Annotated in this window: 112 protein-coding genes and 3 pseudogenes (2 of these 115 cut by a window edge); 8 read left to right on the forward strand and 107 right to left on the reverse strand. The window is 45.1% G+C overall.

Features of this window, described 5'->3' with window-relative positions; genetic code table 11:
- From BV455_RS02620 to BV455_RS02640, 5 genes and pseudogenes are all read right to left on the reverse strand, one after another.
- Nucleotides 1-83 (reverse strand): annotated as a pseudogene (locus BV455_RS02620) (MFS transporter) (its annotated part extends 150 nt beyond the left edge of the window); the annotation flags it as partial.
- A 14-nt stretch (nt 84-97) separates the two neighbouring features.
- Entirely contained in the window at nt 98-829 is a 732-nt protein-coding gene (locus BV455_RS02625) for a polymer-forming cytoskeletal protein (protein WP_218687734.1), read from the reverse strand.
- A 13-nt stretch (nt 830-842) separates the two neighbouring features.
- Complete coding sequence (locus tag BV455_RS02630) at nt 843-1,547, reverse strand: polymer-forming cytoskeletal protein (protein ID WP_218687735.1); 705 nt, start codon at nt 1,545-1,547, stop codon at nt 843-845.
- Between the two features lie 4 nt (nt 1,548-1,551).
- The gene (locus BV455_RS02635; RefSeq protein WP_042410828.1) at nt 1,552-2,181 is read right to left on the reverse strand and encodes a YhbD family protein; all 630 of its coding nucleotides are present in this window, start codon (nt 2,179-2,181) and stop codon (nt 1,552-1,554) included.
- 17 nt (nt 2,182-2,198) lie between these two features.
- Nucleotides 2,199-2,489 (reverse strand): hypothetical protein, encoded by a 291-nt coding sequence (locus tag BV455_RS02640; protein ID WP_042410796.1) that lies wholly within the window; start codon nt 2,487-2,489, stop codon nt 2,199-2,201.
- Between the two features lie 407 nt (nt 2,490-2,896).
- On the opposite strand from BV455_RS02640, the pseudogene BV455_RS02645 reads away from it, so the two are divergent.
- Nucleotides 2,897-4,595 (forward strand): annotated as a pseudogene (locus BV455_RS02645) (GMC family oxidoreductase).
- 247 nt (nt 4,596-4,842) lie between these two features.
- Here the strand turns inward: BV455_RS02645 and BV455_RS02650 are convergent.
- Nucleotides 4,843-5,868, reverse strand: a complete 1,026-nt coding sequence (locus BV455_RS02650) for a C40 family peptidase (RefSeq protein ID WP_218687736.1) — start codon at nt 5,866-5,868, stop codon at nt 4,843-4,845.
- Between the two features lie 355 nt (nt 5,869-6,223).
- On the opposite strand from BV455_RS02650, the gene BV455_RS02655 reads away from it, so the two are divergent.
- A complete protein-coding gene (locus BV455_RS02655; protein WP_081162729.1) occupies nt 6,224-6,736 on the forward strand; it encodes a DUF1572 family protein in 513 nt (170 codons plus the stop codon).
- A 127-nt stretch (nt 6,737-6,863) separates the two neighbouring features.
- Here the strand turns inward: BV455_RS02655 and BV455_RS02660 are convergent, their stop codons facing one another.
- Nucleotides 6,864-8,687: an APC family permease gene (locus tag BV455_RS02660; RefSeq protein ID WP_218687737.1), complete on the reverse strand. Its 1,824-nt coding sequence runs from the start codon at nt 8,685-8,687 to the stop codon at nt 6,864-6,866.
- 691 nt (nt 8,688-9,378) lie between these two features.
- Between BV455_RS02660 and BV455_RS02665 the strand changes: the two genes are divergently transcribed.
- The gene (locus tag BV455_RS02665; protein WP_218687738.1) at nt 9,379-10,737 is read left to right on the forward strand and encodes an arsenic transporter; all 1,359 of its coding nucleotides are present in this window, start codon (nt 9,379-9,381) and stop codon (nt 10,735-10,737) included.
- 533 nt (nt 10,738-11,270) lie between these two features.
- Here BV455_RS02665 and BV455_RS02670 read toward each other — a convergent pair.
- Entirely contained in the window at nt 11,271-12,155 is an 885-nt protein-coding gene (locus BV455_RS02670) for a YitT family protein (RefSeq protein WP_061580185.1), read from the reverse strand.
- A 442-nt stretch (nt 12,156-12,597) separates the two neighbouring features.
- Here BV455_RS02670 and BV455_RS02675 point away from each other — a divergent pair, with 442 nt between their 5' ends.
- Both BV455_RS02675 and BV455_RS02680 read left to right on the forward strand, forming a co-directional pair.
- Nucleotides 12,598-12,735 carry a hypothetical protein gene (locus BV455_RS02675; RefSeq protein ID WP_017435055.1) on the forward strand — a complete coding sequence of 46 codons (138 nt, stop codon included), beginning with the start codon at nt 12,598-12,600 and terminating at the stop codon, nt 12,733-12,735.
- A 419-nt stretch (nt 12,736-13,154) separates the two neighbouring features.
- Nucleotides 13,155-13,298 (forward strand): hypothetical protein, encoded by a 144-nt coding sequence (locus tag BV455_RS02680; protein WP_157787194.1) that lies wholly within the window; start codon nt 13,155-13,157, stop codon nt 13,296-13,298.
- 30 nt (nt 13,299-13,328) lie between these two features.
- Here the strand turns inward: BV455_RS02680 and BV455_RS02685 are convergent, their stop codons facing one another.
- The 3 genes from BV455_RS02685 to BV455_RS02695 form a co-directional block, all read right to left on the reverse strand.
- Nucleotides 13,329-13,664, reverse strand: coding sequence for a hypothetical protein (locus tag BV455_RS02685; RefSeq protein ID WP_218687739.1), 336 nt, complete (start codon nt 13,662-13,664; stop codon nt 13,329-13,331).
- 466 nt (nt 13,665-14,130) lie between these two features.
- Nucleotides 14,131-14,331 (reverse strand): hypothetical protein, encoded by a 201-nt coding sequence (locus tag BV455_RS02690; RefSeq protein WP_218687740.1) that lies wholly within the window; start codon nt 14,329-14,331, stop codon nt 14,131-14,133.
- Between the two features lie 289 nt (nt 14,332-14,620).
- Nucleotides 14,621-14,728 carry a YjcZ family sporulation protein gene (locus BV455_RS02695; RefSeq protein WP_071997958.1) on the reverse strand — a complete coding sequence of 36 codons (108 nt, stop codon included), beginning with the start codon at nt 14,726-14,728 and terminating at the stop codon, nt 14,621-14,623.
- 447 nt (nt 14,729-15,175) lie between these two features.
- Here BV455_RS02695 and BV455_RS02700 point away from each other — a divergent pair, with 447 nt between their 5' ends.
- Nucleotides 15,176-15,973, forward strand: a complete 798-nt coding sequence (locus tag BV455_RS02700; RefSeq protein ID WP_061580186.1) for an FTR1 family iron permease — start codon at nt 15,176-15,178, stop codon at nt 15,971-15,973.
- A gap of 1,456 nt (nt 15,974-17,429) precedes the next feature.
- On the forward strand, nt 17,430-18,020 hold the full coding sequence (locus BV455_RS02705; protein WP_042412530.1) for a cupin domain-containing protein: 591 nt from the start codon (nt 17,430-17,432) through the stop codon (nt 18,018-18,020).
- Nucleotides 18,021-18,337: 317 nt separating this feature from the next.
- Here BV455_RS02705 and BV455_RS02710 read toward each other — a convergent pair.
- The 3 genes and pseudogenes from BV455_RS02710 to BV455_RS02720 form a co-directional block, all read right to left on the reverse strand.
- Nucleotides 18,338-19,361, reverse strand: a pseudogene (locus tag BV455_RS02710) (transposase).
- Between the two features lie 400 nt (nt 19,362-19,761).
- The gene (locus tag BV455_RS02715; protein ID WP_081162300.1) at nt 19,762-19,950 is read right to left on the reverse strand and encodes a hypothetical protein; all 189 of its coding nucleotides are present in this window, start codon (nt 19,948-19,950) and stop codon (nt 19,762-19,764) included.
- Between the two features lie 270 nt (nt 19,951-20,220).
- A complete protein-coding gene (locus tag BV455_RS02720; protein WP_081162303.1) occupies nt 20,221-20,655 on the reverse strand; it encodes a hypothetical protein in 435 nt (144 codons plus the stop codon).
- A gap of 95 nt (nt 20,656-20,750) precedes the next feature.
- On the opposite strand from BV455_RS02720, the gene BV455_RS02725 reads away from it, so the two are divergent.
- Nucleotides 20,751-20,921: a KTSC domain-containing protein gene (locus BV455_RS02725; protein WP_235605636.1), complete on the forward strand. Its 171-nt coding sequence runs from the start codon at nt 20,751-20,753 to the stop codon at nt 20,919-20,921.
- On the opposite strand, the gene BV455_RS02730 is transcribed toward BV455_RS02725, so the two are convergent.
- The 93 genes from BV455_RS02730 to codY form a co-directional block, all read right to left on the reverse strand.
- Nucleotides 20,852-21,019 carry a hypothetical protein gene (locus BV455_RS02730; RefSeq protein ID WP_201028954.1) on the reverse strand — a complete coding sequence of 56 codons (168 nt, stop codon included), beginning with the start codon at nt 21,017-21,019 and terminating at the stop codon, nt 20,852-20,854. The two genes, BV455_RS02725 and BV455_RS02730, sit on opposite strands and share 70 nt — an antisense overlap.
- 601 nt (nt 21,020-21,620) lie before the next feature.
- Entirely contained in the window at nt 21,621-23,471 is a 1,851-nt protein-coding gene (gene mutL, locus BV455_RS02735; protein ID WP_061580191.1) for a DNA mismatch repair endonuclease MutL, read from the reverse strand.
- A 13-nt stretch (nt 23,472-23,484) separates the two neighbouring features.
- Nucleotides 23,485-26,067: a DNA mismatch repair protein MutS gene (gene mutS, locus BV455_RS02740; protein ID WP_218687741.1), complete on the reverse strand. Its 2,583-nt coding sequence runs from the start codon at nt 26,065-26,067 to the stop codon at nt 23,485-23,487.
- Between the two features lie 691 nt (nt 26,068-26,758).
- Nucleotides 26,759-27,310, reverse strand: a complete 552-nt coding sequence (locus tag BV455_RS02745) for an outer spore coat protein CotE (protein WP_017437005.1) — start codon at nt 27,308-27,310, stop codon at nt 26,759-26,761.
- A gap of 174 nt (nt 27,311-27,484) precedes the next feature.
- Nucleotides 27,485-27,922, reverse strand: coding sequence for a YlbF/YmcA family competence regulator (locus tag BV455_RS02750; RefSeq protein WP_017437006.1), 438 nt, complete (start codon nt 27,920-27,922; stop codon nt 27,485-27,487).
- Between the two features lies 1 nt (nt 27,923).
- Nucleotides 27,924-29,495: a tRNA (N6-isopentenyl adenosine(37)-C2)-methylthiotransferase MiaB gene (gene miaB, locus BV455_RS02755; protein WP_042411967.1), complete on the reverse strand. Its 1,572-nt coding sequence runs from the start codon at nt 29,493-29,495 to the stop codon at nt 27,924-27,926.
- Between the two features lie 188 nt (nt 29,496-29,683).
- Entirely contained in the window at nt 29,684-30,550 is an 867-nt protein-coding gene (locus tag BV455_RS02760; protein ID WP_017437008.1) for a 2-oxoacid:ferredoxin oxidoreductase subunit beta, read from the reverse strand.
- Between the two features lie 2 nt (nt 30,551-30,552).
- Complete coding sequence (locus tag BV455_RS02765; protein WP_017437009.1) at nt 30,553-32,289, reverse strand: 2-oxoacid:acceptor oxidoreductase subunit alpha; 1,737 nt, start codon at nt 32,287-32,289, stop codon at nt 30,553-30,555.
- 232 nt (nt 32,290-32,521) lie between these two features.
- Nucleotides 32,522-33,439 (reverse strand): dipeptidase, encoded by a 918-nt coding sequence (locus BV455_RS02770; protein WP_042411968.1) that lies wholly within the window; start codon nt 33,437-33,439, stop codon nt 32,522-32,524.
- A gap of 93 nt (nt 33,440-33,532) precedes the next feature.
- Nucleotides 33,533-33,793 carry a stage V sporulation protein SpoVS gene (spoVS, locus tag BV455_RS02775; RefSeq protein WP_003251598.1) on the reverse strand — a complete coding sequence of 87 codons (261 nt, stop codon included), beginning with the start codon at nt 33,791-33,793 and terminating at the stop codon, nt 33,533-33,535.
- Nucleotides 33,794-33,922: 129 nt separating this feature from the next.
- On the reverse strand, nt 33,923-34,717 hold the full coding sequence (locus tag BV455_RS02780; protein WP_042407048.1) for a TIGR00282 family metallophosphoesterase: 795 nt from the start codon (nt 34,715-34,717) through the stop codon (nt 33,923-33,925).
- An 86-nt stretch (nt 34,718-34,803) separates the two neighbouring features.
- Nucleotides 34,804-36,360, reverse strand: coding sequence for a ribonuclease Y (gene rny / locus BV455_RS02785; RefSeq protein WP_017437012.1), 1,557 nt, complete (start codon nt 36,358-36,360; stop codon nt 34,804-34,806).
- Nucleotides 36,361-36,818: 458 nt separating this feature from the next.
- Nucleotides 36,819-37,868 carry a recombinase RecA gene (gene recA / locus BV455_RS02790; RefSeq protein ID WP_017437013.1) on the reverse strand — a complete coding sequence of 350 codons (1,050 nt, stop codon included), beginning with the start codon at nt 37,866-37,868 and terminating at the stop codon, nt 36,819-36,821.
- A 166-nt stretch (nt 37,869-38,034) separates the two neighbouring features.
- Nucleotides 38,035-39,279, reverse strand: a complete 1,245-nt coding sequence (locus BV455_RS02795; protein ID WP_081159590.1) for a competence/damage-inducible protein A — start codon at nt 39,277-39,279, stop codon at nt 38,035-38,037.
- A gap of 36 nt (nt 39,280-39,315) precedes the next feature.
- Nucleotides 39,316-39,894 carry a CDP-diacylglycerol--glycerol-3-phosphate 3-phosphatidyltransferase gene (gene pgsA / locus BV455_RS02800; protein WP_042407054.1) on the reverse strand — a complete coding sequence of 193 codons (579 nt, stop codon included), beginning with the start codon at nt 39,892-39,894 and terminating at the stop codon, nt 39,316-39,318.
- A 50-nt stretch (nt 39,895-39,944) separates the two neighbouring features.
- The gene (locus tag BV455_RS02805) at nt 39,945-40,823 is read right to left on the reverse strand and encodes a helix-turn-helix domain-containing protein (protein ID WP_081159589.1); all 879 of its coding nucleotides are present in this window, start codon (nt 40,821-40,823) and stop codon (nt 39,945-39,947) included.
- A 24-nt stretch (nt 40,824-40,847) separates the two neighbouring features.
- The gene (locus BV455_RS02810) at nt 40,848-41,639 is read right to left on the reverse strand and encodes a DUF3388 domain-containing protein (RefSeq protein WP_218687742.1); all 792 of its coding nucleotides are present in this window, start codon (nt 41,637-41,639) and stop codon (nt 40,848-40,850) included.
- Between the two features lie 142 nt (nt 41,640-41,781).
- On the reverse strand, nt 41,782-42,033 hold the full coding sequence (locus BV455_RS02815; RefSeq protein WP_017437018.1) for a DUF3243 domain-containing protein: 252 nt from the start codon (nt 42,031-42,033) through the stop codon (nt 41,782-41,784).
- A gap of 61 nt (nt 42,034-42,094) precedes the next feature.
- Nucleotides 42,095-42,811 (reverse strand): elongation factor P 5-aminopentanone reductase, encoded by a 717-nt coding sequence (ymfI, locus tag BV455_RS02820; RefSeq protein WP_042407061.1) that lies wholly within the window; start codon nt 42,809-42,811, stop codon nt 42,095-42,097.
- Nucleotides 42,812-42,849: 38 nt separating this feature from the next.
- Nucleotides 42,850-44,142 carry an EF-P 5-aminopentanol modification-associated protein YfmH gene (gene yfmH / locus BV455_RS02825; protein WP_218687743.1) on the reverse strand — a complete coding sequence of 431 codons (1,293 nt, stop codon included), beginning with the start codon at nt 44,140-44,142 and terminating at the stop codon, nt 42,850-42,852.
- A 1-nt stretch (nt 44,143) separates the two neighbouring features.
- Complete coding sequence (gene yfmF / locus BV455_RS02830) at nt 44,144-45,424, reverse strand: EF-P 5-aminopentanol modification-associated protein YfmF (protein WP_218687744.1); 1,281 nt, start codon at nt 45,422-45,424, stop codon at nt 44,144-44,146.
- Nucleotides 45,425-45,567: 143 nt separating this feature from the next.
- Nucleotides 45,568-46,527, reverse strand: coding sequence for an ABC transporter permease (locus BV455_RS02835; protein WP_042407069.1), 960 nt, complete (start codon nt 46,525-46,527; stop codon nt 45,568-45,570).
- Nucleotides 46,528-47,574, reverse strand: a complete 1,047-nt coding sequence (locus tag BV455_RS02840) for an ABC transporter permease (RefSeq protein ID WP_061580194.1) — start codon at nt 47,572-47,574, stop codon at nt 46,528-46,530.
- On the reverse strand, nt 47,571-49,100 hold the full coding sequence (locus BV455_RS02845; protein WP_017437024.1) for an ABC transporter ATP-binding protein: 1,530 nt from the start codon (nt 49,098-49,100) through the stop codon (nt 47,571-47,573). Before BV455_RS02845 ends, BV455_RS02840 begins: the two co-directional genes overlap by 4 nt.
- Nucleotides 49,101-49,233: 133 nt before the next feature.
- Nucleotides 49,234-50,319, reverse strand: a complete 1,086-nt coding sequence (locus tag BV455_RS02850; RefSeq protein ID WP_218687745.1) for a BMP family lipoprotein — start codon at nt 50,317-50,319, stop codon at nt 49,234-49,236.
- Between the two features lie 92 nt (nt 50,320-50,411).
- Nucleotides 50,412-51,143 (reverse strand): GntR family transcriptional regulator, encoded by a 732-nt coding sequence (locus BV455_RS02855; protein ID WP_017437026.1) that lies wholly within the window; start codon nt 51,141-51,143, stop codon nt 50,412-50,414.
- 212 nt (nt 51,144-51,355) lie between these two features.
- Nucleotides 51,356-53,650 carry a DNA translocase FtsK gene (locus tag BV455_RS02860; RefSeq protein WP_190977517.1) on the reverse strand — a complete coding sequence of 765 codons (2,295 nt, stop codon included), beginning with the start codon at nt 53,648-53,650 and terminating at the stop codon, nt 51,356-51,358.
- Between the two features lie 107 nt (nt 53,651-53,757).
- Complete coding sequence (locus BV455_RS02865; protein WP_017437028.1) at nt 53,758-53,982, reverse strand: YlzJ-like family protein; 225 nt, start codon at nt 53,980-53,982, stop codon at nt 53,758-53,760.
- Entirely contained in the window at nt 53,979-54,716 is a 738-nt protein-coding gene (locus tag BV455_RS02870) for a ClpP family protease (RefSeq protein ID WP_017437029.1), read from the reverse strand. The genes BV455_RS02865 and BV455_RS02870 overlap by 4 nt, the downstream gene beginning before the upstream one ends.
- A gap of 114 nt (nt 54,717-54,830) precedes the next feature.
- Nucleotides 54,831-56,495: a ribonuclease J gene (locus BV455_RS02875; RefSeq protein ID WP_017437030.1), complete on the reverse strand. Its 1,665-nt coding sequence runs from the start codon at nt 56,493-56,495 to the stop codon at nt 54,831-54,833.
- A gap of 146 nt (nt 56,496-56,641) precedes the next feature.
- Nucleotides 56,642-57,514: a 4-hydroxy-tetrahydrodipicolinate synthase gene (gene dapA, locus BV455_RS02880; RefSeq protein ID WP_017437031.1), complete on the reverse strand. Its 873-nt coding sequence runs from the start codon at nt 57,512-57,514 to the stop codon at nt 56,642-56,644.
- 5 nt (nt 57,515-57,519) lie between these two features.
- Nucleotides 57,520-58,773 carry an aspartate kinase gene (gene dapG / locus BV455_RS02885; RefSeq protein ID WP_042407077.1) on the reverse strand — a complete coding sequence of 418 codons (1,254 nt, stop codon included), beginning with the start codon at nt 58,771-58,773 and terminating at the stop codon, nt 57,520-57,522.
- 33 nt (nt 58,774-58,806) lie between these two features.
- Nucleotides 58,807-59,853 (reverse strand): aspartate-semialdehyde dehydrogenase, encoded by a 1,047-nt coding sequence (asd, locus tag BV455_RS02890; protein WP_017437033.1) that lies wholly within the window; start codon nt 59,851-59,853, stop codon nt 58,807-58,809.
- 339 nt (nt 59,854-60,192) lie between these two features.
- Nucleotides 60,193-60,798 (reverse strand): dipicolinate synthase subunit B, encoded by a 606-nt coding sequence (locus BV455_RS02895; RefSeq protein ID WP_017437034.1) that lies wholly within the window; start codon nt 60,796-60,798, stop codon nt 60,193-60,195.
- The gene (gene dpaA / locus BV455_RS02900) at nt 60,799-61,701 is read right to left on the reverse strand and encodes a dipicolinic acid synthetase subunit A (RefSeq protein ID WP_017437035.1); all 903 of its coding nucleotides are present in this window, start codon (nt 61,699-61,701) and stop codon (nt 60,799-60,801) included.
- A gap of 142 nt (nt 61,702-61,843) precedes the next feature.
- Nucleotides 61,844-62,083 carry a YlmC/YmxH family sporulation protein gene (locus BV455_RS02905; RefSeq protein WP_017437036.1) on the reverse strand — a complete coding sequence of 80 codons (240 nt, stop codon included), beginning with the start codon at nt 62,081-62,083 and terminating at the stop codon, nt 61,844-61,846.
- Between the two features lie 84 nt (nt 62,084-62,167).
- On the reverse strand, nt 62,168-63,409 hold the full coding sequence (locus BV455_RS02910) for a M16 family metallopeptidase (RefSeq protein ID WP_017437037.1): 1,242 nt from the start codon (nt 63,407-63,409) through the stop codon (nt 62,168-62,170).
- Nucleotides 63,410-63,422: 13 nt separating this feature from the next.
- Entirely contained in the window at nt 63,423-64,385 is a 963-nt protein-coding gene (locus BV455_RS02915) for a polysaccharide deacetylase family protein (protein WP_042407081.1), read from the reverse strand.
- Nucleotides 64,386-64,479: 94 nt separating this feature from the next.
- Entirely contained in the window at nt 64,480-66,621 is a 2,142-nt protein-coding gene (gene pnp, locus BV455_RS02920; protein WP_017437039.1) for a polyribonucleotide nucleotidyltransferase, read from the reverse strand.
- A 158-nt stretch (nt 66,622-66,779) separates the two neighbouring features.
- Nucleotides 66,780-67,049: a 30S ribosomal protein S15 gene (rpsO, locus tag BV455_RS02925; protein WP_017437040.1), complete on the reverse strand. Its 270-nt coding sequence runs from the start codon at nt 67,047-67,049 to the stop codon at nt 66,780-66,782.
- Nucleotides 67,050-67,141: 92 nt separating this feature from the next.
- Nucleotides 67,142-68,125 (reverse strand): bifunctional riboflavin kinase/FAD synthetase, encoded by a 984-nt coding sequence (gene ribF, locus BV455_RS02930; RefSeq protein WP_017437041.1) that lies wholly within the window; start codon nt 68,123-68,125, stop codon nt 67,142-67,144.
- Between the two features lie 36 nt (nt 68,126-68,161).
- On the reverse strand, nt 68,162-69,070 hold the full coding sequence (truB, locus tag BV455_RS02935) for a tRNA pseudouridine(55) synthase TruB (protein WP_017437042.1): 909 nt from the start codon (nt 69,068-69,070) through the stop codon (nt 68,162-68,164).
- A 58-nt stretch (nt 69,071-69,128) separates the two neighbouring features.
- Entirely contained in the window at nt 69,129-69,509 is a 381-nt protein-coding gene (rbfA, locus tag BV455_RS02940; protein ID WP_017437043.1) for a 30S ribosome-binding factor RbfA, read from the reverse strand.
- A gap of 15 nt (nt 69,510-69,524) precedes the next feature.
- Entirely contained in the window at nt 69,525-69,803 is a 279-nt protein-coding gene (locus BV455_RS02945; protein ID WP_017437044.1) for a DUF503 domain-containing protein, read from the reverse strand.
- On the reverse strand, nt 69,800-72,001 hold the full coding sequence (gene infB / locus BV455_RS02950) for a translation initiation factor IF-2 (RefSeq protein ID WP_218687746.1): 2,202 nt from the start codon (nt 71,999-72,001) through the stop codon (nt 69,800-69,802). The genes BV455_RS02945 and infB overlap by 4 nt, the downstream gene beginning before the upstream one ends.
- 4 nt (nt 72,002-72,005) lie before the next feature.
- A complete protein-coding gene (locus tag BV455_RS02955; protein ID WP_017437046.1) occupies nt 72,006-72,323 on the reverse strand; it encodes a YlxQ family RNA-binding protein in 318 nt (105 codons plus the stop codon).
- The gene (gene rnpM / locus BV455_RS02960; RefSeq protein WP_017437047.1) at nt 72,313-72,603 is read right to left on the reverse strand and encodes an RNase P modulator RnpM; all 291 of its coding nucleotides are present in this window, start codon (nt 72,601-72,603) and stop codon (nt 72,313-72,315) included. The genes BV455_RS02955 and rnpM overlap by 11 nt, the downstream gene beginning before the upstream one ends.
- A 12-nt stretch (nt 72,604-72,615) precedes the next feature.
- Nucleotides 72,616-73,761 (reverse strand): transcription termination factor NusA, encoded by a 1,146-nt coding sequence (gene nusA, locus BV455_RS02965; RefSeq protein WP_017437048.1) that lies wholly within the window; start codon nt 73,759-73,761, stop codon nt 72,616-72,618.
- A gap of 24 nt (nt 73,762-73,785) precedes the next feature.
- Entirely contained in the window at nt 73,786-74,259 is a 474-nt protein-coding gene (rimP, locus tag BV455_RS02970; RefSeq protein WP_017437049.1) for a ribosome maturation factor RimP, read from the reverse strand.
- Nucleotides 74,260-74,522: 263 nt separating this feature from the next.
- Entirely contained in the window at nt 74,523-78,830 is a 4,308-nt protein-coding gene (locus BV455_RS02975) for a PolC-type DNA polymerase III (protein ID WP_081159566.1), read from the reverse strand.
- 122 nt (nt 78,831-78,952) lie between these two features.
- Nucleotides 78,953-80,653 (reverse strand): proline--tRNA ligase, encoded by a 1,701-nt coding sequence (locus BV455_RS02980; RefSeq protein ID WP_017437051.1) that lies wholly within the window; start codon nt 80,651-80,653, stop codon nt 78,953-78,955.
- Nucleotides 80,654-80,730: 77 nt separating this feature from the next.
- Nucleotides 80,731-81,990, reverse strand: a complete 1,260-nt coding sequence (gene rseP / locus BV455_RS02985) for an RIP metalloprotease RseP (protein WP_017437052.1) — start codon at nt 81,988-81,990, stop codon at nt 80,731-80,733.
- A 17-nt stretch (nt 81,991-82,007) separates the two neighbouring features.
- Nucleotides 82,008-83,150, reverse strand: coding sequence for a 1-deoxy-D-xylulose-5-phosphate reductoisomerase (locus BV455_RS02990; RefSeq protein ID WP_218688012.1), 1,143 nt, complete (start codon nt 83,148-83,150; stop codon nt 82,008-82,010).
- Between the two features lie 20 nt (nt 83,151-83,170).
- A complete protein-coding gene (locus BV455_RS02995; RefSeq protein ID WP_218687747.1) occupies nt 83,171-83,965 on the reverse strand; it encodes a phosphatidate cytidylyltransferase in 795 nt (264 codons plus the stop codon).
- A gap of 5 nt (nt 83,966-83,970) precedes the next feature.
- Complete coding sequence (locus tag BV455_RS03000) at nt 83,971-84,747, reverse strand: isoprenyl transferase (protein ID WP_017437055.1); 777 nt, start codon at nt 84,745-84,747, stop codon at nt 83,971-83,973.
- A gap of 156 nt (nt 84,748-84,903) precedes the next feature.
- Nucleotides 84,904-85,461 (reverse strand): ribosome recycling factor, encoded by a 558-nt coding sequence (gene frr, locus BV455_RS03005; protein WP_017437056.1) that lies wholly within the window; start codon nt 85,459-85,461, stop codon nt 84,904-84,906.
- A gap of 2 nt (nt 85,462-85,463) precedes the next feature.
- Complete coding sequence (pyrH, locus tag BV455_RS03010; protein ID WP_017437057.1) at nt 85,464-86,186, reverse strand: UMP kinase; 723 nt, start codon at nt 86,184-86,186, stop codon at nt 85,464-85,466.
- 120 nt (nt 86,187-86,306) lie between these two features.
- Nucleotides 86,307-87,191 (reverse strand): translation elongation factor Ts, encoded by an 885-nt coding sequence (gene tsf, locus BV455_RS03015; RefSeq protein WP_017437058.1) that lies wholly within the window; start codon nt 87,189-87,191, stop codon nt 86,307-86,309.
- 165 nt (nt 87,192-87,356) lie between these two features.
- On the reverse strand, nt 87,357-88,064 hold the full coding sequence (gene rpsB / locus BV455_RS03020; RefSeq protein WP_017437059.1) for a 30S ribosomal protein S2: 708 nt from the start codon (nt 88,062-88,064) through the stop codon (nt 87,357-87,359).
- Nucleotides 88,065-88,227: 163 nt separating this feature from the next.
- Complete coding sequence (locus tag BV455_RS03025) at nt 88,228-88,731, reverse strand: hypothetical protein (RefSeq protein WP_017437060.1); 504 nt, start codon at nt 88,729-88,731, stop codon at nt 88,228-88,230.
- 9 nt (nt 88,732-88,740) lie between these two features.
- A complete protein-coding gene (locus BV455_RS03030; protein WP_026078620.1) occupies nt 88,741-88,986 on the reverse strand; it encodes a hypothetical protein in 246 nt (81 codons plus the stop codon).
- 23 nt (nt 88,987-89,009) lie between these two features.
- The gene (locus tag BV455_RS03035) at nt 89,010-89,771 is read right to left on the reverse strand and encodes a FliA/WhiG family RNA polymerase sigma factor (RefSeq protein ID WP_017437062.1); all 762 of its coding nucleotides are present in this window, start codon (nt 89,769-89,771) and stop codon (nt 89,010-89,012) included.
- A gap of 43 nt (nt 89,772-89,814) precedes the next feature.
- Complete coding sequence (locus tag BV455_RS03040; protein WP_017437063.1) at nt 89,815-90,315, reverse strand: chemotaxis protein CheD; 501 nt, start codon at nt 90,313-90,315, stop codon at nt 89,815-89,817.
- Nucleotides 90,312-90,944, reverse strand: coding sequence for a chemotaxis protein CheC (locus tag BV455_RS03045; RefSeq protein ID WP_042407092.1), 633 nt, complete (start codon nt 90,942-90,944; stop codon nt 90,312-90,314). The genes BV455_RS03040 and BV455_RS03045 overlap by 4 nt, the downstream gene beginning before the upstream one ends.
- Before the next feature lie 49 nt (nt 90,945-90,993).
- Nucleotides 90,994-91,431 carry a chemotaxis protein CheW gene (locus BV455_RS03050; protein ID WP_017437065.1) on the reverse strand — a complete coding sequence of 146 codons (438 nt, stop codon included), beginning with the start codon at nt 91,429-91,431 and terminating at the stop codon, nt 90,994-90,996.
- Nucleotides 91,432-91,459: 28 nt separating this feature from the next.
- Entirely contained in the window at nt 91,460-93,481 is a 2,022-nt protein-coding gene (locus BV455_RS03055; RefSeq protein WP_218687748.1) for a chemotaxis protein CheA, read from the reverse strand.
- Nucleotides 93,482-93,494: 13 nt separating this feature from the next.
- Nucleotides 93,495-94,556, reverse strand: coding sequence for a protein-glutamate methylesterase/protein-glutamine glutaminase (locus tag BV455_RS03060; RefSeq protein WP_017437067.1), 1,062 nt, complete (start codon nt 94,554-94,556; stop codon nt 93,495-93,497).
- Nucleotides 94,557-94,564: 8 nt separating this feature from the next.
- On the reverse strand, nt 94,565-95,437 hold the full coding sequence (locus tag BV455_RS03065; protein WP_017437068.1) for a MinD/ParA family protein: 873 nt from the start codon (nt 95,435-95,437) through the stop codon (nt 94,565-94,567).
- Nucleotides 95,434-96,564: a flagellar biosynthesis GTPase FlhF gene (flhF, locus tag BV455_RS03070; protein WP_017437069.1), complete on the reverse strand. Its 1,131-nt coding sequence runs from the start codon at nt 96,562-96,564 to the stop codon at nt 95,434-95,436. The genes BV455_RS03065 and flhF overlap by 4 nt, the downstream gene beginning before the upstream one ends.
- Nucleotides 96,561-98,600, reverse strand: coding sequence for a flagellar biosynthesis protein FlhA (gene flhA, locus BV455_RS03075; protein WP_017437070.1), 2,040 nt, complete (start codon nt 98,598-98,600; stop codon nt 96,561-96,563). The genes flhF and flhA overlap by 4 nt, the downstream gene beginning before the upstream one ends.
- Before the next feature lie 19 nt (nt 98,601-98,619).
- On the reverse strand, nt 98,620-99,702 hold the full coding sequence (gene flhB / locus BV455_RS03080; protein ID WP_017437071.1) for a flagellar biosynthesis protein FlhB: 1,083 nt from the start codon (nt 99,700-99,702) through the stop codon (nt 98,620-98,622).
- The gene (gene fliR, locus BV455_RS03085) at nt 99,703-100,476 is read right to left on the reverse strand and encodes a flagellar biosynthetic protein FliR (protein WP_017437072.1); all 774 of its coding nucleotides are present in this window, start codon (nt 100,474-100,476) and stop codon (nt 99,703-99,705) included.
- Nucleotides 100,477-100,482: 6 nt separating this feature from the next.
- Nucleotides 100,483-100,752 (reverse strand): flagellar biosynthesis protein FliQ, encoded by a 270-nt coding sequence (gene fliQ, locus BV455_RS03090; protein ID WP_017437073.1) that lies wholly within the window; start codon nt 100,750-100,752, stop codon nt 100,483-100,485.
- Between the two features lie 14 nt (nt 100,753-100,766).
- Nucleotides 100,767-101,435 carry a flagellar type III secretion system pore protein FliP gene (gene fliP, locus BV455_RS03095; RefSeq protein WP_017437074.1) on the reverse strand — a complete coding sequence of 223 codons (669 nt, stop codon included), beginning with the start codon at nt 101,433-101,435 and terminating at the stop codon, nt 100,767-100,769.
- Nucleotides 101,428-102,096: a flagella biosynthesis regulatory protein FliZ gene (fliZ, locus tag BV455_RS03100; RefSeq protein ID WP_017437075.1), complete on the reverse strand. Its 669-nt coding sequence runs from the start codon at nt 102,094-102,096 to the stop codon at nt 101,428-101,430. Before fliZ ends, fliP begins: the two co-directional genes overlap by 8 nt.
- 19 nt (nt 102,097-102,115) lie before the next feature.
- Complete coding sequence (locus tag BV455_RS03105) at nt 102,116-102,475, reverse strand: response regulator (RefSeq protein WP_017437076.1); 360 nt, start codon at nt 102,473-102,475, stop codon at nt 102,116-102,118.
- 22 nt (nt 102,476-102,497) lie between these two features.
- On the reverse strand, nt 102,498-103,715 hold the full coding sequence (gene fliY, locus BV455_RS03110; protein WP_026078622.1) for a flagellar motor switch phosphatase FliY: 1,218 nt from the start codon (nt 103,713-103,715) through the stop codon (nt 102,498-102,500).
- Nucleotides 103,705-104,709 carry a flagellar motor switch protein FliM gene (gene fliM / locus BV455_RS03115; protein ID WP_017437078.1) on the reverse strand — a complete coding sequence of 335 codons (1,005 nt, stop codon included), beginning with the start codon at nt 104,707-104,709 and terminating at the stop codon, nt 103,705-103,707. Before fliM ends, fliY begins: the two co-directional genes overlap by 11 nt.
- Before the next feature lie 28 nt (nt 104,710-104,737).
- Nucleotides 104,738-105,166, reverse strand: a complete 429-nt coding sequence (fliL, locus tag BV455_RS03120) for a flagellar basal body-associated protein FliL (protein ID WP_017437079.1) — start codon at nt 105,164-105,166, stop codon at nt 104,738-104,740.
- Nucleotides 105,153-105,380, reverse strand: a complete 228-nt coding sequence (locus tag BV455_RS03125) for a flagellar FlbD family protein (RefSeq protein WP_017437080.1) — start codon at nt 105,378-105,380, stop codon at nt 105,153-105,155. Before BV455_RS03125 ends, fliL begins: the two co-directional genes overlap by 14 nt.
- A 46-nt stretch (nt 105,381-105,426) precedes the next feature.
- Nucleotides 105,427-106,287: a flagellar basal body rod protein FlgG gene (gene flgG, locus BV455_RS03130; RefSeq protein WP_017437081.1), complete on the reverse strand. Its 861-nt coding sequence runs from the start codon at nt 106,285-106,287 to the stop codon at nt 105,427-105,429.
- Nucleotides 106,288-106,307: 20 nt separating this feature from the next.
- Nucleotides 106,308-106,733, reverse strand: coding sequence for a flagellar hook assembly protein FlgD (gene flgD, locus BV455_RS03135; protein ID WP_061580205.1), 426 nt, complete (start codon nt 106,731-106,733; stop codon nt 106,308-106,310).
- Nucleotides 106,734-106,745: 12 nt separating this feature from the next.
- A complete protein-coding gene (locus BV455_RS03140; protein WP_218687749.1) occupies nt 106,746-107,942 on the reverse strand; it encodes a flagellar hook-length control protein FliK in 1,197 nt (398 codons plus the stop codon).
- Nucleotides 107,939-108,556, reverse strand: coding sequence for a MotE family protein (locus BV455_RS03145; protein ID WP_042407100.1), 618 nt, complete (start codon nt 108,554-108,556; stop codon nt 107,939-107,941). The genes BV455_RS03140 and BV455_RS03145 overlap by 4 nt, the downstream gene beginning before the upstream one ends.
- A gap of 4 nt (nt 108,557-108,560) precedes the next feature.
- Nucleotides 108,561-109,004, reverse strand: a complete 444-nt coding sequence (gene fliJ, locus BV455_RS03150; RefSeq protein WP_017437085.1) for a flagellar export protein FliJ — start codon at nt 109,002-109,004, stop codon at nt 108,561-108,563.
- Between the two features lie 5 nt (nt 109,005-109,009).
- Nucleotides 109,010-110,326 (reverse strand): flagellar protein export ATPase FliI, encoded by a 1,317-nt coding sequence (fliI, locus tag BV455_RS03155; RefSeq protein ID WP_017437086.1) that lies wholly within the window; start codon nt 110,324-110,326, stop codon nt 109,010-109,012.
- Nucleotides 110,304-111,086, reverse strand: coding sequence for a flagellar assembly protein FliH (gene fliH / locus BV455_RS03160; protein WP_218687750.1), 783 nt, complete (start codon nt 111,084-111,086; stop codon nt 110,304-110,306). The genes fliI and fliH overlap by 23 nt, the downstream gene beginning before the upstream one ends.
- Nucleotides 111,070-112,089: a flagellar motor switch protein FliG gene (gene fliG / locus BV455_RS03165; RefSeq protein WP_042407105.1), complete on the reverse strand. Its 1,020-nt coding sequence runs from the start codon at nt 112,087-112,089 to the stop codon at nt 111,070-111,072. The genes fliH and fliG overlap by 17 nt, the downstream gene beginning before the upstream one ends.
- 12 nt (nt 112,090-112,101) lie before the next feature.
- Nucleotides 112,102-113,685: a flagellar basal-body MS-ring/collar protein FliF gene (fliF, locus tag BV455_RS03170; protein ID WP_081159521.1), complete on the reverse strand. Its 1,584-nt coding sequence runs from the start codon at nt 113,683-113,685 to the stop codon at nt 112,102-112,104.
- A 32-nt stretch (nt 113,686-113,717) separates the two neighbouring features.
- Entirely contained in the window at nt 113,718-114,014 is a 297-nt protein-coding gene (gene fliE / locus BV455_RS03175) for a flagellar hook-basal body complex protein FliE (protein ID WP_017437090.1), read from the reverse strand.
- A gap of 14 nt (nt 114,015-114,028) precedes the next feature.
- Nucleotides 114,029-114,487, reverse strand: coding sequence for a flagellar basal body rod protein FlgC (gene flgC, locus BV455_RS03180; RefSeq protein WP_017437091.1), 459 nt, complete (start codon nt 114,485-114,487; stop codon nt 114,029-114,031).
- 3 nt (nt 114,488-114,490) lie between these two features.
- On the reverse strand, nt 114,491-114,883 hold the full coding sequence (gene flgB / locus BV455_RS03185) for a flagellar basal body rod protein FlgB (protein ID WP_042407108.1): 393 nt from the start codon (nt 114,881-114,883) through the stop codon (nt 114,491-114,493).
- A 203-nt stretch (nt 114,884-115,086) separates the two neighbouring features.
- Nucleotides 115,087-115,343 carry the final stretch of a GTP-sensing pleiotropic transcriptional regulator CodY gene (gene codY / locus BV455_RS03190; RefSeq protein WP_218687751.1) on the reverse strand. It continues 523 nt past the right edge of the window, so only the last 257 of its 780 coding nucleotides appear in the window; its start codon lies beyond the right edge, outside the window — the gene reads right to left on this strand; it ends in the stop codon at nt 115,087-115,089.

The raw sequence follows: 115,343 nt of genomic DNA on the forward strand, positions 1-115,343 counted from the left end.
ATCGTATTGTCCATCGAAGCGACAAAAATGCCAATGAGCAGTCCCAATACTACCCATTTCATGCTTGTTTCGTTTCTTCTCATTTTTTTCTTCTTCCTTATGATCGCTTTCTTTTTTCTTTCACGATTGCTTTTTCATCTTGCTGAAAACTTGTGTGATATTCAACAAGATCAATGTCACATCCTGGACCAATGATGATGCGATCCCCCCTGACGATTTTGGCTTTGGTATGTTCTAAATAAATGTCGTCCCCTTCAATCATTTCCGCTTTTAACTTTGCCGAATCAGGAGCAAATCGTTTCAAAAAGTGAAGAATATTCAATGCTTTACTTCGTTTGACGCGAATCGTTTTCCCGCCAATTTCGAAGATGCGGCTGTCGGCAAAATGAAGATACAATTCGACTTGCTCCGCGTTTAGGATGTTCCCAATTTCCACCGCGCCTGTGACCGAAAAAACATCTGCTTCGCAATCGCGGGACACTTTCATTTCTCCGTAACCGTGAATCATTCCTCCTGTTACATCGCCATCTACATGAGCGGCACCGCGGAGATGAAAATCGGATGCCGCGGCATTTCCGCGTATATTCATTTCTCCCAATAGCTTTATCGTTTCTCCTTGAACATTTCCCCGTATGTTCGCTTGGCCAAAAATGTTAAGCAACTTCGTCTCGATGTTGCCACTTACATCGGCATTGCCAAACACTTTGCAGCGGTCACACAATAAATCGCCGTTAATCGTTGCATCCCCGCGAATCGTCACTTTATGAAACGTTCCGCCCGAAGTAAGTGCCGATCCGTTTACGGTTAAATGGCGCACATGATTTCCCACGTTTATCCCTCCTTCACACTTTTTTATACGTACCGACTTTCGCGCCCGGATCACATTGAAACTCGCCTTGATATTCCACGACTTCAATGTCGCATCCGGGACCGATCGTCACCCGGTTGCCTCTGACTGCTTTCGCGCTCGTATGCTCTAAATAAATTTCATCCCCTTCGATGCTTTCGGCGGTCAGACCAATATGAAATAACAGCTTTTTTAAAAATGTTATTCCTTGTTGTTTTACTTCGATGCGTTCCCCGCCGATTTCTTTTGCCTGGCAATGTCCGAAAAGCTTTATTTGAATGGTCCCCGCATTTAATAAACCTCCAACAGAAAATTCCCCTCTCGCTTGAAATTGTTCCGCGTCACAGTTCCCCTTAATTACTGTTTCTCCATGAATATGCACTTCGTCCGCCGATAAATTCCCATCTACATTTGCGCTTCCGTGACAATCAAATTGTTTGCATTGTACACCTGCGCCAATCTGTGCGCTTCCACTAATTTTTACATGTTCCGTTTTCAATGATCCCGTAACGCGGGCTTTTCCGGATATATGCACCGCCTTTGCTTTCACGTTTCCTTCCATTGTCGCCGTCCCGTGAATCGCCATATCATTGCAGTCGATATCCCCATGCACCTTTCCTGTTCCAGAAATTTTGACCAAATTATATAGACCGCCTGAAGCACTTCCAGCACCAGATATAACTAAATCCTTCCGTTCCATCTGTTTATCCCTCCGACATCATCAGTTTTAATTGCTCTACATAAGTCGGCACATGAAGACGAACAATGATTTTCGCCTTTTCTTCAACATATACATCATTTCCGCTTGCTACTAATAGACATATTGCTACTCCCATTTTTCGCAGGAAAAGCAATTCACAACTCCGGCCTTGGAAGGCGGCATAATATTTCTCGAATACATCGAATACGCTTTTTCCTTCTTCCAAACTAATTTCCCCTGTTTGCAGCAATTGATCAAGAATATAGAGCTGCAGCAGTTCAGTGAAGGAAAAAGTGTGTCGCTCCCCTTTTTGTTCCATATAGAATTGCAGCGACATTTCCGAAACAATGTTACGTTTTATAATCTCGTCCTTATGGAGAGTAATCGCAGCAGGGTTCGGAGAAAACATATTTGCCAGTTCATCGAGCGACAGATCATCTTTCATCTGTTTAATTTTTTCGATTCTCGCTAGTATTTTTTCTTTTGGAAAAAACGTTTCTTGCCCCGTAAATGTCGATTTGCGAATAAACCATTCTTCGGGAATTAATTTTTTCCGTTTCCACCGATATAGCTGTCCATAAGAGATCCCTGTCCGCTCCAGCAATTCTTTTTTCGAGATTAATTCCTCCTCCACCATCAACACCTCCTACACTATATAATGTAACATAACAATGTTACGTTGTAAACAAAAAAACGGAATACGTTGATTCCATTTTTTGCTGCTGCCAATGAACGCGTTGTCAAGCAGTTAGTATGTTTGACCTTTTTTCCAATGCTGATTCCCACAAAACACCGCAAAATCAACTCGCGTGCTGGAACATTTTTCTTTTCAAAAGCAAGCAGAAAATGATGCGGGTCATACGGTACTTGGCGAAACGTTACATGAATAGCTGTATTGTCGATATGCAAAACCGCATACGAAGGAACGGTTTTGCATGGCATCCTCCATTTTCATTGCCTTGCAAGCTTAAGGAAAACCTGTTCTCAAGCTTTAAGTTTTAACGTCATTATTCCACTACGCACCCGTTCGCTCAAGAAGAAGATCTACTTCCAGATAGCGCATTTATTGCACCAATTTGGGTGTTTAGCCATAAATATGACGATATAAGTTCCAATTTTCTAATAAATGGAGCAATTTTTTATCCTTACTATTTTATCGAGTTAACAACTGGCAACATAATTTTAAATTTGTTACACCAAAGTTTATATGCCGAAGAAATGGTATGTGCTATGAGCACTGAACTTTTCCATGAGTCAACAAGTGAACAATCCGATCCGATCATTTCAGCACAGAAAGGGTAAAGGATGGAATTGGTTATTCTAAATCCTATATTGAAAGGAATGATAGCATGTCAACCAAAAAACCTTTTGATTATATCGTGATTGGTGCTGGAACTGCCGGAGGGGTAATTGCCAAAGAATTAACGGATGACAAACGTACTTCTGTGCTCGTCCTTGAAGCAGGAACTAATTTGACGAACGAGCTAAGTAGTCCTTCTCGTCCAACATCAAGTGCTTTATCTACTGATAACAGATTTTCATTTAATATTCTTTCTAAAACGCAGCCAACCATTAGCAGTCAGCTTAGATTAGCAAGCGGCAGAGCAATTGGGGGAAGCTCAGAACATAATGCAATGTATGCAGTACGTGGAAGTAGAAACCTTTATGATGAGTGGGCAGATCTCGTTGGATCTCAATGGAGCTACAAAAACATTCGTTCATTATTCAAAAAAAATGAAACCTATACAGGAAAGACACAAGAACCAAACGAACGGGGAACAAAAGGCCCTATTTTTGTTAGACAACAAATCATTCCTAAGAATGGACTTACAACTATTTTAGCTAAAGCAACATCAGATGTTTTGGATATCCCAATTGTTGAAGATTATAATACGGGCATAAGAGATTGTACATTTTTCAAATCACAATTTCTGAACAAAGAGGTAGATGGAAAGTTTGTCCGTTCATCTACTGCAACCGGATATTTAAATAAAAATATTGTCACACAAGGAGATGAGTTCGATCCAGATGAATTTGGGGTTAATGGGAGAAAGTTGGTCATTTTAACAAAAACAACAGTTAAAAAGAGGAGTTAACATTGCTATTGGCGTTGAGTTTGTCAGGAACGGGAGATCACAAAGAGCTTTTGCAAGAAAAGGAATTATTGTCTCTGCAGGCAATTTTTCTTCGGTCATTCTACAACGTTCGGGAATTGGGAGACCAGCTGATTTGGGTAAAGCAGGCATACGAACATTAGTAAAGAGTCCAAATGTTGGTTACAATTTCCAAACGCATTATGCTGTTGGAATGGGTGTAGAAGTAGAAACAACACGACTCCTAAAGGTAATGTCCGCTGATCCTGATCAGCCATTTACACTCGGTGCTTTTAAAGGGGAAGACGGAGGAGGGCGCCGCCTTCAATTATTTGGACTCCCAACACCATCGTTTGTCCCTATTCAAGATGTAATGATTAATAATTGGGATTTTGATCCGAAAAAATCAAGTAATATAATGAGTATTGGAATTTTCGACCTTAACCCTAAAAGCAGGGGCACGATTATGGTCGCCCATAGCGACCCTGAAGCTTATCCATCCGTTGACCTTAATCCGCTGGAGAATCCTGATGACTTAGATTTTATGGTGGATCAGTATATTCAGATTTTCAATATTATGAAGAGAGCTCGTAAACTAGATCCGGACGGCATTTATAAGGTTGTATACCCTCCTGAAAATATATTCCATTTAACTAATGAGGTAGAAAAGCGAAACCTGCTTGCTAATTATGTCAAGGCCTCTTATCATAATCTCGCTCATTTTGGTGGGCAATGTAGAATGGGTAGGAATATTCAAGAAGGAGTTGTTGATGGATTCCTGAATGTCTTTGGTACCAAAAACCTTAAAGTCGCTGATCTTTCCATCTGCCCTATTTTACCAGATGGTAACACTTCCATGCCTGCTCAGATGATCGGTTTAAATGCGGTACGATTTATTCAAGAGGATCCTTCCCCATATGTGGTGGATGATGAGGAATTTGAAGATGTTGAATGATAAGAATGAAGATGATAATAGAAAAGAAGCCCTTTTTGTTTTGGAAAGAGCTTCTTTTCAGGCCGTTGAGAAAAACTATCTCAACGGCTGTTGACATAAGACTTGTCAGAAGAAATCAGTATCACAAAAAACCTCTTGGCGCCCAAGGGGGATCGACTTGTCCGATTTTACCGTTTATACATTGTTGATACATCAAAAAATCGAGTGTAAAACCTAGGCGATTTTACACTCGATTGCTTTTCACAGATTAATTGATTACACGTACTGCTTTCACAAACCGTTCTTTCCAATAAGAAGAATTGATTGATGCATAAGAGACGCCTTTAGAAACTGTAGCATTTAACATTTGGCCGTTACCTGCATAAATTCCAACGTGATTGATCGCTCCATTGAAATCTGTATCAAAGAAGAGCAAATCTCCTTTTTGAAGCTGATTGAGAGAAACTGTCGTGCCAGCTTGTGATTGTGCTGCCGAACTGCGAGGCAAAGAAATTCCAGCTTCACCAAATACCCGCATAGTAAAGGATGAGCAATCAAATGCATCTGTGCGAGATGGACTAGCACCATATAAATATTTGGCACCTAAATATTTTTCGCCAATTTGAATGACTCGATCAGCCAAAGAAGAATTCACAGCTTTTGTGCTATTGGAAGGAGTGGTAGATATCGAACCCGGGGAAGGTTTAGAAATTTTTTGATTGGAAGATTGAGCAGGAGCTTTTTCTCCAGTAACTTTAATAGATTGTCCCACTCGAATAAAATTAGGATTCTTAATTTCCGGATTTAAAGCGAGCAATGAACTAACTGTTGTATGAAACATTTTAGCGATGCTAGAAAGAGTATCTCTTTCTTTAACGATGTAATAACCATTAGCACTTGATTCCTTAGTAGCAGATTTAACAGAAGATGGAACCGCCCCAGACAAGCGAATCGTTTGACCGGCCTTAATAAAATTTGGATTAGAAATTTCGGGATTCATCTTTAATAACGCAGCAACAGTCGTATTAAATTGCTTTGCAATTTTGCTTAAGGTATCGCCAGGCTTCACTACATATGTATCTTTCTTTTCGTTAACTTTTAATATTTGTCCAGGGAAAATAAAATCAGAAGTTAAATGATTCATTTGTTTTAATGCTTCTACAGTAGTGTTGTATTTTTTGGATATTTCCCAAAGCGTATCGCCTTTTTGGACAGTATAATTACTAGCGAAAGCAGTTTGGCCTGCTAATAAAGAACTTATAATTGTACCTGTAAGAATAAATGATTTTTTCATGTTGTACCCCCCAAGATGTACTTTGGACATTACATTTCTATTAACGTCAATCATTATATTTAAAAAAAATTTCTAATCTATAACAAAAACAATAAGAAGTGGTTACAAATCTATTACATTTCCATTACAGATAAAAAAATATTGCTTCGTTCGCAGTATCTTTTTTCCTCGTATTATTATTTTTGTATTGACTGAAAAATTTTATCATTTTATCAAGAAGATCTCCAAACAAAGCCTAGGTGGGGTGATAAATTGGCTTCTTTTTTGTGCAGAAACCATTAGAAAATTTTGCTATCACGATCACATCTCATATAGATTTTATTTTTAAACAAAATCTTTAAAGGGGATGGTTACTATGTCCAATAATCAGTCTGTAGCTTCGGAATATTTAAGAGTTATTAAGGCACGGTTTAAAAGTATGAAAAATATAGCAGAAAAGACATTCGAACAGCTGGATGACCAAGACTTATTTTGGTCTCCTAATGATAACTCCAACAGTATAGCCGTAATTGTCAAGCATATGAGCGGAAATATGGTTTCACGCTGGACAGATTTTTTACATTCTGATGGTGAAAAGCCATATAGAGATCGAGATAGCGAATTTGAAAATACCATTTCAAGTAGTGAGGAGTTATACGAAGTCTGGAATAAAGGGTGGGATGTATTCTTCAAAGCTTTAGACACGATTAAAGAAGAACATCTCCTTCAGATCATTTATATTCGAAGCGAACCTCATACGGTTATCGAAGCTATTGAAAGACAAATGTATCATTATTCTTATCATATTGGGCAAATCGTTTACATCGCGAAACAACTTAAATCTGATAACTGGAAAAGCTTAACGATCCCCAAAAAAAGAAATAAATAATTGGCTTTGTTTTGCTAATGAGAGCGATAGTGAGAGAAGACAGACAAAAAAGACCGATTTATTCGGTCTTTATAGACAGGGGATGATCGTTCAGCAATCATCCCCGCTTGCAATCGAATATGAATTTCTACTTATGAAGTCGATAAGGAACTGTTGAGACAATCACATTTTTCTTATATAGAAGGTACAATCTCAACAAAACGCTGGATTGGTTATGTAAAAAGTTATGCCAGCCTTTTTTTGGTATAAATTGAGGAATCAAAACCGTTACTGTATAATTTCTTTCCTCTGCCTTGCTTTCAATCGTATCCACCAATTTGGAAATTGGTGTGATAAGATCGCGATAATAAGAAATGAGTGTAACCAGGCGAACATCCGGCCTCCATCTCTTCCATTTCTCTTCCATTCGGAGCATGCTTTCCCGGTCAAATGCCACATATACAGCCAATACATAATCTCCAATGGCTTGGGCGTAATTTAAGGATTGCTCCACTACCTTTGTGATTCCCGCAACAGGTACAATCACGACATTTCCCTCGATTTTGTCCGGAATCTTATTTGGATTGACCCGCAGTTGTTCCGCCACAGCATCATAGTGCTTATGGATTTGATGAAAAATAAATACGATTATCGGAAGAAATACAAGCACAGACCATACTTGAGCAAATTTTGTGATAAAGAAAATGCACAGTACGGTTAGTGTAATGACCGCACCTAGCAAGTTTGCCAGCAGCTTCGGTATCCACCCCGCTGGTTTTTCGCGCACCCATTTTACAATCATGCCTGTTTGTGACAAAGTGAAAGGAATGAATACGCCCACCGCATACAAAGGAATTAACTGTTCCGTTTGCCCTTTAAAAGCGATAATCAGCAAAATAGAAGCAAAGCCAAGCGTGATGATTCCATTTGAATATCCTAAACGGTCACCGCGTATAAGATACATTCTTGGCATGTATTTATCGGATGCCAGATTATATGCCAGCAAAGGAAATGCAGAAAATCCCGTATTTGCAGCCAAGACTAAAATAAGGGCAGTCGTTCCTTGGATAAAGTAATACACCACGCCTCTTCCAAACACTTTGGAGGTGAGCTGGGAAACAACCGTCTCTTCTGCTTTCGGTGCAATTCCATACCAGTATGCCAAAAATGTGACTCCCACAAATAGAAAGGCGAGAATAACCCCCATCATCACTAACGTTTTGGCAGCATTTTTTGCCGCCGGTTCCTTAAAATTTGGAACGGCGTTTGAGATCGCTTCTACCCCTGTCAACGCAGAACAGCCAGAGGCAAATGCCCGCAGCAGCAAAAATAAGGTAATTCCGGGCACCGCAGTACCGATAGGTGTATGTAAAGTAGACGGTGCTTGTCCATTAATAATACGAAAAATCCCAACAATAATGAGAATAACGAGCGCCAGCACAAACAAATAAACGGGATAGGCCAAAACGGAAGCGGATTCGGTTACGCCTCTGAGATTAAGAATAGTGATAAACACAACCAGTGCGATAGCAATTCCAACTGTGTATGGATGTAAAGCTGGAAACGCGGATGTAATGGCATCCGTTCCTGCAGACACGCTTACTGCCACGGTCAGAATATAGTCGACCAGTAAAGAGCCTCCGGCAATAAGACCTGGATTTACACCCAAGTTCGTTTTGGAAACGACGTAAGCTCCGCCTCCATGCGGATAAGAATAAATGATTTGGCGATACGATAAAATAAGTGCCACCAATAGGACAAGAACCCCAATCGCAATAGGAATGGAATACCAAAATGCAATAAATCCAATCGTCGAGAGAACAAGTAAAATCTGTTCCGTACCGTACGCAACCGAGGATAGAGCATCAGAAGATAAAACGGCTAATGCCTTTAATTTGCCCAACTTTTGCTCTCCCAGTTCGGTTGATTTCAACGGCCTTCCGATTAAGAATCGTTTTAACGATGAAAACATATGTACACCACCAATATGCAGAATTTCAATAAAAAATATTATCATTTTTCTCAGGAAATGAATAGCCTTCGTTTAATGATAATTTCACCGGTTTTTAACTTTAAGATGTCGGAATGCGAAGACTTGTGTTGATACCAATGAAAAACAACAAATAATTTCGCTCATTTTGTTCTTTTCGTCAATATTGCTTCATCGCCTCAGCCTTTTCTGGATCATGAATGGACTGCATAACATTCATGATCATCAACTGACCTTCGATTTTGAGAGCAAAAGCGTACTTTTACTATTATAACTATAACGCCTGTGATTTAATACCATAATACTTTCTCTCGCTTATACGAAGTTTATGGAAAATTTTGTAATTATACGATGTCTTCTGTCATATAACGTCGAATACGAATTGCTCGTTCGTCATATTCTAAACGATTGACGGCCATCGCTACCCACCGCTTAATATTTCTCCGCCATTCCCATTCTTAAACACAACCATCTATAGTCATTAGTCTCTACTATACATTCATCTATAGTTATTACTCTCTACCGTACATTTTTACTAACGAGATAAGAGTACATATTAGAAAAATTAGGTCTATTATCCAAATCCTTCTTGATAGGGGTGAATATAAATATAGTAAATCGAGCTGATAGGGTCAAATGACTTAAGACCCGTAAAAAAATAGGGGGAAGAATAATGAGTTTCGAAATTCAAATGACAATTTTCGTGTTCATCATGACGATGTTCGTCATCTTTTGGAGGCCAAAAGGCTTAAACGAAGCATGGCCAGCGTCGATTGGCGCAGGGATTATTTTACTAACAGGCATTGTATCCCGCGGAGATATTTTCGATATTATCGATAAAATCGCTGGCGCATCCATTACCATTATCGCAACGATTGTCATGGCTGTCATATTAGAAAGTTTCGGTTTTTTCCATTGGGCAGCCGCACGACTTGCAAGTTTGGCCAAGGGTTCAGGCTATCGCCTATATTGGTACATTCAACTGCTATGCTTTTTGATGACCCTTTTATTCAATAACGATGGCAGCATCATGATTACAACCCCGATTTTAATTTTACTTCTAAAAAACCTCCGGCTAAAACCACATGAGCAGATTCCGTATCTCTTAAGCGGAGCACTGATTGCAACAGCTTCCAGCGCACCTATTGGGGTAAGTAATATCGTCAATTTAATCGCATTAAAAATTGTTCACATGACACTTTATATGCATACCGCCATGATGTTTATACCAGCGACGTTAGGACTGTTGTTTATGTCTTGGTTGATATACGTAGTGGTAAAGAATAAACTGCCAAAAACATTGCCAGATTTCTCATATGATGTAGAGGAAATCTTTTTTACTAAACATTTCCATCCATTAAAGAAAACCATTTCTGTTGAAACAAAGCGGAAACGCACCCAATTTATGTTGAGGATCTTGTTATTTGTCTTTGTGATCCGTTGCCTGCTCTTTGTTGCATCTTATCTCTCGATTCCAATTGAAATCGTTGCGGTGCTTGGATCAGTCGTCCTGCTTGTATGGAGATGGTATCATTTGCGCACCAATCCCGTTGATATCTTGAAAAAGACTCCTTGGCACATTCTTATTTTTGCGTTCTCTATGTATGTCATTATTTACGGGCTCCATAATGCAGGACTAACAGCGATGCTTGTGAAAATATGTGAACCGATTGTAAACCAAGGATTGTTTTATGCGAGCTTTATCATGGGGGGATTAGTGTCCATTCTGTCTAACTTCTTTAATAATCATCCTGCTTTAATGATTGGAACCATTACCTTGACAGAAATGGGGCTTGATCCTATCACATTAAAGACCATCTATCTCGCGAATATTATTGGCAGTGACATGGGATCCTTGCTATTGCCTATTGGAACACTTGCCTCCCTTATTTGGATGCATATCCTAAAACAAAATAAGATTAAAGTAACATGGAAAGATTATTTAAGCGTATCGTTGATTGTAATCCCATTAACAACCATTGTCACGTTGTTTTTACTATTCTATTGGGTACAAATGGTTTTTGCCCAATGAAAACACCATTCTGCATTCATCATGACTGTGTAAATGTTATCACTGTCTACTTGACGAGGAGGGGGTGCCAGCCGCATTTCTACATCTTGTATCTTTATAGAGATTTATCCAGGGATTCGCCGCGGCGAAATCCCTGGATCATTTTTGACGAAAAAGAAAAAAGGACACCAATCATACAGAAATAGCGATGCTACTCCGCACAATCAGTATCCTCACGCTGGACATATTTGAATCAGGTCAAACTTATCGATATACACAATATCTTTGAGATTCTCATACTACTGCGAGAAAATGAACCAGTTCCTTTAAACTTGACTCAGAGAATTTAAAGCCTTTCTAAACTCTTTTCATCATCCTTGGCATATCTATAGAAAAGTTCGCTATAGAATGTACTTTGAGCAGTCTATCCGGAACGAAGATACCCGGATGAAAAAATTTTGAAGGGTTTTTTAAGAATAGGTTCATAAAACTACGAATGCCAAGATTAGGAGCTTGTTGTTTTATTGGTGGGTTTGTCATTAATTGGGGATTCATTAATGAATATCTCTTTTCTTAAAACGCCCACCGCGTACTTCAGCCATATCTGCTATAGCCAAAAAAGCATTTGGGTCATTTTCTTCGACAATTTCTTTAAGTTTTGCTTCCTCAAGACGGGTAATCACACAAAATATCACTTTTTTATCGTCACCAGTAAATGCTCCTTCACCGCTCAAGTACGTAACGCCGCGACCTAATCGATTCATGATAGCATCCCCAATGGCTTCCGAATTATCACTGATAATCCATGCCGACTTCGATTCATCTAATCCTTTAATGACAACATCAATCGTTTTAAACGCAATCACATAGGCTAAAATTGAATACATCGCTCTATCCCAGGTAAAAACAAATCCGGCAGCACCTAGAATGAAGATATTAAAAAACATGATGATCTCGCCAACGGAGAAAGGAAGTTTTTTGTTCATGAGTATAGCAAGTATTTCCGTGCCATCCAAAGCTCCACCATAACGAATGACAAGACCTACTCCTGTACCGAGAATCATTCCGCCAAAAATGGTAGCCAGCAAAATGTCTTCGGTAAAGGCGGGAACAGGATGAAAAAGGGAGGTAAAAATCGATAAAACGGTAATCCCAAACAACGTGGAAATAGCAAAGGTTTTTCCAATTTGCTTATAGCCCATAAAAAAGAACGGAAGGTTTAAAAGAAAAATAAAAATTCCAAGACGAAAACCCGTAATGTGCGAAAGCATAATGGAAATACCTGTTATGCCTCCATCAATAACGTTATTAGGGACTAAAAAGATTTCAAGTCCTACTGCCATTAAAACAGCCCCGATGAAAATAGCACTTGTCCTTTTAATGATTTTAGCTTTAGATAACCGTTGATGTTGAATCTGTGCCTTACTCAATTCAGTCAATTATTTTCCTCCTTTTCTACAGAATGGCTCTGTTTATTTTATTATAACAAAAACGTATGAATAATGTTATGGTAGACGAATCAAATATATTCTGCCGCTATTTTGCTTCTATCACCATGGCCATGCCGCTTTAATATTTCAAGTGCCTCTTGTGCGTATGGTTCATCCGTATTGATAACGTGATTTACCATCTTTTCTTCGTCCATAGCATTAACCATAAATCCCAGTGCATAGTTTGTGTCTTCATTTTTAAAACGGTAAATTTCATTTTCTCCTTTCCCCCTTCTCGTTTGGCAACAGAATGCTTATTTCGTTTCCTTATTCATCTACTCGTCTATTCTTGTGATTGTAAATTTACACCCATCTAATAACGGGCAAGAAAATGGGCAAGCATGTCGGCATATCTTTTACATAACACTAAAGAGAAGGAGGTCATAAGGTAATGGCGCCAATTGAAATTTTCGCATGGACATTATCAGCCATCTTAGGGATTGGCTTTATTATCTCTTTGGTGGCAGTATCAAAAAAACCGAAATACATTACTGAAATGGAACGTAAAAAACCTCATCTCCCTGAATAAAGGAGAGATAACCATGATAAAGGAAATACACATGCTAGCTGTACACGAATCACTTTTCCGTCTTTCCAACGAAACTAAGTTGCTAAACTTTTTCATGATCTGTACATTCGTTTTATTCCCCAAGTGTTCTTTTCCTTATCAGTTGTATCTTCTTTCTGTTCGGTTGTCTTTTCTTGTGTTACCATTATTTTTGAAAAAAATAAGCCCTTCCGTTGGGGAAGGGCTTTGTGATAAGCGGCGGATAAGAAAGTATGCCTTCGCTTTCGTATCAAACATCAACAGAGTGCACGTTTCATTACTAAGTCCACAGCTTTTATGCACTCCGAAAATCTATTATGTTCATTTCCCTACGTTATTTCAAGTGTTTTGCCAATTCTGCCTATTTCTCTTCATATCCCGGTATGCCAAGGAGGGCGAACATGTTAACCTCGTCTGTTTCCGTTACATTAAATTATCAGCGATGTTTCTACAAAGAAAAATCTTTCCTGTTTGACAACATCGATATGTTTACTGCTATCTACACAAAAGAGATCGCATCGGAAGCATTTATGTTATGGCCATAAAATATCCGGAAAATGACGAACCGCGCCAGGTTATTTTTGTTGTTGGTAATAACTATGGTTCATTGGAGTGCTTTTCGGCTTTTCCGCTATTTCTTTAGAAAATTCCATAGTCGCTAAGCTTGGTGTTCTCATTCGTTGATTCATCAAGCCGGTTATGCCACGCATCGCACGCTGAATCGGTTTTGGCATCATATACTGAGCGTTGCGTCCTCTTCTCATACTGAAAACGGCTGTCGCAGCAATTCCCAAGCCTAAACTTAATATAGTCCATACGATATTGTTATTGTTTCGGCGTCCCGTTAAGCGCAACAATTGGTTCCACATTCCTCTATTACGCCCAAAATTAAATAGACGTAAACGATTCACGACCTTTACACACTCCTCTTTTGGAATTTCCCTTGCGTTCGAAAAAAGAATGATTCTTTTTCGAACATTATTAACGTGTGTTTAGAGAAACAAGATCATACATGGAAAACATTTACTTAATGACAATGCATATTCTTATTCCAATGAGAAATGTTAATAATTGAAGGTGATTACGATTCAACATGCGAGGTTTTCTCCATGTCTATGCCAATGGAGGAAAAATGAGGTTTTCGGACTTGTTTTTGTTTGAAATTTGAACGATGAACATGCATGCATCATAGCCAATAAAAAATTCCCGCCAAATGGCAGGGTTCTAGCTTGCCGGCAAAATTGGCAAACTAAAAAGAACCTATATAGGTTCTTTGAAGATGATGTTGATGAAACCATCAATTAATGATTTATTCCGTTTGCGAATCGAGGAAAACGGATCCAAAGGATGAACCAAAGATTTTTTTGTTTTCGTTTTTTAGAAAACGCGCCGTCTTCCGAATCTTAAAAGAAAAAGAGCAGAGATTAAGAAAAATGGAATAAATCTTCTTCTAAAGCCGGTGCGAAGAAACATCCCTCCCCGTACTGGATCGACCCATTCTATTACTCCTCTATGGACCCATCCATTGCGATCAATAACCTCAACTGGTTCTCCCTGATATCTTCCTAAATATTCCATTTTATCCCCCCTTTCTTACACCGGAGATTTTGGAATAGGAGGTACAGGAACCATTCTCATTCATTTTTTTGAATAAGGCACCCCCGATAGGAGATGGAGAATACAGTGATTTTACGTTCATCGGTATACTAGATGATAGGCTTACTTTCCATCCATGTTTGTCCAAGCGGATATTTTGAAGAAGGACAGATCATGAACAATCTGCCCTTTGCTTTTTCAACAAACGAAACCAACCCTTCAGAATTAAATTAGAAGTTTAAAATGGTGTTTAATATCACCTTGCCGGGAATTAATAACCGCCATATCCGCCTAGACCTGTGCAAGAACAGCCTACAATAATAAGCAGGATGAATAAAACAACAACTAAGGTAAATACATTGTGATGTCTATCACTCATATCTAACACCTCCTATTGAGTATTGGGGAATGCTAATATACGATCCTTGCTTTTAAGATATGCTTTAAAAAAGAGTCAGCTTGTATAAATTCATCATCTGATAAGAAAAATCCACTTTTATCTAATTTCTGTCATTTCTCCTTCATTTTTTGACATAACATGCGTGAGAGGAAGTAAAAAGCTTAGATCCAAGTTAGAGTTTGGACTTTTAACCTCCTTGTTTATCAAGGAGGTTCGCTTGTTTTATAGGGTTCCAGTGAATATAACATAATACCAATACCTATTATTCTAAAAATGTACTATTGATAATGGTAGTTTGTCCGTTTCCATGTCGAATTTTTTTCATACTATAAACCAAAGCTACAGCAACCATTTCATAACAAAACATAATCAATCATGGTCTGTAGCTAAGTTCCTATAATCCATAAAAAAGGTGGTGGCGAGGAAGTGGCAGCTTTTCTCATGCTCTTCCGTGAAGCTTTTGAAGCTTCGATGCTATGTTCGATTTTGGCTACCTATCTCATTCTAATCGGACAGCGGGATCGTATCCGGAATGTTTGGACAGGTGTATTTGCAGCAATCATTGCATCACTCATCGCTGGTGTTGCAATTTACTCGACGGTTCAAAATTACGAAGGTACCTCCTTGGAATTACAAATTGAAGGTATATCCTATTTGCTTGCGTTTGGTATGTTAACGTACATGGCCACCTCGATGCAAAAGAACGAAAATCTAAAAGAAGGACTCGAATCAAGGATAGATTCAGCAATCAAAACGGGATCGAAGTTTGCTATTGCAGGCTTTACCTTTTTGGCAGTGTTCCGAGAAGGGCTTGAGATGGTCGTGTTTATGATTCCGTTAACGTCAATAACCAACCCGGTCCTAAATATAGTACTTGGTGTATTAGGGATTATAGCCGGAAGTGTAACTGGATATTTAATCTATGCTCTTGGGAAAAAGATCAATGTAAAATACTTTTTCAATCTTTCAACTTTTTTGCTTGTCATATTTGCTGCAGGATTTTTAGTAAGCGGAATCGGGGAATTTCAGCAACTTGGATGGCTATCATTCGGCAATGAAACGTTATGGGATACAAGTTCCATCTTGAGCAGTGACAGTGCTGCGGGGCATCTGTTGCACGCATTAGTAGGCTATACCGATAAGCCAACAAGTTTACAAGTGATCGGTTATGTTGTTTATTTAGCTTTAATTGGAATTTTGGCAATAGCTCGGAAACGTTCATAACAAATAACTTGACCGTCCGACTACCCTTCCTGTTCCTAGCTAATTTATCCATATGGAAGGAAGATGATAAGAGGAATGGAAAAAGCCAATTTTTCCCCTGTTGGGGGGAAAATTGGCTTGTATTATTAATTTTAGCCATTGTTATTCACCATTTGCACCATTTATGGTATAATTATCCAAAAAAAAAAAAAAACTTGAGAGGTCTAACATGGAAGCTGTCCATTCTTATTTGGTTTTGTCATGTTTGTTTGACTGTCTTTGGTGTGTAGTTCGCAGTAAGCTTAATAAAAAACATTAAAAAGAGAAAAAACAAATTTTAAAAGAGATTTCTAAAAACTTGGAGAATAGGGAGCAAGGAAGAAATATAAAATTTGTCTAGAACCACTTTTTTAAGGAGTCGACGGACTTGGACAATAAAGTACGTTTATTTTTAGTACTCTTGAGTAGTTTGTTCATCTTTGCCTTGAGTACATATAGAATCTTGACTAAAGATTTATCAGGTATTCCTTTATTCGTTGCATACATTTTCTCAATTATTGGACTTATAGGAATGACAACAAATGCTGTTAAGTTAATTAGAATGATTAGCAATTAGCGTTGCTTTATTGGGCAACGCTATTTTTACTAATAACAACATTTTTGCTGCACAGTATGTGTCTACTATGAAACACCATGCTTATTTTGTTTTTTAAACCTTAACTGTACTCATCACAACTTGATGAACTGGCTGACCAAAATCGGTAATATAGGTCAACAAATTATTTTTTTATATAACTTGTGATATCTGTCCGTTTCCAAAAGACCCGCTAATACATTTAATGTTTATAGATATTTATAGGGGGTGATTTTCCATGTTTTGTCCTAGACCAGTTATATGTCCACCTAGATTTGTGGTGCGGGACTGTTTCATTCCTCGTGTAGTCCCTTTTATTCATCCAGTTGTACACATTAATCGTCACAATATCGTCAATGTCCCTAGACATATTTTTAGACCTATTACAAGAAACGTAGTGGTTGACCCTGGATACCCTACTCATTGCTGCTAATCAACACGAATGCCCTACTTTTATTAAGTAGGGCATTTATATGGAACAAGGGTATTGCGCTTTTGTGTTTACATCACCCGTTTGATTAACAATGTTCGCATTTTCACAGATTAATTCATTTTCCGCTGATTTCAAGCAATTTACCTAACTCAAACATTGTACAAAACCTTACATCTTCATTATTTTTTATAATATTCGTGGTCATTTTGGTGATCACGTGGTCAAGAATGCAAGAGCCTTACTCGTCCTTCTTCTTTTATGATGAATAAAAAGAGCCTACTCAAAGCGAGTAGCTGATGCTGATGACAATCTTGCCTTACATAGGAGGTCAGTAGCCTTTTTTGTTGAAATAAAATAATAAAAAAGAGCCTAGTCGATTATTACTCTTCCCATGTCAGAGGTGAGAAATAATGAGGAGTTTTCTTCTTTCTAATCCCCCGACTGTTTACAAAAACGAATTGCTCTATTCCAGTAAAGGGAAAAATACCAGCCTGTACGAAATCATCTTCCCGTATAATCAAGGGTTGGGAGCGCACATTCACACTTCCGGCGAGGATTGCGCATTGGTGTTGTCTGGAACATTGACTTATTTTGTGGGCAATCGCGAAACGATCGTAGCCGAGCCGGGCAGTATCGTGTTTGGTTGGCAAAATGTCCTGCATGGGTACCTAAACCAAGAAAAAGAGCCGGTGCACCTGCTTGTTTTTGTTACTCCCGGCAAAATCGGATTGGCCTATCCCGATGATAATGACCCAATCGTGCGAAAAGTACCTGTGGAATGCCGTAAAGTTCACGCCGAAGAAGAGGTAAACGCCTCTTCTGAATATTCATCGTTTCAGACCGTTCTCATTCACGGCCGATACGAAGAATCTGTGGAACCGGACACATTCAAAGTCTTCATTGATTGGAAAAAGAAACAACTCTTTATTTTTGATGAAGAAAAAGTGGAACTAACAAGCGATGAGCCCATTCGTCTGCTCAAATATGTGGCCAAGAGTTAAGCACTATTAAAAAATATACCCCATTGTTGAAGGAGTAAAAGGAGCAGCGTTTTGGCTGCTTTTGAGGCTGTTAACAAAGAAGGTCAATAGCCTTACGGCGGAGATCATGCTCCGCCTTTTTTATTCTTCTCAAAATTCCTGCTTACACAACACCTCATGCGGAACTTCATATTGCCTGCACAACTTTCCTGAGATACCATGTACCAAAAAAGAGAGGCTGTTTCAAAAGGTTGTTAAACCGACCTTTTGGGGACAGCCTCTGTTTCTTTTCTTTACTATTTGGTTATTTATTCCTTTTTTTAAGCAGGAATTTCTCCTTATTTCTGAATTTTATCCTGTTTTTTCTTTGTTAGATCAGTTGTGGCCGCCCACTTTCTCAAATTGTGGGCAGCACAAATGATCCCCCATTCCACGGTAATTTTTGGGAGTCTCTTAACAAAGAGCGCTGAAATTACTGGTTGTGCTTGATTTGCCCAAACACCGGCTCGTTTTCGATTTGTCGTTTTCGGTATGTCGCCTTCGATATGTCGCCGCTCCTTCTTCCGTGGACAGCCGTTTACGGATCTCTTGCCGTTGTTGTTGATTTCTCAAGGAAACGCGGATGGTTTTCGTGTCTTTGCCTTTGGCGCATGCCGTCCGAAACGGGCATCCGGCACAAGCCGTACAACGATACGTCCGTTTGACGGCAACGTACCCGTTGTCGGTCGTTTCCTTCCGTTCATACACCAACACCAATCGTTCCCTCTTGGCGCAAATCCGCTCATCCAGCTCCTCATCATACGTCATGTTCTCGATTCGGCCGATCTCCTTCGCCCACGCTTTCGTTTGTTCCCAGTCCAACATGTTATACTTGATCAGGCGACTATCTCCTTTTTCTCACAGTACGTGTAGTTCTCCTCACTCCCATAGGCGGCCAATTGCTCCAAATGCGGAATGAAACATCCGGTATCCCCCGCCCGTTGATGCACGCTAAATCCAGTGATGAATTGGTTCTCTGTCCCAATCTGCACATTGTACCCCGGTTTGAGCTGGCCGTTTTTCATATGGTCGTCCTTCATCCGTTCCGACCGAAATCGGTTGACCGTGCGGAAATCCGGTGTTTGATGGCCGGATAGCCACATAAAGTAAATGTTTTCTTTCAACTGCTTGTCGATTTGGCGAGAGGAGTAGATCCGATTGGCGTAGGCATACAGGATGACTTTCCACATCATTTTCGGGTGATAGGCAGGACGCCCTCCGCCGGGGATAGAGGGAAGCAAGCAGAGCTGGATCCATTTTTTCCACTGCCAGATCCACGATCCGGCAAAGATGATGTTCTGGAATGAAAATTTCAAGATCCATTGGCAAAATGAGTTGATCTCAGTTATAATAAATGTACATAAGAAAACCGCCCTTTCTTTGGTAGGGTTGTGGTGACTCTGTTATACCCCAAAAGAGGAACGGTTTTCTTATTTTTTTTGCGAAAAAAAGGAGGGTGTCCGAAAAGCGAACGCTATGCGAACACTTTTGGGACATCCTCTACTTATGCAGTAAGCGGTCTTTTGTTTCTTCCCCATATAATTCAAAAGCTAACTTTTTTGGATTGTTGAACCTGTTGAATCATCGGAATCACTTCTTTTTCGGGAGTATGAATGCGAATGGCTTCGTCATCGCTGCGCGGAGAACCATGTACGAATAAAACTTCACCCAATCCGTCGATCTGGAGTACGCAAGATTCCGGCCATTCATTAAGCTCTATAAGTTATTCTTTGGATAGTTGTTCGATACACCAGCGATTGACGTCATCGATCATCGGACTTGCAGTAAAAACCCCTTGCGAATATTCATATACTTCCCGATCGGCATTTCCCCTGATAAAATAAACTTTCATTGTTTCCTGGAGGGTTTGAAGGCGATCCATTACGGCTCTTGGCTGTGGTCCCCAAACCACATCTCCATCTCCTCCGATGACAACTGTGTCAACGGATCGTTTTTCCAATTCTTCGATTACCGCTTACAATGCAAAACCATTTCCGTGAATGTCATAAAGAGCGGCAACTCGTTTCAATTGGTTCATCTCCTAAATTGATATATTCCTACTTTCATTTTTTGCATCTATTTTTAAAATACATATGTTTTAGAATTAGCTCACGTGCAGTTTCGATAATAATATCTTAAATATCTTATAGCATAAAACACCTTCAAAAAAAGGCGTTTGTTTTTACGATTCTAATTTACCTAGGATTATCCCTGCTATTTGATCCGTAAACAATACAAAATATTCTGTATTTAAAATTGTGTTGCTGCTTAGTTCTTTAATTGTTACATCCTCCAAAATAATGATTTTATCATGGTCGTAAGTTTCAATTTTTTCTTTCTCATATTGTTTTCTTTTTATTTTATTTATTGCGAGAGCCAAAGAAAATACGTTAACACCTTGAGACGACAGTTTTTCTTTTAAATCTTTATACAACTCTTCTCGGCTTTCAACATTAATTTTTTCTAACTTGCTAAATTTACCCGACACTAGAAAAGTTCCAGTTAAATAAGTCATATAAATATCACTTTTATCAACTTCTGAAAATCCATTTGCCGCCAACTCAAACGCCTTATCCAAGCAATTAATGAATTCTGTTTTCATATTAATTTTTTTCAAAATTTAAGCCCCTCCTTTGTATTTTTTCATTCAACAAAAGGATATTCTTAATTTATTGAATAAATGCAAAATAAGGGAGGTGAAATGTCATGATTATGCATCCTGTAGTTGCATCAAATTTAAGATCTGTTGGATACGATCCGATATCACAAACATTAAGAATCGAATTCCATAACGGCACTTATGAGTTTTCGGATTATTTCGACATACCTTTCCGCTTCCGACTTTTCAGCCGGCGCCAATCAATCGACCGGCGATTGTCATAGTCGTAATATTTTGACCGAGGCCGTTTTCGGTAAGCTTCCAATTCCTCCAGTGTCAGATAACTAATCGTGACTGGATTGTGTAATGATTTACAGTTCATGTTACCTCCTCCAATCGACATTTGATTTCATTGTGTGCCAGCTGCTTGTAGCAAGCAGTGCAGTCTTCATAGCGTAGAATGGTTACTAGTTATTTGAGCGTTTTGGTTACATGAAACCAGAACAAATAAAACCTGTGATGATTACGAAATTCATTCGCTCATTAATGAAGGATTATCTGAAGAATATGTTGAGTATATTCACTTCATTTTGAAAACAGCTTTTGATACAGCTGTCAAATGAGAATATGTTAAAAACAATATCATTCATAAAGTGGACAAGCCAAAACGAAAAAGAAAACAGGTAATACTTGGACGATTGAAGAATGCAATCGCTTTTTAGAATATGCGGAAAAGGATAGCAAACTACATTTCTATATCTTGTATCTTTTAGCGATTTATACGGGGATGCGCTGCGGCGAAATCCTTGGATTAAAATGAACCGATGTGAATTTCGAGCAGAAGAAAATTAGTGTAAGTAAAACATTTTATTATACGAAAGAAAACGGGATTTTTGAACAATCCACTAGGTCAAAATATGTGGTCAAATGACAAAAAATACAGCGCAACTCCTTGATAGAACAAGGATGTTGCGCTTTTATGTTTACATCACGCGTTTAAACATTTTCTCTAGTTCATACGTGGAAAAATGGATGATGATTGGGCGGCCATGCGGGCATGTAAACGGATCAGTCGTTTTGCGCAACGCTTCTAGGAGAGCAAAAATTTCGTCGTCGCGCAAGTGCTGGTTTGCTTTAATCGACTGCTTGCAGCTCATGAGAATCGCCGCCTTTTCACGAAGCTGCTTAATGTCAACCTTTTTCATGTCAAGGACTTGCTGGATCATTTCTTCGATAATCTCCGTTTCTTGCCCCTTTGGAAACCATGTCGGATGGGAACGGACAATAAACGTATGATGTCCAAACGGCTCAAGGAATACGCCGCATTTCGCAAGTTCCTCGCGATGGGTGTCAATCCATACATATTCGTCAGCCGGGTACTGCAGCGTCAGCGGGACAAGCAGCTCTTGGACTTCGTTTGTCACTTCGCCGACTTTTTCACGAAAATATTCGTACTTAATCCGCTCTTGGGCGGCGTGCTGGTCAATAATGTAAAGCCCTTGTTCGTTTTGCGCCAAAATGTAGGTGCCATGCATTTGTCCGATCGGGTAAAGCGGCGGAATGCGGTCGTTTTTGTGCTCCTGCCCGTTCCCCCCCGCTTGCTCCTCATGTTCCTCGGCTTCCATCGACCCGTCATATTCGTTCGGCTGTTCCCGTTCGTCTTCTTCCGGCAACATCCGCGTGCTTTCTTCTTTTTCTTCCTGCCAAGAAGTTGTTGGTTGCGGCTTTGCCATCTGTACGAGATCTGGCACAGATGGCTCTTTTACCACATGCTCAAACGTCCATGCCGCTTGTTCTGCTTTCGGTTTTGCCGCTTCCTGGCGGCTTATGGACATCGTTGGAATAAGCGTGCGCGTCCGGAACGCTTGGCGAACCGCCTCGGTCACAAGCTCGTTTAATTCCGCCTCTTTGCTAAAACGTACTTCCAATTTCGCAGGGTGCACGTTGACATCGACTAAAACCGGATCCATCGCAATCGACAGCAGGACAATCGGATAGCGGCCGATCGGCAGCAGCGTATGATATCCCGCTTCGATCGCTTTCATGAGCGGAATGTTGCGCACATACCGTCCATTGACAATGGCAGAAATGTAGTTGCGCGAGGCGCGCGTCACTTCGGGAAGGGAAATGTAGCCTTTAATCGTAAAATCAAGCGATTCTGCCTCGATAGGGATCATCTTTTTCGCGACATCCATACCGTAAATCGCGGCCAGCACATGGCGCACATCGCCGTTGCCGCTCGTGTAAAGCAGCTGTTTTCCGTGATGGCGGAGGCGGAACGAAATATTAGGATGCGCCATGGCAAGCCGATTGACGACATCGGTGACATGGCCGAGTTCGGTATGAATCGTTTTCATATATTTTAAACGGGCTGGGGTGTTGAAAAACAAGTTAGAGACGGTAATTTCGGTTCCCTTGCGGCTTGCCGTCCGTTCGTGTTTGACAAGTTCCCCGCCTTTTAGGACCACTTTTGTCCCCGGACCGTTTCCTGTGCTTGTTTTCATCTCAACTTCCGAAACGGAGGCAATGCTCGGCAGCGCTTCGCCGCGGAAGCCGAGCGTGCGGATGCGGAATAAATCGTGCTCGTCTTTAATTTTACTTGTCGCATGCCTTTCAAAAGCAACAAGGCAATCGTCTTCTTCCATGCCGTCTCCATTATCGATGACGCGAATTTTCGCCAACCCCGCTTCTTCGAGCTCAATTTCAATGGCCGTGCTGTTGGCATCAATCGCGTTTTCCACCAGTTCTTTCACGACGGAGGCAGGGCGCTCAACGACCTCCCCTGCGGCGATTTTGTTGGATAACTGGTCATCGAGCTTGCGAATTTTTCCCATTGCGTCGCCTCCTTTACTTTAATAGTTTTTGAATTTCATATAATTTGTTTAACGCTTCAAGCGGCGTTGTTTCCAATAAGTTGACCGACTTTAACGCCTCAAGCGCCTTTTTTTCTTTTTTGGAAAGGCGCGCTTCTTCTTTCGCCGGCAGCTCTTCGGCGAACATGCTGAGCTGTTCGAACACTGCTTCGTTCTTGCCGTTTGGCTGTTCTTTTCGCTGTTCTTGCTGCTCAAGCTCCGTCAAAATTTCTTTGGCGCGCTGAATGAGGGAAGCCGGAAGCTCGGCAAGCTCGGCGACATGAATGCCATAGCTTTGGTCGGCCGGTCCTTCTTCGATTTTATGAAGAAAGATGACTTTTCCGTTTTCCTCGACGGCGCTGACATGAACGTTTTTCAATTTTGGAAGCGACTGCTCTAAATCGGTTAATTCGTGATAATGCGTGCTAAACAACGTTTTGGCGCCAATATGATCGTGAATGTACTCGATGATCGCCTGGGCCAGCGCCATCCCATCATACGTCGATGTACCTCGCCCAATTTCATCAAACAAAATGAGGCTGTTTTGCGTCGCGTGCACGATCGCGTTGCGCGCTTCGAGCATTTCGACCATAAACGTGCTTTGTCCGGACACTAAATCATCTGCCGCCCCGATTCTTGTAAACACTTGGTCAAAAATCGGAAGCACTGCTTTTTCCGCAGGGACAAAACAGCCGATTTGCGCCATAATCGCCGTCAGCGCGATTTGCCGCATGTACGTGCTTTTTCCGGACATATTCGGCCCGGTAATAAGCAATAATTCCCGCTCTTTGTTCATATAGCAATCGTTCGGTACGTATGTTTGCGCTCCGAGCACTTTTTCGACGACAGGGTGGCGCCCTCCTTGAATATAGAGGACGCGGTCGTCGGAAAATTGCGGTCTTACATAGCGCCGCTCTTCGCTGACGGTGGCAAACGACTGCAGGACATCGAGCTCGCTCACCGCTTTCGCCAGCGATTGCAAACGGGGAATATATTGTTTGACGCGTTCACGGATATCGACAAACAGTTCGTATTCGAGTTCCATGCTTTTTTCTTCCGCCTCTAAAATAAGCGCTTCTTTTTCTTTTAATTCCTGGGTAATAAAGCGCTCGGCGTTGGCAAGCGTCTGTTTTCGCTCATAACGCCCTTTTGGCAGCAGATGAAGGTTCGGCTTTGTTACTTCAATATAATAGCCAAATACGCGGTTATAGCCGACTTTTAACGATTTGATTCCCGTCCGCTCCCGCTCTTTGCTCTCAAGCTGGGCAATCCATGATTTACCGTTGCGGCTCGCGTCGCGGTAGCGGTCAAGAGTTTCATTGTACCCGTCTTTAATGATGTTCCCTTCTTTCACCGATAGCGGCGGATTGTCCTGAATCGACCGCTCTAACAGCTCGACAAGCTCCGCGCATGGATCCAGCTTGTCGGCCAGCTGTTGTGTCTGATCATCGGAAAGGTTAGCGACGATATTTTTTAGCTTGGGAATTTGTTGGAGCGATTTTTTCAGCTGGATTAAATCGCGGGCATTAACATTTCCATAGGCGACGCGGCCGGCGAGGCGCTCGATGTCATATACTTCGCGAAGGCGCTCGCGCAGCTCCTGGCGCTCAAAATAGTGATGGATAAGCGTTTCTACCATATGTAAGCGCCGTTCGATTTGTCGGCGGTCTAAAAGCGGGCGGTCGAGCCATTGTTTCAGCAATCTTCCGCCCATCGCCGTCACCGTCTCATCAAGCAGCCACAGCAGCGAACCTTTCCGGCCTTTGGCGCGGATCGTTTCCGTCAATTCCAGATTCCGCTTCGAGTACAAATCGATTTTCATGTACTGATCAACTTGGTATACTTGAACGGCCTGCATATGATCAAGACGGCGCTTTTGCGTACGGATAATGTAATGAAGAAGACGGGCAAACGTGGTTCGCAGCTTGTCCTGCGCAAGTCCGCTGGCGATCGCCCCAAACCCTTCCGGCATCTCCGTCTCGTCTTCGTACGAGATCGTCACTCCATATCGTTCTTTCAACAGCTGCTGCTCATGGCTCGGAAAATCACTGGCAAGAACAATTTCCTTCGCTCCGATCGCATACAATTCGTTCATCACGTCTTCAAAAGAAGCAAGGAGCGTGATGCGATTTTCCCCTGTCGATAAATCTGTATAGGCAAAGCCGTATGTATCGTCGGCAAACAGCGTCACCGTCGCCAAGTAGTTGTTTTCTTTCTCTAAAAGCCCTTTTCCTTCCATCACCGTGCCGGGAGTGATGAGCTGGACGACTTCGCGGCGGACGACGCCTTTGGCTGTTTTCGGGTCTTCGACTTGTTCGCAAATTGCGACTTTATACCCTTTGGCGATCAACTGCTCGATATATCCTTGCGCCGAGTGGTACGGAACGCCGCACATCGGCACCCGTTCCTCGCCGCCGCCATCACGGCTTGTCAGAGTAATTTCCAGTTCCTGGGACGCTTTGATCGCATCGTCAAAAAACATTTCGTAAAAATCGCCAAGACGGAAAAATAAAAAGGCATCTTGGTATTGCGACTTGATGTCTAGATATTGCTGAATCATTGGCGTATATTTAGCCATTGTTTTCCTCCAACCTTGCAAATTTACGTTTCTTTTTTCTCAATAAAAAGTTCTTTATCAATGAAATTAGCGGCCACCTTGTCATTTATGGCGTTTCATCCGTATATCGCCATAAAAATAAAGCCGCTAAAAAAATATCTTCGCGATTCGTTGTATCCGTGAAATCTTGTTTTCATCTATGTATCTAGTTTCGAACCAATATCGACATTTTTGAAGTACATTTATGCATCGATGATTCGTTTCAACACGTTTCATTATAACATATTTAATAAAGAAAGAAGAAAAAAGAAAGTTCAGATTCTGACATCGCCTAACGCGGTAAGCAGTTTGGTGGTTCCTATAATTCGCCTTATAATGAGCCTCTCCCTCTTACATTCCTTAGAGAATGATGAAATATTTTACGTGCAAGATCTTTTCGTGTCACCCCCTACATCTTCCGTTGTCACAAAGCAATCTATACAAGGTGATTTGCGTACGATCTCACCCTATAACTATCATCACCTCCTTCAATAAACATTAGAAAAAGGGATGACCGTGAACCACGATTTTAGAAAAAGTAACTACTACTATTTTTCATCCTGCTTGCAGACAGAAAATAGAGATAGTGATTCCAAAACGTGGCGGGTAATATGTATTTAACAACAAATCAAAAATCAACCTAAAAAAAACTAGGAAGATCTTCTTCCTAGTTTTACTCTTCATCGCCAAGCAATAAATCTGGGCTTAAATCTTCTAATTCTTCATCAAGGTTGTCATATTCGAAATCATCGTCGTCGCTGTGGCCTTCTGGGTTGATCACCACGCATACTTTCGTTTCGCCAATGACTTCGGCGACAAACTCCCGCTCTACATCAACGACAATTTTATTTCCATTTGGCGAAATGGTGCATTCTAAGCAGTTTGGCTGCTGAATGACACGAACGATAATGTCCGTATCATCGCTAATAATATCGTCATCGTCGCGGTATCTTAATTTCACTACATCCGTATAGGATACTGTTTCTGTGACAACTTCTGTTTTTGTATTGTTGTTGTACGAATACCAAACGTTAACGTCATAGTGCCCATGGATTTCTACGGTCTTATCACATTTTTTCGCATCGTAGCGATGGTTAATAATCCAGCAGCCTAAAATGCTTGATGGACGGTTTGGCGCCGTAATTGTATGCGTGGATTGCGTAAATCTGCGACCTTTCCCGACGACCGCTTTTGTAATAATTTCTCTGTATTTGTATTCAGACATATAAGAAACCCTCCTCAAATGAATCTTCATTTCATCCTATGCATGATTTCGCCTAATGTGAACATAAGTTTATCAATCATTACGTATAGTTCATTGTATGCGTGGTTTCCGCCGGATGTGACTACTTTTTGGGCTATAAAAAAGACGCCCTTCCTTATGAAGGACGTCTCGTCTTTAATGGCAGCCGCAGCCGCCGTTTCCGCTATAGCGCATTTGTGCACCTGTCTCGCCGCGCAATACGTCGCCGCCCGTTGAAGCGATAATCTCATCGGTCACCGTATTGGAGATGGTAGAAGCGACGAGTTGCAGCAAGTCGTTCACTTCCGTTTGCGACTGTTGAAATTCGCTAACAATCGGAATTTGTGAAAGCTCTTCGTAAATCGCATCGATTTGTGCTTCCACTTTTTTCAGTGCTTCGTATTTTCCGTAGTGTTTTAAATTGACAGCCTGTTTTTGCAGTGATTTAATTTGCTCGATCATCGCACGCACTTTTTCATTTTGATGGATTTTTTCCTCGGCGCGCTTGAAAAAGTCGACTTCTTCGGTTTCAGCAATCATTTTCGCCAATTGTTTCGCCTGCGCTAAAATCTCATCCCGTGTATATTTTGCCATCTTATTTCACCTCGATCGCTTCTTCTACCATTTCCCCGTTTAATGTCCATGTTTTCGCTTCGGTAATCCGCACTTGGACAAGTTTGCCAATCGCCGATTTCGGGCCGATGAAGTTGACAAGCTTGTTTTTCCTCGTATATCCGGCGAGGACATTCGGGTTGTTTTTGCTTTCGCCTTCGACTAATACTTCAACAATTTTTCCTTCATACTCTTTCATTTTCCGCGCCGAAATTTCATTGACCAGCGCGTTTAGCCGTTGCAGCCGCTCTTTTTTCACTTCCATCGGCACGTTGTCAACCATTTTCGCTGCTGGTGTGCCTTCGCGCGGCGAATAAATAAATGTGTAGGCGGAATCAAATTCGACTTCACGGTAGAGCGACAGCGTTTCTTCAAACTGTTCTTCCGTCTCGTTCGGGAAACCGACGATAATATCGGTTGTTAACGCCACATCTGGAATCGCTGCTTTAATTTTGCGAACAAGCTCTAAATATTCCTCGCGCGTATATTTCCGGCCCATTAATTTCAATATTTCCGTGCTTCCTGATTGCACCGGCAAATGAATATGTTCGACTAAATTGCCGCGTTTGGCGAGCACTTCGATCAAACGGTCGTCAAAATCGCGCGGATGGCTTGTGGTAAAGCGGATGCGCGCAATATCGATTTTGCGAAGCTCATCCATTAAATCGCCAAGGCCGTATTTTATATCGGTGAAGTCTTTGCCGTAAGCGTTGACGTTTTGGCCGAGAAGGGTGATTTCCTTATATCCTTGGGCGGCAAGATGGCGCACTTCTTGAATGATATCTTCCGGACGGCGGCTTCGTTCTTTTCCGCGCGTATATGGAACGATGCAGTACGTGCAGAACTTATCACATCCGTACATAATGTTCACCCATGCTTTAATGTTGCCTTTGCGCGCTTTCGGAAGATTTTCGATGACATCGCCTTCTTTCGACCATACTTCGACAACCATTTCTTTCGACATGTAGGCTTCATGCAAAATGTATGGCAGGCGGTGAATGTTATGCGTACCGAAAATCATATCAACATATTGATATTGTTTTAAAATTTTATTGACGACCGATTCTTCTTGCGACATGCAGCCGCATACGCCAAGAAGCAAATCCGGATTGTTTTGCTTGAGCTGCTTTAAGTGGCCGATCTCGCCGAACACTTTGTTTTCCGCGTTTTCGCGAATCGCGCACGTATTCAATAAAATGACATTTGCATCTTCTGGACGGTCGGTCGGCTCATATCCGAGCGCCATAAAAATGCCTGCCATGACTTCGGTGTCATGTTCATTCATTTGGCAGCCGTACGTGCGAATATAAAACTTGCGGCCGTTGCCCATGCCGCGGAATTGCTCCGGTATGGTGAAGTCTTTAACATATTTTACTTCTTCTTTTCCGCGTTTTTTTGCTTCTTTTAGATTTGGCGGAATAAATACGCTCGTAAAATATTTTTCATAATCCTTGCTCGTTTTCTTCTTTAACGCATCCAATGCGGATTTTTTGTCCGTTGGATGATCAGCTGTTTGAATTTGTCCTGTTTGTTCTAAACGCTGTTTTTCGTTCATAATGATCTCCTTTCTATTAAGAACTGCAAAAAAAGATGTTTTTCCCCACATCATACACATTATCATAGTATATAATTGCAAACAAATTTAAACAATACTTTTCTTGTTCCGTTTTATACGGAACATGCTATCATAACAAAATGACTCCCAACTAGGCAATACCTAATTGGGAGTGAATGATTTCCAAGTTACATAAATTCAGAAACTAATTCATCGAATTTTTCTTTGCTTAGTTTTAAGTCTGCCTCAGCCAGTGGCGTTTCGCTGTAGCCGTGAAGCAGTTCTTGATAAGATTTTTGCTCTTTGTTTTGGTAAATAAGCCCCGTTACTAGTCCTTTATATTTCATCACCGTTTGCATCGCCATGGCGCGGTCAGATGGATCATATCCTTCGATGTCGCTTACTTTCACCAGATTTTCTTTAAACCAGTCGTATGTGTTTACCTTGTTATACGTTACACACGGACTGAATACATTAATAAGCGAGAATCCTTTATGTTTGATTCCTTCTTCAATTAAGCTTGTCAGTTCTTTTAAATCGCTAGAGAAACTTTGCGCTACAAAGGTTGCGCCGGCGCTTAATGCGATTTCCATAATCGAAAGGGCTGGTTCGACCGAACCTTGCGGAGTGCTTTTCGTTTTAAAACCGACATCGCTGCGCGGTGATGTTTGTCCTTTCGTTAAGCCGTAAATTTGGTTGTCCATGACAATGTAGGTGATGTCGATATTGCGGCGGATCGCATGAATCGTATGCCCCATGCCAATCGCAAATCCGTCGCCGTCACCGCCGGCGGCAATGACTGTTAAATCGCGGTTGGCCATTTTCACTCCTTGGGCAAGCGGCAACGCACGGCCGTGGGTGCCGTGAAAGCCGTACGAATGAATGTATCCGGAAATGCGTCCCGAGCAGCCGATTCCGGAAATAACGGCGAGCTGGTGCGGCTCAAGCCCAATGTTTGCCGCGGCGCGCTGAATGGCGGCTTGTACGGAAAAATCGCCACAGCCTGGACACCAGTTTGGTTTGACATCGTTACGAAAATCTTTAAACGTCGCCATGTTTATAACAACTCCTTGCATTTTGTATAAACTTCATTCGGCAAAAACGGATTTCCGTCATATTTCAAGACGCTCACAATTTTCTCCGCGTGTCCGACGTTCATTTTAAGAATGTTGGCAAGCTGGCCTGTTGCATTTTGCTCGACGACAACGACTTTTTTCGCTGCTTCGACAAGCGGCAGCACTTCCTCTGTCGGGAACGGATGCAACAAGCGAATATGCGCGTGATTGACTTTCACGCCGTCCTGTTCAAGACGCTCGATTGCTTCCTCGATCGCACCGCGCGTCGAGATAAAACCGACGATTAATAAATCGGCTTCATCGTGTTTGACGTTTTTATGCACCGGCGTTTTGAACCGGATATGTTGCAGTTTACGTAAACGTTTCTCCATTTGTGCCTTGCGGTTTCCTGCTACCTCGGACGGTCTTCCTGATTCCGCGTGCTCGACGCCGGTGACATGGTGGATGCCGTTTGGCACTCCCGGAAGCACGCGCGGCGAAATGCCATCCTCGGTGATTTCATATCGTTTAAAATCATCTTTTTTCTCTAACGGCGGCAGTTCACCGGTAACGAGTTTACCGCGGCGGATTTCAATTTTATCATATTCTAAAGGCTCAACCGTCTGTTTGCCAAGCGACAGCTGCAAATCAGACAAGAAGATGACTGGACATTGGTATTCTTCGGCAAGGTTGAACGCTTCGATCATATCATAAAACGCTTCCTCGACCGTGCTTGGCGCCATGACGATTTTTGGAATTTCACCGTGTGTGCCATAAATCATCGCCAATAAGTCCGATTGCTCCTGCTTTGTTGGCAATCCTGTACTTGGGCCGCCGCGCTGCGTATCAACGATGACAAGCGGCGTTTCGGTCATTCCGGCCAGCCCGATCGACTCCATCATCAAGGAAAGACCAGGACCTGCGGATGCTGTAAACGCCCGCGCGCCGGCATAGTTTGCCCCAATCGCCATCGTACATGCGGCGATTTCATCTTCCGTTTGAATGACCGCCCCGCCTAAATCCGGAAGTTTTTTAATTAAATATTCCATAATTTCCGATGCCGGCGTAATCGGATAGGCCGCCATAAACCGCGCACCGCCGGCGATAGCTCCTAAGGCAATCGCATCATTGCCGATCATAAACATCCGCTTTTTGCCATCTGCCTTTGCTAGTTTCATTGTTTGCATGCGATCGCCAAGCTGCTCTTTCATATATTGGGCCCCGGCGCGGATCGCTTCCATGTTCTTGTCTACGACTTGCTGACCTTTTCTTCCAAAAATTTCTTGAACCACTTCTCCATACACGTCAATATCAATGCCGAGCACTGCGCTGGAAGCGCCGACAGCGACCATGTTTTTCATCAGCGATGTTCCTAAATTCGTCGCAATATCAGTAAACGGGACGGCATACAGCGTGATACCTTCGCGTTCCGGAATCGTCGGGTTAAACTTCGCATCAGCGATGACAATTCCACCGTCGCGGAGCTCATGAAAGTTAAAGTCAATCGATTCCTGATCAAACGCTACTAATATATCAAGATCATCAGCAATCGAGCGAACTGGTGTCGTACTGACACGAATCTTGTTGTTCGTATGCCCCCCTTTAATTCGTGAAGAAAAATGACGATATCCATATAAATAATAACCAAGACGGTTTAGCGCAATGGAGAAGATTTCCCCAGTGCTTTCAATCCCTTCACCCTGTTGTCCTCCAACTTTCCATGAAAGCTGATGAATCATTTCTTACACCCCTTTAAATTCGGTCAAAAAATTACAATTATAAGTTTAGCACTTCTCCGACAAAATCACTAGACTTTTCAGATAAATGTTTTTCATTTTAAGGAATATTTTTTACGAATATGTAATATCGTTAATTAATTCTAGAATTATAGGAAAAAAACGGCAACTAAACTTATAAAAAATTAGACTTATCCATGCGTTCCAATGTTTCAGCCATTTGCGCCACAATCGATTACTGCGGCAAATGGTCATAAAAATTGCGGAATAAAAATCGTTCTACTTCCTCTTCGGAATAATGTTTCTGCAACTCATTGACCAGATTCGCGTAATCACGCACCGTGTCGAGCCCGCTGACCGTCTCCTCGATTCCGTCAAAATCCGAGCCAAATCCAACGTTTCTTGCCCCGCCGAGCGAACACACATGTTCTAAATGGCGAAGCACATCGGTGATCGAGGCTTTTTCTTTTGTTAAAAAATACGGCACAAAGTTAAGACCGATCATGCCATCTTTTGCAATAAGCGCTTTAATTTGTTCATCACGCAAGTTGCGCGGATGCGGGCAAAAGCGATATGTATTCGAATGAGAGGCAATCGGAAACTGTGCGATTTCCAGCACATCCCAAAATGCTTTTTCCGATAAGTGGGACACATCTACCCAGCGTTTTGCGTCATTCAGCTGCTCAACGACTTGTTTCCCGAATTTGGTAAGCCCTGCGCCACGTCGTTCCCAGGCCCCGTCCGCTACAGCATTAGACCAGTTCCACGTCAGTCCGACGGATGAAACACCGAGGCGCAGCAACGTTTTTAATTTAACAAGGCTTGTCCCAATTGCGTCGCATCCTTCGAGCGTTAGCATCGCCCCGATTTCATTTTCTTCCAACGCATCAATGTCGCGTTTCGAACGGACAAATTTCATCGCTGGAAACCGACCGATAACTTGTTCAAAAAAAATATCGATCATTTCCAGCGCAACGGTAAACCTCGCTTCTTCCGAAACCGTTTCCGGTATGTAAATGGCAAAACACTGCACCTTGACCTTGGCCTCTTTCAGCGCCGGTAAGGTGACGTGAAGCGATTTTCCGTCTTGGAACGATAACGAGCGATCCATCCACAATTTCATTAGCGCATCGCAATGAGCATCGAAAATCATATATATCCTCCTTTATAAAGTAAAAATAACCTGCCTGCCCTCGAAAACGAAGGCACCAACAGGTTATGTTTCTATCATCAAAGCTCTGCACTATTAACGAGGTTCTACAATTAATTTAATCGCCGTGCGCTCTTCTCCGTCAATAATGATATCGGTAAACGCAGGAATACAGATGAGATCCATGCCGCTTGGTGCCACGAATCCTCGTGCAATAGCTACTGCCTTAACGGCTTGGTTTAATGCACCTGCACCGATCGCCTGGATTTCCGCCGCTCCGCGCTCACGCAATACCCCGGCAAGTGCACCAGCTACAGAGTTAGGATTCGACTTTGCTGAAACTTTTAATATTTCCATTTCTAGCTCCTCCCTCGTTTCCTCCTAAAATTTATCGAGAAAAATGATTTCATTGTTACTTATATTCACTGTTTTGACAAGTATTCCTGCCTAGACGAAAAAAATTTTAAAAAATTTCTAAAAAGTCTATTATTCAAAATAAGGGTGGTCATCATTGATGATGATTCGCTCAATCTTATTCGCCCGCCCTGTTTTTATGTCCACATCGATGAGCACGGCGTTCAGCTGGCTTCTTCCCTCTTTTATTTGGAAACGGACAGGTAATGATGTCAAAAACTTTCTCAGCACTACTTCGCGATCTACACCTAAAATCCCGTCATATGGACCGGTCATTCCAACATCGGTAATATAGGCAGTTCCTTTTGGTAAAATACGAGCATCAGCCGTTTGCACATGTGTATGGGTGCCGACAACGGCAGAAACCCGTCCATCCAAATACCAGCCCATCGCCTGCTTTTCGCTCGTTGCCTCCGCGTGAAAATCAACGAAAATAATCGGCGTGCGCTGCGCCGCCTCGGCGATCAGTTCGTCGGCTTTTTTGAACGGACAATCGATGGCCGGCAAAAATATTCTTCCTTGCAGATTAATGACCGCCACTTCCATATGCTCGATTTGTATATAGACAATCCCCTTGCCCGGAACACCTTCTGGAAAATTTGCCGGCCGCACTAATGCTTTGGCATCATCAATAAATTCAAATATATCGCGCTGGTCCCATGCGTGGTTGCCAAGCGTGACGACATGGGCTCCTTGCTCAAGAAAAGAGCGGTATATTTTTTCCGTAATTCCTTTTCCGCCCGCGGCATTTTCCCCATTGATAATAATGATGTTCGGTCTATGCTTCTCCTTTAGCTTTGGCAAATATTGCTCTACCATTTTTCGTCCTGGCGAACCGACCACATCGCCGATAAATAATAACCTCATTCATATATCCCTTTCTAAGCTGAAGTGTAACTAGTTCAAGTGTGGCACAAAATATAAAAAAAATAAAGTGGCAATATTTCGCCACTTTATTTTGCATACTCTACCGCCCTTGTTTCGCGAATCACAGTAACTTTAATATGTCCTGGATAATCGAGCTCTTCTTCAATCCGCTTGCGGATTTCCCGCGCTAACCGATGCGCTTCTAAATCATCGATCACATCTGGCTTCACCATAATGCGCACTTCGCGTCCCGCCTGGATGGCGTATGATTTTTCTACTCCTTCATACGATTCCGCAATTTCTTCTAATTTTTCGAGGCGGCGAATGTAGTTTTCAAGCGTTTCGCTGCGCGCTCCCGGTCTTGCCGCAGACAACGCGTCTGCTGCGGCAACAAGCACGGCGATGACAGAAGTCGGTTCGGTATCACCATGGTGGGAAGCAATGCTGTTAATGACGACCGGATGTTCTTTATATTTCGTCGCCAGTTCGACGCCAATTTCGACATGGCTTCCTTCCACTTCATGGTCAATCGCTTTACCAATATCGTGTAGAAGACCGGCACGTCTTGCCAGCATTTCATCTTCGCCGAGCTCCGCCGCCATCAGTCCCGCTAAGAACGCCACCTCGATCGAATGCTTCAATACGTTTTGCCCGTAGCTTGTCCGGAACTTCAACCGTCCTAAAATTTTGATTAGATCCGGATGCAAGCCATGAACACCAACTTCGAATGTCGTTTGTTCACCGACCTCGCGAATGTGTTCGTCGACTTCCCGTCTCGCTTTTTCTACCATTTCCTCAATTCGCGCCGGATGGATCCGTCCATCTTGAACGAGTTTGTCCAAAGCGATGCGCGCCGTTTCGCGGCGGATCGGGTCAAACCCTGATAAAATAACAGCTTCCGGCGTGTCATCAATAATTAAATCTATGCCGGTGAGCGTTTCGAGCGTGCGAATATTGCGCCCTTCGCGTCCGATGATCCGCCCTTTCATTTCATCGTTTGGCAAATTAACGACGGATACGGTTGTTTCCGCGACATGGTCCGCAGCGCAACGCTGAATAGCGAGCGATAAAATCGCTTTTGCCTTCTTATCCGCCTCTTCTTTCGCACGCGTTTCAGCCTCTTTCACCATCACGGCAATTTCATGGGACAATTCTTTTTCAACGCGTTCCAAAATAATTTGCCGCGCTTCTTCGCGGGTCAAGCCGGAAATTCGTTCTAATTCCGTTTGTTGCTGCTGCACGAGTTCTTCCACTTTGCTTTCCATCTGTTCAATATGCTGTTGTCTTTCATTCAGTGCTTCGTCTTTCGCCTCTAAAAGCGCCTCGCGTTTATTGAGGGCTTCGTCTTTGCGGTCGAGATTTTCTTCTTTTTGCAGCAATCGATTTTCTTGTTTTTGCAGCTCACTTCTGCGGTCGCGAATTTCACGTTCCACCTCGGTGCGAAGCTTGTGGATTTCATCTTTTGCTTCAAGAAGCGCTTCTTTTTTCAACGCATCCGCTTCTCGTTTTGCTTCTTCCACAATTTGCTGTGCGGCTGCTTGTGCACCGCCAATTTTCGCCTCTGCGATCGATTTGCGAACAAAAAAGCCAACAACGGCACCGACAACTAAGGCAAGCAAAGCGGAGATGATGATTGAACCCATGGTTTCACCTCCTCTTGCTATCATTCAGATGCGTTTGATGTAACTGTTGGCATGTACATTGTTATCAACGTTTCAACATACAGCACAATTTTTGCAAACATCGGAGTTTCAAGCACCGGCAACCCGTTGATTCATGAAGCGTACATAGAGCGAACGGTTCAATGGATGGGAGCTGTGGATTTACGCGAACGCAGTCTAGCTTTCCGCAAATGCTTACCGCACTCCCTTGCATGATCGTCCATCATTTCAGAGAGTTGGTCCAGTGCAAAACGATTCCTTCACCAGTCTTTGCACGGACCGCCTCCATCAGCCGGAGTCACGGGCTTCTATCGTTTATTTTTTTTGAAAAATATACATGTTAATTTTAAAGGCGGCAAAAATGATTGTCAAGATATAGGAAGTGCACCCCTGCAATAAATGGAAAATAAAAAAAGAGAGGAATCGCTTTCCTCCCTCGTTTAGTCTTCCAAAAGCCCAAACTCGTCTTGCTGCAATTCGCCGACACTGTTAGCACTAGAAGATTCAATGCCGTAATGTTTGCGGATTTCTTGGGCAATTTCTTCGGCAATATGCGGATTTTCTTTTAAAAACTGTTTCGCATTTTCCCGCCCTTGGCCAAGGCGCTCGTCTTTATAGGAGTACCACGAACCGCTTTTTTGCACGATATCAAGCTCCGATGCCATATCGATAATTTCGCCTTCGCGGGAAATGCCTTCTCCGTACATAATATCTACGTCCGCTGTTTTAAATGGCGGAGCCACTTTATTTTTCACAACTTTAATTTTCGTTTTATTTCCCACCATATCGTTACCTTGCTTGATTTGCTCAGCACGGCGCACTTCCAGGCGGACGGAAGCATAAAATTTTAACGCGCGGCCGCCTGGCGTTGTCTCCGGATTGCCAAACATGACTCCGACTTTTTCGCGAATTTGGTTGATGAAAATGGCGATCGCCTTTGACTTATTAATCGCTCCTGATAATTTGCGCAACGCTTGCGACATCAAGCGCGCCTGCAAACCAACATGGGCGTCGCCCATTTCCCCTTCAATTTCCGCTTTTGGCACCAGCGCCGCAACGGAGTCAATGACAATAATGTCAACCGCACCGCTTCTCACTAACGCTTCCGCGATTTCGAGCGCCTGCTCGCCCGTATCTGGCTGAGACAGCAGCAACTCATCGATATTGACGCCTAATTTTTGCGCATAAACCGGATCAAGCGCATGCTCTGCGTCAATAAATGCCGCTTGTCCCCCTTGCTTCTGCACTTCGGCAATCGCATGAAGGGCAACGGTCGTTTTCCCTGAAGATTCAGGTCCATATATTTCAACAATGCGCCCGCGCGGATAGCCGCCCACTCCTAAAGCGATATCAAGCGCCAGCGATCCACTGGAGACAGTGGAAATTTTGCGATCTGTCTGCTCACCAAGCCTCATAATCGAGCCTTTGCCAAACTGCTTTTCAATCTGTTTCAACGCCTGCTCTAAGGCGGCTTGACGGTCTTGATTCACTAACAAACTCCTCCTTTTTTCTCAACTACTTATACTATACCGTTTTTTACGGCTGTTGCCAAGCAAAAAATCGAACGTCCATTCGTTTTCTTGTGGTGAAAATAGAAACAATCTCCATCAGAAGGGGGGAAAAGCAGGGAATAACGTGAGGAAAGACGGCTACGCTTCATCGGTAGCCGTCCAATGCTTTTAATAGGAAGGAGCAGCCATACTTTGCGGTGCGGACGCGAATTGCGTCGCGCTGGCCGGATAAGGTGAGCGGATAAACATCCGTCCTATTATCGGAAGTGGAAATGCCGATATATACGGTGCCAACTGGCTTCCCTTCAAGCGGGGCTGGCCCTGCTACACCGGTAAAGCTGATGCCAATATCCGCCTGGCAGAGCGTGCGGACATTTTCCGCCAACAGGCACGCGCAACGTTCGCTTACCGCGCCGTCGGCTGTTAAAACGGCATGGGGGACGCCAAGCACTTTTTCTTTTACATCATTCGTATAGCAGACGACGCCGCCGCGAACCACTTGGGAAGCACCAGGAACAGCTGTCAGTTGCTCTAGGAAAAGCCCGCCTGTTAAGCTTTCAGCCGCTGCCACTGTTTTCTTTTGTGCTTTTAGCGTCTGAATCACCTTTTCAAATAATGTTTCTTCATTATAGCCATAAAGATAGGCGCCGACGCGTTCAACAATTTTCTTTTCCGTCTCATCAAGCATTTTTTTTGCCTCTGCTTCCGAGCGGTGCTTCGCGGTCAAACGCAACGTCACCTCTCCGTCGCCGGCAAGCGGGGCAATCGTCGGATTGGACTGCTGATCAATCAAGTCTTGAATTCTTGTTTCCAACTCTGACTCGCCAATGCCAAAAAAACGCAATACGCGCGATTCAATGCGTTCCTGCTGTCCAAGCTTCTCTAGCAAAAAAGCGCGGCCGTATTTGAGAAACATCGGCTGCATTTCTTTTGGCGGTCCGGGCAAAAGCATATAGGTAATGGAATCGATTGTAATTGCCATCCCCGGCGCCATGCCGTGCTCATTTTTTAATATGACAGAGCCTTGCAACACCAATGCCTGCTTTTTATTATTTTCCGTCATGATCCGGTTTGTGCGGGCAAAATACGCTTCAATGGAACGCAGCGCTTCCTCATCCGTCACCAGCTTCCGCTGCAGCAGACGAGCGATCGTTTCTTTCGTTAAATCGTCTTTCGTCGGACCGAGCCCGCCGGTAAAAATAATCAGGTCGGCCCTTGTTCGCGCCACTTTTATCGCCTGCTCGAGCCTAGCGGCATTATCACCGACAACAGTATGAAAATAAACGTTAATGCCAAGCCCGGCAAGCTGCTGCGACAAAAACTGCGCATTGGTGTTGGCGATTTGTCCGAGCAACAGCTCAGAGCCAACAGCAATAATCTCTGCGTTCAATCAAGGCGCCCCCTTTATTGGTCTGCATGTATATTTCTATTTGGAATGCAAGAAAGCATGTTTATTTTTTGAAAAATAATCCCAGCCGGACCATATCGTAAAAATGACGGCCACCCACAGCGCCAAATCGGCAAACGGAAACGATAGAAGCGAAAACGGAAAGTTATGCAAAAGAAGAGCGGAAATCGCTATAATTTGCGTCCACGTTTTAATTTTGCCGAGCATATTGGCAGCCATTACCTCTCCTTCGCCGGCCAGCACGAGCCGCAGCCCTGTCACGGCAAACTCGCGGCTAATGATGACAATCACCATCCAAGACGGCGCATAATGAAGCTCAACAAGCACAATAAGCGCCGCCGAGACAAGCAATTTATCGGCAAGCGGGTCCAAAAACTTCCCTAAGTTGGTGACAAGTTGATATTTACGGGCATAATAGCCGTCAATCCAATCCGTCGTCGAAGCGATAATGAAAATCAACGCCCCGATCAGATGGGAAACCGGCAGCGTGACCGCGCCGATTTTCACGCTGCCCCACCCAAACGGAACAAGCATAACAATTAAAAATAACGGTATGAGCATAATGCGCGCTACTGTTATTTTATTAGGCAGATTCACTCCAAATACCTCCGCTAGTCAGCATGTGAAAAGACTATCCATCGATGATGCTATGATTTTTTAAAGATAAATTTCATTTTCTGGAATACTTCATCTTTTGGATCGATTGGATAGGTGAAAGGTTTCCCGTTTACTTTCATGTCCACATCAAGCGTGCGGCCGATTTTCACAAACACTTCCGTCTCGGCGGACAAATCAAATGTTTGTGTTTGTCCGTTTGTTAAACTACCTTTAAAGAAAGAATGCCCCTTTGTATTGTATACTTCTACCCACGAATTGCCTTTCGATGTCAACTCAATAACAAATTGATCCGTATTGGTCAGCTCAATCGTCGATAAGTTGCCGCGTGTTTCTACGACGTTAAGCGTTGCTTTTGGTGCAGGCACTTCTTTTGTTTGTTGGCCGACTTTTTCCCGGTTGTTGTGGCTTGCCTGTTTTCTCGCTTTTTCTTTCGCTTTCTCAAGCGGCGAGTTTTCCGAACTTTCAACCTCTGTTGTCGTCTCTTTTTTCACTTGGCTTTCCGGTTTGTTTCCGGCATTATTTTGCAGAAGCAGCCAAATGATGACGGCAATGCCGACAACGACGGCGGCAATAAGCAGCTTCGGAAGCAAATTGAGCCATTTCGTGCTTTCCGGCGAGAGCTGCTGCCGCGTTTTCACCCGCGATAGCGGTTGAGGAATCTCATCTTGGTAAGATTGTGGAATGTCTTGTTTGTACTCTTCAAATATTTGTTCCGGGTCAAGTCCAACTGCCTCCGCATATTGCCTAATAAACGCGCGGACATAGAAATTTCCCGGCATGATGGCGTAATTTCCTTCTTCAATGCCGATTAAATAGCGCTTTTGAATTTTTGTCATATCTTGCAGCTCGTCCAAACTAATGTTTTTCGCCTCTCTCGCTTCCTTTAAACGTTTACCTAATTCTGTCAACGATAAACACCTTCCACTTTTTGATTAAAAATCAAATTCTGAAAAGCCATCGTTTCCAAACAGAGACGGCTGATCAATGGCATCGTACGTAATCTCTTCATTTGGATCATGACGCAGCTCAATAATGTAGTCAAAGTCATCTAGCGTATATTCGGTATGGCGGACAAAAATATCCGGGTGCTCCACTACTTTCGTCGCCTCCAAACGCATCAGTTCGCGAATCAGCTGCCAATGCCGCTCATTCGCCCGCCTAGTTGACACAATACCGTCAATAATAAAAATATTGTCTTCGCTATATTCATCCTCGATCAGCTGGCTGCGCACCGTCTGTTTAATGAGGGTCGATGAGACGAAAAGCCAGCGCTTATTGGCACAAACGCTAGCCGCGACGATCGACTCCGTTTTGCCGACGCGCGGCATGCCGCGGATGCCGATCAGCTTATGACCTTTCTCTTTAAAAATTTCCGCCATAAAATCGACAAGCAGTCCGAGCTCGTCACGGACAAAGCGGAACGTTTTTTTGTCATCGGCATCCCGCTGAATGTAACGGCCGTGGCGGACGGCAAGGCGGTCAAGCAGTTTCGGCTGGCGCAGCTTCGTTACGGTAATATTATCCATCGTTTGCAAAATGGTAGAGAGACGTTCAATTTGTTCATTATTATCGCAAAGCAGCAACATGCCGCGGCGCGAATCGCGCACGCCGTTAATCGTCACGATATTGATCGACAGCATCCCTAATAAGGAAGCAACATCTCCTAACAGCCCCGGACGGTTAATATGTATTTCGTACTCTAAATACCACTCTTGCTTTCCCATCCCGTCTCCTCCCTCATTCGCAAATGCCCGCACAAACTACCTATGATAAGTTCATACTACTATAATATCGAATGGAAAAGCAACCGAAAAGGGATAGGAATGAAAAAAAGAGAGGTGGACCCTCTCTTGCACATATTTTTTGTTATGATTCTTGCTGTACTAATTTTACCATCATGTTCGCAATGGCATGCTGCTCTTGTTCATCGGCGACTCTCCAAAGATCAGCAAGCAGCCGCTCTTCCGGGTTTTTTGGATCTACTTGTCTTGCTAGGTAGTCACCGATTTGATAAGCGACATCCGAGATCACTTGTTGGCTCAGTCCTTGCTGCTGCGCTTGTTCAAGACGCTCTGCGAGGAAGTCCTTCCATTGTTCAAAGTTATCTAATACAGACATATGTGTAACCTCCTTATTTTTCGTTTCAAGGATAGTTTGCCTGTTTTTTCATAAAATATACTTAACAGTACCATCCGCCATTGACGGAAATAATTTGCCCGGTTATGTAAGAAGCTGCATCGGAAATCAAAAAGGACACTGTTTTGGCGACCTCATCGGCCGTGCCGAGACGCCCGATCGGAATATCGTCCGCAATCGCCTGCAAATCCTCTTGCGAAAATATGCGCAACATATCCGTATCAATCGCTCCGGGAGCGACGGCGTTGACGCGAATGCCGCTTGGTGCTAATTCTTTCGCAAGTGCCTTCACAAACGCATTTTGTCCGCCTTTGACCATCGAATAGACGACTTCGCATGCAGCGCCGGTTAATCCCCAAATGGAAGAAACGATGACGATGTTTCCTTGCTTTTTGGCAATCATTGAGGGCAGCAGTTTTTTTATTAATAAAATCGGGCTTGTCACATGAAGCTGCACCATGCTTTGTGCCAGTTCGTCGCTCATATCTGTAATAAGGCCGTAATAGCTATTTCCACTGTTGTACACAATGACATCAACCGGGCGATTTATTTGCGAAAGAAGCACATCCACGCCATCTTCCGCTGCAAGATCGGCCTGAATCGGCACCACATGCGTGGCTGCCAACTCCTTTTTCAGCTTTTCGACTGGCTCCCGGCGGCGATTGTAATGCAATAAAAGCCCATAGCCATCAGCAGCGAGCTGGCGGGCGATGCTTGTCCCGATTCCGCCGCTTGCCCCGGTAATCAGTGCGTATTTCATAGCGATCCCCCTAAAAAAGCATCCTTCATGGAAGGATGCTACTTTTTCTCTTTTGGAACTACTTGACAGACAGCGATTTGCGATTCACAGAAACACTGCTTGGCAATTTCCCCAATTTGTTCCGTTGTTAATGATTGCAAGACGGAAACAACATCGAACAAACTGCCCCCATTAAACGCGTAGCGCGTAAACTGGTTGGCGATATATTCCGGAGAATTCATCGAACGCAAAAACGCGCCGATTTTTTTCTTTTTCACCCGCTCTAGTTCCTCGCCTTTCACTGTATCAATGGAAAAGGAAAACAAAATTTGTTTCACTTCTTCGCTAAGCCGATCGGCATCGCTTGTATCGCCGCCGACCATGGCGAAGCCGAACTCGCGCTCTTCGGTATAATCATACATAAACGTTTCATCAATAAGCCCAAGCCGGTACAATCGCTCGTAATGCGGCGAACTTTTGCCAAACAAATAGTCCAGCAAAACATTGAACGCCAGCTCATGAACCAGTTTTTCTTTGCCGGCTGGAGGAACAGATGGGGCTTTAATTCCGACAAAGCATTTGTTCGTTTGCACATGCATCGGGATGACTTTCTTTTTCTCGGCAACCTCGCTTGGCTCCTTATATATAAACCTTTCGACTTTCTGTGCTTTCGGGAACGATTTTTTCGCTTGATTATCGCGAATTTGCTGCATTATTTTCTGCTCATCGACCGGTCCGACGACAAAAAGCAGCATATTGCTCGGATGGTAAAATGTTTCATAACATTCATATAAAAGATCTTTCGTAATTTGCGCAATAGACTCGACCGTACCAGCAATATCGATTTTTACCGGGTGGTTTTGATACATGCTTTCAATGACGCCAAAGTAAACGCGCCAGTCAGGATTATCATCATACATGCGAATTTCCTGGCCGATGATTCCCTTTTCTTTTTCCACCGTTTTGTCGGAAAAGTAAGGGCTTTGCACAAAGTCAAGAAGCGTTTCTAAATTTTTTTCGACGTTGGCGGTGCTAGAAAATAAATAAGCGGTGCGCGTAAAGGACGTAAATGCATTCGCCGATGCCCCCTGTTTGCTGAACTGTTGGAACACGTCGCCGTCTTCTTTTTCAAACAGCTTATGCTCCAAAAAGTGGGCAATGCCATCGGGAACCCGCTTCATCTCCGTTTTGCCGAGCGGGACGAATTGATTGTCGACCGATCCGTAGTTGGTCGTAAACGTAGCATACGTTTTGTTAAATCCTTTTTTCGGCAAAATATATACATCCAAACCGTTTTCCATTTTTTCATAAAACAGCTGTTCCTGCAGCTGTTCGTATACCATTTTTTTCATATTATTCCGCTCCTTCCATTCCGGTCAGGAAGTAAATCGTATCGAGTTCGACTTTGCCCGCGACGCGCACGATATCTTCGCGGGTAACGCGGTCGGTGCCCGAGAGCCATTCTTCCATCGGCCGCTTCCGCTTGGAAACGACATTATGATAGAGCACTTCCACTAATCCACGCGGAGTGTCGATCGTTTCAAGCAGCTGATTGCGAATGACCGCTTTTGTCTGCGTGATTTCTTCATCGGTGAAATCTCCATTTTTCATCGCTTCCATTTGCTTTTCGATAATTTGCCGCGCTTTTTCGTAATTCGACGGCTCAATGCCCGACATGACCATTAATAACCCTTTATGGCTTTCCAAACGCGAAGCGGCATAATACGCTAAACTCGCTTTCTCGCGCACGTTGATAAACAATTTGGAATGGGAGAAACCGCCGAAAATGCCGTTAAACATTTGCAGCGCGTAATAGTCATCATCATTGTAAGTGACGTTCGTGCGGTAGCCGATATTTAATTTTCCTTGTTTGACATCTTGTTTTTCCACCACTTCGTTCACTTTCTCCGGCGCTTTATGCGCTACTTGTGTTCCGCCTGATGAACGGACGTTGCGGGTTGGCATGGAAAAATGGGATGTCACCGCTTGCAGGACCGCGTCTTCCTGGACGTCGCCAATGACGTACAAATCGATTTCATCCTCGGAAAGCGTTTTTTGATAATATTGAAACAGCTGTTCCGCGGTAATGCCGTCAACATCTTCCAGCTCGCCATTGGCATGTAAAGCGTACGGCTCCCCTTTGCACATTTCTTGAATGAGCCGCAAGCTGGCGTAACGCATTTTATCATCATAAACAGCTTGAATGCGCTGCTTTAGCGCCCGCTTTTCCTGAGCGACAATCTCTTCGACAAATCGCCCGTTTTCCATGGCAGGACGAAGCACAATATCTGCCAGCAATTGAAGCGCTTTCTCTAAAAGCGGCGTTTTCTCCTGCAAAAACACTTCATTGGCTACATCGATGCGAATCGTAATAATATGATTTTCACCCTTCTTCGCTAAATCTACATTTAATGTCGCTCCATACAGTTCATCTAAATACGTCCGCAGCTGCTTGACACTTGGATATTTCGCCGTGCCGCTTTGCAATACATAAGGCAAGAGGGCGCGCAACGTAACCGTTTCCCTGGAAAGAGGCGCTTTCATTTTCCATACAAGTGTATTGGTTTTATATTTATTGGTCGGAACCGTATGGACGTTAATTTGTTGAACCGTCGTTATTTTTTCATTGACCAATCGAACTCCTCCTTTGCAATAAATCTCATGGATATTTTTATTGTTGTGTTCGCCTTATCAACAATATACCTTTCCCAAACCAAAAAATGCAAATAAAAGCAAAAAGAACCCGACGAGTTGGTTCGGGTTCTTTTTCTGTTCGGTTACCGTTTTCCCTTAATGTAAGGAGTGCCTAGAGATTTTGGCGCTTCCGCGCGTCCGATAAAGCCGGCCAGCGCTAAAATGGTCAACACGTATGGGGCAATGAGCAAATAAACGGTTGGGACATTTTTTAAAAATGGAATCGTCTGACCGACAATGCTCAAGCTTTGTGCTAACCCAAAAAACAGCGCCGCTCCCATCGCGCCGATCGGATGCCACTTTCCGAAAATCATCGCCGCAAGGGCCATAAAACCGTGCCCAGAAATGGTGGCATGGCTGAAATCACGTGAAATAATCGTCGCATACACCCCTCCGCCAATACCGCCTAACGCACCGCTAATCATCACAGCGATATAACGCATTTTCGTCACATTGATCCCCATCGTATCCGCTGCCATCGGGTGTTCGCCGACAGCGCGAAGACGAAGGCCAAATGGCGTTTTGTAAATAATATACCAGGCAACAAACGCCAAAATAATCGCCAAATATGACGGAATGTACGCATTTGAGAAAAAGAGCGGCCCGATAACCGGAATGTGGCTTAATACAGGAACGTCAATTTTATCAAATCCGACTTGAATTTGATCGGTTTGTCCTTTTCCATACATTTTTTTGACTAAAAAGAGCGTCAAGCCAAGCGCCAAAAAGTTGATTGCCACGCCGCTGACGACTTGGTCAGCGCGGAAAGAGACCGAGGCAACGGCGTGAAGCAGGGAGAAAACCGCACCGACAATCATCGCAGCCAGCAGGGCGAGCCATGGAGTAAACGCCCCAAACTGATCAGCAAACGTTAAGTTAAAAACAACGCTAACGAACGCGCCGATAATCATTAACCCTTCTAAACCGATGTTTACAACGCCGGAACGCTCGCTAAATACACCGCCAAGCGCTGTAAAAATTAGGGGAGCAGCAAAGAAAATCGCAGATGGAACGATGATTTGCAGAACTTCATAAATGCTCACTTATTCCGCCCCCTTTTGCAAACGAGATAGTAATAAGCGAATAATGTAACTAGATGCGACAAAGAAAATGATAAGTGCAATAATAATATCCACTAATTCGGTTGGCACGCCAGCACTCGACGGCATTTCCAGCGCTCCGACTTTCAGCGCACCGAATAATAATGCCGAGAGCAAAATTCCAAAAGCATTGTTGCCGCCAATCAACGCCACCGCAATTCCGTCAAATCCGATGCCGGTAAATCCTGCTTTCGTAGAAATGTTGCCGAATGTGCCAAGGCCCTCCATGGCGCCAGCAACACCGGCAAAAGCTCCGGAAATGACCATTGCTAAAACAATATTCGTTTTTACATTCATTCCCGCATATTGCGAAGCGTGCTGGTTAAATCCGACCGCCCGCAGCTCAAATCCTTTTGTTGTTTTTTCAAGAAGAAACCACATGATAACGGCACCAATAACGGCGATAATAATGCCGTAATGCATCGTAGAATGGTACGTAATGGCATCGAGAAAATCCGAACGAAGCGATGCGCTTTCGTGGATAGGTTGGGATTTAAAACCTTCATCTGATAAAACAGAACGGATAATGGCATTGGTAACATGAAGAGCAATATAGTTCATCATAATCGTAATGATTACTTCGTGCACTTTTAAATAAGCCTTTAAAATGCCTGGAATTAACGCCCATAGCGCTCCCGCCAGCGCCGCCGCCAAAATGGCGAGCGGCAAGTGAATCACCTTTGGCAAATCGAACGATACGCCGACCCATACCGCTACGAGCCAGCCGACAATAAGCTGCCCTTCGACACCAATGTTAAACAAACCCGTGCGAAAGGCAAAGGCAACGGCAAGTCCCGATAAAATATAAGGCGTCGTCTGACGAATCGTTTCGCCGATGTAATACGGATCGCCGAACGCCCCGTAAATCAACGCGGAATATCCCGCAATCGGATTATACCCGCTGACGATCATGACGATCGAGCCGACGATCATCCCTAACAGCACCGCCAGCACTGGAACGAAGAATTGATTAAGCCGATTTAAATTCATGAGGACACACCTGCTTCCTTCCGTTTACTTCCTGCCATTAGCAATCCGAGCTCCTGTTCCGTCGTTTCTTTCGGATCAACGATGGCGACAATTTTTCCTTCGTAAATCACGGCAATGCGGTCGCTTACATTCATCACTTCATCGAGCTCAAAAGAAACAAGAAGAACTGCTTTGCCTTGATCACGCTGTTCAATAAGCCGTTTGTGGATAAATTCAATGGCTCCAACATCCAACCCGCGCGTTGGCTGCACCGCAATCAGCAAGTCTGGATTCCGATCCACCTCGCGGCCGATAATCGCTTTTTGCTGGTTACCCCCAGAAAGAGCGCGCGCTTTCGTATACTCATCAGGAGTGCGCACGTCAAATTCGGCGATCAGCTGCCGCGCTTTTTCGTAAATCGCTTTAAAGTTCAAAATGCCGCGCTTCGAATATGGACGCTTATAATACGTTTGCAGCGCCATATTTTCACCGATTGGAAAATCGAGAACAAGCCCATGTTTATGACGATCCTGCGGGATATGGCCGACACCGGCTTCAATAATTTTCCGCGGCGGAAGATTGGTAATATCGCGGCCGTTGAGCAAAATCGTTCCCGATTCCGCCTTAATCAGCCCTGTCAGCGCCTCGATCAGTTCTGTCTGTCCGTTGCCGTCCACCCCGGCAATGCCGACGATTTCTCCGGCATGCACCGTTAAATCTAAATGGTTCACGGTCGTCACGCCGCGTGCATCTTTCACGACTAAATCTTTAATTTCCAACACCGGTTTGCCTGGCTGCGCCGGTTTTTTCTCCGTTTTAAACTGCACTTCGCGACCGACCATCAGTGCGGCGAGCTCATTTGGGTTCGTTTCTGAAACGTTTAAAGTAGCGATTCCTTTTCCACGGCGAATGACCGTTACGCGGTCGCACACTTCCATAATTTCTTTTAATTTATGCGTAATTAAAATAATCGATTTTCCTTCCTTGACAAGCTTTTTCATAATTTGTATCAGCTCATGGATTTCTTGTGGCGTCAGTACGGCGGTCGGTTCATCAAAAATCAAAATGTCCGCCCCGCGGTATAATGTTTTTAAAATTTCCACACGCTGCTGCATACCCACGGAAATATCGGCAATTTTCGCCGTCGGATCGACAGCAAGACCATAGCGTTCCGACAGCTCGCGCACTTCCCTTTCCGCCCGCTTTATATCGATCGTACCACCTTTTGTCGGTTCACTGCCTAAAATAATGTTTTCCGTTACCGTAAACGTATCGACAAGCATAAAATGCTGGTGCACCATGCCGATCCCAAGATCGTTGGCTACGTTCGGATCGGTAATGTTGACTTTTTGGCCTTTTACGCGAATCTCACCGCCATCCGGCTGGTAGAGACCAAACAACACGTTCATTAGCGTCGACTTTCCCGCCCCGTTTTCGCCAAGGAGTGCGTGAATCTCCCCCTTTTTTACTTGCAATGTAATGTTGTCATTTGCGACAAAATTGCCAAATACTTTGCGGATGTTCAACATCTCAATCACGTATTCCAAACTATTCACTCCTTACTTCAGCAAGGTAAAATCACAAAATGGAAGGATGCAATCAACTATTGCAGCCTTTCATTTTATGATTTTGGCGGATAAAAAGGCTAGCGGGACACACTAGCCTTTTTTATTCAGTTACTTATTTTAAGGACGCTTCAAACTGTTGAAGTTCTTTTCGGTTTGTTGGAACTTTTACTTCGCCTTTAATAATTTTTTGCTTCCATTGGTCTACTGCCTTTAACACTTCCGGCTTGATGTTATCTTGTGTTGGAGCAATGCCTACCCCATTTTCCGGAAGCCCGTATTCGAGCGTTTTGCCGCCAGGGAAATCACCGTCTTTTGCCCGTTTTGCTACGTCGTAAACAGCAACATCAACCCGTTTTACCATCGATGTCAACGTAACGTTATACGTTTTTCCTTTTACCTTCACCATGCCTTCCGGTGCTTGGTCTTTATCGACACCGATAACCCAAATTTCACGGTTCGGATCTTTCTTTTTCAAGTCTTTCGCTTCCGAGAACAAGCCGTTTCCTGTTGCCCCAGCGGCATGATAGATGACATCGATGCCGGAAGCATACATGCTTGATGCGATCGCTTTTCCTTTATCGGCTTGGTCAAAAGCGCCGGCATATTGCACTTCCACTTTTGCCTTTGGATTGACGGCTTTGACACCGGCACGGAATCCGCTTTCAAACTTCTCAATTAATGGAATTTCCATTCCGCCAATAAAGCCGATTTTGTTCGTTTTTGTCGTTAAACCAGCAACAACACCGACAAGGAACGAACCTTCATTTTCTTTAAAGGTAATGCTTGCCACGTTTGGTTCATTAACAACCGTGTCGACAATCGCAAAATGTTTTTTCGGGTTTTGTTTTGCAACCTCTTTTATTGCATCTCCCATTAAGTAGCCAATTCCATAAATCAAATCAAAATCGCTGCGCACTAGTTTATTTAAGTTCGTCGCATAATCCGCATCACTAGACGATTGCAAATAATCATAGCCGCCGCGGCCTTTTTTCAAGTCATTGTCTTTTCCAAATTTTTGCAGACCTTCCCAAGCGGATTGGTTAAACGATTTGTCGTCAATACCACCGACGTCCGTTACCATCGCAACGCTAAACGTATCTTTGTTGCCGGCATTATTGCCTCCTTGTCCACCACAGCCGCCTAGTAAAGTGCCTGCTGCTAATATAAGAGACAGTGCAATCCCAAACCTTTTCTTCATTGTCCATTACCCCCTAATTCCAAAAAAATTGTCATTCTTCGTTAGTATGGAAACATCCTCGCCCTTCTATTCTATGTATCGGTTTCACCTCCTTAAAAGCTAATGCGTCTGCGCATGACATGGAAGCTAAATTTATCGGAGCGGAAATAGTTAATCGAATAAAAGATCGGTTCATCGTTTTTATCAAAATGCATTTGCTTTAATACAAGAAGCGCTGTTTCCGGCTCACATTGCAAAATCGGCGACACTTTCTCATGATAGCCGAGCGGCTCAATGCGGGCTACCGCATAAGCGATGTCCCGGTTGGTTTGGTGATGTAAATTTTCAAATAGCGACTCTTGTTCATAAGAAATTCCTTTCGGCAAATATTTGCATAAAATTTTATCAATGCAATAGACAACAGGCTCCCCGTCCGCCGTGCGAACCCGTTCAATGTGCAAAATGGCATCGTCTGGCGAACATTGAAATCTTCGCACATCATCTTCGGTTGGCTGCTGAATGGAAGAAGATAAAAAAATCGTTCCCGGCTTGCGTCCCGCTTGGCGAATCATATCGGTCACGCTGCTCAGCTGCTCGATGCCGGAGGTAAACAGCGGTCTTGCGTTGACAAACGTTCCGACGCCGTGGCGGCGGATGATAACATTTTCTTCTTCTAGCACCCGCAACGCCTCGCGCAAGGTGGCGCGGCTGACGCCGAGCTGCTTTGCCAGTTCAAATTCCGAAGGAAGCTTTTGCTTTTCTTTATATACGCCGGTTTCGATATCATGTTTAATGCGATCAATCACCTGCAAATATAGATGGCGATTGTCCGATTTGATCGACATCAGAAAATCCTCCACTTTCTTCATTTTTTAGATATCAGACCTCTGACATTAGACATGTAACCTATTTGACATTACTATAGCATTTTTTTTTTCATAAATAAATAGTTAATAAAAATTTTGTCGAAAAAAAGAAAAAGAATTATTGGTAGCGCTTCCAATGTGACATATTTTTTAGCGGAAAACAGGCGATTGCAGACCTGTTCTCCGCTTTTCTATGACGTTTTTTTTATATCTTCTTTCGAGAGCAGCACGGCACGCGGTTTACTTCCTTCATATGGTCCGACGACTCCGCGCGCTTCCATCGCGTCGATGAGGCGGGCCGCACGGTTATAGCCGATGCGAAAACGCCGCTGCAGCATGGAAACGGAAGCGCTTTGCATCTCTACGACAAGACGTACCGCTTCCTCATATAATTCATCGTCAAATGACGTATCTTCGCTTTCCTCGCTAATCATCATCTCTTCATAGTATTGCGCTTTTTGCTGGGAAATAACAAAGTCGACCACTTCTTCGACTTCTTGATCGGAAACAAACGCTCCTTGGACGCGCACCGGTTTGGAAGCGCCCATCGGCAAAAACAGCATATCGCCGCGGCCTAGCAGCTTTTCCGCGCCGCCCATGTCCAAAATTGTGCGCGAATCCGTTTGCGAGGAAACGCTAAACGCGATCCGCGACGGAATATTGGCTTTAATAACGCCGGTAATGACATCCACCGACGGCCGCTGGGTAGCGATAATTAAATGAATGCCGGCCGCGCGCGCCATTTGCGCGAGCCGTGTAATCGAATCTTCCACATCGGAGGAAGCGACCATCATTAAATCGGCCAGCTCGTCAATAATGACGACAATGTATGGAAGAAGCGGCTGTTTTTCGTTGGCTTCTTGATTATGACGCTGTATATGTTCATTGTACCCTTCGATGTTGCGCGTGCCGGTGTGCGAGAACAATTCATAGCGCCGCTCCATTTCTTGCACTACTTTTTTCAGTGCTTGCGACGCTTTTTTCGGATCGGTCACGACCGGCGTCAGCAAATGTGGAATGCCATTATAGACGCTTAATTCTACCATTTTCGGGTCGATCATCATTAGTTTTACTTCATGCGGTTTTGTCCGCATCAGCAAGCTGATGACAATGCCGTTGATGCATACACTTTTGCCGCTGCCGGTCGCCCCGGCGATTAACAAATGCGGCATTTTGTTCAGCTCTGCGACCACGACTTCGCCGGAAATGTCCCGCCCTAACGGAATTAACAGTTTTGCTTCCTGTTTGTAGTGATCAATCGCTTCTAACACTTCCCGCAGCGAAACGGTGGCAATTTCTTCATTTGGAACTTCAATGCCGATAGCAGACTTTCCAGGAATCGGAGCTTCAATGCGGATGTCCTTCGCTGCTAAGGCAAGCGCAAGGTCATCGCTTAAACTGACGATTTTGCTTACTTTCACGCCGACATCCGGGTATACTTCATATTTCGTCACCGCCGGGCCAAGGTGAACTTGCGTTACTTTCGCTTTAACACCAAAGCTTTGAAATGTTTTTTCCAGCTTGCGCGCATTCGCATAAATATTGGCATGATCCTTCACCTGACCGGTTTGCTTTGGCAAATGCAGCAGCTCAAGCGGCGGCAGCTGGTAATCCGTATTTTCCATCTCCGAGAATGCCAGCGGCGGAGACTCTTCTTCTGCATTTTCCCTGCTCTCTTCAGGCGGTCCGTACTCGGTTTCACTCGAGCGGGCAGCAGTAAAATCAGAAATAATCGGCGGCGAGAAAACTTCCCCTTCCTGTGCGGCCGGCTCCTCGTCGATGCTGTCGCTATGTGGAGAAGACGGCGCTACACTTGGTTTCCGCCGTTTGCGCTCCTTTTTTTGGTGGTTCAACTGTTTCATATCGGCAATGAACGCCAGCCATTGCTGCTTCAGAAATGTAAGAAACAACATCACCGCTTTTCCGATGGTTTCCCGCAGCGATTTTCCCGTCAGAAAGACGATGCCGGCGAGAAAAAGAAAAAAACAGATCCACTTTGTGCCAAGTTCATCAAATAGTTGATAGCTTGCGGCAAACAGAAAAGCTCCGACCATTCCCCCTCCCAAGTCCGCACTCGCGGTTTTGCCGCTTGCTTCATTCCAAAACAATTCCCACGTCGTCCGGATCACGCTAGGATCAAATTGTCCCCGGCGCGACAACAAATCAAACAGCTTTTCATGACTTAAAAGCAAAAGAGCGGAAATGATAATATAGGAACCGAGAAAAATACGGTTGACAAACGAAGGCCAAGCGCGCTTCCAAATGAGATAAAACGACAGGCTAAACATGCCTACCAACAGCAGCATATACCATTCGCCAAAGAAAAAACGCGCCACAAGCACAAGCGCTTTTCCCACCAGCCCAAGGTGGGCCATTGCAATCACGGAAATCGCCAACATAGCAAGCCCGAGCAATTCGAAGCGAAACGCCTCTTTCCATTGCTTTTTGGACTGTTTTGTTTTTTTCTTTCGCTTCCGTTTTGCCACAATGATTCACTCCAATGAACGAATTCGAAGACTGGAAAAAAGCAGCCAACAATGGCTGCTTTTTTCCGTTTGCTTATTTATTATACCATGAATGGACATAGAATTCATTACGATGTTGCGGCAGACATCGGAAATCGCGACCCAGGTGCATATTTTGGATCTAAAAAATGAAACGGATTGGTGCTTAAGTTTTGTACAATTTCATATTCATCGGTATCTGTTTTTTGCACGAGAAACGGAATGCCGTCATAATAGACCATCTTTTGTTTTTCATATGCTGCGGTGTCCGTTGGGAAAATTAAATGCTCCGGCATGATCGTATATAAAATCATTGAATCATCTTCCTTTCACCGGATTTTTTCATTTCAATTAATTCCCGCAATTTGTTCATCGCCTGCGAAACTCCGCCGACTTCATCAATCAGCCCATATTTAACCGCATCGGGACCGACGACGTTCGTGCCAATATCGCGCGTTAAATTTCCTTTCGAAAACATCAGTTCCTTAAACTTTTCTTCACTAATATTTGAATGTTTCGTAACAAAGCGAACGACCCGTTCCTGCATTTTATCTAAATACTCAAATGTTTGCGGAACGCCGATCACGAGCCCCGTCAGGCGAACCGGGTGGATCGTCATCGTCGCTGTTTCGGTAATGAACGAATAGTCGCAGGAAACGGCAATCGGCACGCCGATCGAGTGTCCCCCTCCCAGCACGATCGAAACGGTCGGTTTAGATAAAGATGCCAGCATTTCCGCGATCGCCAATCCTGCTTCCACATCACCGCCTACCGTGTTTAAAATAACAAGCAACCCTTCAATATTTTGATTTTGCTCGATTGCTACAATTTGCGGAATGACATGTTCGTATTTTGTCGCTTTGTTTTGCGGCGGCAGCTGAATATGGCCTTCGATTTGCCCGACGATCGTCAAACAATGGATATTCGTATCCGGCGTCATTTGCGGAATGTTCGTTTGTCCTAATTGCTGAATCGCCTCTGCCGCTTGCTCCGTCTTTGTTTCCGGTTTTTCGTCTGCTTCTTGCTGTATGTAACGCTCTGTTTCCATATACATTCTCCTTTCTCTCCGTCATATGTTTAGTATGCTCGAGTTGGAAAAGAAAAATGCTGATAGGGTAAAATCCCTACCAGCATTTTCCCGTGGACTTTGAGCATGATCGCACTATACTTCCATAATAATTGGCAAAATCATCGGCTTGCGTTTTGTTTTTTCAAATAAAAATTGGCCTAACGCTTCGCGAATATTGGATTTTAAAGAAGACCATTCCATCATATATGTCTGCAAACATTGGTTGATGATGGCAGCAACGATTTTGGTTGCTTCCTCTAGCAATGTTTCCGATTCTCTCACATACACAAAGCCGCGTGAAATAATTTCCGGTCCAGCGACAATATTTTTTGCATCTTTGCTTAATGTCACCACGACGATCAAAATACCATCTTGCGATAACAGACGCCGGTCTCTTAACACGATATTCCCGACATCGCCGATGCCAAGACCGTCAATTAAAATGTTTCCGTACGGAACTTTTCCGCCGGGACGCGCCACACCGTTGCGAAATTCAATCACTTCGCCTTTGTCAATCAAAAACGTCCGATCTTCGGAAATGCCGACCGCTTTGGCAAGATTGGCGTGCGCTTTTTGCATGCGGTATTCCCCATGAACAGGAATAAAGTACTTTGGCTTCATCAAATTAAGCATGAGCTTTAGCTCTTCTTGGCATCCGTGTCCTGATACGTGCACTTTTCGCTCGCGGTAAATGACATCCGCTCCGGCTCGGTATAACGCATCAATCGTTTTCGCAAATCCCAGCTCATATCCCGGCATGACGGAAGCTGCAACAATGACGGTATCTCCTTCTTTTATGTTCACCTGCTTATGCGCCTGTTTTGCCATGCGCGCCAATGCGCTCATCGGTTCGCCATGGCCGCCTGTCGTTAAAATAATTAATTCTTTATCATCGTAGCGGTCAATATCATAAATGGAAATCGTCACTTTGTCCGGAAGATGCAAATAGCCGAGGCGCACTGCAATATCCATCACTTTATGCAATGTTTTTCCTACGACCGCCACCTTTCGTCCGTATGTTTTGGCCGCATGCAGCACTTGCTGGATTCTTGTAATATTGGACGCATAGCAGGCAATAAAAACACGGCCCTTCGCATTGTAAATCACGTCGGCGATTTCCTGCGCGACAACAGTATCGGAACCGGTATATCCCGGCCGTTCTGCGTTGGTGCTATCGGACAGTAAACAAAGCACCCCTTGTTCGCCAATTTGTGCCATCTTTCCTAAATCGGCTCGATTTTTGCCGTATGGAGTCTGGTCAAATTTAAAATCGCTCGTGTACACAATCGCTCCTTGCGATGTATGAATGCTAATTCCGACAGAATCGGGGATGCTGTGAATCGTCCGGAAAAACGTTACTTTCGCTTTGTCGAACAACACTTCGGAATTGGAGCGAATTTCATGCAGTTTGGCATTCGTAATTCCCTGCTCCTTTAAAATCGCTTCCGCCAACCCTAACGTTAATTTCGTTCCATACACCGGCACGGAAATTTTTTTGAGCACATACGCAATCGCCCCGATATGCTCTTCATGTCCATGGGTCAGGAAAATCGCTTTAATACGGTCTTGACGTTCCACAAGATAGCTAATGTCAGGGATCACTTTATCAATTCCGAGCATCTCATCTTCAGGAAACATAACCCCGGCGTCAATGACAAAAATGTCGTCATCAAGCTCCACAACATACATGTTTTTGCCGATTTCCCCAACTCCCCCAAGGGCAAAAATCCTTATTTTCTCTACTGGTTTCGTTCTCAATGCTACGTCCTCCTATGATGATACTAACCCGCTCAAAGTCACTTGCTTTTATTATAACTGATGGTCGATTTTAAACACAAGATAGTTTATAAAGCGCTTGATTTCACAAAAAAACCAACCCGCATAAAGAAGCGGATTGGTTTGCATTATAACGTATTTAATAGGCGCATCAGTTCGCTGCGTTCTTGTTCGGTGAGCGGAACAAGCGGGAGGCGCACCGAGCCGACGTCTAATCCTTTTAGCTGCAATGCGGTTTTTACCGGCACAGGGCTTGGCGCGGCAAACAGGCCTTTCATAACCGGCAGCAGTTTTTGATGAAGCTTGGCCGCTTTCTTATTGTCGCCGGCTTCAAAGGCCGCGATCATTTGCTGCATTTCATTGCCGATAATATGCGATGCGACCGAAACGACGCCGGCTCCGCCGATCGCTAATACCGGAAGCGTAATGCTGTCATCGCCGCTATAAAGCTGAAAGTCTTCCCGCGTGCGGGTGATGATTTCCGTCATCGCATCCAAATTGCCGCTCGCGTCTTTTACGGCAACAATATTAGGAATTTCCGATAAGCGGACAACCGTGTCGACCGCAATGTTGACAACCGAACGGCCCGGGATGTTATACAGCATAACCGGAAGCGATGTGCTCTCGGCAATCGCTTTAAAATGCTGGTACAGCCCTTCCTGATTCGGCTTATTATAATACGGCGCAACTAACATCACGGCATCGACGCCGATTTCTTCCGCCTTTTTCGTCAGCTCGATTGAGGCGCGCGTATTATTTGTTCCTGTTCCGGCAATCACTGGAACTCTTCCGTTGACAACGGAAACGACATGGCGGAATAACGCCACTTTTTCTTCGGTCGTCAAGGTCGGCGATTCGCCGGTCGTGCCGGCAATAACGAGCGAATCGGTTCCGTTTTCCAACAAGTAGTTGATAAGACTTGTCGTTTTCGCAAAGTCAATGTTTCCTTTACGGTCAAACGGCGTAACCATCGCTGTTACGATTTTCCCGAATTGAACCAATGTTTTCACTCCTTATTCCAATTTACCTCGTACTCATCCCATGATAGTTCGGAAAGATGAAACGCATCATGCAACGCGTTGACGGCTTTTTTCATGTCTTCTTCTTTGACTAATACCCAAATGGTCGTATGGCTATCAGCCGATTGTAAAATTTGAATTCCTTGTTCGGAAAGGGCGGTGACAATTTTCGCTGTAACTCCAGGAACACCGGCAATTCCAGCGCCAACAACGGACACTTTTGCACATCCTGTCACTACGGCCGGTTCATACCCGATGCGGCGCAATGCAGCAACCGCTTTTTCCGTCATTTCCCCAGCAACCGTATACACCACTCCATGTGGCGAAATATTAATAAAGTCTACGCTGATCCCTTCATTAGCCATCGCTTTAAACACATCGGACTGCAGTTCATAATGCCCTTCTCTCGCCTGCACTTTAATTTGCGTAACATTGGAAACGTACGTAATTCCCGTTACTAACCGCTCTTTAACATCGCTTCCTTTTTTGCCGCGAATGACAGATGTCACGAGCGTTCCTAATGAATCGGAATACGTGGAGCGTACGCGCAGCGGCACTTTTGCCTGCATCGCAATTTCGACTGCGCGCGGATGGATCACTTTTGCCCCTTGGTACGCCATGTTGCAAATTTCGGTATACGTGACGACATCGAGTGGACGGGCGTTTTCGACAATGCGCGGGTCGGCAGTCATAACCCCTTCGACATCGGTAAAAATATCGACCCATTCGGCGTTTAGCGCCGCGCCAAGCGCTGCCGCGGACGTATCGCTTCCGCCGCGTCCAAGTGTCGTTATATCGCCGTTTTCCGCCACTCCTTGAAAGCCCGCGACGACAACGACGTCATATTCATTTAGCGCTGCAAGAACGCGGTCGCAGCGCATTTCTATAATTTTTGCATTCGTATGATCGTCATTGGTGCGGAAACCCGCTTGGGCACCAGTGAACGCCGTCGCTTTAATGCCGTGTTTATTTAAAAGGTTGGCGAACACGACGCTGGAAATAATTTCGCCGCACGCCATCAGCATATCTTGTTCACGTTTGCTGACGTAATTGTTCGCCCCGCCAATCAGGCTAAGAAGCGTATCGGTCGCGTATGGATCCCCTTTCCGCCCCATCGCTGAGACAACGACGACGACTTTATAGCCATCTTCCAGCGCTCTTTCAATATGTTTGCGCGCAAAATCCCGTCCGCGTTCATCGCGGACGGATGTGCCCCCAAATTTTTGCACAATGATTTTCATGTTAACACCTCGATGTGAGACTGTCTCTATTTTTTATTTTATAAGCCCTAATTTCAGCAGGCTTTCGGCAATTTGCACTGAATTTGACGCCGCGCCTTTTAATAAATTGTCCGCTACGATCCATAGATGAAAAGCGCGGTCATCGTCTAAATCTTTGCGAATGCGGCCGACGAACACATCATATTTGCCGACGCAATCGACCGGCATCGGATATACTTGTTCGCTTGGATCATCTTGTAAAACAACGCCTGGCGCCTCTTTTAATACCGCTTTAATGTCGTCTGCGCTGACGCCGTCTTTTTCAATTTCAATATATACCGACTCCGAATGGCCGCAGACAACCGGGATGCGCACACATGTCGCCGCTACTTGCAGCTCTGGCATATGCATAATTTTCTTCGTTTCATTAATCATTTTCATTTCTTCAAATGTAAAGCCGTTCTCTTGGAATTTATCAATCTGCGGAATGGCGTTAAACGCGATTTGGTAATGTTTGCGGTCCGATTTTACCGGCAAAATTTCCGGCGTCACCGGCTCGCCGCTTAACAACGCTTTTGATTGCTCTTTGAGTTCTTCAATCGCCTGCGCACCGGCGCCCGACACGGCCTGATACGTAGAGACAATCACCCGTTTTAGCCCAAACGCCTGGCGGATCGGTTCGAGCGCCACCACCATCTGAATGGTGGAACAGTTTGGATTGGCGATAATGCCGTTATGCCATGTTAAATCCTGTTCATTCACTTCTGGAACGACAAGCGGCACGTTTTCGTCCATACGGAATGCGCTCGTATTATCGATGACAATCGCCCCACGTTTTACCGCTTCCGGCGCCAGCACTTTGGAAACCGCCCCGCCCGCGCTAAAGAGGGCGATATCTACGCCGGCAAAGCTTTCCGGCGCTGCTGCTTGCACTTCAATTTCTTCGCCGCGAAAGCGCATTTTTTTGCCTGCGGAACGCTCCGATGATAATAAAGTCAGTTTTCCGACTGGAAAGTTTCTATTTTCGAGTGTTTGTACCATTTGCTGACCAACTGCACCTGTTGCACCAACCACTGCAACGTGAAAGCGTCTTTCTTCCATGAACCATTCTCCTTCCACATCATCACTCAATCATATTACTAAACTTGTGCACGATGGAAATCGACAGGTTCTGGCGTACAGAAGAGCCTTTTCTACACCTTCGTGTAGACGCTCGCTCTTGTTTCGCCAGAATTTCATGGATAAACACCTCGCTGGTGCTTCGCGTCCTGTCGGCACGGTTCAAAACCGGTTCCCACTTTATTCCAATGATTCCAGCCACGGGCTTTCGTGGTCAATCAATTGTAAATTCATAGTTTTTATTTTATCATATTCTACTTTAAAAGAGGGAAAATTTTTATACATGAGCATGAATTTTCTACCGGTTCGTTTTCGGAGCGGTTAAGATGGGTCGTTGTCGCGGAATTTCTCGATAATAACCGGCTGCAGCTGTTTCCCTTCCAACGCAGCGAGAACGGTATCGCGAAGCAGCGACATTTTTGCGACCATCGAATTTGGCTTCGTGTGCGGAGCGTCTTGGCCAAACGGAATAAAATAAATATTTTTCGCCGCCATTAAGCGCATTAAGTTAACTCCGTTCAAGCCTAATGCATCGTTCGTGGAAATGCCAAGCACGACCGGACGGTGATTGCGCATCGTCGCTTTTGCCGCCATCAATACCGGAGAATCGGTCATTGCGTTGGCCAGTTTGCTCATCGAGTTTCCCGTCAACGGTGCAATAACCATGCAGTCGAGCGGAATTTTCGGACCGAGCGGCTCTGCTTTCACAATCGTATCGATCACTTCGTTTCCTGTTATTTCTTCTAGTTTTTTTACCCATTCTTCTCCTTCGCCAAAGCGGGTATTGGTCGTTTTCACCGTATACGTCACAATCGGCAGCACTTCCGCCCCTTCTTTCACCAATTTCTCTATTTCTGGCATGACCGCATCATACGTACAATGAGACCCCGTCAATCCAAACCCAATCCGCTTTCCTTTTAAACTCATTTACGCATTCCCCTTTCTTTTTTGTAAATCCGCATATAATAGTTGCGAAAGAACATTCGCGATAATTTGTCCTGCTGTTTTCGGCGCCACCACTCCCGGCAGCCCCGGTGCGAGAATCGCTTTTACGCCGCGCTTTTCGGCATAGCGGAAATCGGTGCCGCCCGGTTTGGATGCCAAATCGACAATGAGCGTATGCGCCGGCATTTTGGCGATCACACTTGCCGTTACGATTAAATGTGGAATGGTATTAATACAAATATCGATATCTTGCACTTCCTTTTCTAAATCATTGAGATGAAACGGCGTAAGACCCATTTCCGTAATGCGGGCAAGATGCTCGGAACGGCGCGCCCCTACTTTCACCTTTGCGCCAAGAGCAGCAAATGTACGGGCGACTGTCATGCCGATGCGTCCAAACCCAAGGACCGCTACGCGAGACCCATGAATCGTAAAATCAGTATGCTGAATGACAATCATGATTGTTCCCTCTGCTGTTGGGATCGAGTTATAAATCGCTACATCATCGCGTTCAAACAATTGTACATATTTGCGTCCGACCTTTTTCATCAAGTTGTCTAAATAGCTATTGCTAATCCCGGAATAGACGGTGCAATGTTTCGGCGTTTTCACCAGCATTTCTTCCGTAAAAGGAATTTGCTCATGCGAAAATACCGTATTCACTTTTCCTTCTAGCGTCGTCCCATGAACTGGTAAAATGATCGCATCTAAATCGGCAAAATCGACTTCATCGATTTGCAGTTTCGTTGCTCCTGTAAAATGGTGGGCTAATTGATCAAAACCGACTAAAGACAATTTCGCATCCAGCTCTACTAATTTACGAATTACTTCTAATTGCCGGGCATCCCCGCCGATAATGGCAACATGCATACCTGTCAGCATCATCCGTACACTCACCTTCTTTATATGTGAAAACTTAATATGCCTCTGCCTTATTTCCTTTCACATCTTATGTAAAACAAAGAACATAGGTGAATATCCCACCAAAGAAAAATGACCGCCATTGTGGCGGTCACTGCGTTTTTTCTTATTCATCGGGAAAATCAATAATCACCATATCGGCCCCAATTTTTTTAATGTATTTCCACGGAACGCGAATTTCGCTTCCCTCTTTGCGAAATCCAAACCATTTTCCGGTCGGAATCAATAGCGCCTGAATTTGCCCTGTCTGCTCATTGATTTCCAAATCTGTCTGCCCCAGTACACCGAGCCGCTCCGCCCGTCTTACATCGACAATTTCCTTTCCGCTTAATTCGCTCAGCCTCACCGCTTTTCCCCCTTCCTTTTCCTTATTTATTATTGTAAGAGGACAGAAACAAAAAAATGCCTGCATTTCGCAGGCTTTTTGACGTTACGGAAGGATTGGCTCCGGCAATTGACCGCTTGGGCTAATTAAAGCAAGCGCGTAATCTTCATTGAAAATGGTGCGGGCGAGTTCATTGACTTTTTCCACTGTTACGCTATTAATTTCTTCAATCATTTCATCAAGGGAACGATGGCGTCCGAGCAACAATTCGTTTTTGCCGTTGCGGCTCATGCGGCTGTTCGTACTTTCTAAACCGAGCATTAAGCTTCCTTTCATCTGTTCTTTGCTATTCGTTAGCTCTTTTTCTGTAATTCCGTCTTCTTTTAATCGCTCGATCGTCTCTTGAATCGTTTCAAACAACATATCAAGCTGGTTGCTGCCCGTTCCGGCGTAAATCGCTAGTAGTCCGCTATCTTGGTAAGAGGAGTGATACGAGAAGACCGAGTACGCCAATCCGCGCTGTTCACGGACTTCTTGGAACAGCCGGCTGCTCATGCTGCCGCCTAAAATGTTGTTTAAAATAATTAATGTGTAAATATCTGGGTGGCCGACAGGAAGGCCGTTAAAACCGATGCATAAATGCGCTTGTTCCGTATCTTTTTTCCGCGCCAGCTTTTGCGGTTGAAAGGAAGGGGCTTTCGTCTCGCTTGCTTTCCGTTTCGCCGTAAAGGAGCCAAAATAGTTTTCCACCTGGTGGATAAAGCTTTCATCGACGTTGCCGGCAACGGAAATAACGATGCGATCCGGCGTATAATAATCGGCCATATATCCGCGCAGCGACTCGCCCGTAAACGTGCGCAACGTTTCTTCCGTCCCTAAAATCGGGTAGCCAAGCGGATGATTGGCGTAACAAGCCTTGCTTAGCAAGTCATGGACAATATCATCGGGCGTATCTTCGTACATTTTAATTTCCTCAAGCACGACATTCCGTTCTTTTTGCAATTCCTCCTCGACGAAGGTGGAATGGAAAAACATATCGGCAAGCATTTCGAGAGCAAATGGCGCATGCTCATCTAGCACTTTCGCATAATAGCACGTATATTCTTTTGATGTAAATGCATTCACTTGCCCGCCGATGCTGTCAAATGCTTCGGCGATCTCACGCGCTGTACGCGTTTTTGTGCCTTTAAAAAACATATGCTCTAAAAAATGAGAAATGCCGTTGTTTTGCTCCGTTTCATTACGCGAACCTGTACCGATCCAAACTCCGATCGCAACAGAACGCACAGTTGGGATTTGTTCTAGCACTATCCGTACACCATTTTTGCAAGTATATTTGTTAATCAACTCCACGTTCCTCCTATTTTTTAACAATTCTCTTTTCATCTAACAACGCAGATATGCTGCCGATTTCATATTTCTGCCGCTGAATCGAAACAATCAGCGATTCCAACGCCTCGGCGGTCGATAGCGTCGGATGCATTAAAATCATGGCACCGGGATGGACTTTAGACATTACCCGTTTCACTATAACAGATGGCGACGGTTTTTGCCAATCAATTGTATCGACGCTCCACATAATCGTTTTCATTCCTAAAGCATCGGCAATGTCGACGACATCATCGCGGTAGCTGCCGCTAGGCGGAGCGAACCATTTGCATTTCACCCTGGTTGTCGCTTCAATCACTTCATTCGTTTTCACCAGTTCCTGGCGAATTTTTGTATTGCTTAACAACTTGAAGTCAGGATGGCTATAGGAATGATTGCCTATCTCGTGGCCGGCATCTACAATCATTTTTGCCATCTCAGGATGATTTTTTACCCAGCGCCCTTCCAAAAAAAAAGTTGCTTTCACATGATGTTTTTTTAAAACTTCCAGCATTTTCGGGATATATTCCTCTCCCCATGCCACATTAATAAGAAACGCAACCATCGGCTTATCGGGATGGCCGCGGTAAATCGGCGCCGGGGGCAGGTCATCCAAATGGACGCGCGGAGGGACTTGTTGATATACAAGCTTTTGTTCGTCAAATTTTCCGTCCTTTTTCATGTTTTCATACGAAGCTTGTACATCGACTTTCAGTCCGTTATAACCAGGGATGGCCTTCCACACTCTATCGATTACCGCATCTTGCGGGGGAATGTTATACTGCTTCGCCTTTTCAACGATCGCAGTATACAGCTTATCGTTTCCTTTCATTACCATAATGCTTTGCGCTTGCAAATCAGAGATGTATTGGCTTACCGGCGGCTGATGAATCAAGGCCCAGACAAAGAAAAACATAATGGCAACCGCTAAATAGCGAACATAATCTCTATTCACATCTGTCCCCTCCTTTTTAATACTACAAATATGTGGGGAAGGGACAAGATAGAACATTCACCCCAATAACAAAAGAGCCTTAAGGAATGAAATCCTAAGGCTTCATTTTATGACGCTCTGGCCGTCTTCCCTTTTTCTCCTTTTGCTGCTCCCGCAAAACGGCCTTTCTTGATAAATTCACGCGTCCTTGTTTATCAATTTCCATCACTTTTACCAAAATTTCATCGCCGATCGAAACGACATCCTCCACTTTTCCGACTCGCTCTTCCGCCAATTCGGAAATATGAACAAGACCGTCTTTGCCATTGAACAGCTCGACAAACGCCCCGAATTTCTCGATGCGCTTCACTTTGCCTAAATAAATTTGTCCGACTTCGACTTCGCGAACGATATCTTCAATAATCTGTTTTGCTTTTTGGTTCATCGCCTCGTTGACAGACGAGATGAAAATCGTTCCATCTTGCTCGATATCGATTTTGACGCCGGTTTCGTCAATAATTTTATTAATTTGTTTGCCGCTCGGTCCAATAACTTCGCGAATTTTGTCTGGATTAATTTGCATCGTTAAAATTTTCGGCGCATATTTCGACAGCTCTTTGCGCGGCTCACGAATCGTTTGCATCATGTGGTCTAAGATTTCCATCCGGCCTTTTCTGGCTTGCATCAGCGCTTCTTCTAAAATTTCGCGGGTCAAGCCTTTAATTTTGATATCCATTTGCAAAGCGGTAACGCCTTTTCTCGTGCCGGCTACCTTAAAGTCCATGTCGCCTAGGTGGTCTTCGATGCCTTGGATGTCGGTTAAAATCGTATAATGATCGTCATTTTTCACGAGCCCCATTGCAATTCCCGCTACCGGCGCTTTAATCGGCACACCTGCGTCCATCATCGCCAGCGTGCTTGCGCAAATGCTTGCTTGTGAGGTGGAACCGTTCGATTCAAGCACTTCCGACACGAGGCGGATCGTATAAGGAAACTCTTTCTCCGACGGAACAACCGGCTCTAGCGCCCGTTCGCCAAGAGCGCCGTGTCCGATCTCGCGGCGCCCCGGACCGCGCATCGGCCCCGTTTCGCCAACGGAAAACGGCGGGAAATTGTAATGGTGCATAAACCGTTTCGTTTCTTCAATGCCGAGCCCGTCCAATATTTGCACATCGCCAAGTGCTCCTAACGTACAGACGCTGAGTACTTGTGTTTGCCCGCGCGTAAATAAGCCCGAACCATGCGTGCGCGGCAGGACGCCGACTGCCGAGGAGAGCGGACGGATTTCATCCACCTTGCGGCCATCCGGGCGGATTTTTTCTTCGGTAATAAGCCGTCTTACTTCTTCCTTGACAAGCTTATGTAAAATTTCATGCACTTGTTTTAACGTTTCTTCGTCCGCTTCCTGCTCTTCGTATTTCGCGACGACGCCCGCTTTTACTTCCTCAATCGCCGCATCGCGCGCTAATTTTTCCGGCACTTGCACCGCCCGTTTAATATCCGCTTCGGCAAGCTGACGGATTTCCGCCTCCAGCTGCGGATCGAGCTCATACAAAACAACTTCCATTTTTTCTTTGCCGACTTGGGCGGCAATTTCCTCTTGAAAAGCGATCAGCCGTTTTACTTCTTCGTGGCCGAACATGATCGCTTCTAACATGATTTCTTCCGGCACCTCATCTGCGCCGGCCTCCACCATGTTAATCGCATCTTTCGTGCCAGCGACAACGAGATGCATATCGCTTTTTTCCGCTTGTTCGACTGTCGGGTTAATGACAAACTGCCCATCGACACGGCCGACTGTCACGCCGGCAATCGGCCCTTCAAACGGAATGTCAGAAATCGTTAAAGCAAGAGATGAACCGAGTAATGCCGCCATTTCCGGCGAACAGTCCTGATCGACGCTCATAACCATCGAAACGATTTGCACCTCGTTGCGAAATCCTTCAGCAAAGAGCGGGCGAATCGGACGGTCGATCAAACGGCTCGCCAAAATCGCTTTTTCGCTTGGTCGTCCTTCCCGCTTAATAAATCCGCCTGGAATTTTTCCGACCGCGTAAAGACGTTCCTCATAGTTAACGGTTAAAGGGAAAAAATCGACGTTTTTTGCCTCTTTCGACGCTGTTGCAGTACTTAATACAACGGTGTCACCATATCGGACCAGCACCGCTCCGTTTGCTTGTTTGGCTAACTCGCCGATTTCGACAACGAGCGGACGTCCAGCCCAGTCTATGGAAAAAACGCGCTTTTCTTGCTCCATATAAATAAGTACTCCTCTCTATGTACAAATCGGAAATAAACGAATAGGTTATATTATTAGTATGGACGAATAATCGGCAATGAATCAATTCCCACTATTCATCATAGCGGAAAATCGCTTATATAACTAGCAAAAAAGCGGGAATGCTCCCGCTTTTTTTATCGACGTAATCCAAGTTTGTTAATCAGTTCACGATAGCGTGTAACGTCTTTATTGCGCAGATAAGTCAATAAATTCCGACGTTTTCCAACCATTTTCAGCAATCCGCGACGTGAATGATGGTCTTTTTTATGAACACGCAAATGTTCATTTAAATTGTTAATTTGCTCAGTAAGGATAGCAATTTGCACTTCTGGAGAACCTGTATCATTCTCGTGGATTTTAAATTGCTCGATAATTTCGCGTTTGCGCTCTTGGGATAATGCCATCCTTCATTCACCTCCTCATCATCGAAACCCCAATTACCTAGCAAGCGGCGGTGACTCGACTTGCCAAGCAATGGTTATTTTGCATACATTCATTAGAATACCTTTTTTTCCGGCAAAATGCAAGTATTTTCGTTGAGACTGTTGAAATATCTTTGCGCTTCTTCCTTGTCGCGCTGGATTTGCGCAACTAATTCATCGACGCTGGCAAACTTTTGCTCGCTTCTTAAGCGCCGATGCCATTCGACCGTCACCGTTTCCCCGTAAATATCTTTTTCGAAATGGAAAATATGCACTTCAATACTCGGCATTCCTTCTTGGCTCGAATGAAACGTCGGTTTATAGCCGACGTTGCATACTCCCGGAAATACATCGGAACCGATTTTTGCCCGTACCGCATATACGCCAAGCGCCGGCAATAAATAATCGTCATTTAGCGCGATATTCGCCGTCGGAAACCCGATCGTTCTTCCGCGGCGCTCACCGCCTATAACCGTCCCCTCGATTTCATAAAAACGGCCGAGCAAGCGCGGCAGCTGTTCTACCTCTCCGTTTTGCAGCAATTTCCGCACATATGTCGAGCTTATTTTTTCCCCGCCAATCGTCAGCTTCGGAATCACCGTTTGCGTAAAATGGCCGCGCGAATGAAGCGGCAGCGTTTCCATCGTTCCTTTTCCGAAACGGCCGTAAGTAAAATCAAAGCCGGCAACGACATGTTTCACATGAAACCCGATAAGATATTGGTCGACAAACTGCTCCGGCAACAGCTGGGCGAATGTCGGCGTAAACTCGACCACATATAAATAATCGACGCCAAGCGCGGCGACGAGCTGTTCTTTTTTCTTTAACGGCGTAATTAAGCGAATGTGCTGTTTCTGTTTTCCGAGCACGACGGAAGGATGGGGATGAAACGTCATCACTGCGCTTTTATATCCTCTTTCTGCCGCAATATCGACCGCCGTCCTAATCACTTCCTGGTGGCCTAAATGAATGCCATCAAAATAGCCAAGCGCCATCACCGTAGGGGGAAGCGCTTCTTTTTGCAAATGGTGCGGATGCGAAATAAATAACGTTTCCATTGTCCTTACTCACCTTCTATGTTTCCACTTTTTTGATCAGCGAAGTACCTTCAGCGGCTTCATCAAGTGAGGTTTCGACGGGTGCTTTATATAAAGGGCAAGCGCCTCTCTTTCCTTCGTCACCATTAATACCGGCCCTTCTAAGGAGCGCAAAAAAGCCGGCAGCGGCAATAGCGCCCCGTTTTTTACTTTCTCTGCTACTTTATCATTTATTTCATATTTCGGCAAATGAAAAAGCGCTTTTTCAATCGGCAGCAAAAGCGACTGCAACTCGCCACGCTCCGCGCACTGTTCGATTTGCATAAATGTGACGCAGTCCTGTAGCGAAAACGGCCCCGCCGCTGTGCGGACAAGATGGGACATATGCGCCGGGTAACCAAGCCGCTCGCCGATCATCACTGCCAACGTGCGGATATAGGTGCCTTTGCTGCAAGTGACGCGAAAGCGAAACGAAACCGTGTTTCCGCTAAATTCGTTTCTTTCATCGAGCAACGTCAGTTCATGGATCGTCACGATGCGGGTCGGCCGTTCGATTTCTATGCCGGCGCGCGCATATTCGTATAGTTTTTTTCCTTTCACTTTAATGGCGGAATACATTGGCGGCGTTTGCGCAATTTCTCCCGTCAACTGCTGGAATACCGCTTCAATTTCGCTGCGGGAAATCACCCGGTCTACTTTTTGTGCAGCGATAATTTCTCCGCTGCTGTCTTCGGTTGTCGTGGCAATTCCAAGCGTAACCTCGCCTTCATATGTTTTCGTCGTCCCCGTTAAAAACTCGGCGATGCGCGTCGCTTTGCCAATGCAAATCGGCAATACTCCCGATACGTTTGGATCAAGCGTCCCTGTATGTCCTGCTTTTTTGATTTTGAACAGGCGGCGAATCCGCGCAACACAATCATGTGAAGTCATTCCCACAGGTTTGTCTAATAATAATACTCCGTCCATCAGCGCACCCTTTCTCCTATGTACATAATGGAAATGGATAGACAAATTGTCTATCCATCTATTCCTCTTTGCTTGCTTCTTCTTTTTTCTCGTGTTCTTGCTCCGTAGAAATTTGCCGGATTAATTGTTCAATGCGGTTGCCATATTCGATCGATTCATCGATTTCAAAAAATATTTCCGGCGTTTTCCGCAAGCGAATCCGCTGGCCGATTTCCGAGCGGATAAACCCTTTTGCTTTCTCCAATCCTTTCAGCGTGTTCTGTCGTTGTTCTTCATCGCCTAACACGCTGATATATACTTTTGCTTGCTGCAAGTCGCCTGTGACACGCACATCGGTAACTGTGACAAAGCCAATTCGCGGGTCTTTCAATTTGCGGCCAATGATATCGCTTAATTCTTTTTTCATTTGTTCGCCAACACGAGTAGCCCGTAAATTCATCGCCTATCACCTCGATTAAAACCACTCAAATGTCGTGACCGTCCTTTCCAATTCTGGAAAGGAGTCGATCAAAGCAAGCGCCCGCTGCAGCTCGCGCTCGGTTGTCGCCCGGCTCGACGTAATCGCGACCATTCCGAGCGTCGTCCGCTGCCAGACGTTTTGGTGATCGATTTCGGCCACGGATATATTATATTTTTGTTTTAGCCGTGTTATTATTCGCTGCAGGACGGCCCGCTTTTCTTTTAATGACTGTGCGTTATAAATAACGCATTCACAGGCGACAAAGCCGATCACTGTCTTTTCACTTCCTGCATAATGTAGGCTTCAATAATGTCTCCTTCTTTAATATCGTTAAAGTTTTTAATCGTCAAACCGCATTCATATCCTTGCATGACTTCTTTCACATCGTCTTTAAAGCGTTTCAAGGAATCGATTTCTCCTTCGTAAATGACAATGCCTTGGCGGATCAGGCGGACTTTGCTGTCGCGCGTAATTTTTCCATCGGTTACATAGCATCCGGCAATCGTTCCAACTTTCGATACTTTAAACGTTTGCCGGACTTCAGCTTGGCCGATGACTTTTTCTTCATATTCCGGATCGAGCATTCCTTTCATCGCCGCTTCAATTTCTTCAATGACCTTATAGATGATGCGATGCAGACGAATGTCAACTTTTTCGGATTCAGCGACGCGTTTCGCATTGGAGTCCGGACGGACATTAAAGCCGATGACAATGGCGTTGGAAGTCGTTGCTAAAAGAATATCCGATTCGGTAATCGCGCCAACAGCGGCATGGATGATTTTGACGCGCACTCCTTCGACATCGATCTTTTGCAGCGCGGCAACAAGCGCTTCTACCGACCCTTGCACATCCGCTTTGACAATAATATTTAATTCTTTCATTTCGCCTTGCTTAATTTGTTCAAAGAGGTCATCTAGGCTAACGCGCGCTTTCATGCTGCGTTGTTCCATTAATTGTTTTTGTGCACGCGCTTCTGCGATTTGCCGTGCTTTTTTCTCATCTTCAAACACCATGAAGCGGTCTCCAGCCTGCGGCACTTCATGAAGGCCGGTGATTTCGACAGGGGTGGAAGGACCGGCTTCTTTCACACGACGTCCTGTATCGTTTACCATTGCGCGTACACGACCGTATGTGCAGCCGACGACAATCGGATCGCCGACATGCAACGTTCCTGCTTGAATAAGGAGCGTCGCCACTGGACCACGGCCTTTATCGAGTTTCGCCTCAATGACCGTTCCTGTGGCACGGCGATCTGGATTTGCTTTTAGTTCTTCCATTTCGCTGACAAGCAAAATCATTTCTAATAAATTGTCGATTCCTTCTCCTGTTTTGGCCGAAAGTTTGCAGTAGATCGTATCGCCGCCCCATTCTTCCGGAACGAGATTATACTCCATTAATTCTTGCATCACGCGATCTGGATTGGCATCCGGCTTGTCGATTTTGTTAATGGCCACAATAATAGGGACATTAGCCGCTTTCGCATGGTTAATCGCTTCTACCGTTTGCGGCATGACGCCGTCATCAGCAGCGACGACAAGCACAACGATGTCCGTTACTTGCGCACCTCTTGCCCGCATCGTCGTAAACGCTTCGTGTCCCGGCGTATCAAGGAACGTAATTTTTTTGCCGTTGACCGTAACTTGATAAGCGCCGATATGCTGCGTAATGCCGCCTGCTTCTTGCTCTGTCACTTTCGAATGGCGAATGGAATCAAGCAACGTCGTTTTTCCATGGTCGACGTGGCCCATAATCGTAACCACCGGCGGCCGCTCCACTAAATCTTCAGGGGCGTCAACAATTTCAATCGACTCAAAGTTCGTTTCATCAATGACTACTTTTTCTTCTACTTCCACTCCGTAATCAGAACAAATGAGTTCGATCGCATCTTTATCCAAATCTTGGTTAATCGTCGCCATCACGCCGAGCATAAACAGCTTTTTAATAATTTCCGATGGCTCGCGGCCAAGCTTTTTCGCCAGCTCGGCAACGGTCAGCGATCCTTCAAACGTAATTTTTTTCGGAAGCTCTTTTTCTTTTTTCGCCGGCTGTTCTTGTTGCACTGGCTGCGGCTGATGGACTTTTGCTTTTACTTTGCCTTTATGTTTCTTCTTATGCTGATGGAAAATTTTCTTTTCTTGCTGCTGCAACTGCAAATCGTGTTTTTTTCCTTCCTTGCTTTTATTTGCTCCTTTTTTCTTCGCAACTTTTGCTTTGACTACTTCCTCTTCATCGTCAAAATCATCCACATAGGTTTTCGTTTTTGCCGGAGCCGGACGTTTTTCCTTCGGAGCAGAAGCTTGCGGCTGTTCGCTTTTTTTATTGTACGTATGGTCCAGCTTCTCCACCACTTCCGGCTCTAATGTTGACATATGATTCGTTACTTCAATATTCATTTCTTTCAATTTATGAATCACATCTTTACTCGGTACATTATTTTTTTTCGCGTACTCATATACACGCATTTTAGACATAGATTCACCCCCATAAAGATCCATCGAGCATTGTCCTTAGTTTGTTTGCAAACCCTTCATCCATAACGGCGACAACGACGCGGGCGTCTTTGCCGATCGCATGCCCGAGCGTATAACGGTCTGAAACTTTCCGGAGCGGAACGCCATAGGAAGAGCATTTATCGGTAATTTTTTTGGCCGTATTTTCCGATGCATCTTCCGCCAAAAGGACGAGTTTCGCCTTGCCGCTACGAATTTCCTTGACCGTTAGCTCCTCGCCTGAAATGACTTTTCCTGCTCGATTCGCTAATCCTAATAACGATGCCCAGCGTTCATTGCCCATTTTCGGCTTTTGTCTCCTTCTCCGCTAGCTGAAGCAGCTCATCATAGAGCGTATCGGCAATGTCCGCTTTTAAATGATGGGCTAAAATATTTTTCTTTTTCGCCAATAAAATGCACTCTTTGTCTAGCGTAATGTACGCACCGCGCCCCGCCTTTTTCCCGGTCGGATCGATCGAAACTTCCCCGTCTTTCGAGCGGACGATGCGCACCATTTCTTTTTTTGGCTTCATTTCACCAGTCACGACGCATTTTCGCAACGGAATTTTCTTTTGGCTCGCCACACGGATCCCCCCTCACTCGATTTCCTCTTGTAAATCGAATGATTGGTCGCTGTCATTTTCATTATCAACCGGCATCTCTTCCGAATCAAGCAAAGTGGATTGCGCATATGGATCAATTCCCATCTCGCGCGCTTCCGTTTCGCTTTTAATATCAATTTTCCAGTTTGTCAGCTTCGCCGCCAGCCGCGCGTTTTGCCCCCGCTTGCCGATCGCTAATGACAGCTGATAATCCGGTACGATCACCGTCGTCGCTTTTTGCGCTTCGTTGACAATGACGCGCAGCACTTTTGCCGGGCTCAATGCGTTGGCGACAAATTCGACTGGATCGGCCGACCAGCGGACGATATCAATTTTTTCTCCATGCAGCTCTTCGACAATCGCTTGCACGCGTTGTCCTTTTGGACCGACACATGCCCCGACCGGATCTACTTCCGGATTGTCGGAATGAACGGAAATTTTCGAGCGGTCCCCCGCTTCGCGGGCAATGGATTTAATTTCGACCGTGCCGTCGTAAATTTCTGGAACTTCCAGTTCAAAAAGACGTTTCAGCAATCCCGGGTGCGTGCGCGATACAAAAATTTGCGGCCCTTTTGTCGTTTTTTCTACTTTTGTAATATACACTTTGATGCGATCATGCGGTTTGTATGTTTCATTCGGCATTTGTTCGCTTGCCGGCAGCAATGCTTCCGTTTTCCCGAGGCTGACGTAAACAAAACGTGGATCGACGCGCTGGACAATCCCGGTCATAATATCTTCTTCGCGGTCAAGAAATTCGGCGTAAATCACGCTTCGTTCCGCTTCGCGCACACGCTGGGTGACTACTTGTTTCGCCGTTTGCGCCGCAATGCGTCCAAAATCTTTCGGCGTCACTTCTATCTCCACCACATCGCCGACTTGATAATTCGGATTGATCCGCTGCGCCTCCTCTAAAGAAATTTCCAGACGGGGATCATTGACTTCTTCAACTACATCTTTGCGAGCGAGGACACGGATCGTACCCGTCTCCATATTTAAATCGACCCGCACGTTTTGCGCCTGCCCGAAATTGCGCTTGTAGGCGGAAATAATCGCTGCTTCAATCGCTTCTATTACCACTTCTTTGCTAATGCCTTTTTCACGGATAATATCCGCTAAGGCATCGAGTAATTGCGTATTCATGAAACGAAAATCCCCCTTTTACCATTAAAAAAAGATAACAGCAAGTCTAGCGCTCGCCACTTTTTCATACGGAATAACGACCGTTTTTTTACGAGCTCTGTCTTTTACCGTAATCGATACGGTAGTTCCGTCAAAATCGGTTAGTTCGCCTTCGAACTCTTTTTCTCCTTCAATTGGCTCATACGTTTTTATATATACATTTTTCCCAATCGCTCTCGTAAAATCTTTTGCATTTTTTAATGGTCGTTCCGCTCCAGGCGAAGAAACTTCAAGGAAATAGTTATGCGGAATCGGATCGATTTCATCTAATTTTTCACTCAGTTTTTCGCTGACGATGCCGCATTGTTCGATGTCGACCCCGTCTTCGGAGTCAATGAAGACGCGCAAAAACCAATTTTTCCCTTCTTTTACATATTCGATATCCACTAGCTCTAAATTCATGTCGGCAAGAATTGGCGTGACTAGCTCTTCGACGATCTCTGTCACTTTTTTGCTCATTCTTTTCCTCCTAACGTAGAGAAACTGCATCGCTTCGTTATAACGAGAAAATCCCCTGCACATTTGCGGGGAATGAAAAATAATCGGCATCCAATTCAAGACGAAAGAGTGGGTTTCCCCACTCTTTGCTTACCCATTATCTTTACCAATTCCACTAAAACTATAACATATTGGAAAATATATTGCAATGGGCAAACAGCATAATACACTGCTTGCGGCCGGTTTTTCGCCCCGCCAAAGCTACGGACGACGGCGGACCAAATTTAAAATAAGGAAAGCTGATTATGATCTGGCAGCGAATCGAGGCAGCCGCGGCTCTCTAAGTATTCCATCAACGTTTTGGAAAGTTTTCCGCGCTGCTGCAAATCTTCTTTCGATAAAAACTCTCCTTCTTCGCGAGCGCGCACGATGTTGAGCGCTACGTTCGTGCCGAGGCCCGGGATCGCGTTAAACGGCGGAATAAGCGAATTGCCGTCAATGACAAATTCGGTAGCCTGCGAACGATAAAGATCAATATTTTTAAAGGAGAAGCCGCGTTCACACATTTCTAGGGCGACTTCTAATACCGTCAGCAAGCTTTTTTCTTTGGCCGTTGCATTGAGCCCTTTCGCATGGATTTCTTCAATGCGCTTGCGAATGGCGGCAGAACCTTTGATCATCGCGTCCAAATCAAAGTCTTCCGCGCGTACCGTAAAGTACGTCGCATAGTACAAAAGCGGATGGTGCACTTTAAAGTAGGCGATGCGGACCGCCATTAATACATACGCGGTAGCGTGCGCTTTCGGGAACATATACTTAATTTTTTTGCATGATTCAATATACCACTCCGGCACGTTGTGTTTGCGCATTTCTTCCTCGAATTCCGGCGTCAGCCCTTTTCCTTTCCGCACCGATTCCATAATTTTAAAGGCAAGCGAAGGCTCGAGTCCGCGGTAAATCAAATAAACCATAATGTCGTCGCGGCAGCCGATCACCTCAGAAAGCGTGCACGTGCCGTTTTGGATCAGCTCTTGCGCATTGCCAAGCCAGACATCTGTCCCGTGCGAAAGACCGGAAATTTGCACAAGCTCGGAAAATGTTTTCGGCTTCGTTTCTTCAAGCATCTGGCGGACAAAGCGCGTTCCGAACTCCGGAATGCCTATCGTGCCGACGTTGCACATAATTTGTTCCGGCGTGACACCAAGCGATTCGGTGCTGCTGAAAATTTTCATCACTTCAGGGTCATCGGTCGGAATCGTTTTTGGATCGATGCCGCTTAAATCTTGAAGCATGCGGATGACCGTCGGATCGTCGTGCCCAAGAATATCCAGCTTCAAAAGATTGTCATGAATGGAGTGGAAATCAAAATGTGTCGTGCGCCATTCGGAACTCGTATCATCGGCTGGATATTGAATCGGCGTGAAATCGTAAATTTCCATATAGTCGGGAACAACGATAATACCGCCCGGATGCTGTCCTGTCGTCCGTTTTACTCCGGTGCATCCCGCGGCAAGGCGGTCGATTTCCGCTCCGCGCAGCTGCAAGTTTAAATCGTTCGCATATCCTTTGACAAAACCGTACGCCGTTTTATCGGCGACGGTGCCGATCGTCCCTGCGCGGTATACGTTATCTTCCCCGAACAGCACTTTCGTATAGTTATGGGCGCGCGGCTGGTATTCGCCGGAAAAATTCAAGTCGATATCTGGGACTTTGTCGCCTTTAAAGCCAAGGAACGTCTCAAACGGAATATCATGCCCGTCTTTCTTATACTTTGTTCCGCATTGCGGACAGTTTTTATCCGGCAAATCAAATCCGGAGCCGACCGACCCGTCATTGAAAAATTCCGAGTGCTTGCAATTCGGGCAGACGTAGTGCGGCGGCAACGGGTTGACTTCAGTAATTTCCGTCATCGTCGCCACAAACGAAGAACCGACCGAACCGCGCGAACCGACGAGGTAGCCGTCATCGAGCGACTTTTTCACGAGTTTATGGGAAATTAAATAAATAACGGCAAACCCGTGTCCGATGATGCTTTTCAATTCTTTTTCCAGACGCTCTTCGACAATTTTCGGCAATGGATCGCCGTAAATTTCTTTGGCACGGCGATAGCTCATTTCGCGGATTTCCTCTTCCGCTCCTTCGATGCGCGGCGTATACAGCTTATCTTTAATCGGCTTTACTTCGCCGATCAGGTCAGCGATTTTTTGCGTATTGGTCACAACGATTTCTTTCGCCTTTTCTTCTCCTAAAAAGGAGAAACACTCAAGCATCTCATCGGTCGTGCGGAAATAGACGTCCGGCAGCTCATAACGGTTGAGCGGATTGGCCCCGCCTTGGGAATGAATTAAAATTTTGCGGTAAATTTTATCTTCTGGATTTAAATAATGAACGTTTCCGGTTGCAACGACAGGGATGTTTAATTTTTCGCCAAGCATGACGATTTTCCGGATAATTTCTTTAATCATGCTTTCGTTTTTGACGTAATCCATTTCAATCAACGGTTTGTACACTTCCGGCGGATGCACTTCAAGAAAATCGTAAAATTTGGCGATTTCCTCGACCTCTTCCGGCGCTTTTTGGATCATGTTGTCAAACACTTCGCCTTTATCGCAGCCCGAGCCGACTAAAATGCCTTCGCGGTGCTGCTGCAGCACCGAACGCGGAATGCGGGGAACGCGATAGAAATATTTGACATGCGATAACGAAACGAGCTTAAATAAATTTTTCAAGCCAACGTCATTTTGAGCAAGAAGCGTGACATGGAACGGCCGCGACAGCCGATACGATACTTCTTCTTTCGAACGCTCGTTTAACTCGTCATGGTATAAAATGCCGCGCTCCTCGGCGTCTTTCAACAGCCGCATCAGCAAATATCCGGTTGCTTCTGCGTCATAAATGGCGCGGTGGTGCTGGGTCAATTCAATATCGAACTTTTTACAAAGCGTGTTTAGACGGTGGTTTTTCAAGTCCGGATATAAAAAGCGCGCTAATTCGAGCGTATCGATCACTGGATTGGTCACTTTGCCAAGGCCGATTTTCGCAAAACCGACATTCAAAAAGCCGATGTCAAAACTAGCGTTATGAGCGACAAGGATGCTATCGCCAATCCAATCGTAAAATTGGCGCAGTACTTCTTCCGCATCTGGTGCATCTTTCAACATGTCATCGGTGATGCCTGTCAGTTCAATCGTTGTAATAGACAGCGGATGATGCGGATTGGCGAAAGAAGTAAACCGATCGATGATTTCACCATCTCTTACTTTCACAGCGGCAAGCTCGATGATCGTATTATAGACGGCCGACAGCCCCGTCGTTTCCACGTCAAAAACGACGTACGTGTCCTCCGAAAGCAAACGGTGCGCCTCATTGTAAGCGATCGGCACGCCGTCATCGACAATGTTTGCCTCCACGCCGTATAACACTTTCATATCGTATTTTTTTGCGGCGCTATATGCTTCTGGAAATGATTGGACAACAGCGTGATCGGTCACGGCGATTGCCGGATGGCCCCATTTTTTGGCCTGTTCAATCAGCTTTGTCACGGACGTGACGGCATCCATTTGGCTCATCGGCGTATGCAAGTGAAGCTCTACCCGTTTTTCTCCTTCCGGCGCCGTATCTTGCCGCTCTTTTGCTTTTATTTCGTTAATATCGTTGGCGATAATTACAAGATCGCGGACAAACGTATCGTTTTGCACGCTTCCCCTTACTTTCACCCACATGCCTTTTTTGACATCGGCCATCAGTTCGGCATCTTCTTTATCACGGGAAAACATTTTTACTAATATGGAGTTTGTGTAATCGGTAATTTTTAGTGTTAATAACGTCCGCCCGCTTTTTAATTCGCTCATTTCTACGTCAAAGACATATCCTTGCACGACGACGCGCCGCTCTTCTTCGACGATGCTGTCTAGCGTGCGGACTTCCTCGTCCTCTCTAATTGGATAACCGATCACAATCGGACCTGCCGGCGTATCCGCCGCCCGCTCTTCATTCGCCTCTTTCGTCATCTCTGAGAGCGCTGCTAAAGCGCGCTCGGCATCTTCTTGCTGTTTTTGCGCTAGAAATTGCTCCATTTCTTTTTCCGGCTGCTTGACTTCCGTTTCGAGCTGCAACAGCGGAAAACCAAACGACTGATACACTTCCGCTATTTTTCTCGAAAAACGGCGTTTTACCGCGAGCGCTTCGGCTTCATTGCGGACGGTAACGAATAGTTTATTTCCCTTTACTGTTGGAATTTGATTATGAAGCCACGATAAAAGCGGGGAAATTCCTTCTTGCAATTCCTTTAAGCAGAGCTGCCAATAGCCGCGGACATCCGCTTCCGTAAAGTGCGGATCTGCCGTTTGGATCGTATATTTGACGTTTGCGATATGATGAAACGCCTGAACTAATTTCTCCGTAAACAGCTCATACACTTGGCACGGCAAAATTTTTGGAAGCTGGAAATAAAAATGCCAGCATTTTTGTTCCTTCTCCACTACTAGTTTGAGAATGCCTGCTTCACGGAAATAAGGTGCGAATTCGTCAGACGTCAATTGCAGCTGCTGCAACAATACTTGAAATCGTTCTTTTTGCTCGTTCGTTAACATGACGGCGATCCTTTCTCCTCTCAACGAAAATTCCTCTCTTTTTCTATCATAACAAAAGGGCTGTCGGAAAAGTATCTTTTCTACTTTTCATCAGCACAGCCCTTGTCCATTTCTCTCGTTTGTCATTGCAGCAGACGGCGAATCGTATCAATAAGTTCATTCACCGATACTTCCATCGTTTCGCCCGTTTGCCGCACTTTTACTTCAACGATTCCTTCACTTGCCCGTTTTCCAACCGTCACGCGAATCGGAATACCAATTAAATCGCTGTCGGCAAATTTGACGCCGGCGCGTTCCGGACGGTCATCATATAACACTTCCAAACCGGCTTGTCCGAGCTTTTCATACCATTCATCAGCAAGCTGGCGCTGCTCGTCGTTTTTCGCGTTGACGGAAATAAGGTGAACGTCAAACGGCGCTACCGCCGCTGGCCAGACAAGACCATTTTCATCGGCAAACTGTTCGGCAATCGCCGCCACAAGACGCGAGACGCCAATGCCATAGCAGCCCATAATCATCGTTTGCGAACGGCCGTTTTCGTCCAAGTAAACCGCATTCATCGCTTCACTATATTTTGTCCCTAATTTAAAGACATGGCCGACCTCAATTCCGCGGGCAAAGCGGATCGTTCCTTTTCCATCCGGAGACGGGTCCCCTTCCTGAATAAAGCGCAAATCAGCATATTGCGCTACAGTGAAATCGCGTTCAGGGTTTACCCCGATATAATGATATCCTTCCTCATTTGCCCCGCATACGCCGTTGACGATCGCTTTTACCGCATGATCGGCAACAACGGTAACCGCTTCTCCCACGCCGATTGGGCCAAGGGAACCGATTTCACAGTTCATCACTTGCTTCGTTTCTTCCGGTGTTGCCAGCTCTACGATCGAGGCGTCAAATAAATTTTTCACTTTGACGTCATTCGCCTCATGGTCGCCGCGGACAAGCACAAGTACGTAGCGGTCATCAACTTTGAAGAGCAGCGATTTGATGCATTTTTCCGGCATCACTTGTAAATAGGAAGCGACTTGTTCAATCGTTTTTTGTCCCGGTGTGTGCACTTTTTCCAAATCACGAAGCGGCTCATCGCTTTTTTCATAAGTCGTAATGACCGGCGCCATTTCGATGTTGGCGGCATAATCGGACGCATCAGAGTAAGCGATTGTATCTTCGCCGATATCCGACAATACCATAAATTCATGCGTATCTTTTCCGCCGATCGCTCCCGAGTCAGCAATGACGGCGCGGAAATTTAAGCCGCATCTCCGGAAAATATTGGAATAAGCTTCATACATTTTTTTGTACGTTTCATCTAAGCTTTCTTGCGATGTATGGAACGAATAGGCATCTTTCATAATAAATTCGCGGCCGCGCAGCAGCCCAAAGCGCGGGCGTTTTTCATCACGGAATTTTACCTGAATTTGATAAAGCGTCAGCGGCAGGCGCTTATATGTTTTCACTTCATCGCGCACGAGCACCGTAATCATTTCCTCATGCGTCGGCCCGAGCGCAAAATCGCGTTCATGGCGATCCTTCAGGCGCATCAGCTCCGGACCGTATGAATACCAGCGTCCAGACTGCTGCCATAATTCCGCTGGCTGCAGCGCCGGCATGAGCAATTCGATCGCTCCGGCGCGGTTCATTTCTTCGCGGATAATCGCTTCTACTTTTTGCAGCACGCGCTGTCCGAGCGGCAAAAATGTATATACACCGCTGGCGCTTTGCCGGATAAATCCGGCGCGCAAAAGAAGCTGATGGCTTTTTACTTCCGCATCTGCCGGAACTTCTCGCAAAGTTGGAATAAACGACTGGCTTTGTCTCATCTTCTCGCACCTCTTTTTTCTCTATCTCTTTTGTTTTCGGGAAAGAAGGGAGAACATGCCCCTTCTTTCACACCATTTTATAGGAAAAATTTTTGAATATCGTTCCATGTAACGACAAGCATTAACAGCATGAGGAGCGCAAAACCGATAAAGTGAACCATTCCTTCTTTTTGGCGGTCAATCGGCTCGCCCCGCAGCGCTTCAATGGCGAAAAAGAGCAGGCGGCCGCCATCAAGGGCAGGAAGCGGCAGCAGGTTGACGATGCCAAGGTTGATGCTTAAAATCGCTCCCCATTTCATTAAATAATAAATTCCCGACTCCGCGACCTTTCCAGTCGAAACAGCAATGCCGACCGGTCCTGACAGCATATCGAGCTTAAATTGGCCGGTGATTAGCTGTCCGAGGCCGCCAAGAATTTCTTTCGTCCAATAGTACGTTTCCAGCATGCCTTGTTTTAATGAACCGAGCACCGATTTTTCCATCGGTCCGTACACACCGATTAAGCCAATGGTTTCTCCCTGTACCGTTTTGGCTTCAGGGGTTACCGCAATATCCATTACTTTTCCATCCCTCTGTATTTTAAACAACAGTTTCTCTTCCGGATGGGCGCGGATAATATTGACAATTTGCGTCCACGTTTTGACCGGCTCGCCGTCAATCGAAAGGACGACATCTCCTTGCCGGAGGCCGGCTTCCTTCGCAGCTCCTTTTTCTGTCAGTTCCCCGATGATCGGTTTGTCAACCGGATATCCTTGCAACAAACCAATGATTAAAAACACGGCGAAAGCAAGTACAAAGTTCATCAGCGGTCCTGCGAAAATCGTCATCGTCCGCTGCCCTAACGTCTTTGCCACAAATTGGCGGTGATAAGGAGCGATTTGAATTTCTTGATGATCAACGACAAAGAAAGCAGGCTCGTTCACTGTAAATCGTTCCAGCCGCTCCTCGTTTCCGTCTACATAGCCGGTAATATACATGCGGTGCTCTAAATCCGCATCCTCTACTTCAATAATTCTCGCATTTGGATAGTCGTCCTTATGATTGATAATAATTTTATCGACGTTGCCATTACGGTCGAGCTCCAAGCCAACCACTTGCCCTGGCCTTACTTCCACCGTTTCCGGGTCTTCGCCGGCCATGCGGACAAAACCGCCTAACGGAAGCAGACGAATGGTATAGACCGTTTCGTTTTTCTTAAAGGAAAATACTTTTGGGCCAAAGCCGATGGCAAACTCCCGGCATAAAATTCCGGCTCTCTTTGCGAAAAGCAAATGGCCAAGTTCATGGAAAAAGACAAGCGCACCGAAAATAACAACAAATGCAATAATTGGTTCCAATGTTTCAACCACCTTTTTTATAGTAGTGACTGAACGTATTTGCGCGTTTCCGCATCTATGCGGCGAATTTCCTCAAGCGATGGCTCTTTGATCATTTCATGCCACTCAAGGGCGCGTTCGATATATTCTTCGATGTCAAGAAATGCGATGCGGCCGGCAAGGAAAGCGGCGACTGCCTCTTCATTGGCTGCATTTAATACTGTCGGCAGCGATCCGCCCGCCTTTCCTGCTTCATACGCAAACCGCAAACAACGGTAACGCTCCAAATCCATCCGTTTGAAGTTTAAGGTGCCAATCTGCGCCAAATCAAGCGGTTTGGCGCTTAGCGGCAAGCGTTCCGGATAAGACAGCGCGTATTGAATCGGCACGTGCATATCCGGTGTTCCAAGCTGGGCAATGACGCTTGTATCGCGAAATTGAACAAGCGAATGAATGACGCTTTCACGATGCAATAATACATCGATCTGCTCATAAGGCAGTTCAAAAAGCCAATGCGCTTCAATGACTTCCAGTCCCTTATTCATCATCGTTGCCGAGTCAATCGTAACTTTTGCGCCCATCGACCAGTTAGGATGACGGAGCGCTTCTTCTACCGTTACGTGCTTCAGCTCTTCTCTCGTTTTATCGCGAAAGCTGCCGCCGGACGCGGTTAAAATAATTTTTTCCACCTGTTCTCGTTTTTCCCCTTGCAAACATTGGAAAATAGCGGAATGTTCGCTGTCAACCGGCAACAGAGAAACTCCCCGTTTTTTTGCCTCTTCCGTCACAATATGTCCTGCTGTTACAAGCGTTTCTTTATTTGCGAGCGCAATTGTTTTGCCTGCTTCAATCGCCTTTAGCGTCGGCACGAGGCCAACGCTGCCGACAACAGCCGTTACAACGATATCCGTTTCCGGAAAAACGGCCGCTTCTATTAATCCTTCCTCCCCATAAATGATTTTTACTTTGCCTGCATATTCGCTCCGCAGTTTATCATACGCATCCCGATCGGCGACGGCAACGAGACGGGGGGCAAACTCTTCAATCATCGCCCGCGCCATATCGACATTTTTTCCAATCGAAACAGCCGCTAGCCGAAATTCATCGGGATGGGAACGAATGATATCGAGCGTCTGCGTACCGATCGAACCGCTCGCCCCTAATATACTAATATATTTCAATGTCTTCACTCCTAACTCCCTTATAGCGCCATGCTAATGAAAAAGTATAAAATAGGCAAAATAAATAATAAACTATCAAAGCGATCTAAAATCCCGCCGTGACCCGGCAAAATATTCCCGGAATCTTTTACGCCGTAATGCCGCTTAAATGCTGATTCGACTAAATCTCCCAATTGTCCGAAGAGGGAAAGAACAATCGTCATCACCAGTACAAAACCGATGCTGTGAAAAAGATTTGTTGTCCATTGATAAACTACGGCGACGGCGACAGCGCAAATGATTCCGCCAATGGAACCTTCCACAGTCTTATTTGGGCTGATTTCCGGCCATAATTTTCGCTTTCCAAAGGCACGCCCGATAAAATATGCCCCGATATCGGTTGCCCATATAATAAACAGAGCATAAACCATATACGCTAAACCAATGGAGCGAATTTCGCTAAAACAATAAAATCCGAAACCTACGTAAAGAATGGATAAAAGAATAAACCCCGCTTCATCAAAGGTAAAGGCGTTTTTCGTCACCACCGTATACGCAAGCAATAAGAAGGCGCCTAACAGCAGCAGCCCAAGTTTGGTTACGTGGAAAGACGCAAGCCCGCTTTCATATTGCTGGGGAAGAAGCAGCAGCCATAAAACGACAAAGCTGATCACCCCTTCAGGAGAAACGACGCGCAGGCGCTTCATGCGCAATAATTCAAACAGCCCGACCGTCGCTAATATATATGTTACTATTATAAACGGAAATCCGCCAAAAATAACAATCGGCAGAAATAAAGCGGCCGCAATCACTCCAGTAATGACTCGCTGTTTCATCGCGTTTATACTCCTCCAAACCGGCGATCACGCTGTTGAAAGACGGCGATCGCTTCTAATAAATGTTGCTCGGTAAAGTCCGGCCATAGGACATCGGTAAACCAAAATTCCGTATAGGCGAGCTGCCATAGCATAAAATTGCTTAACCTGATTTCGCCGCTTGTGCGAATGAGTAAATCCGGGTCAGGCAGCTCTTTTGTCATTAAGTAAGAGGATATTATTTGTTCTGTAATTGCTTCCGGTGCCAATGTCCCTTTTTGCACTTCTTTGGCAATTCTCTGCACCGCGTATGTAATTTCCGCCCGGCTTCCGTAGTTTAAAGCAAAGTTGAGAATTAACCCGGTATTTTTTTCTGTTTCGCGAATCGCTTTTTCCACCGCTCTGCGGGTATGGTCGGGAAGCTGCTCCGTATGGCCCATGACCCGCACCTTTACGTTCTCCTCTATTAATTCAGGAAGAAATGTCGTTAAAAACTGTTCCGGAAGCTTCATTAAATAATCCACTTCACTTTTCGGCCGCTTCCAATTCTCTGTTGAAAAGGCATATAGCGATAATATTTGAATGCCGAGTTCGTTGGCAAAACGAGTGATTTTACGAACAACCTGCATCCCTTCGTAGTGGCCCGCTGCCCGCGGCAGCGCCCGTTTTTTCGCCCATCTCCCGTTTCCGTCCATAATGATGGCCACATGTTTCGGGATCGGGTTTTGCAGTATTTCTTCTTTTGTGTAGCTAGTGGGAGAAAAAGATTCCTCCACTTTATTTTTCCAAATTTTATTAAACATACTAGTCCTCCGTATGAAAATATTTTACCATTCATGTACTATGCGACTAGTGCGTACCCCAACGCAATTTTTGCATTATTTTTCCCCTGTCCTATTTTTGCCTCTTCATTATAACAAAAAAACCCTCCATAAATATAGAGGGTTTTCCTTGTTCGATTATACTTCCATTACTTCTTTTTCTTTTTCTTTGGTAATCGCATCAATTTTGGCGATATGATCATCGGTAAGTTTTTGAACATCTTCCGTGTAGCCACGCAATTCATCTTCGGTAATTTCGCCATTTTTCTCAAGTTTTTTCAATTCATCGTTCGCATCACGACGAATGTTGCGCACCGCGACTTTGGCGTCTTCTGAATATTTTTTCACCAGCTTCACCAGCTCACGGCGCCGTTCTTCCGTCAATGGCGGAATGACAATGCGAATAACCGATCCGTCGTTCGATGGCGTCAGCCCTAAATCGGAAGCTAAAATCGCTTTTTCCATTTCTTTAATCACTGATTTGTCATAAGGCTGAATGACAAGCAAACGGGCTTCCGGCACGCTGATGCTTGCTAATTGATTAATTGGCGTCGCCACACCATAGTAATCGACCGTGACTTTTTCAAGCAAACTTGGATTCGCTCTTCCGGCGCGAATCGTCGCCAGTTCACGGCTGAACGCCTGCACCGCTTTATCCATTTTTTCTTTCGCGTTATTGATCACTTGTTGAGCCATCCTTACTTCCCCCTTACGATTGTTCCGATATTTTCACCTAAAACAGCACGCTTGATATTTCCTTCTTCTGTAATCGAAAAAACGATTAACGGAATATCGTTGTCCATGCATAACGACGAAGCGGTAGAATCCATGACGCCCAATCCTTGTTTAATGACATCCAAATACGATAGTTCGTCATATTTTACGGCATTGGCATCCACTTTCGGATCTGCGCTATATACGCCGTCCACATTGTTTTTCGCCATTAAAATGACATCGGCTTCAATTTCCGCCGCGCGCAATGCAGCCGTCGTATCTGTTGAAAAATACGGATTTCCAGTGCCGGCCGCAAAAATAACAACGCGTTTTTTCTCGAGATGGCGGATCGCTCTTCTTCGTATGTAAGGTTCAGCTACTTGGCGCATCTCGATCGATGTTTGCACCCGCGTTTCCACTCCGAGATTTTCAAGGCTATCTTGAAGTGCCAGCGAATTCATGACCGTCGCCAGCATTCCCATATAGTCTGCAGTGGCGCGATCCATTCCCATTTCGCTTCCGGTTTTTCCGCGCCATATATTGCCGCCGCCGACAACAATAGCGACTTCCACGCCGAGTTCGGCCACTTCTTTTACTTGTTTTGCAATCGACTGAATGACCGCAGGGTTAATGCCAAATCCTTGTTCGCCAGCAAGCGCTTCACCGCTTAACTTTAAAACAATACGCTTGTATTTTGGTTTTTCCATGTCAAACCTCCATGCAGCTAATTAGGAAAAACAGTGATCACTGAAAACGATGTTCTGGCAGGATTACAACATGCCATTTTAAAAATAGGGAACACGGTGTGTGTTCCCTGTTGCTTTGCTTCATTGCTTTCTTACTTGGTTCATGACTTCTTCGGCAAAGTTATCTTGGCGTTTTTCAATGCCTTCGCCGACTTCATAGCGGACGAATTGTTTTACCGTCGCACCGTTCGATTCAACATACTGGCGCACTTTTACATCCGGATTTTTTACAAACGCTTGTTCTAGCAAGCAAACATCTTCATAAAATTTATTTAAACGGCCTTCTACCATTTTTTCGACAATATGTTCCGGTTTTCCTTCATTTAGTGCTTGCTGTTTCAACACTTCACGTTCATGTTCAACTTCTTGCTGTGGCACTTGGTCGCGGGAAACGTATTTCGGATGCAATGCCGCAATGTGCATAGCCACATCTTTCGCCACTTCTTGGTTTGTCGTACCTGCTAATAATGTTAATACGCCGATGCGGCCGCCCATGTGCAAGTACGCACCGAAAACGTCATTGTCACCTTTTTCCATAATTTCAAAGCGGCGCAGCGTGATTTTTTCACCAATTTTAGCAATCGCTTCGTTAATATGATCTTGAACGGTAGATCCGTTATCCATTGTTTGCCCAAGCGCTTCTTCCAGCGTAGCCGGCTTATGTTTTAGCAAGTGGGCGGCAAGCTCTTTTACTAATGTTTGGAACGCTTCGTTTTTCGCCACAAAATCTGTTTCCGAATTCACTTCTAAAATAACGGCGGTATTGCCAGCTGTTTCAATAAGCGTCGTTCCTTCTGCCGCAATGCGGTCCGCTTTTTTCGCCGCTTTGGCGATTCCTTTTTCGCGAAGCCAATCGATCGCTTTGTCCATATCACCATTTGTTTCCATCAATGCTTTTTTGCAGTCCATCATTCCCGCGCCTGTTTTTTCGCGCAGTTCTTTTACCATTTGTGCTGTAATCGCCATCAAATAAATCCTCCTTTAAAATCGCATGTATGTATCGTTTAAACAAAATTCGCAAAGCAAATTTTGTTTTCTGCCGTATTCGTAGTATAGCCAAGAAGAGCGATTTTCTGTCTCAAAAAAAGGTGATAAAAGGCTTTCCCCCTCTTATCACCTTTCTAAACCAAATTACTCGGCAGCAACGACTGCTTCTTCGCCTTGTTTTGCTTCTAATACCGCATCGGCAATTTTCGAAGTAAGAAGTTTTACCGCGCGAATCGCGTCGTCGTTTGCTGGAATGACATAGTCGATTTCATCCGGATCGCAGTTTGTATCCACGATACCGATGATCGGAATGTTTAATTTGCGCGCTTCCGCAACTGCGATGCGCTCTTTGCGCGGGTCGATGACAAACAGAGCGTCCGGCAATTCTTTCATTTCTTTAATGCCGCCTAAAAATTTCTCTAAACGTTCTTGCTCTTTCTTTAAGCGGATGACTTCTTTTTTCGGAAGCACGTCAAAAATGCCGTCTTCCTCCATTTTTTCAATTTCTCTTAAACGCTTAATGCGTTTTTGAATCGTCGCAAAGTTCGTTAGCGTACCGCCTAGCCAGCGTTGGTTGACATAGAACATGCCGCAGCGTTCTGCTTCTTCTTTCACCGATTCTTGCGCTTGTTTTTTCGTGCCGACAAACAAGATTTTGCCGCCGTTTGCTGCTAATTCTTTGACGAAGTTGTATGCTTCTTCTACTTTTTTGACGGTTTTTTGCAAGTCGATAATATAAATGCCGTTGCGTTCCGTGAAAATATATTTTTTCATTTTTGGATTCCAACGGCGAGTTTGATGTCCGAAATGAACACCAGCTTCAAGCAATTGTTTCATCGAAATGACCGACATGTTGGTTCCTCCTATATTTTGGTTTTTATTCCTCCGCCCATGTCATCTTTAAGCAAGACTGACGATGTTACGTCAGCACCGTTGCTTAAATCGATGGACGTGTGTATTCACACCATGTAAAAATATATCATAACTGCCTGTGACAAATCAAGCAATTATTTGCCTACTTTTGGCGGAATTTTAACAATAACTCCACTTCTGTTTTTCCTTTCTTTAGGATTTTCGCGATTTCTTCTACTGTTTTTCCTTGTTCGTAAAGCTGCCGAACGCGAGCGGCGGCGAAAGAAGCCGGCTGTTGACGTATATCTACAACATCTTTTATCTCATCGATGTTTGGAAAATAGCTAGGGAGCGCTTCCGTTTCCGTTTCTTCGCTTGGCGCCGTTGTTTCGTTGCCTTCCGCCTGCGGCTCGGCGCTGTCTTTTGGCGGTGAATGGTCCGTCTGAGTGCGGTTTGGCAATATTGCCGCCAGCTCTGCTAAGAAGCGTTCGTTTTCTTCCTTCCACTCTAATAAATAGGCAGAAAATGTTTGTTCCATCTCTTCCGTCATTTGCTGCTGCTGCTTTTCGATTTCTTTTACCTTGGCTAATCGCAAATAAAGCAAAATAATGATCCATAAGGAAAGCGCATGAAGAAGAAAACTAATCGTGAGCAAAAATGCAAGCATGGTTTTCCACTATCCTTTAATGTCAATTGTTTTTCCTTTATATGGATGAATATTGCCGCCATGTCGCTTGCGGCCGATATTCGCGCTTGTGCGCTTTTCGGTTACTTGCTTACGCGTGCGGGCATCTTGTTTTTTTGCCGCTTCTGCAAGCTGCGATTGCACGATTTGTGAATGCTGGTGCAGCACATTTTGCATATTCCCGGCGCCATATGTCTTCGGGAAAGCGATTTGCAGCTCCGCTAGCTTCATATCCAATGCCATCTACCTTCCTTTCCGTCTTAAAGCGCCGCTTCTAAAATTTTGCGCAACTTAAAAATCGCTTTAGAATGAAGTTGGGAAATTCTTGAGGTAGAAAGCCCTAAAATTTCGCCGATTTCTGTAAATGTCAATTCTTCTTTATAAAATAAACTAATCACAAGCTGCTCTTTTTCGCTTAGCTGTTCAATTACTTCCGCTAATTTTTCGTACAGCTCCTGTTTGATCACTTCTTCTTCCGGAGATGGCGTTTTTTCATCGCGAACGGCTAAAGGCGCCGTTTCTTCTTCCTCCTCTGTCACAACTTGTTGGAAAGATAACACGTTGGCGAAAAAGTTCTCGTTGGCTACCGTATACACTTCCTCTTCTGTCATCCCTAATTCAGCGGCGACTTCCTTTGCTGTCACGGAGCGCATATACCGCTGTTCCAGCCTTTCGATCGTTTCCTCAATTTTTTTCGCCTTTTCTCTTATGCTGCGCGGGAGCCAATCTTCCTTGCGCAGCCCGTCCAAAATGGCACCACGGATGCGAAAAGACGCATATGTATCAAATTTTAAGTCGCGCGAAGGATCAAATTTTTCCAGTGCATCATAAAGACCAATCAGCCCGAGGCTGACTAATTCCTGTTTGTGAATATTTTTCGGCAGCGACACCGCAATTCGCTGCACATGATAATGAACGAGCGGCATATATAGCTGTACGAGCTTATCTCCGGCTTGCGGATCGCGGTGCTCTACCCAGCTATCCCAATATTTCCGTTCTTCGTCCGCTAACACATGTGCCATATTGTTCCACCCCGTTTATTTGAAAATGCCGCTGTTTCCTTTGTTATATTTCCTTGACTCCTTGATTAACCGTGCGAATCGATAAAACGCCCGTCTGCGGGTTAAACTCAATCGTTCTGCCGCTGCTGCCACCGACGTCTTCGGCAACGATCGGGATACGAAAACGCTTTAACTGCCATTTTACCGCTTCGACATTTCTCGCCCCAATCCGCATCATGTCGCTGCTTTGCGAAGGGAAGGAAAACATTTGCGCCCCGCCGGCTATTTTTGCCTTTAACATTCCTTTTCTTCCCCCTGCCTCGAGAACAAGCTCGATGAGCGCCGCCACCGCTGTATCAGCATATTTGGCCGCATTGACCGTTTCCGATCTTGCCATCGCGGAATCGGGAAGCATCACATGGGCCATTCCAGCCACCTCTTTCATCAGATCAAAAATCACGACACCGACACACGACCCTAATCCAGTCGTACGAATGACATTTGGTGCACGCACAACATTCATATCAGCAATGCCAACTTTTATGATATGGATCGTTTCACTCATGGAAGCTCCACACCCAACGCCCGAAAGATAGAGGCAAACGAATCTGGATCAGGGAGCAAAAAGAAGTGGCCATTGACACTGTCTTCTGGACGCCGTTCATCATATACTGCAGTATCAATCAAAATGGCATAATCGCCGGCGCGGGACAATTCGAGCAGCCCATACTGCAAAATAGCGCCAATCATATCGACGGTAAGCATCGGGACGGACGGATAAAGCACTAAATGAGTAAAGTCGGCCAAAGCGGAAAGATAGGAACCGGCAAGGATGTTTCCTAGTTCTTGCAATGCGGATTGTCCTAGTTCAGTCGAATGTTCACGAAACGAAAACGTTTCATCACCGGTCATCTGCCGGATAAAACGCTCCGCCTGCTCGAGTGACAAGACGAAAAACATATTTCCCGGCGCATCACCTTCAATGCGCAAATACACACATGCTACGACTTGCTCGGCCCCGCCGATCAGCTCCATCATTTCATCAAATGCAGCAATTTGCACATGCGGAACCGCCATTTCAATTTTTTTGTTTAATAGCTTGGACAGCGCCGTCGCCGCATTTCCCGCCCCGATATTGCCGATTTCTTTTAAAATATCAATATGGGTGCCGGTAAGTTTGCGAATATGATCCATAAAGCAGCAGCTCCTCTCCAGTAATGCGAAAAATCAACGGGAAACCGACTTATTTTTCCAGTACTTTTTCTAAATTTAACAAAATTAATAGCCTTTTTCCGGATCTGGCAACCCCGTGAATATAATCGGCTGCCACCGTTCCAATCGCTTCCGGCGGCGGCTCCATGCTTGATGACGGGATGTCGAGCACATCATTGGCCGCATCGACGATCAATCCGACCTCGAAATCTTTGATGGAGACGATAATAATGCGCGTTTGTTCAGAGTACGGCACGGAAGGAAAGCCAAACCGCTCCCGCAAGTCAATAATCGGCGTAACGACACCGCGTAAATTGATTACTCCTTTGACATAATGCGCCGTGCGCGGCACGCGGGTAATATGCTGAATTTTTTCAATAGAGCGGACATATTGAACTGGGATGGCATATTCTTCATCTTTTAACTGGAAAGCAATTACTTTCCATTCGACTCCTTGAATCGCCGTCATTTTACGTTTCCCCTTCCAATCAAACAAATTATTTAATTAGCGCATTGCAGTCGATAATAAGCGCTACTTGGCCGTCACCTAATATCGTTGCACCGGAAATCGCAAAGACGGATGTTAAATAGTTTCCTAATGATTTTAATACGACTTCCTGCTGCCCGATAAACGAATCGACAACAAGTCCTGCCATTTTTCCCCCCTTGCGAACGATCACCACGGAAACCACTTCCTCTTCCGCCGCTGCCGCTGGCACTTCAAAAATGTCTTTCAAAAATACAAGCGGAACTACTTTTCCACGGAAATCAATCACCTGCTGATTATGCACATGTAAAATATCTTCTTTTTTAATAATGGCTGTTTCAATAATCGATGATAAGGGAATCGCGTATTTTTCCTGCTGAATCTCTACAAGCAATACAGAAATAATCGATAACGTCAATGGCAATTGAATGAAAAAAATCGACCCTTTCCCTTCTTCCGAATCTACCGTCACCGTTCCGCCAAGCGATTCAATCGTGCTTTTGACAACATCAAGCCCCACCCCGCGCCCAGAAATATCGGAAATATGATCGGCGGTGGAAAAGCCTGGCGCAAAAATTAGTTCATATACTTGCTTGTCCGTTAAATTAGCAATGTTTTGCTGGGAGACGATTCCACGATCGAGCGCTTTTTGCAGCACTTTTTCCCGCTTAATGCCGGCTCCGTCATCTTCAATTTCAATAAACACATGATTGCCGCTATGGTATGCTTTTAACTTCACGGTTCCTTCTTCCGGCTTGCCGCTTGCCCGGCGTACATCAGGCGTTTCAATGCCGTGGTCGATCGCATTGCGGAGAAGATGGACGAGCGGGTCGCCGATTTCATCAATGACAGTACGGTCGAGCTCAGTTTCCGCGCCGATGATTTCCAAGTTTACTTTTTTCCCTAATTCGCGCGCCAATTGCCGGACCATGCGTGGAAAACGGTTAAACACGGTTTCTACCGGAACCATGCGCATGTTTAAAATAATCGTTTGCAAATCACTAGAAATACGCGACATCCGTTCCACCGTTTCATTCAATTCCGGATGATTCAATTCACGGGCAATTTGTTCTAACCGCCCACGGTCAATGACGAGCTCCTCAAACAAATTCATTAAAATATCGAGTCGTTCAATATTGACGCGAATCGTTTTATTCGGCGGCGCCGATTGTCTTGCCGCCACATTTTTCTCCGTCGTTTTCCCCTTTTCCTCTTGAACGGCCGCCGCTTGCTGCCTAAGCGCGGTTTCATGTTCTTCTCCCGCACCGTCCGTTTCCTTCCGTCTATCGATATCGAGCGGTACAACTTCTACCTCTTCTACTTCAGAAACTTTCATCAGTCGCTCATATAATTGTTCCGCTGATTGCTTTGTCACTACCGTTAGCAAAAACTCTTGATCAAATTGCTCCTCTTCAAGCATCTCGACAGGGGGAGTTGATTTAATCACTTCGCCCGCCTCGTTTAATGCTTCAAAAATCATATAGACACGCGCCGATTTTAACAAGCAGTCTGCCCGCAATTTCACGCGGATTTCATAGGCGGAAAAGCCTTGCTCTTTGGACTGCTGCAGCACATTATACTCAAATTCCCCGTATGTTTGCCTAAGCGGTACCGAAAAAGTATTGGACGGTCGCTCCGCCGAGGAGGGGACTTCTCCTTGTTCAATCCGCTTTAACTGCTCCACCACTTCTTTTACGTCGCGTTTGCCGTCGCCGCCTGCAGCAATCGCCATAATCATCGCTTCTAAGTGATCGACTGCTTGAAATACAACATCCAATATTTCCGGGGTAACGGCAATTTTATGATTGCGAATGCCATCCAGCACATTTTCCATTTGATGGGTTAAATTGGCTAAATCATCAAACCCCATCGTCGCTGACATTCCTTTTAACGTATGGGCGGAACGAAAAATTTCATTGACGATTGCCATATCTTCCGGCGCTTTCTCTAATTCTAGCAGCTGTTCATTGATGGCCTGTAAATGCTCTTTGCTTTCGTCAATGAATATCTCTAAATATTGGCTCATATCCATTTTCTTTTCCCCCTTACCCTTCCACATATTTGATAATGGCTCCGGCAATTTCTTCTAAAGGTACAATGTCATCGACAACGTTCGCCTGAATCGCTGCTTTCGGCATTCCAAACACCACTGCCGTCTCCTGCGCTTCGGCGATCACTTTCGTGGCGGCGTTTTCTTTCAGCTTTTTTAATCCCGCTGTTCCGTCCGATCCCATCCCCGTCATAATGACAGCTATTTTTTCGTAATCCGTTACGGTACTGAGCGATTCAAACAGCACATCGACGGAAGGACGGTGACCGTTTCGCGGCGGCGACTGTTCGAGGCGGGCCGTCAGCATCCCTTTTGCTTCATGAACTAATAAATGATAGCCTCCAGGCGCAATATATGCCGTACCATTTTGCAACGTTTCCCCATCCTCTGCCTCTTTCACCGTTATAGACGAAAGCGCATCAAGCCGTTGCGCTAACGATTTGGTAAAGCCTTTCGGCATGTGCTGGACGATGACGATGGGCGCAGGGAAATTTTCCGGAAATTTAGTCAGTACAAGCTGCAATGCGCGCGGCCCCCCTGTGGATGTGCCGATGCCGATCACTTTTTTGCGCTGAGGCGCCTGATGCGAAAATGGCTTTATCCAATGATTGACGGCAATTTTGCCAGATTTGCTGTTTCTGGAAATGATCCGGACATTGGCACGGCTCGCCAGCAGCACTTTACTAGTCAGCTCTTCCTTTACTTTATATAAATCGAGCGAAATGGAGCCAGATGGTTTCGCGACAAAATCAACGGCACCATATTGCATAGCGGTGATCGTATTTTCCGCCCCTTCCGTCGTCGTGCTCGATACCATGACAACCGGAAGCGGATGTTCCTGCATGATCTGCTTGAGCGCCTCCAGTCCGTTCATGATCGGCATTTCCACATCCATCGTCACGACGTCGGGATGTGATTGTAAAATCTTTTCTAACGCTTCCTTCCCGTTTCTCGCCGTTCCTACCACTTCGATGTGCGGGTTTTCCGAAAGAAAGTCGACAATCATTTTCCGCATAAAAGCCGAATCATCGACGACAAGCACTTTCACTTGATCCATGGGTGGCCTCACCTTTCTAGTAAAAAGTGACGCAGTCTGGCAAAAAAATGAAATGGCTCCCTCTCTTTCTCTTGCGCCACTGCGCCGGCCGATAAATAACGGTCCGCTAGCGTATGCATAGCACGGCTTACTTTAGCAGTGGGATCAAACAGCAAAAACGGTGTTTGCCGTACTACCGCTTTCGCAACGGTGCGGTCTTCCGGCAGCATGCCCAGCGGAATCACCTCTTTGTCCAAAAATTGTTTCGCTACCCGTTTCAGACGCTCTAACGTCTCACGTCCTTCTTTGTCCGTCCGCACGCGGTTCGCAATAACGTACAGCGGAATCTCCTTTTCCTGCGTATACATATATTTCATCATCGCATACGCATCAGTGATGGCTGTCGGCTCCGGCGTGGTGACAATAAAAATGTCATGGACAGCCTTTAATAGATAGAGTCGATCTTCGGAAATGCCAGCTCCCATATCGAAAATAAGATAGTCATATTGCGCTGATACCGATTGCAGCTCTGTTAGAAAATAGTCGACTTTTTCCTCGTCCATCGTAAAAATGTTGGTCAATCCCGTTCCGCCGGCAATAAACGATATGTTGTCCGGACCTGTTTTAATCAGTTCTTGCAACGGAAGCTGCTTCGCAAACAAGTCAACAATCGTTAACGGTGACGATTGCCCAAGCAAAATATCAATATTTCCCATTCCAATATCCATATCCAGCAATAATACCCGAAAACCGCGCCGCGACAACATGATAGAAAAATTGAGAGAGACGTTGGATTTGCCAACCCCGCCTTTTCCGCTCGTAATAGCGATCGTTTTCGTGATTCGTTTTTGCCCGTTTTGCCTGCCTAAACGCAACCGCAAGTTTTCTGCCTGATCTTTCATCTTCCTTCGACCCCAAACAGCATGTTTATCAGTTGTTCCGGCGACGCCTCGCTAATGTCGTCCGGTACATTTTGTCCGTTAGTAAAGTAAGCCGCTCCTACGTTATATTCCATCATTAAATTAAACATCGCCCCATACGAAGTAGTTTCGTCTAATTTCGTAAAGATAAAGCGATCGATCGGAACAAGGGAAAACTGTTCATAGATTGTTTTCATATCTTCGTATTTTGCCGTGAGGGCAAATACGAGAAACGTCTCCATTTCTTCGTCAAAATCGATGATGTGTCGCAACTCTTTGACATATTGCGGATTGCGGAAATTCCGCCCTGTCGTATCAATAAAGACGATATCGCGGTCGGACAATTTTTTCTTCGCCTCTTGAAAATCTTGCAAATTATAACAGACTTCCAGCGGTACGTTTAAAATTTGCGCGTACGTTTTTAATTGTTCGATAGCCGCAATCCGATAAGTATCGGTCGTAATAAACGCGATGTTTTTCCTTTGCTCCAATACGCAGCGGGCTGCGATTTTCGCCAGCGTCGTCGTTTTGCCTACGCCGGTCGGTCCGACGACATTAATATATTTTTTTCGCAGCGAAATGCCCCCAAACGGAACGGATGCCAATTTTTCTTTCATTATTTCTTTAGCCCAGGCAATCACCTGTTTTTCCGGCGCTTTTCCGCCGTCTACGTACCATTTTTCCAATAAGGCAGCTACAATGTCCTGGACTAATGAAGCGGAAATGCCTTGGCTTTCAAGCCGGCATTGCACTTTGCTAAGCGGGGCTGGATAAGAAGGAATGCCGGTCATGGCATTGGCGGAAAGCTGCTTTATCAGCGCCTTCAGCTCTTGTAATTCATAAAGCAGCTTTCCATCTTCTCTCCCTTTTTTTTCATTCAGAAACGAGGAGGAAAATGAAACTTCTTCTTTTTTCCCCACCGCTTTCGAACGGATCGGCTGCGGGTCGACAGCGGCGATCACTTCGATATTTTTTTTCGTAAACAGCCCAAAAAGCCCGCCTTTATGAACGACTTTGGAATTTAAAATCACCGCATCGCTTCCAAGTTCGGCACGAATCATTTTCATTGCTTCCGACATCGACGGCGCAACAAATTTTTTTACTTTCATTCGATCTCCACCATCCCAACGCTTTGGACTTCCACATTTGTCTCCAGCTCATTGTAGGATAAAACAGGCAAGTTTGGAAAATAGCGTTCCGTCAATTGCCGCACATACATGCGAACGGCTGGAGAACATAGCAAAATTGGTGTTTGGTTTGCAAATACATGCTTCTCAAGCTGTGCGGCAATTGCTTCGATAATCGATTGAGACAGCGTCGGATCCAGAGACAAGTAACTGCCATGTTCCGTCTGCTGCACCGCCTCCGCCACCGTTTTTTCCACTTTTCCGGATAAGGTAATGACTTTTAATGGCTCGCCTGGAATCGCATACTGGCTTGTAATTTGCCGTGCCAGCGCCTGCCGCACGTATTCCGCTAATATATCGGTATCCGTCGTCATGCGGGCAAAGTCGGCCAACGTCTCAAAAATGAGCGGCAAGTTGCGGATTGATACTTTTTCTTTCAGCAGTTTGGCCAGCACTTTTTGCACTTCCCCGACGGAAAGAGGATTCGGTGTCACTTCTTCCACCAATACCGGATACGATTCTTTTAAATGGTCGATAAGCTGTTTCGTTTCTTGGCGTCCTAGCAATTCATGCGCATGAGTTTTCAACACTTCCGTAATATGGGTAGATACAACCGACGGCGGATCGACGACCGTATAACCCAGCATTTCCGCTCTCTCTTTCATCTGCTCGGAAATCCATTTCGCAGGAAGGCCAAATGCCGGTTCCACCGTGTCGATCCCCTCTACCGAATCATCTTCGATTCCCGGACTCATCGCTAAATAATGATCCAAGAGCAATTCGCCGCGCGCTACTTCATCCCCTTTGATTTTCAGCCGGTACTCATTCGGCTGCAGCTGAATATTGTCGCGGATGCGGACAACCGGAATCACCAGCCCGAGCTCGAGCGCCAGCTGGCGGCGGATCATAACGATGCGGTCGAGCAAATCGCCGCCTTGGTTGGCGTCAGCAAGCGGAATGAGCGCATAGCCAAACTCAAACTCAATCGGATCGACATGAAGCAGGTTAATGACGCTTTCCGGGCTTTTTAATTCATCCATTTCCGCTTCTTCTGCTTCATCTTGCATAGCGGCTGTTTCCGGATGGGTCTCCCGCACGGAAAAACGGTATCCGCCAAGCGCAAGCAAGCCCGCGATCGGAATCGTCAGCACATCGCTAATCGGCGTAAACAGGCCGAGCAAGAAAATCGTTCCTGCTGTGACATATAACATTTTTGGAAAGGCAAACAGCTGTTTCATAATGTCGCCGCCAAGGTTGCTGTCAGATGCCGCTCTTGTCACAACAATCCCGGTAGCGGTCGAAATTAACAGCGCCGGAATTTGGCTGACGATTCCATCGCCAACCGTTAATAATGTGTAGCGCTGTGCCGCTTCGGAAATGTCAAGCCCCTGCTGGACAACGCCGATGACCATACCAAAAAGCAAGTTAATCACAACAATAATCAATCCGGCGATCGCATCGCCTTTAACGAATTTGCTCGCTCCATCCATCGCCCCGTAGAAGTCCGCTTCCCGTGCCACTTTTTCCCGGCGTTGCCGCGCCTCTTGTTCGGAAATCATTCCGGCGTTTAAATCGGCATCAATGCTCATCTGTTTTCCCGGCATCGCATCAAGCGTAAAGCGGGCCGCCACTTCTGATACCCGTTCCGCTCCTTTCGTAATAACGACAAACTGGATGATAATTAAAATCAAAAATACGACAAAGCCGACGACAACATTCCCCCCGACAACAAATGTCCCAAATGTTTCCACAACACCGCCCGCTTCCCCTTTGCTTAAAATCGAACGGGTGGTGGAAACGTTCAGTCCTAAACGAAATAGCGTGAGCAGCAGCAAAAGCGAAGGAAAAATGGAAAATTGCAGCGGCTCTTTCATATTCATCGACGTAAGGAGAACTAACAGCGCAAGCGAAATATTGATGATGATCAATACGCTTAAAAGCCAGGACGGCAGCGGAATAATTAGCATTGCTACAATTAAGACGACCATCAATAATACGGATAAATCTTTTGCTTGCATACATGTTCTCTCCTTACTGCTAAACTTTTCGCTTCAAGCGGTACACGTATGCTAAAATTTCCGCTACCGCTTTGAAAAATTCTTCCGGAATCATGTCGCCAATTTCCGTTTGCCGATACAGCGCTTGGGCAAGCGGACGATTTTCTACGGTCACGACATCATGCTCTTTTGCTAGTTGTTTGATTTTTAGCGCCACATAATCCGCCCCTTTCGCTACGACCATCGGCGCATCCATTTTTCCGTCTTCATACTTCAGCGCGACGGCGTAATGGGTCGGGTTGGTGATGACTACATCGGCTTTCGGCACTTCCTGCATCATTCTTTTCATCGCCATTTCCCGCTGTTTTTGCTTCATTTTTGATTTAATTAGCGGGTCTCCTTCTGTCTTTTTGTATTCATCTTTAATATCCTGCTTGGACATGCGAATATTTTTCTCAAAGTCAAAACGTTGGTACAAGTAATCGAAAATAGCAAGAAACAACAGCGCCACAGAGGCATAAAGCCCCATTTTTACCGTTAAACTAGCTAACGAGCTTAATGTCGCGCTTAACGATTTCGTTGTCAACGACAAAATATGATCGAGCTGAAGCCATAACAAAGCAAATGTCACCATTCCAACAATGCCAATTTTTAGAAGCGATTTTAACAGCTCTACTACTGCACGCAATGAGATAATCCGCTTCAGCCCTTGGATCGGATTAAGCCTGTTCCAGTCCATTTTTAAAGGCTCCGTCGTAAATAAAAACCCTACTTGCAAAAAATTAGCTAAACAGGCGGCGGCAACCGCTGCGCAAAAAACAGGAGCGATGATCAATGCCGTGTTTTTTAACCAGTTGATAAAAAGAAGATGAACCGAATCGATCGTTAAATCAGCACGGGCGTATTGCTCAAATGATTGGGACAACAAATGCAGCATTTTTTCTTTATAGTACGTTCCGGAAAAGAATAAAACGAGAAATACAACAAGCATGACCATCGCGGTATTGATGTCGGCGCTTTTCGCCACTTGCCCTTTTTCCCGCACTTCCTGCCGTTTCCGCGGTGTCGCTTTTTCCGTTTTTTCCTCGGCAAAAAACTGCAAATCAAGGCGCAATCCGTTCATTTATGTGCCTCCTAAAAGCCGCATCAGCTCGCGCATCGATACAAACATCACATCAAACAAATGGCGGACGGCGATAAACAACGCCGCCATTGTTGCGATGAATAAAATCAATGCCACAACGATTTTTACCGGAAACCCGACGACGAAAATATTCAGTTGCGGCACGGTGCGGGCAACGATGCCGAGCGCCACATCGACTAAAAATAAACAGCCGACGAGCGGAACAGACATTTGAAAAGCGATGGCAAACATCATGCCAAACGATTTAACGATGTATGGAACGACATGGCTGTCAGCAAACCGCGGCCACTGGTCAAGCGGAATAAATTGATAACTGTAAAAGATGCCATCGAGCAGAAGATGATGTCCGTTGACGGAAAGCAATAACAGTAAGGCAAACGTATACAAATATTGCCCCATTAGCGGACTTTGCGCTCCTGTCTGCGGGTCGATGACATTGGCAATCGCAAATCCCATTTGAAAATCAATCAATCCGCCGACAATCTGAACCACCGCCATAATCATATAAGCAAACAAGCCAATCCCGAGACCAACGAGCACTTCTTTTAGCACTAACAATACATACATTTCGTCTATAGCAACCGTTGGCTGCGAAATGGCAAAAAATATGATCCAGCTAAGGAAAAAAGATAATCCAATTTTATGTACGTTCGGAATCGTTCGATACGAAAACAGCGGCAAGGTAGCAAAAAAGGAAGCAACGCGCGCAAACACCAGCAAAAACGCCGGAAAATGCAACAGTAATGGTTCCATCGTGCATCAGCCTATAAATTGTGTTAAATTGTTTAAAATATCATGGGCGTAAGACACCATTTTTGACAGCATCCACGGCCCGAAAAAAACAAGCCCAACAAGGACAGCGACAATTTTCGGAACAAACGCCAACGTCTGCTCCTGAATTTGCGTCGTTGCCTGAAAAATGCTGATGATCAGCCCAACCGCCAATGATAATAAAAGCAGCGGCCCGCAGACAATTAAAATCATGTACACTCCTTGTTCGGCAATCCGAATCACAAAATCGGCACTCATCATTGCCACCTACTTTACTGAAAGCTTTCTAGCAGTGATTTCACAACTAAATACCAGCCATCAACAAGCACAAACAATAAAATTTTAAACGGCAACGATATCATGACAGGAGGGAGCATCATCATTCCCATCGACATCAAGACGCTAGCGACTATCATATCGATGACAAGAAATGGTATAAAAATCATAAATCCCATTTGAAATCCCGTTTTCAATTCGCTGATCGCAAATGCTGGAACAAGCGTCGTCAGCGGAATATCTTGCACCGTTTTCGGCTTTTTGGCGCCGCTATACGATAAAAACAGCGCCAAATCCTTTTGCCGGGTATGCTTGCTCATAAACTCCTTAATCGGCACAGACGCTCGTTCGTACGCCTGTTCCAAATTAATCTTTTCAGAGAATAACGGCTGCAGTGCTTGATCATTGATTTCTTTAAACGTCGGCGCCATGATAAAAAACGTCAAAAACAGCGCTAAGCCAACGAGCACTTGATTAGGCGGCATTTGCTGCGTTCCGAGCGATGTGCGGACGAACGACAACACGATCACAATGCGTATAAAACATGTCATCATGATTAAAATGCCAGGAGCAATAGACAATACGGTTAACAGCAGCAGCAGCTTAACCGATATGGATACATGTTCAGGAGCAACCTCATTAAACATGCTCATTAATTCATTCATCCAATGTCGATCCCTTCTGTTTCATCTGCTCCAACAATTGTTTTCGTTTCACGGATAGCTCCTGCATTTCTTTTAGCAGCATGTTGCGAAACCGATCATTAGCCCCGTTTGACTGCTTCCGTTTATCCGCTAAATAATCGCGCAGCCGTGCTCCCCATTTGCCCGGTTCGAGCATGTGCTCGAGCCGCTCGTTATGCAGCGCTAAAATTTCTTTCATTTCGTCCTCTTCAGCAATCTCGCACAACAGCTGAATCGATTCGCCGACGCCAATGACAAGAATGCGGTTTCCGACCTTGATTAGCTGGACAGAGCGGTTCGCGCCGACGCTTGTCCCGCCAAGATGCTCAATCACTCCCTTTTTTCCAGGAAGCAGCTGGCCGCGGCGGTAAAGAAATTTTAGCAGCCCGTAAATTAAGGCAATCACCAGCAGCGTCGCTCCGATTAAGCGGACAATGTCCCAAACGGAAAAAGGCGATGGCTGTGCTTGTTCAGCCGGCGCCGCTTTGCTTTTCGGCGAATTTGCCGGTTGGTCGCATAAGCTAGGACGCTGCAGGCATTCTTTTACCGTCGGCGACTGCTGCGCGAAAGCAGGAAAACCTGTTTGCGCAGCGGCCGCGATGATAAGGCATAGACATAATAAAATGACCCGTGACGGAAACAAATGTATTCCACCTCTTACATCAGCCGAGTGTTTTGTTGATTGCTTCGATGACGCGGTCGGCTTGGAACGGCTTGACGACAAAATCTTTCGCCCCCGCTTGAATCGCGTCAATAACCATTGCCTGCTGCCCCATTGCCGAACACATAATCACTTTGGCGTTGCTGTCAATTTTTTTAATCTCTCGTAAGGCGGTAATGCCATCCATCTCTGGCATCGTAATATCCATCGTGACGATATCCGGACGGGTTTCCTTGTATTTTTCAATCGCCTGCCGTCCATCCGCCGCTTCCGCTACTACTTCGTGCCCATTTTTCGTTAAAATGTCTTTAATCATCATTCTCATAAATGCTGCGTCATCTACCACTAATATTCTGGCCATTTCCTATAAACCTCCTAAACGACTATTTTAATCTTTTTAAACGATCGCCTGGGCTAATGATATCGGTCACGCGAACACCAAAATTTTCGTCAATCACGACCACTTCTCCTTTAGCGATTAACTTATTATTGACCAATATATCGACAGGTTCCCCAGCCAGTTTATCCAATTCAATAATCGATCCGGCCGATAAATGCAAAATTTCCTGGACGGAGCGCTTCGTCCGCCCTAATTCGACCGTTACTTGCAACGGAACATCGAGAAGCAGCGATAAATTTTTCACCTCTGCTTCCGCTGGCGGGGAAGGTTCAAATTCGGCAAAATCGGCCGTTTGAATGTTCCGCACCGTTGTTTTCCCGCTTCCGGCAAAACGGCTGGAATGCGATGCAATGGACCGTTCCGCATCATGATGGGAATAAGAAGCCGCTGCGCCGTCAGCATAATGGACCGAAGGGACTGGCTGCGTGCGGCCTGTCTCTTCCGTTTCCCATTGCGGTGCTTTTTCTTCCCCCGCGTTATCCTTTTGTCCTGCATATAAGACGCCCTCGGAAGGCTCTTTTTCATGGCCGTCAGGCTGAAGGAGCTGTTGTACAATCTCTTTTGCGAAATCGACAGGCAATAGCTGCATAATGTTCGAATCTACTAAGCTGCCAATTTTCAAGCGAAACGAAACTTTAATCAATATCTCTTCATCCGGTAAATACTCAAGCCCTTCCCCTTCCTTTATGTCCAGCAAATGAATGGTCGGGGGAGAAATATCGACTCGTTTTCCAAAAACGGTCGACATCGATGTCGCTGCCGAACCCATCATTTGGTTCATCGCTTCCTGCACCGCGCTTAACTGGATTTCTCCTAAAGAGCCGCTTGTGCTTTTCCCGTCCCCGCCTAGCATCAAATCGGCAATGATCGCCGCATCATCCTGTTTGATAACCAGCAGGTTCGTCCCCAAAAACCCCTCCGTATAATTCACTTGAATCGCTACATACGGCATTGGAAATTCATCGGCTACATTTTTCCGTTCAATAATGGAGACGCTTGGCGTCGTAATTTCCACCTTTTGATTTAACAGCATCGACAGCGCTGTCGCCGAGCTTCCAAACGAAATGTTGCCAATTTCCCCGAGCGCATCTTGTTCTAATGGGGACAATATGTCCGCTAATGCTGGAAGGCTGTCGGTTTCGCCTACTCCGCGCAGCAGCGCATCGATTTCATCTTGCGATAGCATACCATCATTCATCATCGTCATTTTCGTCCCCCTTAACCGTACCTAAAATTTGAACCGCCAGCTTTTTATTTCTCTTCCCCGGCTGTCCAATAAATTTTGGAATATCACCGACTTTCACTAAAAGCGGCTGGTGAATCGACTGCGCAAGCTCAATGACATCGCCGACTTCGAGCTGCAAAAATTCTTCAATCGTAATCGCTGCCGTGCCAAGCTCGGCAATAATCGGCAGCTTCGCCAAACGAATCCGCTCCTCAAGCGCTTTTTCTTCCTCCGGAGAACTTTCTTTTTTTTGCGTTTGCATCCAATAATGAACCGATAATCTTGGCATAATCGGCTCGAGCACGACGTGCGGTATGCAAATATTCATCATCCCGCTCGCTTCGCCGATTTGTGTGTTTAACGAAATAACGACCACCGTATCATTCGGCGATATCATTTGCAAAAACTGCGGGTTTACTTCGAAATCGGCTAAAACGGGATTGATGTCGGCCACCGATTCCCAGGCATCGCGCAAATTGGCAAACGCTTTATCAAACAGATTGGACATGATCCGCGTTTCAATTTCCGTCAAGTTATCTACTTTATTCATGCTTGTTCCTCTGCCGCCCATCACGCGGTCAAGCATGGCATACGCGATATTTGGATTTACTTCCATCAAGATATGCCCGTTCAGCGGCGGAACTTCAAAAACGTTGATGATCGTCATTTTTGGAATGGAGCGGATAAACTCCTCATACGGAATTTGATCGGCAGATGCCACTGATATTTGCACATACGTGCGCAACTGGGCGGAGAAAAACGTTGTTAATAATCTAGCAAAATTTTCGTGAATGCGCGTCAAACTGCGAATTTGGTCTTTCGAAAAACGAAGCGCCCGCTTAAAATCATAGACTTTGACACGTCTGCCTTCTTCTTCTTTTTTTAATTCTTCCGCGCTCATTTCTCCAGTGGACAACGCCGCTAAAAGCGCGTCTATTTCGCTTTGCGACAATACTTCCCCATTCGTCATTATGATCGTTCCCCCCTTGCGGTACAGGCTATTGGAGGATAAAGGAGGTAATATATACTTGCTCTACTTTTCCTTCTTGCATGACTTGGTTAATTTGCTGTTTTAACCGCTCCTCTAACGCGATCATTCCTTTTTTTCCTTTAAAGTTTTCCGCCTTCATTTCGGCAAGTTCTTCGATAATGATGTTTTTAATTTGAAAATCGCGTTTTTCTGCTTCTTCCTTGCCATCTTTGCTGTCGGTTTGAATTTTAAAGGAAACTTTTACATAGCTTCCGTCTGCCAGATTGGTTGTAATGTCCGGAATATCGAATGAACTTTCGACAATTTCATCCACACTTGGCGCTCCTGTTTCTTTTTGACCGGTCAGTTTCATCACCGCGATTAGCGCTACTGTACCGATGAGAGCAATCACCACAAGGATAGTGACCATCGTTTTGACTAATTTATTGCTTTTCACTGTCGGATCCTCCTAAATCTCGCGGTAAACGAAACACCGCGGCTTGCCGATAAAAATCGCTGACTAAATCAACAACCTCCTGTACGGATTCGCGGACAACAAATCTTTTTCCATTCGTTAGTGTAACTGTCGTATCCGGAAATGCCTCGACTTGTTCAATATAAAGCGCATTTAGCACAAACTTTTTGCCATTGAGCCTAGTCAGTGTAATCATGTATGTATTAGGGTACTAGATGGCGGCTAGTACCCTCCCCCCTTCGCTATTTCTTCAAGTTGACAAGCTCCTGCAAAATTTCATCCGATGTCGTAATAATGCGGGCATTGGCCTGAAAGCCGCGCTGGGCGACAATCATTTCCGTGAATTCTTCAGAAAGGTCGACGTTGGACATCTCTAAAGCACCGGAAACAATCTCGCCGGTTCCGCCCGTTCCAGGTTCATGCAGTATAAATTTTCCTTGTGGATCCAAAATACTGCCGGAGTTGGATGTTTCTCTAAATAAGTTTCCCCCGACTTTTTCTAAACCGTCGTTATTGGCAAACTTCGCAAGGAGAATTTTTCCTGCTATTTGCAACTTTCCATCTTCGTCAATATAATTCACAGTCCCATCTGCACCAATGCTGACGCTTTGCGCATCTGTCGGAATCGTGATTGTACTTACTTTATCTTCGAATTGGTTTGTTTGCTGATTGTAATATTGGCCAATGAGATATAAGCCATCGCTATTGACAATTCTTCCTTCTTGATCTAGATAAAAATTCCCCGCCCTTGTAAACACAGGATTGGTAATCGTTTGCTGTGTTTCTTCCCCAAGAACAAAAAATCCGTCTCCGGAAATCGCTAAATCAAGAACGCGGCCCGTCGTTTGCAAGCTTCCTTGTGTATGGACCGTATCAATCGCCGCCAGCTGCGCGCCCAAGCCGACTTGACGCGGGTTCGCTCCGCCCCGTCCCTGGCTCGGTCCGCTTGCTCCGGCAATCGTTTGGCTGATTAAGTCTTTAAAAATCGTTCTTCCCTTTTTAAATCCATATGTATTGACATTTGCAATGTTGTTGCCAATGACATCTAATTTCGTTTGGAAATTTCTCATGGCACCAATTCCGGAATACATCGAACGAAGCATCGCAATCCTCTCCCTTTCATTTATTTAGATTCTACTTTCACGACAAGGCTTGCTTCGACTGTTGCGCCATTATCCAACTCTAGAAAAATTTGATTATCTTTTTGCGACACCGATTTCACGATCCCGCTTTTCGTGTTTCCATCTTCTTGCCAATATACGTTTTTTCCAATCCATTCACTGTAGCGAAGCAGCGCTTGATTATTTTGCGTCTGCATAAACCGTTCGAACATGCTTGAAATATTGATCATTTGTTCTAGCGACGAAAACGTCGCCATTTGCGCAATAAAGTCTTTATCTTCCATCGGGTTTAGCGGGTCTTGGTTTTGCAATTGGGCAAGCAATATTTTTAAAAAATCATCTTTTCCTAATATTTGATTTCCCGTCTTTCGTTCGGGAGGCTTATAGCTACCTAGCAGCAAGCTGGCATCAATGCCATTTGTCTCCATCTTTCTCCCCTCCTATGCTTCCGCATCCAACATTTCCACGGTGAAATGGGAAAGCGGCTGTCTTTTCAGTTTCTCTTCTTTTCGCTGCTGTTGTTGTTTTTGTCCTTGTTCCTGCCCTCCTTGATAAAATCTAGGGGTATAGTGGTGTTCCGTCCATACGTTCCATTTCTCGACCGTTATATGCTGGGTGTCCAATATTTGATAGAGCTGCGGCAAATTGGCGTCCAGCAGCGCTTTGGCGGAATCGGTCGATACGATAAGCTTGGCGGTCAATGCTCCTTGTTCCCGCACCATCTTTACCGTCAATGTTCCTAAATGCTCCGGATGAAGGCGAATGACTAGCTGCGCATTTCCATTTTGAAAGCGGGTAAAGCGGCCTGACTGAAGCACATTCGCCAGTCGCTGGAGAAACGGTTCGCTTGCCTTTTGTTCCGGCAGTGTTTGCTCCACTGTAATTACCGGAATATTGTCCTGCGACGTTCCCATCGTTCCATTCGGCGGCAACATCGGAAACAGCGGTGTAAAGTCCTGCCTTTCTACATTGCGCACAGCCGTTATTGAAGAAGAAATATCTCTATTGAAATGAGACGAAAAGGAAAATGGATGCTGGAACAGCGATCTTTCTAGTTTTCTGCCGTTATAGGAGGCTCCTTCCCCTTTCTTTTCCTGCGCCAAAAATTTTTTCAGCCATTCTTGCCAAACTGCTTGTCCATCTTTCGCTCCTGTGCTTTCTGACGTGATGCCGTTTTGCAATAATGGCTGGACCAAATCTTTTATCCGTTCATCTGCTGTCATGCTGCGGATTTGTTCCATTAGCTCGCTTTGATCCTTGCCGTTATTGATTTGCCGAATGAGTGACGCAATCATTTCTTTATTTCTGATAAGATGATGGGCATCATCGCCAGGAAAAGACGGCGAAGGGGTCGCTTTCTCGTCTCCTGTCATGCCGTTAAGCAGAAAAAGAAGATATGCCGCCCATTCTTCCATCCCGCTTTGGCGGACTGCACCTTTTTCACCTTCAGCCGATGGAGAACGTTTTTCTGACAGAGCTGCATTTTCCACTTTATCTTTTGCATCCGCTTTGACTGTGGCAAGCAGCTGCTGAAACAGGCTCCATTCCCCTTTTTTTTCCGCCAGTTTTGCAGCGGATTTTTCCGCTGATCCTGTCATGGATTGTCCTAATGGTGGAAGGTTTGCTGCAATTTTCACCGGGCCGCCCCCTCTGCTAGTTGATTTTCTTCCGCGCGTCTTGCCAGCATAGACGTATATTTGGCTGCCTGATCAAGCGGCATTTTTTCTAAAATTGCCGCCGCTTTGTCGCTGTCTAATGCTGACAAAATCGTGAGCACGTCGCTTTCCGACATCGTAGCCAAAATTGATGCAGCGTTTTTCTCTGACATGGTGCTATATATATTTACAACGTCTTCCATTGTGACCGTTTCGCCCTCGGCCGCTGCCTCTTCCGCAAATGGCTTTGCCTGTTGTTGCTGTAAATATTCCAACTCTTGTTTCAATTGATCCACTTCTTGCTGTTTCGCCGACAATTTATTTTCCAGGCTGCGGATTCGTTTCTTTTGTTGGGCAATCATTTCGTTTTGCTTCTCAATCGTCGCTCCTAATTTCTTTTGCGTCTTTTGCACATCAATATATTGCGAGATGATCGGGATGTTGTTGCTGTATGTCTTTACCGCGTCCATCACATTTACACCGGCAATCGCCATGATGACAACCGCTAATGTGATCGCAAACAATGCTGGGATGACAACGATGAATAAAAACCATTGCAGTCTGCTCTCTTTCTCTATTTCCTGGTTTCTTTCCATCTTCTTAATCTCCCCGATATGTAAAGCGTTGAACAGAAATTTCGTCCATCCATTTGATTTCCGCCATCTTTTCCGCATGCTGAACGGCCTGTATATATTTTTCTTTCATTTTTTCGTACTTTTTTACTTCCATATTAAGCTCGGTCAGTTTTATTTGTTTGCGCTGCATTTGTTCTCTAGCCTGCATCACTAAAATTTGATAATGATGAATCGTTCGCTCTAGACTGGCAATATACTGTTGAAAATGGCGGATGTCTTGAACGGACAGCCCTAATTGCAGTTTTTGCTTATGTATTTCTTCGTGTTCCTCTTTTTGTTTCAGCAGCTCATATAATTTTTCCGCCGCTTCCTCAAAGCGCCGTACTGCTTCGTCGTATTCCCTCATCGCCAAATTTTTTTCGTTTTCTTTCATCGCCAGCACTTTTTGCAGCTTAAACGCATATCCCATGTTCTTCACCCTGTTTGCACGAGATGAAGCAGCATTTGAATGCTTTCATCCCTCGTCATTTTTTCATGCACATCTTGTTTGCAAAACGACATGATTTTCGGATAAAACCGAATCGCCTCATCAATTTCTTTTGAAGATCCGCGCTTGTACGCCCCTATATTGATTAAGTCCTCCGAATCTATATAAGTGGACAGGAGCTGGCGCAGTTTATCTGCCGCTTGCCGGTGCTCCGGAGTAACAATATGGTTCATCACGCGGCTTACGCTTTTTAATACGTTAATCGCCGGGTACTGCCCTTTATTGGCTAAGTTGCGCTCAAGGACGAAATGACCGTCTAAAATGCCGCGGACCGTATCGGCTATCGGTTCATTCATATCATCACCGTCGACAAGCACCGTATAAAAGGCGGTGATCGTGCCGTACGCGTTTGTCCCTGTGCGCTCCAACAGTTTTGGCAAAACCGCAAATACGGACGGCGTATAGCCTTTTGTTGTCGGCGGTTCGCCGATCGCCAGCCCGATTTCCCTCTGTGCCATCGCCACGCGCGTCACCGAATCCATCATAAACATGACGTCCATTCCTTGGTCGCGGAAATATTCGGCGATCGCGGTGGCGGTATACGCTCCTTTTACGCGCATCAGCGCAGGCTGATCAGAGGTGGCGACAACGACAATCGAGCGCGCCAATCCTTCCGGACCAAGATCGCGTTCAAGAAATTCACGCACTTCACGCCCGCGTTCGCCAATTAACGCGATCACATTGATATCGGCGTTCGTATGGCGGGCGATCATTCCCATCAGCGTGCTTTTGCCGACGCCAGAACCGGCAAAAATGCCAACGCGCTGCCCTTTGCCGACGGCAAGCAAGCTATCAATGAGACGCACTCCAACTTCAATCGGTTCCGTGATCGGCGGCCTTGTGAGCGGATTGGGCGGATTGCGCTCGATGGAAATCGGCTGCAATCCTTGCGGCAATGGGCTGCCGTCAAGAGGAAGCCCAAGCGGGTCAAGCACTTGGCCAATTAACGAAGGGCCCACATATACCTGCAGCGGCTTTCCTGTTGCTTCTACCATACATCCCGGTGAAATATGCTGAATGGTCGAAAACGGCATGAGCAATACATGCTGCTCTTTAAACCCGACCACTTCGGCCGCGATCTTTTGTTTTTGTCTGCCACCGCCGACATGAATATAGCAGAGGTCGCCAACCGAACTTTCCGGTCCTTTTGCTTCAATCATTAAGCCAATGACGCGCGACACTTTACCAAACCGTTTATACGAATCAAGCTTGTCAATCTCATCAAGGAGAGCTTGCCAGTTCAATGGACATCCCCTCCTTTATCCGCTCGAACAGCTTCTCTTTTATTTGCGCAAGCTGTGTATCGACACTCGCATCGATGCGCCCGAACGGCGTTTCGACAAGACAGCCATGCTCTTGAAGCTCATCGTCTGGATGGATAAATAAATCGACTTCATGTGGAAATAACGATTTTAACTCTTCCTTTTGCCTTGCCACTATTTCATAAGAAAACGGATGGACGTAAATCGTCACTTCCGTTTGCTCGCGGACTTCTTTGAGCACCCGTTTTACAAGCGATAAAAAATAATTAGGATCTTTTTCTAACACCTCACCGATAATGCGCTCCGCCACTTTCATGCCAATACGGAGAATCGTTTCTGCCGATGCGTTGATTTGTTCATAAAATTGCACATTCGCCAATTCGGTAATATGACGGGCTTTTGCGATCAGCTCGTCATAGTTCTGCAGCGCTTCTTGACAGCCTTTTTCGAATCCGGCGTGATATCCTTCCTTCCGCGCTAATTGAACAAGCTGCTCCTTTTCAATGCGCCACTCCTCTTTTTCTTTCAGCACTTGCTGACGCATTGCTTCATAATATTGCTCTGCTTCCTGCCTGATTTGCACTGCTTCCCGTTTCGCTTGCTCCATGACCGCTTCGTGGTCTTCTGGCGGTTTTGCCGTTTCATACGGTGGTTCATGGAAAACGTGCTTAATTTCAATCGTTTTTTTGCTCATTCGGTTTTGCAGTGACAGCGCCTTAATGACGTTAGACAATGATATCATCCCCTCCTCCGCGGGCAATGACAATCTCTCCTGCTTCTTCGAGGCGGCGGATTACAGCGACAATCCGCGACTGAGCTTCTTCGACATCTCGCAGACGGACAGGACCCATATACTGCATTTCCTCCTTAAACGTTTCGGCCATGCGCGTCGACATATTGCGGAACACAACTTCTTTTACTTCGTCACTCGCTACTTTCAGCGCCAACATTAAATCATTGTTGTCCACTTCGCGAATGACGCGCTGGATCGCGCGATTATCAAGAGTGACAATATCTTCGAAGACAAACATCCGCTTTTTAATTTCTTCGGCCAGTTCCGGATCTTGAATTTCCAGAGCATCGAGAATCGTACGCTCCGTGCTGCGGTCGACTTGATTCAATACTTCAACGACTGCTTCGATGCCGCCTGCCTGCGTATAGTCCTGCACTACGGTTGTCGATAGCCTTCGCTCTAAAATTTGCTCCACTTCGTTAATAATGTCCGGCGAGGTGCTATCCATTAAGGCGATGCGCCGCGCCACGTCAGCCTGCATTTCTTGCGGCAAGGCGGACAAAATCTGCCCGGCCTGTGTAGGTTCCAGATACGAAAGAATAAGTGCAATGGTTTGCGGGTGTTCGTCTTGAATAAAATTTAAAATTTGCATCGGGTCGGCTTTGCGCGCAAAATCGAACGGTCGCACCATCAAAGCGGATGTGAGCCGGTTGATGATGTTCATCGCTTTCTCCGGACCGAGCGCCTTTTCTAACACTTCTTTCGCATAAGCGATTCCACCTTGGGCAATATAATCCTGTGCCAGTGCAATTTGATGAAACTCCTCTAGCACTTCTTCTTTCTCATCCGCTGTTACTTGACGAACATTAGAGATTTCTAACGTCAGCTTCTCAATTTCTTCTTCCGATAAATGTTTATAAACGGAGGCGGAAACATCGGGGCCAAGGGAAATGAGCAGAATCGCTGCCTTTTGTCTGCCCGTCAGCCCCCCCTTTTTGTCACGTTTTGCCATCTGCCGTTCCTCCTACTCTTCCGATAACCACGCTCTTAGCAGTTTTGCAAATTCATCCGGCTTTTCTTTAGCCAGCCGTTCTAACTGTTTGCGGCGCATCGTTGCTTCTGTCTCATGCTCTTCATGAATGTCCGGAATTTGCTGCACAACCGGCTGCTCGAACATTTCTTCTTCCTCTTCCTCTTCTTCCCGGCGCTGGCGCCACAATAAAACGGCCAGAACAATAAGCAGAACAAGCGCTGCGCCACCAGCAATATAGACCCACATCGGGATCGTCTGTTTTGGTTCGGTAAACGTCGGTTTTCCATTGAATTTTTGTACCGAAACAACAACACGGTTATTAATATCTTGATCGGTTAATGTTTGTCCGTACCCTTTATCAATAGAGGTTCTGACAACCGTTCCTAATATTTTTTGAATGTCATTGATCGTCTGCAGCGGCAGCGAATTTGGATTTTTCGGGTCAGGCGGCTCTACCATCACCTGAATGCCTAGATCGCGAATTTTATAGGGACTTTCGACAATATGTTTTTTAATTTTATTCACTTCGTTGTTGATCGTCTCTTCCGTCCGCTCATAATCGCCGTTTGTTTCGCCTGTACCGGCCTGATAGCTCGGCACCTCGTTTTGGCCTGTGCCGGCGGTGCCGCCAGGACGGGCGCCATTGCCGGAATACGTTTCTTTAATGCGCTGCACGCTTACGGCAATGCCTTCATTATTTTTTTCATCGACAGGGGCGACAAGGTCTTCTTCCCGCTTTTCCTGGGTAAAGTCGACATCCGCCGTTACCGATACGACGACCTTATCCTGTCCCATCATCGTTCCTAACATTTGCTGAACTTGCCGCTGGATATCGCGTTCAATTTGTTTTTTTATTTCTTGCTGGGCGGCAAATGTTGTACCTGTCGAAAATTTTTCATCATTTTTTAAGTCGAAGTACTCAAAAAACTGATTCATAATGACGATATTATCTGTAGGAAGATTAGGGACGCTTTTGGCAACAAGATGGTACAATGCTTTAATTTGCTGATCGCTAAACCGGTATCCCGGTTTTGTTTTCAATACAATCGAAGCAGACGCTTCCCCTTTATCATCGGAAACAAACACGCTCGGCTGCGGAAGATTAATCATTACTTTCGCATCTTCAACGCCGTCAATGCTTTTTATTAAATTGGCGAGCTCATTTTGCATCGCTTTCAGCTTGACCATGTTAAATTCGTTATCCGTCATGCCAAAGCTGGCATTCTTTCCGAAAAAAGAATAATCAATGACGCCGCTGTTTGGTATTCCTTCTGCCGCTAATTCTACTTTTAGCGAGTCGGCCTGCTCTTTTGGCACTTCGATCGTCGTACCGTTATTAGTCACTTGCGATTTAACGCCGCGCTGGTCCAGCGTCGCTTTAATTTGTCCCGCCTCCTGCGGGGTTAAATTGCTGTATAACGGCACAAACTCGGTTCTCGTCGTGAAAAAGACGACGGCGCCGACAACCGCGATGAAAAGAATAAGGCCGGAAACAGCCATCCATTTTTGTTTTTTTGTTCTCTCTTTCCAAAATAAAGTAAAGCGATTGGTCCATTCCTTTAATTTATTGCTCATATTATTCCCCCGGTTATGTCACAATCGATTCGCTATATTTGCATCCGCATCATTTCTTGATATGCTTCAACCACTTTATTGCGGATTTCTAACGCAAGCTGCAAGGAAATACTTGCTTTTTGCGAAGCGATCATCACTTGGTGCAAATCGACATTTTCGCCTCTCACTAACTTTTCGGTCAGCCGGTCCGCCTGCACTTGCTCCTTATTGACTTCATGGAGCGCTTCTTTTAAAAAGGCGGAAAACTGTTTTTGCGCCTCTATCGGCTTTGTCTGCTTAGCAGCATTCGCTGCATGCGAAAACAACGCGCCTCCGATTCCTTGTATCATCTTGTCTATCCCCTTTACGATGATTTGCCAATCTCTAACGCCTTCATTAACATTCCCTTCGAGGCATTAAAAACGGTGACGTTTGCTTCGTAGGACCTTGTTGCACCGATCAAATCGACCATTTCTTTCAGCGGGTCGACATTAGGCAGACGGACATAGCCGTCGGGTCCTGCATCCGGATGGGAAGGGTCGTAAACAAGTTTAAAAGGAGTCGAATCCTCTATAATTTTTGTTACCTTTACCCCATTTCCTACCGATCCCGAGCGATTCATTGCTGCTTGCAAATATGTATTAAAATCTTCCTGACGCGGTTCCATCACCACTAGTTTGCGGCGATATGGCTCCCACTTCCCATTGATGAGACGCGCCCGCGTCGTATCTATGTTAGCCATATTGGAAGAAATCACATCCATGCGCAGCCGCTGGGCCGTTAGCGCCGAGGCGGTAATATTTAAACTTTGGAAAATAGACATGGATTATTTTCCTCCCCTAATGACGGTTTTTAACGTTGTCAAATTTCCGTTCAGCCGTTCGATTAGCGCATTGTAATAAATTTGATTTTCTGCTAAATTTGACATTTCACGATCAATGTCGACATTGTTTCCATTATGATTGTAAACTAAATTTCCTTTTGTCGCTACGACAAATTTCTCATTCATTGAATGGGAAAACGGCAAATGTTTTGGATTCGTCCGTTTTGCCTCCAGCGAATGCATCGCACGAACTAGTTCCGCCTTAAACTGAACGTCTTTCGCTTTATAATTCGGTGTGTCTGCATTGGCGATATTGTTCGCAATCACTTTTTCCCGCAATGCCGCATAATCGAGCCCTTGTTCTAGCATCCTGATTGTGTGCGAAAACAATGACAAAGGTATCCCCTCTTTTATCCTAGTTTTTCGACAAGATATGCTATTATTCATTTTACGAGAGTGAAAAAATATTGTATAGCCGGAATATTGTACTATTTTTCATCACAACAATAGGGGGGATTGTCGAAATTTGTTTTTTAATCATTATAATTGGAAATAAAAAGGACCTAAAGGCATATACCGCCTTTAGACCCTTTTTACTATCAGCTGGATTTTAGTTTTTCTAATTCCGTCAAAAATTTATCATTTAAGACTTTAATATAGGTTCCTTTCATGCCAAGCGAACGTGATTCAATAACGCCGGCGCTTTCTAGTTTGCGGAGGGCGTTGACGATGACCGAGCGGGTGATGCCGACGCGGTCGGCAATTTTACTTGCGACAAGCAGCCCTTCCGTACCTTCTAATTCTTCAAAAATATGCTCAATCGCTTCTAGCTCGCTATAGGACAAGGAGCTGATCG

It is taken from the genome of Parageobacillus caldoxylosilyticus, from assembly GCF_019272935.1.
Classification (GTDB): domain Bacteria; phylum Bacillota; class Bacilli; order Bacillales; family Anoxybacillaceae; genus Saccharococcus; species Saccharococcus caldoxylosilyticus.

Bases quoted from the DNA above. Each gene is read 5' to 3' on its own strand.
- BV455_RS02855 (WP_017437026.1), bottom strand. From the start codon at position 51,143: ATGTCGATCAAATCGGACAATCGCCATCTATATTTGCAGGTGATTGAT.
- tsf (WP_017437058.1), bottom strand. From the start codon at position 87,191: ATGGCGATTACAGCACAAATGGTAAAAGAACTGCGCGAAAAAACAGGC.
- BV455_RS02975 (WP_081159566.1), bottom strand. From the start codon at position 78,830: ATGTTAACGAACGAGCAAAAAGAACGATTTCAAGTATTGTTGCAGCAG.
- BV455_RS02630 (WP_218687735.1), bottom strand. From the start codon at position 1,547: ATGGAACGGAAGGATTTAGTTATATCTGGTGCTGGAAGTGCTTCAGGC.
- BV455_RS02955 (WP_017437046.1), bottom strand. From the start codon at position 72,323: ATGGGCAATGAACGCTGGGCATCGTTATTAGGATTAGCGAATCGAGCA.
- BV455_RS03000 (WP_017437055.1), bottom strand. From the start codon at position 84,747: ATGTTTAATAAAATTTGGAAAAATAAAGTGGAGGAATCTTTTTCTCCC.
- rpsO (WP_017437040.1), bottom strand. From the start codon at position 67,049: ATGGCATTATCCCAAGAGCGCAAACGCGAAATTATCGAGCAATTTAAA.
- BV455_RS02765 (WP_017437009.1), bottom strand. From the start codon at position 32,289: ATGATTCATCAGCTTTCATGGAAAGTTGGAGGACAACAGGGTGAAGGG.
- BV455_RS03055 (WP_218687748.1), bottom strand. From the start codon at position 93,481: ATGGATATGAGCCAATATTTAGAGATATTCATTGACGAAAGCAAAGAG.
- BV455_RS03025 (WP_017437060.1), bottom strand. From the start codon at position 88,731: ATGCTTGCATTTTTGCTCACGATTAGTTTTCTTCTTCATGCGCTTTCC.
- pnp (WP_017437039.1), bottom strand. From the start codon at position 66,621: ATGGAGCAAGAAAAGCGCGTTTTTTCCATAGACTGGGCTGGACGTCCG.
- BV455_RS02675 (WP_017435055.1), top strand. From the start codon at position 12,598: ATGGCGCCAATTGAAATTTTCGCATGGACATTATCAGCCATCTTAGGG.
- BV455_RS02745 (WP_017437005.1), bottom strand. From the start codon at position 27,310: ATGTCTGAATACAAATACAGAGAAATTATTACAAAAGCGGTCGTCGGG.
- frr (WP_017437056.1), bottom strand. From the start codon at position 85,461: ATGGCTCAACAAGTGATCAATAACGCGAAAGAAAAAATGGATAAAGCG.
- dapG (WP_042407077.1), bottom strand. From the start codon at position 58,773: ATGAAAATCATTGTGCAAAAATTTGGGGGCACATCCGTCCGCGATGAA.
- mutS (WP_218687741.1), bottom strand. From the start codon at position 26,067: ATGGCTAAATATACGCCAATGATTCAGCAATATCTAGACATCAAGTCG.
- BV455_RS02690 (WP_218687740.1), bottom strand. From the start codon at position 14,331: ATGGAATATTTAGGAAGATATCAGGGAGAACCAGTTGAGGTTATTGAT.
- rpsB (WP_017437059.1), bottom strand. From the start codon at position 88,064: ATGTCGGTCATTTCGATGAAACAATTGCTTGAAGCTGGTGTTCATTTC.
- BV455_RS02760 (WP_017437008.1), bottom strand. From the start codon at position 30,550: ATGGCGACGTTTAAAGATTTTCGTAACGATGTCAAACCAAACTGGTGT.
- BV455_RS02725 (WP_235605636.1), top strand. From the start codon at position 20,751: ATGCATCCTGTAGTTGCATCAAATTTAAGATCTGTTGGATACGATCCG.
- BV455_RS02810 (WP_218687742.1), bottom strand. From the start codon at position 41,639: ATGGGAAAGCAAGAGTGGTATTTAGAGTACGAAATACATATTAACCGT.
- rny (WP_017437012.1), bottom strand. From the start codon at position 36,360: ATGGGTTCAATCATCATCTCCGCTTTGCTTGCCTTAGTTGTCGGTGCC.
- miaB (WP_042411967.1), bottom strand. From the start codon at position 29,495: ATGAACGAAAAACAGCGTTTAGAACAAACAGGACAAATTCAAACAGCT.
- BV455_RS02840 (WP_061580194.1), bottom strand. From the start codon at position 47,574: ATGAATTTAAATCGGCTTAATCAATTCTTCGTTCCAGTGCTGGCGGTG.
- fliH (WP_218687750.1), bottom strand. From the start codon at position 111,086: ATGATATCATTGTCTAACGTCATTAAGGCGCTGTCACTGCAAAACCGA.
- BV455_RS03035 (WP_017437062.1), bottom strand. From the start codon at position 89,771: ATGGCACATGTGTTAGCGGACGAAGAACGGAAATATTGGGATAGCTGG.
- BV455_RS02640 (WP_042410796.1), bottom strand. From the start codon at position 2,489: ATGCCATGCAAAACCGTTCCTTCGTATGCGGTTTTGCATATCGACAAT.
- BV455_RS03045 (WP_042407092.1), bottom strand. From the start codon at position 90,944: ATGGATCATATTCGCAAACTTACCGGCACCCATATTGATATTTTAAAA.
- flgG (WP_017437081.1), bottom strand. From the start codon at position 106,287: ATGCTTCGTTCGATGTATTCCGGAATTGGTGCCATGAGAAATTTCCAA.
- fliY (WP_026078622.1), bottom strand. From the start codon at position 103,715: ATGATGAATGATGGTATGCTATCGCAAGATGAAATCGATGCGCTGCTG.
- ribF (WP_017437041.1), bottom strand. From the start codon at position 68,125: ATGGAAACGTTATTTATTTCGCATCCGCACCATTTGCAAAAAGAAGCG.
- ymfI (WP_042407061.1), bottom strand. From the start codon at position 42,811: ATGAAATACGCACTGATTACCGGGGCAAGCGGCGGAATCGGGACAAGC.
- BV455_RS02730 (WP_201028954.1), bottom strand. From the start codon at position 21,019: ATGAACTGTAAATCATTACACAATCCAGTCACGATTAGTTATCTGACA.
- flgC (WP_017437091.1), bottom strand. From the start codon at position 114,487: ATGTCTATTTTCCAAAGTTTAAATATTACCGCCTCGGCGCTAACGGCC.
- BV455_RS02995 (WP_218687747.1), bottom strand. From the start codon at position 83,965: ATGAAACAGCGAGTCATTACTGGAGTGATTGCGGCCGCTTTATTTCTG.
- rbfA (WP_017437043.1), bottom strand. From the start codon at position 69,509: ATGAATTTACGGGCTACTCGTGTTGGCGAACAAATGAAAAAAGAATTA.
- fliP (WP_017437074.1), bottom strand. From the start codon at position 101,435: ATGAATGAATTAATGAGCATGTTTAATGAGGTTGCTCCTGAACATGTA.
- flhA (WP_017437070.1), bottom strand. From the start codon at position 98,600: ATGCAAGCAAAAGATTTATCCGTATTATTGATGGTCGTCTTAATTGTA.
- BV455_RS02895 (WP_017437034.1), bottom strand. From the start codon at position 60,798: ATGAGTTTAAAAGGAAAGCGGATTGGGTTTGGATTGACGGGGTCTCAT.
- fliG (WP_042407105.1), bottom strand. From the start codon at position 112,089: ATGGCAAAACGTGACAAAAAGGGGGGGCTGACGGGCAGACAAAAGGCA.
- fliF (WP_081159521.1), bottom strand. From the start codon at position 113,685: ATGAGCAATAAATTAAAGGAATGGACCAATCGCTTTACTTTATTTTGG.
- asd (WP_017437033.1), bottom strand. From the start codon at position 59,853: ATGGAAGAAAGACGCTTTCACGTTGCAGTGGTTGGTGCAACAGGTGCA.
- BV455_RS02980 (WP_017437051.1), bottom strand. From the start codon at position 80,653: ATGAGACAAAGCCAGTCGTTTATTCCAACTTTGCGAGAAGTTCCGGCA.
- mutL (WP_061580191.1), bottom strand. From the start codon at position 23,471: ATGGGAAAAATTCGCAAGCTCGATGACCAGTTATCCAACAAAATCGCC.
- BV455_RS02865 (WP_017437028.1), bottom strand. From the start codon at position 53,982: ATGATTTTATATACGATCATGCCGGAGCATTTAATTTTCCCAACGGAC.
- BV455_RS02770 (WP_042411968.1), bottom strand. From the start codon at position 33,439: ATGATTTTCGATGCTCATTGCGATGCGCTAATGAAATTGTGGATGGAT.
- fliE (WP_017437090.1), bottom strand. From the start codon at position 114,014: ATGATACAAGGAATCGGAGGCGCGTTGTTTTCGCATGCAGCGAATGCT.
- flgD (WP_061580205.1), bottom strand. From the start codon at position 106,733: ATGGAGACAAATGGCATTGATGCCAGCTTGCTGCTAGGTAGCTATAAG.
- BV455_RS02705 (WP_042412530.1), top strand. From the start codon at position 17,430: ATGAGGAGTTTTCTTCTTTCTAATCCCCCGACTGTTTACAAAAACGAA.
- BV455_RS02660 (WP_218687737.1), bottom strand. From the start codon at position 8,687: ATGTTTTCATCGTTAAAACGATTCTTAATCGGAAGGCCGTTGAAATCA.
- fliR (WP_017437072.1), bottom strand. From the start codon at position 100,476: ATGGAACCATTACTGTTGCATTTTCCGGCGTTTTTGCTGGTGTTTGCG.
- BV455_RS02680 (WP_157787194.1), top strand. From the start codon at position 13,155: ATGTTAACCTCGTCTGTTTCCGTTACATTAAATTATCAGCGATGTTTC.
- BV455_RS03050 (WP_017437065.1), bottom strand. From the start codon at position 91,431: ATGACGGCGATTCAAGGAGTCGAATGGAAAGTAATTGCTTTCCAGTTA.
- truB (WP_017437042.1), bottom strand. From the start codon at position 69,070: ATGGACGGAGTATTATTATTAGACAAACCTGTGGGAATGACTTCACAT.
- spoVS (WP_003251598.1), bottom strand. From the start codon at position 33,793: ATGGAAATATTAAAAGTTTCAGCAAAGTCGAATCCTAACTCTGTAGCT.
- BV455_RS02655 (WP_081162729.1), top strand. From the start codon at position 6,224: ATGTCCAATAATCAGTCTGTAGCTTCGGAATATTTAAGAGTTATTAAG.
- BV455_RS02665 (WP_218687738.1), top strand. From the start codon at position 9,379: ATGAGTTTCGAAATTCAAATGACAATTTTCGTGTTCATCATGACGATG.
- BV455_RS02695 (WP_071997958.1), bottom strand. From the start codon at position 14,728: ATGAGTGATAGACATCACAATGTATTTACCTTAGTTGTTGTTTTATTC.
- fliJ (WP_017437085.1), bottom strand. From the start codon at position 109,004: ATGGGATATGCGTTTAAGCTGCAAAAAGTGCTGGCGATGAAAGAAAAC.
- rimP (WP_017437049.1), bottom strand. From the start codon at position 74,259: ATGAGCAAAAAAGTGACAGAGATCGTCGAAGAGCTAGTCACGCCAATT.
- BV455_RS02850 (WP_218687745.1), bottom strand. From the start codon at position 50,319: ATGAAGAAAAGGTTTGGGATTGCACTGTCTCTTATATTAGCAGCAGGC.
- BV455_RS03040 (WP_017437063.1), bottom strand. From the start codon at position 90,315: ATGAGTGAAACGATCCATATCATAAAAGTTGGCATTGCTGATATGAAT.
- nusA (WP_017437048.1), bottom strand. From the start codon at position 73,761: ATGAATACGCAATTACTCGATGCCTTAGCGGATATTATCCGTGAAAAA.
- infB (WP_218687746.1), bottom strand. From the start codon at position 72,001: ATGTCTAAAATGCGTGTATATGAGTACGCGAAAAAAAATAATGTACCG.
- BV455_RS03125 (WP_017437080.1), bottom strand. From the start codon at position 105,380: ATGATTACACTGACTAGGCTCAATGGCAAAAAGTTTGTGCTAAATGCG.
- BV455_RS02780 (WP_042407048.1), bottom strand. From the start codon at position 34,717: ATGAGGTTATTATTTATCGGCGATGTGGTCGGTTCGCCAGGACGAAAA.
- BV455_RS03145 (WP_042407100.1), bottom strand. From the start codon at position 108,556: ATGGAAAGAAACCAGGAAATAGAGAAAGAGAGCAGACTGCAATGGTTT.
- BV455_RS03065 (WP_017437068.1), bottom strand. From the start codon at position 95,437: ATGAAAGATCAGGCAGAAAACTTGCGGTTGCGTTTAGGCAGGCAAAAC.
- BV455_RS02870 (WP_017437029.1), bottom strand. From the start codon at position 54,716: ATGGAAACAGAGCGTTACATACAGCAAGAAGCAGACGAAAAACCGGAA.
- BV455_RS03105 (WP_017437076.1), bottom strand. From the start codon at position 102,475: ATGGCCAGAATATTAGTGGTAGATGACGCAGCATTTATGAGAATGATG.
- BV455_RS03060 (WP_017437067.1), bottom strand. From the start codon at position 94,556: ATGGATCAAGTGAAAGTGCTTGTCGTCGATGATTCGGCTTTTATGCGG.
- BV455_RS02815 (WP_017437018.1), bottom strand. From the start codon at position 42,033: ATGTCTGTATTAGATAACTTTGAACAATGGAAGGACTTCCTCGCAGAG.
- fliQ (WP_017437073.1), bottom strand. From the start codon at position 100,752: ATGAGTGCCGATTTTGTGATTCGGATTGCCGAACAAGGAGTGTACATG.
- fliM (WP_017437078.1), bottom strand. From the start codon at position 104,709: ATGACGAATGGGGAAGTATTGTCGCAAAGCGAAATAGACGCGCTTTTA.
- flhF (WP_017437069.1), bottom strand. From the start codon at position 96,564: ATGAAAGTAAAAAAATTTGTTGCGCCGTCGATGTCGGAAGCAATGAAA.
- BV455_RS02750 (WP_017437006.1), bottom strand. From the start codon at position 27,922: ATGGCAAAATATACACGGGATGAGATTTTAGCGCAGGCGAAACAATTG.
- dpaA (WP_017437035.1), bottom strand. From the start codon at position 61,701: ATGATGCTGACAGGTATGCATGTTGCCATTATCGGCGGGGATGCCCGG.
- BV455_RS02650 (WP_218687736.1), bottom strand. From the start codon at position 5,868: ATGAAAAAATCATTTATTCTTACAGGTACAATTATAAGTTCTTTATTA.
- pyrH (WP_017437057.1), bottom strand. From the start codon at position 86,186: ATGGAAAAACCAAAATACAAGCGTATTGTTTTAAAGTTAAGCGGTGAA.
- flhB (WP_017437071.1), bottom strand. From the start codon at position 99,702: ATGAACGGATTGCGCCTTGATTTGCAGTTTTTTGCCGAGGAAAAAACG.
- yfmH (WP_218687743.1), bottom strand. From the start codon at position 44,142: ATGAAAAAAATGGTATACGAACAGCTGCAGGAACAGCTGTTTTATGAA.